We start from the raw sequence: 115,343 nt of genomic DNA on the forward strand, positions 1-115,343 counted from the left end.
CCTTGCGAACAGGCTTAGATTCTTCGTCATCGCCCATAATATCGCGTGCACCTGCTTTGAACTCCCGTAAAGTACGGCCAAATGCGCGGCCAAGCTCAGGAAGTTTATTGGGTCCGAACAATAACAAGGCAATAATCAACAGCAACAGAACACCAGAAACCCCGATTCCGTTAAACACCTTGTAATTCCACCTTTCATTGCCTCTATAAAATGAAATGCTATGATATACATCATAACATACTAGATATGTAGAAAATACCAATGAACTGTAACAAATTTATGAAAATCATTCCAAATTCGGCACACTACTCGAATTCGTCCGCACTGCTCAAATTCCCGCTAACCGCGTACAAAGCATGCGGCAACTGGTCGATAATCGCCAGCAAATGATCATGTACACCCTTTGGACTTGCAGGCAAGTTGATAATGAGTGATTTGCCTCTTATTCCACAGACTGCACGAGACAGCATTGCCTTGCGGGTTCGCTGCATAGCTGCGTACCGCATTGCTTCTGCCAATCCAGGAACTTCCTTATCAATCACCTTCATCGTCGCTTCAGGCGTCACATCACGCGGAGCTAATCCATTTCCTCCGGTGGTAATAATTAAGTCCGCTTGGAAGTAGTCAGCCATCTCAATTAATGATGCTGAAATATCATTGACCTCATCCGGCACAATCCGGTATTCTACAACCTCACCATGCAATTCTTCCTCGACTAGCTCACGGATAACCTGTGCGCTCGTATCCTCCCGTTCGCCACGTGAACCTTTATCACTTGCTGTTAATATCGCCACTTTCCAAAGCATGTCCATTCCTCCTTCCGCCATTCGCCAATTCATCATAATAATCTCTTGTTCCATGCTAAAGCTCGTTTATATTTTCTCAGTTGTGTCTGTCTAGTCCAATATAAAAAGTCGCAGTCTAATCAAAAATACTATGAGTCTGCTACTGCAATCCAAGTTCGAGCTCTTCCTGCGAAATCCTTCCTCGCTCGCAAAAAATTATGCCTTCTTCGGAAATAAGCAGATCCACCCCAATGTCATGGGGCTCCATCGGAACATTATCAGTAATCTGCCAAGAATAGACACAGCTTATCCGCACGACCGAGAGATCCCCTTCGATATCTTGATTGTTCGTGAAGCTCTCCATATAAGACTGCCAGAAGCGATCATAATATCCAGCCCCTAATCCGAGTCTGCCGCCTTCGGTATCAAATGCAATACCAGGTACAATAATCACGTCTAGACTTGTCCATTCTTCACTCGGCAGCAAGTCCGTATGTGCCTCAGGTTCACGGAGCCCGAAGCAGCCATCCGTAAACGTCGTCTGCTCATCCCATCGATGCAGTGTCATTGTTCGTGTAGCAGGGATTGTTCGCGGCAAGTAAATCTGATCTCCAGCTTCTAAACAAACAGCGAACAAGGGTTTAATGTCCAACTCTCTTCCAAATGGCCAATAGCCAAATATCCGAAGTGGGCGCTTCAAATGTTCCCGCAGCTGCGCGAAATAGGCAGAAGCATGGTTACATACTTCTGCACTGGATACAGCGTACTCCTTCTCCATTACCGCCTTTCGGCGCTGTTTGAATCGTTCTCGAAGTGTGCCTTTATCTGCCGCTTGCTCCAACTGTACCCCTCCTCGGCTGCGTTACATTCTTCCATTCGGCGTAAATCTCTTATGTATGTTCATTTGCTCTTATTTTCACTCATTTTCACCATTTTCAACCTTAGTTTACCATCCTTACTTCATTTCCGCTAGCTATACGCAAGCATTCTCCATTTTCGATACCGACTGCTTTCAATATTATCATCTCATACATGGAAAGACTTCGCACTTTTCCGCATTTTCATGTAAACTTAAGGGGATATGTTCAATTCTGATTGCTCTTGTAGCACGGATTGGACAACCTCTTAAGACATGGTAGTTTGCCCAAAACGGAGGAGATACCGATGCTGCTTCAAGCGAACGGCATATGCAAAAGTTACGGGATTACCCCCGTGTTATCCAACATTACTTTTCAAATTTTAGAGCGTGAGCGAATTGGCCTAGTTGGGGTCAACGGCGCCGGCAAGTCTACGCTCCTGCAAATGATTGCGGGAGAGCTCACACCTGATGATGGCATCATATACAAGTCGAAGGAAACTCGAATCGGCTATCTTGCCCAACATACCGGTCTCCATTCAGAACGGACGATTTGGGAAGAGATGATGTCCGTATTCTCTCACCTCATTGAGGCTGAGCAGGAGCTTCGAGAATTAGAGCGTCTTATTGCTGACCCTGCAACTGCGGAGAATGAATCTCGATATGAAGAGATCTTGCGTCGATATGCGGAGCAACAAGATTGGTTCCGCCAGCATGGCGGCTACGAGATGGAGACGCGTGTGCGAAGCATCTTGCACGGCATGGGATTTGGTCAGATGGATCCGAACACGATTCATATTCACACGTTGAGCGGTGGACAGAAGACGAGATTGGCACTTGCCCGAATTTTGTTGCAACAGCCTGATTTGCTTCTGCTTGACGAACCTACGAACCATCTAGACATCCATACCCTTACATGGCTCGAAGGTTACTTACGCTCCTATCCTGGCGCTGTCCTTGTTGTATCGCATGACCGGTACTTCCTAGATGCGATGGTGACGACGATCATCGAGATCGAACGCCATCAGGCCAAGCGGTATACAGGCAATTATTCGAAATATATCGAGTTGAAGGCAGCCGAATATGAGCAGCAAATGAAACTCTATGAGAAGCAGCAAGTTGAAATAGCTAAGCTTGAGGACTTTGTACAGCGCAATATCGTACGCGCCTCAACAACCAAGCGTGCACAAAGCCGTCGTAAAACACTCGAAAAAATGGAACGAATCGATAAGCCATTAGGGGATCTGAAGCGTGCAAGCTTCAGCTTCGAGATTACACGTCAAAGCGGGAAAGATGTGCTTAAAGTAGAAGAAGCATCTGCATCCTATGACCATAAGCCTCCATTATTCCGCCACGTAAGCTTCGAATTGAAGCGTGGAGAAATGGTCGCACTCATTGGCCCGAACGGAATCGGCAAGTCCACCTTGTTGAAAGCATTGACTGGCAAGCACGATCTTTTAGCTGGACAGATCCAATGGGGCACGAATGTTACGATTGGTTACTATGATCAGGAACAGACAAATTTGAACCCGAATGTAACCGTCATGGAGGAAGTATGGTCTGCCTATCCGCATATGGATGAAGTTCGTATTCGAACCGTACTCGGAAGCTTCTTATTCAGCGGAGACGATGTACAGAAGAAGATCGCTTCTCTCAGTGGTGGGGAAAAAGCTAGAGTAGCACTAGCCAAGCTGATGCTCCTACAAGCAAATGTGCTCATACTCGATGAGCCGACCAACCATTTGGATCTATTCAGCAAGGAAGTGCTCGAATCCGCTCTGATTGACTATGAAGGCACACTGCTCTTTATTTCACATGACCGTTACTTCCTCAACAAGATGGCTGAGCGCATCGTGGAAATGAGTGCAGAAGGAACGTGTCATTTCCTAGGAAATTATGACGACTATGTAGAGAAGAAGCAGCAGCTGGAAGAAGATAAGGATCTGCTCTCCACAAATCCATCTCAGCCGAGCAAACCTGCTTCATTCCAGAGCAGTACGGCGGAAGGCAAATCAGAAGCAGCACCTAGCGGATTGTCTACGTATGAAGCAGATAAGCAGTCGAAGCGAGAAGAACGCGCACGACAACGTAAGCTGGAGCAAATCGAGAAGCAAATTGCCGAGTTGGAAGCAGAGATTGCTGCTCGTGAACTAGAACTTACCGAACCCGAAGTGTTCAATGATTATGTACGCGTCCAGTCGATTCAGGAACAATTAGATGCGTCCAAGGCCGCACTTGATGAAGTATATGCCGAGTGGGAGCTGCTTATGGAGGCATAAGAAAGTTTATCCTCAATACGTGTTGAAAAGGGATCTCCATTGGGATCCCTTTTTTTGTATACACTTCAGGCACCATACAACTTATCCATATGATCTATGTGATAGAAACTACCTTTCCGTTCGTCAATTCCACTAACTGCTCAGGCGTTAATTGAAAGACAGCTTTGGGATGGCCTGCTGCGGCCCATATCACTTCATATTTCATCAGTTCTTCGTCGATCAGCGTCTCAATCGATTCCTTATGGGCAAACGGCGGAACTCCTCCGATCACATAGCCTGTATGTTCTCGGACAAAATCAGCATCTGCCTTGCCAATCTTTTCATTCAATAGATGACTGATCGCTCTCTCATTTACGCGATTCGTACCACTTGCCACAATTAGCAAAGGGAGGTCTGCAGCTTTTCTGCGAAATATAATTGACTTTGCGATTTGCGATATTTCACACCCGATTGTGTTTGCGGCTTCTTGCGCGGTTCTCGTGCTATCCGGCAGCTCAACAACCTGATTAGGCAGACCCCTAGCTGCAAGCTTGTCCTGCACAATCTGCGCACTGTTCTTAAGCTCATCCATTCCAACACCTCCATCACAGCTCGGTGAATCAATTTTACTCTGAATGGCTACTTACAAGATGGGTCAGTGCTGAATAACATCAGCACCGAACCATTATTTATCGCTAGTACGATAAGCCATCCTGCAGCATTCATGCCCTACATTTCATTCCACGAAATGGAATTTTCATGAATAAATGCAGACTTTAAGACCACATCCACGTAAATCACAGGTTATTCACAAGAATCATTTTTATGAAACAGAAATCTAATTTTCATTTTTACTCATTTTTTATTGGTAGACCAGTGTTTTGATTTTGTAAACCAAGATTATCCACTGTTTTATCCACATTATCCACAATTCCAGTGTATTCCATTGCAAATGTTATTCTTTTTTTCACAAAAACTAGATCCTTAGTCCTGCATGGCCGAAAGCGTTCTATCCACGTTTTCAACGGAATATGTGGATAACTTTGTCCACACTCCGTTAGGATACCTCCACAATCCCCGACTGGGCAATAGGGTCTGACTCAGCCACTTGGCCTCGAACGGCTTGATTGCATGCAGCAACATAGGCTTGTGCAGCCGCCATTACAATATCTTGGTGCATCGCACTTCCTTGGTATCGGCATTCATTGCACGACACGGTAACTATGGCCTCGCCCGCAGCATTCTCCCCGGAAGACAAGGAATGAAGCTCTAAGTCTTCAAATTGAATCGGTTCAGAGAAGGACTGCGTAATTGCCCGTATCACGGCTTCAATTGGCCCGCTGCCCACACCGGCATAAGTATGCTCCATTCCAGTATCCTGCTTCTTAACTACCACGGAGGCAACACGACTGCGAGAGCTCCCCGCTATTACTTGAACATCAAGCAGTTCAACAGCCTCTAGCTGTTCATTCAACGTCTCCCCGATGCAATGAAGCAGTTGTTCATCCGTCACAACCTTCTGCTGATCAGCCATCTGCTTGAAGTTCGCATATACCTCTTCCAACTGATTCGTATCCAATGAGACTCCATATTGGGCAGCTCTATGCTTGAGTGCATGGCGTCCCGAATGCTTGCCCAGAATAATCATATGATGAGGAATGCCCAGCTCAACAGGATCCATGATCTCGTAAGTGCTGCGGTTTTTGAGCAATCCATCCTGATGAATACCAGACTCATGCTGGAAAGCGTTGCGGCCCACAATCGGCTTGTTGAATGCAATCGGGAAATGCATCATGCGGCTAACCATGCGAGACGTTTCGTATAAGTGCTCTGGCTTGATCTGCGTGCCCGCCCGCAATACATCATTCCGCGTATTCAGTGCCATCACGAGCTCTTCCAAAGCGCAATTGCCTGTGCGTTCCCCAACCCCATTTACCGTTACTTCAATCTGAGTAGCTCCTGCCTGAATCGCAGCGATGCTGTTCGCAACAGCAAGACCCAGATCATTATGGCAATGGGCACTGAATTGAACTTGGTCTGCCCCCCGCGCGCCTTGTCTCACCTTGCGGAATAATGCCCCGTACTCCTCAGGGAGAGCATAACCAACTGTATCCGGCAAGTTAATAATTGTGGCTCCTTCTTGAATAGCAGTCTCTACAAGTTCAATTACATAATCAGCGTCTGCGCGTGTCGCATCCATAGCCGTGAACTCAATCTGATCTACAAATTGCTTGGCGTAGGACACCATTTCCCGTGCCATTTGCTTCACTTCTTCCCGAGTCTTGCGCAGCTGATATTGCAGATGAATATCCGAAGCGGAAATAAAGAGATGGATACGTCTCTTCGCTGCATCTTCGGTTGCGCGAACCGCAGCATCGATATCCTCTTTTACCGCACGTGCAAAACCACAGATTTCGACCTCAGGGAACATTCTTGAAATGCGCTGTACGGCCTCAAATTCCCCTGGGCTGGATACCGGAAATCCCGGCTCCATGACATCTACGCCCAATGCAGCGAGTCTCCCCGCCAGCTCCAGCTTCTGATCCAACGTGAGAGCTGCACCTGGTGCTTGCTCTCCATCCCGCAGCGTAGTATCGAAAATTCGAATCATATTGCTATTGTTCGTTGACATAGAAAGTCCTCCTTCATATGGAAAGGCTATAGGGAATCAGCATAGAAACTCGTTATTCATCTTCAAACGGAAATTATTTTTCTGTCGCCCAGAGACATACTCCAAAAGGAGAAATGAATACAAAAAAACCTATCGTCTCCACGTATCAGGAGACGACAGGTTGTATGCCGCGGTACCACTCCGATTGAAGGTCATATAAGATGCAGGCGCAGCCAGCTCCTATTCGAGACCTTCCTCTCATGCCTGATAACGGCAGGTACCGTAACTGCTTATCGAATATAATCGGAATATCGTCATATCCAATCATGCTCGTTCAGCTGTTCCACTCCCAGGCGAGTTCAGACTTTACTGTCACTGCGTCGCATCACCCCGCAGCTTGCTGTGAGACAGTTCAACTCTTACTACTCCTGTTCGTTGTGTATGAATACTATGTTATTGTCGTGTCGTTCGATTAAGTTGGGTGACAATAAAAAAACCTGTCGCCTCGTTAGAGACGACAGGTGTTCTGCCGTGGTACCACTCTAGTTGATGAACTCCATCTTCGCGATAGATGAAGCCTCATCCGCTTCATGCACATGTCGATACACGCAGGCCACAGCCTAGAAATATATCGTCATGTACGCCCGATGACGGGGGCTACCGTATCTGCGTACTTCATTCCGCCGATCCGCTCACAGGCGAGTTCAGGCTTGCTGCCACTGCGTTGCACCATCCCGCAGCTCTCTTCATTTGAACAGCAATTTCCCTACTACTCCTGATCTTAGCGTTATACCGTATTTCCCATTCCATGGAAGGATTTAGGTTTGATGATTATTATATTGCCCTCATCTGAAATCGTCAATACCTAATTATCGACGTTTGAAAGAAGCTGCATTCTGCAATGGATTACACGGACCACGCTTCTAAGGAGAACGATGGCTCTGCCTTGAAGTCAAGCGGCGTAGACTGACCATGCTTCCACTTCAAGTAAGCAGCAGCTCCAATCATTGCCGCATTGTCCGTACAATATTCGAATGGCGGGATGAGCAGCGGAATCCCCTCAGCAGCACAGCGTTCTGCCAATGCTGCCCGCAGGCCCCGGTTGGCGGCAACCCCTCCGCACAGCAGAAGCTGCTTCGCACCGTATTGTTGAACAGCCCGCATCGCTTTGCCAATCAGCACGTCGATGACAGAGAGCTGGAATCCACGGGCAATTCCTGCGTAATTCGGCTCGTCCCCCTTCATCTTTGCCTGGTTGACCGCATTCAGCACGGCAGATTTCAATCCACTGAAGCTGAAGTCGTACGATTCGGGATCAAGCCAAGCTCGGGGCATCTCGACCTCCTCGGTTGATTCAACTGCCAGCCGGTCGATATGCGGACCTCCCGGATATGGGAAGCCGACTGCCCGTGCTACCTTGTCATAAGCCTCGCCTACTGCGTCGTCTCTTGTACGCCCGATTACCTGGAATTTTCCTTCTTCCTCCAAGAGCACAAGTTCTGTATGACCCCCAGACACTACGAGCGCCATGCATGGGTACTCAATCTCTTCCACTAGTCGATTCGCATAAATATGACCCGCAATATGATGAGTTCCAATGAGTGGAATATCAAGAGCCATAGACAGTGATTTGGCTGCGACAACGCCAACAAGCAGCGATCCGACTAGACCCGGCCCTTGTGTTACCGCAATTGCATCTACATCTGCCATCGTAACGTCTGCTTCCTGAAGCGCCTGCTCCAGCATCACCGTAATCGTCTCGACATGCTTGCGAGAGGCAATCTCCGGAACAACTCCGCCGAAGCGGCGATGAACGTCGATTTGACTGGACACCATATTGGACAGCACCTCTCGTCCATCGCGGACGATAGCTACTGAGGTCTCATCGCAGCTCGTTTCAATAGACATAATGAGGCAAGAATTATCTTTAATAGATTGGTTCGTCAATGATTTCACCTGCTTTAATCAGTTAGCGCCTTAGGGTCTTGCATAGGGAGCCGTAGGATCCAAGTCTGACCACATAATAAGCGCGTCTTCTTGGTTATCGGAGTAATAGCCTTTGCGCACGCCTTGCGAAGTGAAGCCGAACTTGGCATACAATCGCTGTGCGACATGATTCGAGACACGCACCTCAAGTGTCATTCGCAGCATTTCAAGTGAGTGCGCCAGCTGAACTAGCTCTTGGAGCAGCATTTCTCCGAGCCGCTGCCCTCGATATTCTGGATGTACAGCAATATTCGTAATATGCGCCTCATCCAGGACGGTCCACATTCCTGCATAACCGATAATACGCTCACCCGCTGTCATCACGATATATTTTGCAAATAAATTGTTCGTCATCTCATTACGGAAAGCATCTTGTGTCCATGGCAACGTAAATGAAGCATGCTCAACCGCGAGCACACCCGAGATATCATCAATCGTCATACGGCGAAATTGAACATGTTGAGCTTGTTTCAGCTGAGAAGAGTGGTTAACATTCGCCTCGTCCTGACCCGCATGCCGTGGCTGTGACACAATTCCAGCCTTCTGTTCTTCAGCTTGTCCCATTCGAAGTACGCTCCTTTACGATTGTTGTACAGCCTTGGCTGCCGCCTGCTCCTTCGCTAGCAGCTTAGATTCCGCTTCCGTCAATTGTGTGTAATTCGGCTCAAGCCGGTGTGTGTCACCAATCTCCCCTTGATGGAAGGCCTTGCTTCCAATTCGGCCGATCCAATGGGCCTTCATCATACTAGGAACCGCATGTATCCGATCTCCGAATTGTTCTTGAAGTGCTGCAATTCGTTCCATATGCGGCTCAATCTCTCCGACGAACCATACATGTTCAGGCATATCAGCCGGCTCTAAATCAGTGGATTGCAATACGTGTTCCACCTCTTCAGCCACCTGACTGAACAATCGAATCCCATCCTCTTGCACGCGATATCCGAGCTGTGTATCCCATTCCGATTCTTGTCCAGAAGTCTTATCTTCTACTTCGACAGCACCTGTATCTGTTCCTGTGCGGAACCGAGCCGTATATACTTGGCCTCTCCGAGCGTCCACTAACGGATAGACCCAGTCTTTGCCTATCTTTAGGGTCCCATCTGAGACTTTTCCCTCGCGAACAGCTTCTAGTCCACTTAGCGCTAATGCATGCAAGCTTGACACACCTACAACCGGCTTGCCCCATGCCCAGGCCATGGTCTTCGCAGCTGTAACGGAAATTCGCACACCTGTATAAGAGCCTGGTCCAATCCCCACTGCAAGGAGAGAAAGATCGCTCCCCTCCCAATCCAGACCCTTCAGCATGGATTGCATCGCTGGAACCAGCTTCAAGGAGTGATTGCGTTCAGCCTGCGATTCAAGCTGAGCTGCTGTTCTCCTATCATGAAGAAGCGCTAGAGCCATAGTAGAAGTAGAGGTATCTAACGCTAACACCTTGACTTGCTCATGTTGTACTGCCATGATTCATACTCCCATCCGTTTCAATTCATTCACCCATGACACGTACGGCTCCCCGTATCCAGTCAATCGAATGATGCGTTCTGTCTCTCCCTCATTCTGAATGAACAAGTGCAAATGCTGTGGAGGCAAGATCGGGGTAATAATGCTGGACCATTCCACCAAGGACACGCCTTCTCCATAGAAGTACTCATCCAGCCCCAGCTCGTCCGCTTCAGCCATCGATATCCGATATACGTCCATATGATATAAAGGCAACGCATCGCCTTCGTATTCCTTAATAATCGTAAAGGTTGGGCTGTTCACGACACCCGTAATGCCCAGCGCCTTCGCTACAGCCTGTGAGAACCTCGTCTTGCCTGCGCCTAAGTCCCCATCAAGCGCGATTACAGTTCCCGCATGGAACCGTTCAGCCAGCCGGGAAGCCAGTCGTTCCGTATCCGCTTCGCTGCTTGAGCGGAAGGCAAATTCCGCAATTTGATTCATATTTGTCCTCCATCACGATACGTATAGTAACTAAGTTATCATTATAGCATAAATTCAACATCTCCAAACCGAGATCTACCTTAGAAACATGCGAAGTCATCGTACAACTATACCCTTAGGAAAATGATTTCTATGACCCTACATGTAATCCATGGTACACTCCCCTCACCATCCTAAAACCATTTTCACCTGCCAAAAAGAAAGGCATAAATCAAATGTCTAATATACAAAAAGACACCTGCATGCCGCAGGCGCCTTCTCCCTTCTCTTGATACCATCATTCCTTACAAGAGGCGTTAATGCTTTTTCTCCTCAACGAGGCGGTCTACCGCTACCGTCTGCGTGTTCAATGGACTCGTTCCCACTTGAACGGTCGCCATACTATTCGCTACATCCACGCTTTCAATCCACACAGACTGCTCCCCATCCAAGCGAACAGGCACCGTATCCTTCATCTCTAATATTTGTTTCGCACGGTTGGCATCCATCATCATGCCCCATCCTCCTTCATTTTCAACTCCGCATGCGGCACATCCTGCCTGCAGCCACCTTCTGTTAAGATGGCTCAGCGCTTCCTATTTCATGCATGCTTCAGAATGGGTAACCCCAGTGCATCTGTCACATACTGAGATCAGGCAATCATTTTGCATTTCTCATGCTTACTAATGAGATCATCAAGTATCAATAAGCAAAGGAGGCACAGCATGCACACGGTATGGAAAGGCGCCATAAGCTTCGGCCTTGTACACGTCCCTGTCAAAATGCATACTGCAACGGAGGATAAGGATATATCCATGCGCATGATTCATAAAGAGTGCGGAAGCCCGTTATCCTACGTTCGATCATGTCCGGTATGCGACAAAGAGGTAGCCTGGGACGAAATCATCAAGGGATATGAGTATGAGAAGGGCCGATTCGTCTTATTCGACAAAGAGGAACTTGAGCAGCTGCAAGAAGAGGCCAACCGCGCTATATCCATCATTGATTTTGTCGATTTGCAGGAAATTGACCCAATTTATTACCAGAAAACGTATTACCTCTCCCCAGACCAGGCAGGGGCGAATGCGTATCAACTCCTGAGGGAAGCCCTCAATGAGACTGGCAAGATTGGAATTGCTAAGGTTACCCTTCGTGCAAAGAGCAGTCTTGCTGCAATCCGTGTGTTGAACAATTGCCTCGTAATGGAGACGATGCATTACCCCGATGAGATCCGGGCTTCGACTCAAGTACCGAATGTTCCGGAACAGGTACAGGTGAACCCTAAAGAACTCGAGATGGCCAAGCTGCTTATTAGCCAGTTATCAACTACCTTCGAGCCTGAAAAATATACGGACGAGTACCGAGCACGCCTATTGGAACGTATCGAACGGAAAATTGCAGGACAAGAGGTTCGGACCGCTCCTGCTGCTCAGCCTACCGCCAATGTCGTTGATTTGATGGCTGCATTGCAAGCCAGCATCGAGGCAATGAAATCACCTGCACCGATTAGCACGGATACAGGCGTAAGCCAGCCGGTAACAGCAAGCAATGCAACAGCTACAACAGAAGGTGCATCGACCCGGAAACGAAGAACAACAAAACGAAAATCAGAAACGGCAGCACAGGAAACAAGTACCGTTCAGACCGATGCAAATGCAGCTGTGAACGATTCAGCCCTGTCCGAAGAAGCTCCTCGAAGCAGGCGCAAGACTCGCAGCACTTCCACACGTGTTCCAGCTAAGCAAGCAGCTAGCGGAGAAGCTGCAGAACCAGCACCTCCTGCACGTCGACGCAGAAGTACTAAGAAATCGAAGGAAGGCTTGAGCTCCTAATGAGAGAGGATGGGCCGCGTAATCTGACTGGAACGTCGATTGCCAATTCTAACGTTCCCTCACAATCAGACTTACTTTCTATACCTTCTAATCAAGGTACAGAACAGACGAAGGAATCTCTTTCTTCTGCGTATCGATTGCCTGCGCCTCCCATGTCCCCGCTGCTGTCCTCTCATATCCCGACAGGAGCAGGCTGGACGCATCAGCTAAAGTGGGATGGGGTACGCATATTAGCTTTATGCTCTCCTGGGAGCGTACAACTGTACTCGAAGAAATTGCTTAACAAGACCAGTATCTACCCAGAAGTAACCGGGATACTCAATCAATGGTCGAGAACGCTTCAACACCCTGTACTCTTGGATGGAGAAGTCGTTGTAATGGATCCTAAGACGCTGCGCCCGTCATTCCCGCTTGTGCTTCAGCGGGAGCGGACAAGAGCGCAAGGAGCAGGCGAAGCGTTGCAAGCCATCTATGTTCTCTTTGACCTGCTCGCATGCAATGGGAAGGATATCCGAGCACGCCCCTACTCTGAGCGATATGAACGGCTTACTAGCCTGTCTGCACCATCAACAGAACGTTGCTTCGTCACGGATTGCTTCGATGATGGCGATGCCTTATGGCAGTGGGTCAACGAGCGTGGGTGGGAAGGAATCGTCAGCAAGCGATTGGATTCGCCCTATGTAGAAGGGAAACAGCATCGAGATTGGATGAAGAAGAAGAAGGATATGCAGCTTGAATCTTTCGTAATTGGCTATGTGCGTAAGGACAATCGTCCTTCCAGCATTGTCTTGGCGGATTCTACAGGGCAATATATGGGCAAGGCCTCTATCGGATTGGACGAGCTCCGCAGACAGCTGCTTACGGCATGGGCAATCAAGCACCCGGCTGACCGTCCAGTAACACTAGGGTTGCCCGCTTCTTTATCGAAGGAGCAGATAATCTGGTATCGACATCCGATCCCTTGTCTCATCGGTGCTCTAGAATACACAGACGCTGGCTTGCTTCGCCATCCGCGCATCTTAACGCTTCCATTGCTTAATACCTGAAATTCCAAAACATTTTCAAACACGGTACCTGATAAATTCGGCTATAGCGCGTTGAAGAGTGGCCATAGAGCGGCCATCATCAATGTGCGTGAAGGAGGTTTCATATATTGGGAACTTCGAAGGGGACTAGAAGCCAGGCACAGACTTCTTCCGCGACATTGAACATCGGCGGGAATCATGTGCAGATTACCAATCCTGACAAGATGCTGTTCCCCGAAATGGGGATTACAAAAGGACGGTTCATGCAGGAGCTTGTACGGCTTAGTCCTTATCTGCTGCCTGCATGTGAAGGAAGATACTTAACGACAATACGTTATCCAGATGGCGTGAGCGGAAAATTCTTCTATCAGAAAAATGCCCCTGAGCCCACTCCGCCTTATGTTAAAACGGCTGTATCGGAGGGCATTTCTTATGTGGTGCTCAATGACATTACGACACTGCTCTGGCTTGGGAATCTGGCATGCATCGAATACCACCCCTCCCTGCATAAGGTTCATGACCCGCTTCCGACGGAGTGGATTATTGATCTCGATCCATCTGTAGAAGAGGAGCCTCGAATCATGGAGGCAGCCTCGCTCGTCGGTGATATGCTGGAGCAGCTGGGGCTCCGCTCCGTGCCGAAGACCTCCGGTGCAACTGGCGTACAGATTGTAATCCCCATCGAGCAGGGCCCTTCCTTTACTCAGTTAAAAGAACTGGGACATGTGGTTGCGGCTTATTTATGCGAACGTCACCCGAAGCTGTTCACGATTGAGCGATTCAAAAAAAATCGCGGCACTAATATTTATATCGATTACATGCAGCATGACAAAGGACGAACCATCGCGGCTCCCTATACACCGCGAGCAACGCGATATGCATCCGTCTCCATGCCGCTTACTTGGGATGAAGTCAGACGGAATCCGATGCCTCGGGATTTCCATCTGCTTAATGCTGCTGATCGCCTGCAGCTAACAGGCGATCTCATTCAGCTTGAGCCGAAGCAGCACATTGAGCCAGTATTGGAAGCACTAGCAAGCCACATTGCTGCATTACAGAAGCGGCGATAGCAGCCGAGCCAATGCCTCGGCTGCCCGTTGCCAGCGGGAGCGATGAATGAACTTCGTATAATCAATTTCAACACTGTCATCAAAATCCTTATAGAAATCCTGCTCCAATCGTTCAATTGCCTGCTTGTCGAACAACACCGCATTGATCTCAAAATTACTAAAAAAGCTACGCATATCCAAATTCGCAGTTCCGACTGAACCCAGCGCGTTATCCATAATAAATGCTTTTGCATGGGCGAAGCCTTTCTGATATTGATAAAAGCGAACCCCGGACTGCATGAGCTCTTCCACATAGGATAAAGAGCCCCAATCTACGATGCGTGAATCCGACTTCCCCGGAATAATAACCCGCACATCAATTCCGCTTACCGCTGCCGTCTTCAATGCAAGCCGGATGCTTAAATCAGGAATGAAGTATGGCGTTATTATCCACATCCGTTCCTGCGCCGAGCTTAATGCTCCGAAGAACAGCTCTTGAATGGCATCCCAGCTTGCGTCTGGCCCGCTTGAAATCATCTTCACCTGCTCACAGCCTTGACAGGTATGTTCAGGAAATAGATCCTGCCGATCATTCGGCGGCTCCTTCACAAAGGACCAGTCGTGTAGAAAGACGGCCTGAAGCGCGTAGACACCATCCCCTACTACTCGCAAATGTGTATCTCTCCAAAACCCCAACTTGTGGTTCAACCCTAAATAATCGTCACCGATATTAATACCTCCAACAAATCCAATCGTCCCGTCAATCACGACAATCTTGCGATGGTTCCGGTAGTTGAGCCTGCGCCGAAAGAAAGATACCCACACAGGAAGGAACCAATGAAATTCCACGCCTGCCTGCTGGAGCTTGCGCACATATTTGCGCCGCAGCTCAATGCTTCCTACCCCATCCGCAATGATGCGCACCTTGACGCCTTCCTTCGCCTTCGCAATCAGTGCTTCTTGAAACATCGTGCCAATACCATCATCTCGAATAATATAAAATTCCATATGTATATGACGCTTCGCCCCGCGGATAGCGTCCAGCATCGATTCAAACGCAGCCTGTCCATTCGTTAATACCTCAGTCGAATTGCAGCTGGTTATCGGGCTGGGCGACAAAGTAGAAATTAAAGAAAACAAACGTTCATGCTTAAGCATATCGCTGTTGTTCAATTCCTCAACTTGATCAATAATACTCAACTTGGACAGCTCGCTTTTATTAACGTATTCTCCCCACAATTCATGCTTGCGCACACGTCTACGAGCCGTATATTCCTGAGCCAGAAAGTAATACATGACAAAGCCAATGAGAGGAAAGCAGAAAAGAATCAATAACCAGGCAACTGCTTTAGATGGATGCTTGTATTCTGAGAGCACAATCGTCACGATTTGGAAGAAGTACACAAGCAATATTACGATGACCCATATCATGAATTCGTGCAACCTCCGTAATGTGACGTCTTCTATTTATACCATATTCCTATCCATTCCAGATCATTTGATGGTTCACACGAACAGTACTGCGTTTTTTCCATTGTATCCTCTTGTACAATAACCACACTCCATGTACAGTAAATATTACTACCCCAACACTTTCCATGGAGGATCAGTCGATCATGAACCGCAGAATTCGATTGCGCGTATTTGCACTAGGTATGATCATGGTATTTGTTTTTCTAGTCTTAATCATACGCACGTTCTGGATTCAAGTCATCAGTTATGATTTCTACATGGAACACAATGTAAAGACCTGGGCGCGCAGCGAGGTTCTTCTGGCCAAAAGAGGCACAATATATGATCGAAACCAGAAGCCGCTTGCTCTCGAAGCCTCAGCATATAATCTGGTGGTTTTCCCGCAGGAGATCGAGCATCTGAAGCAGCAAAGTCGAGTTGCCGATGGGCTTCATCAAATAACGGGCAAACCTCTTCCCGAGCTCAATGATCTCATTAGCCGAACAAAGCAGCGCCAAGTCGAAGTGCGCACAGAAGGCTGGCTCATGGACTATTCGAAGCTCGATGATTTCCGCACCCTCTTCGGCAAAGAATTGGATTATGGAGAGTGGCTGCATTTCCCTGATTATGGGGTTGGATTAATGAAGTCCTCCAAGCGTTATTACCCCTATAATCAATTAGCCGCTCACGTACTCGGATATATCAATAAAGAAGGACAAGCTGTATCCGGCATTGAAGGCAAATTCAATGAACAGCTGCAAGGCGTTAATGGCAAGGCAGCATTTCTGAGGGATAATCGCGGCAACCCCATTGCACTGGCAAGCCGTTCGACAACATCGCCCATTGACGGCAAGTCCGTAACGCTTACGATTGATATCGAAGTTCAGCGGTTCGTAGACGAGGCCATGACTCGTGTCATGAAGCAATGGCAGCCTGCCAGAGCCATGGCCGTTGTTATGGATCCGCATTCGATGGAAGTGCTGGCTATGTCCTCGAAACCGGATTTCAATCCGAACCGATACTGGGATATATCGAATATTGGCGCCTTGACGAACGATACCATACATTTCGGATACGAGCCTGGATCAACGTTCAAGATCGTTACGCTTGCAGCTGCCATTGAGGAGAACGTATTCCGACCGGACGATACATTTGTCTCTGGCTCGATCAAGGTTCCCGGCAACATTATTCACGATGTGAAGAAAGATGGCTGGGGAACGATCAGCTATCAGCAGGGATTGGAGAAGTCAAGTAATGTCGCCTTCGTCAAACTAGGCTTGGAGAAGCTCGGCAAGGAGAAGCTGTACAACTATATTGACCGCTTCGGATTTACACATCCAACAGGCATCGAATTAAGTGGAGAGGCAGAGCCTCTTATTCGATTTGAGCGTCCTTCCGAGATTGCAACCGCGACCTTCGGGCAAGGTAGTGTTCGCGTAAACACACTCCAGCTTGCTGCCGCTTATGCCAGCATCGCGAACGGCGGGAAATGGATGCAGCCGAGTATTCTGAAGAATGACTCCGCTCCTAACGCTCAGACTGAGCGTCAGGTCGTCTCCCCTGCCACTGCAAGAGAGGTCACAGAGCGCTTGGAGCAAGTTATCCTAAAAGGTACTGGCAAGCCTGCTATCATTGATGGCTATCGGGTAGCTGGCAAGACCGGAACTGCACAGAAACCAGCCAAGCGAGGCTATAAGAAAGGAAATTGGCTTATTTCATTTGTTGGCTACGCACCGGCCGATAACCCGAAGGCTGTCGTCGCGATTGTAGTGGATGAGCCTGATCTTGGGGGTGACTTCACCTTGGGTGGTCAGGTCGCTATGCCCGCCTTCCGCTCCATCATGCTCAGTACGCTTCAATATATGGGGATTAAGCCCGATCCAAGTCTACTCCCTACTAACGATGAAGGTTCTGAACCACCGGTAAAGATCAACAGCAAAGTGGAAGTGAAGAATACAGCTGTCGTAGGAAATTATAAATCAAAACCGGTAAAGGACTCCGTGCAGGCTATCAAAGATAGACGCATGCATGCCGTTGTGCTTGGAAAAGGTACACAAGTGCTTGAACAATATCCGCAGCAGGGGGAAGAGCTGTATGAACAGCAGCCAGTCTATTTACTAACAAGCAAGGAGAAGGACGTTCCCCTCCCTTCGCTTGCCGGATTGTCGCTGCGAGATGCACTTACCATCTGTCAGTTGCTTGATCGCAAAGCCACCATCATCGGAGAAGGGTATGTCGTCAAGCAAGAAGAAAGTACGGCCGGAGAACAACGATCTGTAACACTCTATTTGCAAGCCGGAAGCTATCGAAATCCACAACAAGGCTCTACTTCTTCTGAAACTTCGGTGCCAACCAAGACAGAGAACAAGTGACGCGTCCACGAAAAAAGGTATGTTTTGAGGAATCGTTGAATAGAGATCAATAGACAACTTTCTTACGAGCATACGAATCGTGCGCGAGCAGCAAGCGAACCCGGGAAGGGGGAAGGCTTGATGACGCGTCTAAAGTTGAGGTGATAGGATGAAACGGCATTGGTGGAATGGATCGATGACACTGCTTGTCATTCGTGATGCAGATCAAGCAGTGAAGCAGGTCAGTGTATCGAAAATGCTAGTTGTCTCCGTCCCGATTGCGGCAGTCATATCGATATCTGGACTCTTTCTGGCTATGCAATGGAAATCTACCGCACATATTCAAGAGCTTCAGGGACAAGTGACTTCCCAGACTATGGCCTTGGACGTCACCGTGAAGGACAAGGACGAGGCTATTCGTGTTCTGAAAAATGAAGTCATCCGCTTGTCTTCCCAAGCAGAATCCGTCAAGGATCGATTGGAGCAGATGAGTTCCCTGGAGAAGCAGCTTCAGCAATTCGTCGAAGGATACATCGCTCCTTCGGATGCATCCAAACATTCAGCTATGCTATCCGCCCCCTCACAATCCTCTGGTTGGAATGAACGCATTCAGGTTGGCGGCGAAGACATCGAGGCAAGCACGGATCAAATTCTGAATTTGGCAAACCGCTCTCGCATCGATCTCAAGCAAGTAAGTGACATGTTGAATACAATGCAGCGTTCTGTTCCGACTACCTTGAAGCAAGCACAGAACAGACAATCGACGATCGCAGGAACGCCGTCCATCTGGCCGACGAAGTCACGCCGCATCACATCCAGCTTCGGCTATCGCCAAGATCCAATGCATGGCCGAGCCGCCTTCCATGCGGGACTCGACATCGGCGGCGAGCTGGGCGACCCCGTCTATGCCGCAGCTGACGGCAAGGTCATTGAGGCCGGATTTCAGCCAGCTCGCGGCAACTATATCGTCATCCGCCATGTCAATCAGCTAGACACCTGGTATATGCATCTACAGTCGATCCTCATCGACGTAAATGACACAGTGGCAAAAGGCGACCATATTGCCAAGCTTGGGAATACCGGAAGAAGTACAGGGCCTCATCTTCATTTTCAAATTGTACAGCGCGGTGAACCGATCGATCCGTTTCCTTATGTACGCAACGCTCTGTATGAGACTGCAAGTTCCAAGAAATCTATCCCTACTCCTCTTATTCGCACCAGACGTTCAAGCGAACCATTGACGTCTCTCAGCACTCGGGCCGACTCGTATCCAATTTATCAATCCTAGCTTCGTCATCCTGATCCATTTCAAGGAGGTTATGCGAGCATGCTCCGTCGCTCAACACAACAACCGAAGCACAGTGACACGTATATCGCACCTGGGACTCAATTAGAAGGCGCAATCCGCTGCGAGGCAAACATCCGCATTGATGGCAAGTTCACAGGAGAAGTGACTTGCAGTGGTACGATTACAATTGGGGAACATGGAGAAGCGCATTCTACCCTTACCGCCAATCATATTATTGTAGCAGGCAGCGTAGTTGGCGACATTCACGCAAGCGGCAAATTAGTAATTTCCTCAACGGGGCAAGTCTGCGGCAATTGTCTATCGGAAGTGCTGTTAATCCAGGAGGGCGGATTGCTGAATGGAACAAGCCTCATGGAACGTTCATCCGAAGCTAGCTCATCCAAGAAAGGCAGCAAGGGGAACCGACAAGAGGCGGCCAACGCATCTAGCAATAAAGAAAGTGAGAAGCAAGCGGGATAACCGCTTGCTTCTCTTTATGTATTCTTATGCTTACCCCTTCAATTGGTTGCGTATCGATTCGGCTATTTTCTGCAATTGTTCTTCATCAGGGAGGAAGTAGTAGATCCCGTTGATCATCTTCCCCTTCCCCTGCAGCACCTGCTGCTCCACTTTCGTCAACTGTGGCCGATAATGAAGCATCAGCTGCTTCCAATCGTCAAATTGCAGGTTTGTACGGATATTCTCCTTTACCTGTACGAGCAAATCCATCCAATGTCCTGCTGAGTCAAGTTGGGCCGACTTGTTCAGTATCGCCTGCAGCACTTGGCGCTGTCGCTGCATGCGGCCAAAGTCGCCATCTGGATCCTGCTTGCGCATCCGAACATATACGAGTGCTTCTCTCCCTTGCAACGCCACCTTGCCCTTCGGGAAAGTTATACCGTCGTCCGTGAATGATAAGCGATTCTCTACTTCTATGCCGTTTAAGGCATCTATCATCGACACAAACCCATTCATATTCGTCTTCACATAATAATGAACAGGCACCTTAAAGAGCTGTTCCACCGTGGCAACTGTCATTGGAACTCCGCCAAATGCATAGGCATGATTGATTTTATCAACCGTATGGTGGCCTACGATTGACGTCCTCGTATCACGAGGAATGCTGAGCAAGGACAAGGTACCACTCTGCGGGTGAACCAGAACCAGGGCGAGCGAATCAGATCTCCCCTTATCGCCTGGCCGCTCATCCGTCCCGATCAGGAGCAGCGTGAAGGGGCTCTGCTCGGATAAATTCGGCAGACCCATAGCTGCCTGTGTCGATGCTGGCACTGTCTCGTTCCTATCTCGCACAGCATGCTTCGTCGAATCAGATGTCGGCTGCTCCAGTAATGGCCCTCTCGTTCCTTCCGGGAGCGGTTCATACATCGCATCAGCCGTTCCCTTCAACGTATTCCATATGATAAGAAGAACGGTAGATACAATTAATATCATAGCTCCTAGTAAGATAAGAACGACCTTGTGCCATCTTCGCAATGAGTTCCTTCGTACTATCAAACATCTCCCCTCCCCTTGTTCCCCTCTATTCACCTTGATCGTTCGTGCAAATTTGAACCGACCGGCCAGATCGCGCAAGCAAACAACGAATAACGAGATCCATCTTATTCACTTGTGCGATCTGCCCTTTCACCCTATTACCACTCTATTTCTCGGGAGGAGCATCCTTCTGCAAGAAATGCCGTATTGCCTCATTCCAATGTCGAAGCAGCGAGAAGTCATTAAGCCTCAACGCTAGTGGCTCCAACACTGAATATTCAGGTCTGCGAGCAGGCCTTGGAAAATGAGAGGTGGGCACCGCGCGTACGATCGTAGACAAGCCTGCCTCCTTGATAATTGCTGTAGCGAATTCATGCCACGAGCAGCTTCCGCTGTTCGTAATATGATAGGTTCCATATTTGGTAGTGTAGAGCAATTCGACTATCTTCTCCGCCAAATCAAGCGTATACGTAGGCGAACCTACTTGGTCATTAACGACTTGCAGCACTTGTTCCGTCTGTGCCTTCCTTAGAATCGCTTTGACGAAGTTGTCCCCATACAAGCCGAAAACCCAAGAGGTGCGTACAATAAATGCAGCAGGATGATGATTTCGTACAAATCTCTCGCCTTCCCACTTCGAACGCCCATAGATATTGATGGGACGAACGGAATGGAACTCATTGTATGGGCAGTCACTCTTCCCATCAAATACATAATCCGTGCTGATATATACAAGTGCTGCACCAATACGGTTAGCCGCTACGGCCACGTTGCGCGTCCCGTAGCTGTTAATTCGATACGCTGTGTCAGAATCCGACTCAGCCAAGTCTACCTTCGTATACGCCCCAGCGTGGATAACATGTGTAGGACGCTCCTTCTCCATCACCGTCCGCACTCGCTCCGCATCCGCCACATCCATATCGTGATGCCCGTAGCCAACTGCCGATATGCCATGGCGATGCAGCACAATCAGCATCTCCATTCCAAGTTGTCCACCTGCTCCTGTAACCAGCACCTTCATCTCTTCCTTGTTCACTCGGCAACACCATCCTTATTGCAAGAATTGGGAGCTGCCTTCCAAGCAGGAAGCTCGGCATCTTCTAACATCGGATGCTTGGCATCCTTCTCGGACAAGATGGGCTTGCTTACAGGCCAGTCAATATGAAGCGCTGGATCGTTCCATGCAATCCCTCGGTCGGATGCCGCATGATAGGGAGCATCCACCTTATATAGAACCTCTGTATTCGGAACGAGCGTACAGAAGCCATGTGCAAAGCCTTGCGGGACGAGAAGCTGCCGACGATTTGATGCGCTTAAGATAGCACCAACCCATTGTCCGAACGTCGAAGAGCCTTTGCGAATATCAACCGCAACATCATAGACGGCCCCGACTGCAACCCGTACCAGCTTCGTCTGCGCATAAGGATCCAACTGATAATGAAGACCTCGCAGTGTGCCAGCACGCACAGATAAGGAATGGTTATCCTGCATGAACGAATAATTTATACCAAGCTCTTCCCACTTATGTGCGTGATAGCTCTCCATAAAAAATCCGCGTTCATCCTCGAACACATTCGGCTCGAGAAGAAGTACTTCGGGTAATTTTGTCTGACTGACCTTCATCCTGACAACTCCCTTTTCGAGAGATAATTCGTGACTGATTGAAGAGGCTTTCCGCCCACTCATAACTATTCTATGCCGTTCACCCTCTTATTGACATTCAATGTGGGGAAAGTGCGACATATATCCATCAATCATATATTCGGGATGATTCCAGTTCTACGGTTAGCCGAACCATTGGACTTGCGCCCAAGCAGGATCGGGGTTATACAAAAAACATTGATTATACGTATTCATCATTTTGGAATAATGTGGACATGCCTTCGTAAGTTGAATGTTTAGTCGTGAGGTAAGCATTGCTTTCTGCTGAGGGGTTAATATAAATTTGACGGTGTATTGATATTTAACCTGTTCTTGTTCATGCTTCCGTTCTTTGCACACAACGTTTCCGCGAATAGACATACGGTCGTTGTCAAATTCATATGTAAATGCTAATGAATAATGGTTCGATATTGGCAAGCTCAAATGAGTAATCATCGTTAAGCAGTTCGGGCTAAGCCCGACAAGCATAACTTTACAGCTTCGCGCATGATGAACAGGCTCCTGATGCACGCGATCTATTGTCATCAGAACGGGTACCGGCTTTGGCAAGGTAATGAACAGTTGCGACGGATACGCAGAAGGCCAACTATTCATCATGATATTCCTCTTGTACAATCTGAACAACAGAATGACTCGCAGCACATTCCCACCTTGCACGAAAAATGCCTAATTGCAGCATGATGTCCGTAATATCAACCGTCCGTTTCTCTGTCAAGGACTCTCTTTCAAGCTGCTCAACTGTCATGTCATGCCTCACTCCTATCACCTCGTTCATTCACTGTCGTATCGGTTCCACCTGTTGCAGCGGAATTCATCCACTCTTCCTTACGCTTCCTTATGCCGATAGCGCTCATTCGATAAATAATCAAATAGAATACGCCCAATATCACGGCTTGCAAGATGGCAGCCGCCAGCGGGGACAATTGCAGCCATACGACGATTAGCAAACCTAGCGCCAATACCAGAAAACGAGTAACCGTCCACCAAAAATTCCAATGCTGCAGGCGAAGGGATTCTAAAATGACGGATACCGGAGAAAACAAAATATTTACACCGTACAATAGCGCGTAGACCGGCACATATTTGGCAGCAGGCTCCCAAGCAGTACCAAACAGCCATACAAATAACGGTGGGCCTACAACCGCGATTACAAGAATAGGTACTACTCCAATTCGACATAGCTTGCGAAACGTATCACGGAATAGTTGCTCGAGCATCTGCGGATTCTCGCGTGCATGCTTCATCGATTCCGCGTAGAACACTTGCGAGATAGACATGCTTAGCAGCAGTATCGGCCCTCCCAGCACCTTATCAACGAGAGCGATGGAGCCCGCTTCCTTCAACCCATAATATCCCGCCATGAAGAGCGGCAGCATTTGGAGTGTCATCGAGGTGAATACTCCTGATCCAGTCACATAAAGCGCAATTTTGCGATATCGGCTGGCCATCTTCTTCATAATGCTCCAATTCGCTTGACGGGCCCATTGGCCAGGCCGGAATTGCTTATGAAATAACGTGTACAGTGTTCCCGTTCCTGCTACGCGTCCAAATACTTCGCCCAATACGAGCCCGACTCTGCCCAATCCGACGAACGGAGCAGCCAACTGGATAAGGATTCCCCCCATCCCCTGCACCCATTTCGTTCTGGCTAGCGGTCCATAGCTTCTCGTTCGAAGCGCCCAATAATTTAACGTATTATAGAGGCCGTAACCGAAGAAGGATATAGGAAGCAGGTACACGATCATTCCAATTCTGAACGAATCAGATATCATCGGCGCAAACAAAATAATCACTGCCAAGAACACACCGGTGAGAAGAACGAGAAGCAAAAAACAAAAAGTTACGATATAGGGGATATGCTCTTCGTCCTCCTCCATCGGTATCGCTCGTTCAAACCCCAAGCTTCCGAACAAAACAGAAATCGCCAGTATAGACATATAAACAGCTAGCTCACCGTATTGCTCAGGCGTATACAAATGTGCCAAGAGGGGGGATAGAACAATCCCTATTCCTTGGGCGGCAGCCGTCCCGCTAAGCATAATAATAACGTTCTTAACAAAGGATCCTTGGCCGGTGAGCACGCGCCAGCGTTTGATCGCAGTATGGATAATATTCATTCTCGTACCCTTCCTTTGTCATTCCGCTAGAATTGGCGTACTTGCGATAGAGGGATAACAAATGACTGTCCTGCCTGAATATCGTAGATGAATCTATCGCCGATCTGTTGTTGAATAAAGGTCGTATTGCCAAGACTGACGACCACATGACTGCCTTCCTGCTTGATTACACTCTTAATCGTGTAAGCCGCATTCCGTACAGCTGCAGAGTTCGATGAAGTCACCGAATGATTGTCAACATACACCGTAGCACCAACTAGTTTCTTCACATCGAACGATGCCAAATTTTCAAATTTGAGTTCCAAACGATTATCAAGGCTCCACCCTGTTGTAAAGCCAGCAACTTTCCCTACTAAGCGCTCTGCTTCCGATTTGGACTCCTGCTTGCCGCCATCGTTCTGCAGCCACGTTCCATCGTGTGCATACTGAACCTTCGCCCCCTTAGACGACATACTTGTCAGTCCAAAAAAGCCCTTGAATGACAGTCCGTTCTCCAATTGGTATTCCCGATTCGATTCCAGACTGCAAATAATCGTATCTTTCCGACCATTTTGGAGGGCAACCTCAATGGCCATCGCTTCCCATTCAGGAACAGCCGCGCCTTCATGGGTTACGCTAAGCCTTCGAATTGTTTTGATCGTTCGTTCCTTCGCGAATGGCTCCAGAATCGAAGTGAACAAGCTCTCCCCGCCAGGACGCCGTGTTAATAAATAATCGAGTCGTCGAGGATTCCCCGGCTTATTTTGGGGTGGATCTCCCTGGGCAACTGCTGCATCTGTATACGAACCAAGCATCGTAACCCGCAAATTCGGCTTCACCTGCACGCGGTTATATGACACAGACTTCGCCGACTTCCACTCTGCATAAAACTGGCCGATCGGATCCTTGTCCTTACGGACATTGTACAAATAGTTATATCCACTCTTGCTCTGCTCCGAATAGGCGGGATCTGCAAGAGGAATCTGTTCGCCAGCATACGTGCCTGACTTCTGCTCCACTAATTTCAGCCCACCTGTCTCGACCGTTCCTTCCATGCCGTGAAAGCTTGACACTTGTTCACCCGCCCCCTTGACGCGGAAGAAATCAACGGCATAGGCAAGTCGATCATCAATGGGAATAAGAGCGAACGTCCTTCGATATACGTCAGCCCCCTCGTACGCATAGGGCGCCTCCACATCGATTAATTTGGCGTATTTGCCGTCATCATAATGACGTGGAATGCCAACCCATGAATTTGGCTGCTGTCCTTCCTTATTGAACACAACTGTATTATGCGATATGGTGTTCGATTCCCAGCGTCTACGCAAAATGTTATCATCAGCGAAGGTCACGTAACCTAGATCCGGGGCCATATCTAGACCGAACCCATATAACCCGATATTTAGCGCATCCCGATGAGCGTGGGATGTGCCATTTCGCCCATAGTACAGCCAAGCCTCAATGTCCCCATGCCTCAAAGCTGTGTATCCATATCCCGTTAAATTGATACTGTTGAACTTATAGCTGCCCTGAGATTGTACGACTTTACGGAACTGAGCAAGCAGTGCTTCCATCTTCGGTTGAAATAAATCATTTGTAATCCCTTCCGTTCGGTTTCCATTCAATAGAAATGCTGCCTGGGCAAATAAAGGATCGCGATATTTAACAAATGCCCTCCATACCAAGTCCCGCTTCGCCCAAATATTATCTTTGCCAATCGAGCCGGAATCCCCGATATTGGGTGTGTCCTTGCCTTGCATCACAAGATCAAGAAAGGCATAGAACATCTTCTTCACCTTCGGATGCTTATATAAATCCGCGCTTGGGACGCGCTCATAGCTGTCCAAAATATCCGCCAAACTGTTCATTCGTTCCAACCAGGTCACATTGTATTCAGGTGAAGCTTCATCACCATAGCCATCGCGATCGATACGATTCGCCAGAACGTCATAGACGCCCCCGCCGCTTATTCTCCATCCGCCGCCCGCTACACGCTCCAACTGCCCTGACTGCAGCGCAAATTGAATCCACTCCGCAGATTCAGGAAGCTGATCCAAGGTAATAGCCGCTAGTGCAATCACATTCTGATGAGATCCGAAGTTGCCTGAGATCTGCGCTTTCTTGACAGCAGGCACAATTTGACGAATGATACGATTCTCAAAGTTTTGCTTTATACTGTCGGCTGTTCCCTTCGATGAGGGAAGGCTGTAACGAGCGGCTTTCTTTTGCAAAAAAGACAAGTATGGAGCAGTCTTCTTCTGGAGTACGGGTAAAAAGGCATCGTAACTGAGGAGCAGCTGCTCCGTCAGTGTAACTTCAGCAATTGATCCCAATACTTTTCCCTGTCCCGTCCCGCCGTGCGCATTTTTGAACCCATCCTCCCACCGATACACGGAGACGTCCATATCAGGATACACATCGGCTACACGATCTAATAGAATCAGGCCGCTATAAGCGTACTTCTCATTTCCCGTATATAAGTAGGCTTCACGCAGCGAACGCAATGCATCCGTTAACCACTGACTCCATACCCAATGATTGTAGAACGCGATAAACGTATACTTGTTGCCTTTTCCATCAACATATCCACTGCCGTCATCGACGCCAAATGCCGTGCCTTTGTCCGGATACAGCGTATTCACCAAATATTTGCGGTCGGCGCGCTTCGGATCAAATCCTCCCTTATCATCTAAGCCGCTCCGGTAGTATGAAGCGAAATCATTCGTTGGGAACATCATTCCATTCGATTTATCCTTTACTTTCCACGGCTTCGCTACAGGATCAATTTCGTAGCTTGAACGGTCATCACGAGGCCCCTTCTGACCACCTATCACACTTCCCATCTCTTCATTCACATCATAGCTTCTCGGCAAGGCCTGCGTGGTAATCATCGACCATAGCTCTTCGTAGCTCAAATCTATATATTTTTGCGCCCTTCTTATGCTTGCATCCCTTTCATCCCGCGCCCATTTATACATTTTCACATTGTCCTGAACAGCTTGGCGTTTCTCTGCTGTATAGTAATTGCTCCTGGACTGGCCTGCTGCATGCGGACTGTTCATAAACACGAAATCGATACAAAAATATAGTGCAGCAATAATGAAAGAAACGATAATTAACTTCCATTTCCAATCAATTCTATAAGTTGTCATATTTGTAATCTCCTTGCTCATATATCGTGACATTTGCTGTCATCACTTTCTAGTAGGGCGTTTCATATTGTATAAAAAACAAGCTACTATTCCGATAGAAGAGGATGTGTCCGCCTATGATTAATCCGAATTTTGTTACGCCGCAGAACTTCGGAGCCTTGTATGATGGAGCAGCAGACGATACCACTCCAGTCAATAAAGCGCTGCAGTTCGCTGCGGTCAATCAGATGAGCGTCTACTTTCCTCCCGGCAAAGGTGCTGTAGTCTCCCAAGCAATCACCGTGCCATCCGGCGTCAGACTTATTATGGATGCCCCGCTTATTTATAAGGGAGACAACACTCAACCTTGTCTGCTGATCGGCAATGCCATCGAATCTACCACCATGATGGATTACAAATTGAATGTCCGAAATGCTCAAGTATCCGACTGGAGCAACGAAGGGAACATCGGCATCATTCTGACCAACTTCATCTCATGTAATATCGATATTGTGGGAATCGATGGCTTCACAATCGGTCTGCAAGCTAAGGGAAATAGTAAAGGATTCTCCTTCAACAAGCTGACACTTGGACAAATCATGAATAATAAGATTGCGCTGGATTTGTCGGCAGTTCGTTCTGGCTGGGTCAATGAAAATTTATTTGAGAATGGAAGGTTTGGATGCTGGAGTCAGGTCAATACGAATGCAAGCCGTTACGGAATTCGCATTATATCGCCTGATAATTCGTACTTTTACAATAACAACAATGTCTTTATCAAACCTAGCTTCGAGCTTGGCCAATCCTACCTTACGGGCAATGCCGAAGCAGTCCCGCTTCTGATCTATCACGGTGAGCAAAATAAATTCCAAGATATGCGCAACGAGGACAATAATACAACCTTTGTACGGGTGTTCAACTCGTCTTCGAATAACGTGTTCAATGTCGGTTATGGAGAACTGAACGGAAGCAATATCGATGATCGAAGCCGTTATCCTGTATCCGTGTACTCCTCACGCAAATCCAAATTAATCAATACAAAAGGAAACATGATCTTCCTATCCGGTCCCCTGAATAAAATAGCCTGCTACTACAATGGGAATAGCTTAGTCAATATTCCACGCGTTAATGTCGCCACTTCTCGCACGTCCACAGTTCTGAAATCTGGAGCAATGACGCTCGCCAATGAATATGTAGAGCTTATTCAGCCAGCAATCGGCGTATTCATCAACACCTCCAAAGCCAAGCGATTTATTGTACAAAAAGATACGATCGCTGGATATGGGGGACGCGTCATTGTCATCTGCTACGATGCAAACGGCAACATTCTAGGAAGCACTATTCAAAATGAAGCTACAGTCAAAGGCTCCTCCAACGCAGAGCCCTACTTCAACACAACCGCACCCGGGGGTGGAGCAATAGGCGGTTATATTACCGGAAATGATTCCAACAAAGACTTCTATTTCCGTGTTCATTCTGATGTCACTATGATACGCGTCTTGTTATCAGGAGGAACACAGCCGCTGCGCATCAAGAGTTTCTGCATTTACAGCATCGACTGCACGGCAGCGGTCTGGTCTGGCTACGAAGAGATCATACCTGGTGTGAATCTCGGCACGCAGCCGCCTACTGCAGGACAATGGGATAAAGGGCGAATGATCTTGAACGATAATCTCTCGCTGCTCGGCAACGACGGCAGCAAATATGTTGTAGAAGGCTGGCAATGCATTCAAGCACCCAATCAGTGGATAGAAAAAAGATCCTATACAGGCTTATAGAGGTTGTTCAAAAAGTCCGCTTTTGATCACGAAGTAAATCATAAAGTGGGCTCGGCATCGAATCTTGAATTCAGCCGGGTGATTCCTTCTTCACTCGGCTTCTAAGCCTCTTCCTGTTCTACACACTTTGCCGATAAATCGCATTCTGCTGTAAATGTTCCAAAATGACATCGACCACCCGATCCTGTTCGGCACTCGTCAGATTCGAGCCGGATGGCAAGCATAGCCCTTGTGCAAACAATTGCTCGGACACACTAAGATGCGATTGGTGAGGGAAATATAAGCTGGAGTGGAACATCGGCTGCAGATGCATCGGCTTCCATACGAGACGTGACTCGATGCCGTTCTGCTGCAGAGCAGTTTTGATCGAGAGCGGATACGTCCCCGTACGCTTGCAGTCAACCAAGATAACCGTAAGCCAGCAAGTCGATCTTCCGTAGGTAGGTTCTGATATCAGTCGAATACCATCATAAGGTTCCAATACACTCCGATACCGCTGATATACAGCCCTCCTTGCGGCAATTCGCCCTTCAATCACGGTGAGCTGACCACGTCCAATTCCTGCCAGCACATTGCTCATCCGGTAATTGTACCCCATCTCATAATGCTCATAGTACGGCAGATCTTCTTTAGCCTGAGTCGCCCAATGTCTGGCCTTTCGAAGTGCCACGGGGTCGCTGCTCACCAGCATTCCCCCTCCGGATGTGGTAATGAGCTTATTGCCGTTGAACGAATAGATGCCGAAATGACCGATTGTCCCACAATGTCTGCCACGATAGGTCGTACCTAGTGACTCTGCTGCATCTTCCACCACAATAATGCCATAACGATTGCAGATAGTCATAATTGCATCCATATCTGCGCTCTGCCCATAGAGATGAACGATGACAGCAGCTTTCGGCGTCTTCCCCTCTTGCGCAAGCTGCTCACATGCCCGTTCCAGCGCCTCTGGCGACATATTCCAGGAATTCGGCTCCGAATCAACAAATACAGGAATCCCGTTCAAGTACAGGATAGGATTCACACTAGCTATAAAGGTAAACGTGGAACATAGCACATAATCGCCCGCTTCTACCCCAGCCAGCCGTAAAGCCAAATGGATGGCCGCCGTCCCTGAGCTTAGCGCAACTGCTCCTTGCGCCCCTACATAATGGGCCACTTCTTCTTCAAATGCCTGAATATGCGGACCGACGGAGGACAGCCAATTGCTAGCAAATGCCTCATCGATCTTAATCCGTTCTTCATCTCCCATATGCGGAGGAGACAGATATATATAAGGCTTAGACATACTGGGTCACCTCTGCTGAGTCAATACCAACCGCCATAAGTGAAGGGTCGCGATAAAATGGGAAATACTCGCTCTCCGTAATACCATTAAATTTGCTTTTTAATAATTTGTATAGGTAGGGATCTCGTACTTTCCTTCCAACATAGAAGTCCAATGGTTCATGATTATTGAACCCTTTCTTGAAGCGATACAAGGAATCATTGCCCGTATAACCGCCGCCTAGATGAATCTTCTTGAATCCTCGTTCCTTGAAGTGCTGTATGGCGAAGTACAGCAAAAAATTATTGGGCGCGCAAGAAAAATATCGCTCATTGGAAGCGAGCAGATGATAGTGCACATGTTCACCTTCATGCAAAAATATCGATGCACAAACCAACTCATCTTCCGCGTATATTCCCAGCATGGTGAGCTGATCGGATAGGCGATCCAGCATGTCATAAAAGTATTGTTCGGTAAAGTAATAGCTGGCCTGAGCCTTCACACGATCCATCGTGTGATAATACATATCAATGAAAGATTGAAGCCGTTCTAACGTCATCGTTTCCTGCCGTCCAAAAAGTCCAGATTTCAAAGATACACGAATTCGATTCCGGTTCTTGGAGCTGAACTTGGCGAAAATATCGTCTACCGCCGGCTCTAAATCTACACTGATCGTATTGCGCACGAAACACGGATCCACATCCATGTAATCCTGATGATTGCGATAAAGAGGATGAAATCTGACAAACTCCGTTATAATTTTTTGTTCCTTACAATAGTTGGAGAAGGCTTGCTGAAATCGCCCAAGCAATCCATTACGATCTTCATCATGTAAGGAAGTGCATATAGGTCCTCCATAACCGTATGGGGTAATAATGTCGTACATTTCCGGAGCGTCTTCCCATAAGCGCTTAATATGCGGTAGAGTATTGACTTGCCTGAGAACAAATGGATACATGACAGTTCCGGTATCTTCTTTGTAAATAAATAGACGTGCCGATTCTTCCTGTCCGCTCTCGTATAAGGAGCAATAGCCTGATAACCAATATATGTCCGGATCCACTATACTCATGGCAAGTTCATCCCATTGCTTCCTATCGTCAGGCGACAGTATTTGAACATTACCCAATTGGACACCCTCCTTGAATGACGAACGAATGATAGTAATTCGCATACGGCTTCCAGAACGAGTTGCGAATGTTGGAGTTGTGCCACAATAAAACGAACTGTCCGCGATATCGATGCACGACTCCTAGAAGGTTATTCATCTGCTCAAACATCTGAGCGGGTTCAAGTCCTTGATAACCGCCAAGGCTTACCTCCATTGCGGTTAGAGGGAGCTCTTGTAGAGATAAAGGCTGTCTGGCATGAATATCAAAGACACGGTATGAATGGCAGATTCCGCTGCGAAACCCGATTTCATCGGCATACCCAATCGTACTGTCTATCTTCATCCCGGCTCGCTCCCATATGCCCCATGTATCCGGAACACGGAAGCGCAAATAATGATGCCTTCCCTCTGTAACCACGCATCCCGCCGCTTCTTGAAGCCGCTCCTTCTCTTGCAAGAACAACTCTTCATTGCAGTATGCATCATAGCTGGGGTGGAATCCGACGATATGACCGCGCTCACGTACACGCTTGAGCACCGAACGAGCGAGTTCTCCCCGGACATCATATCGATTGTCGTAAAAGGTCGTGCCCCCCGCCATAAAATAGAACCTGGATTGAACTCCTGCCTGCTCAGACAGATCCATCAGCCAATCAAATGTATCGTACGGGTCGGCACATCTACCTGACTTTACTTGTATGTATTCCAGCATGCTTCGAATGGGAGCCAATGGACTCAAGTTGGCCAAGCCTCTTGCCATACTCCGAATAAGACGCTTCATACCGTCCCAATATCGCAAATCATCCACATCATGCGTCACAATCAATTCAGAGGGACGATTTGTTCGTTCTGCCTCCAACCCTACTTCAATGAGCATATTCCAAAGCATCTCAGCCATCTCATTCACAACAGGACGCTGCCAGAAGCGGCTCCGAACAGCCAAACTGCCGGATGAGGGGAACCGTTCATGACGGTCTCTTATGTTCGCGCACTCTTCCCATCGAGTGAGCATAAAAAAGCAAGCAGCCAGCAGATCTGCTTCGCAATACAAGTCCCCTCCATCCACTCGCCATTCCCCTCTCCCGAACCATACGGGCAAATCCCCTTCGGGAGCAAATCTGGAGTTGGCATAGGACACACGTAGTTGGCTCGTATCCGCGGACAAGTAAGACAATCCATCCTCATATTGAGCAAAGAAGGCATCTCTGATATACAAGCTGCTCCCGTTCGACAGTGCGAACCGGATATAGGGCGACTGATCCTTATCATTGTCCACGACGAGCTGATACGGTAATCCGAGCATATCGCCGACCAATTGTTGAATGATATATGTTCGTTCGGGTACGAACAATGCAGGTATTGTAATAATCATGGCCCTTAACCCTTTCCTGTCCTCATCTTATCAAGACAATGGCTTCACCATGCGAAACGCTACAGCCAACTGTTCCATGCCGGAGTGAGGCGGCTCTTCCCCTCCGTCTGACACAAGCACCCTTCGATGCGGGGCAAGACGTGCAAGCAGAGCAAGCACATCCTTATTCATTGCAGCTTTCAAGCGCATACGGAAATAATTCTCCTTCATAAGCACAATTCGTTCTTCTTGATGATCGAAGCTCACGCGAAAGAATCCATAGCCATACACTTCGAGGCTGGCTACCGCTTGCGGCCAGTCTTGAATCATATAATCCAAGCTGCTCTCTTCCACTTCTACGTCCATCCATTGATGCAGCGGAGCACTTGCATACCAATAATAAGCATGCTGTCGAACGAATCCGTTCCGCTCATATAGCCGAATGGCAGATTCGTTCGTGTCGAATGCATCAAGCTGCACGGAAGAGAAGCCCTCCTTCGCGGCGTGAATGCTTGCCTGTCGAATCACATGGGAGCCGATGCCTCTTCCTCTGAACAGAGCAGATACGTAGAAATTATTCAGAAATAAGATGTCATCGAGCAGTCTCCATTCTGCGAAGCCAATCAGGGAATTCGCATTCGTATATATCCCTATAAAATGCGAAGTGAAACGAGACGGCGGGATAGCAAGCGAAGCACGCAAAAAATCAGCATATCCATGGGCTGAAAAAAGCGTCGCTTCATAGAGCCCCGCAGGCATCCATGACTCGCTCATGCGGGGGATTTCCTCATAATGTTCCGGTTCCAACGTTCGGACATGAACAGATTCGCCTCGTGACTCGATGCGGCAGTCAGGAAATAATCGTTTCCACATGTCCCCGTCACCCCTCGCGGCTATGATATCGTTCCTTATCGAGGTCAGAAGCCCCACGACTTCCGGGAAGTGCAACTCCCTCCCGCTTGACCACCGTAATGATTGTTAAGAACAAAATTTTGATATCCAGCCAGAAGGAGCAGTTCTCCACATACTGGACGTCAAGCTCCAAACGTTCATTCCAGGATAGATGATTCCTTCCCTTCACCTGGGCTAATCCAGTAATGCCCGGACGAACATGGAATCTTTTCTGTTCCCGCTTCGTGAAGTACGGCAAGTGCTTCACGAGCAAAGGCCGTGGTCCTACCAGACTCATGTCACCGCGCAATACGTTCCACAATTGGGGCAGCTCATCCAAGCTCGTTGAGCGCAAGAAAGTACCGAAAGGGGTGATGCGGTGGGCATCTGGAAGCAGTTGCCCTGCACTGTCTCTGGCATCTGACATCGTGCGAAATTTATAAACCTGGAATACGCGTTTATCCTTGCCCGGCCGCTCCTGCTTGAAAATGGCCGGCGAACCTAATGCAACGCGAACGCAAATATAGGTAATAAGGAGAATCGGGCTGATTACGAGCAGTAAAATGGACGAAACTGCAATATCGAATATACGCTTCATTACTGATGCTGCAGCAATTGTTCCTCGGCCACTTGACGGAGAACACGTGCAGGAATCCCCATGACCAATTGCTGTCCTTCCACATCTTTAGTAACAACACTTCCAGCCGCGACAACGGCTTCTTCTTCAATGACAACCCCCGGCAGCGTTACGACTCCAGCCCCAAGACGTCCGCCCTTCTTCACGGTTATTCCCTTCATCCACTTAAATCGTTCCTTCGTTCGGCCAATGAAATTGTCATTGCTCGTGATAACACCCGGCGCAACAAATACATCATCACCAATAGTGGAATAAGCCGTAATGTAGCAATTCGTTTCCAGCTTGCAGCGTGCGCCTACCGTACAATCGTTCTCTATCGAAGCTCCGCGTCCGATAATCGTAGCAGCACCTACACGTACACGTTCACGCACAGTAGCCAGGTCGGCGATGAATACATCCTGCTCCAGAACAGCACCGGCATATACGATGCTAGCTGTTCCAATCGTACAGCCTTTCTCGATGATGCACGGATCCTGACTTCCTCTATCTTGAAGTACAGATCGTTTCGCACGAAATGGCTGCTTGCCGATGACGGCTTGATCCATAATCGTTACCCCATCGCACAAAACCGTCTTCTCTTCGATGATGACATGACGGCCGATAACCGCTCCCTTGCCAATGACCGCACCTGCTCCAATGATACTCCCATCGCCGATGCAGACTCCATCTTCGATTGTCACTCCATCACCAATTACACAGAAATATCCCAGCTTCACCTGTTCTCCCATTCGAATATCCTGTCCCAACACTTGCAATTCTGCTGCTGCTCGCTTGTCATCCTTTATCCCCATCTTCGAATCATCCCCTCTACACATCGTAGGACGCAGCCGTATTGCGCTTGCTAACTCGCTTCTCGTTACGCCCAACGTCCTCCGCTATTGCCGCGGAGAGCTTATAGGACATGCGTTCCCAATCATGCTCTTGTTCCACATACGCTCTTGCTCTGCGGCCCATTTCCTCCCGATCCTTCAACTGCCTCGCCAGTTTGGACAGAGCTTCACTTAATTCCTCTGGATCTTGCAGGACAAGACCGATTCGTTCCTTTGCAATGACCGAATCGTCAATCTTGCCAACGAGAAGAGTCGGCAATGAAGAGGCCATATAGTCGTACATTTTGTTGAAGCTCATGCCCCATTTGTATACAGAAGCATCACGCAGCGCAATTAACCCTACATGAGCCCGTGCCAAAAGTGTGGGCACAGCTTCCTTCTTCACGAGTGGGAGGAAGGCTACATTAGTCAATCCCGCTTGTTCCGCCTGCTTCACTAGAGCTTCCTTCTCCGGTCCGTCCCCAACAAAGACGAATTGAATATTACTATCGGTTCCCTTACTAAGTGCTGCTGCTTCCAAAAGGTGATGTATGCCGTCAGAAATACCGTGCGATCCGGTATAAATCGCAATGAACTTCCCTTGCCATTGTTCAAATTGGCGCTCCACCTCAGAAGGGAGTTCGGCCAGCGGAAGAGCGAAGCGCTCCATATCGACACCATTAGGCAGAACCAGTACCTTCGATCCCAGCCCGCTCTGCTTCTCCACATAATCAGCAGCTTTATCGAACAGCACGATGATGCGGGATGCCTTTCGGTATAAATGAGATTCCAGCCAATAGAGCGCCTTGACGATCGGATGGTTCGGCGACATCTTGCCGAAGTCTATGAGTGTCTGCGGCCATAAGTCTCGTTCCTCGAAGTAGAATACCGCATTATGATGAGCAGCGAGGCGGGAACCGATCCATGCAGCCGCAGGATGCATAAGAGAGCCGATGATGAGATCGGGGCTCTCTTTGCGCCGCCGCCCCTCCCAATAACAGCGCCATGTATAATCCAGCATATTCTTAACGCGCCGCCAATCATTGCGCTTATAAGCTGTTGTGCGGAGCCAAACGAACCGCACTCCATCATATGTCACTTCCCGAACCGCATTGCGCGAGCCTTCCAAATGATTAATCCAATTCTGATGCCCGTAGGCGGAAGCAAATATCGTGACACTCGCTCCTTGCCTCACAAGCTGCTTCGCCAAATCAAAATGACGAGTCCCTCCGCCTGTGCCAGGGGCGACTCCGTAATGATTCACGATCCATATGTTCATTCCAGCTACACTCATACTGCCGCCTCCTTCCAATGCAAAGTTTCCACTTGCATCGCATAATCCAGCGAGCTTAACCCGCCCGTAAACCCTTCCTTGGCATGTCTTTGCGGATAAGAAAACGGTGTGAATTCGTGATATTCCACCCGGATTCCATATTTGTGAAATATGGATTCATCTAAATACTCCCTGCCGCTGGGGCCTGATAAATAAACATCGCCGCCTGCCTCATGCACGAGCTGAGCAAGCAGCTCCGATTTACTCCCATCTGCCAACATGGAACTGGAACGGATGAGCGGAGTGCGAATGTCCAGCCATTTCATGAGCAGCTCGATGCTCGGTATAGCAAAATCGACAAGGCGCTCATATTTCCCACCGTAGAGATCGTGTAGTTCATTTTTCCGCTGAAGATACCCAGGGCTTTTGCCATAGCTGGCCTCGAGCTGGCGCATGTGCTCCGCCTGCCAGTCGCGGTTGTTCGCAATTCGCACATCGATCGTCCTCGTTCCGAACAAGCCTTCCTTCGCTACGGGAATAGTCAGCCATTTCGGACCGCCTTGCGTGTCGATCATTGTGCGATTTTGATAGCCATTTTTCGTAAATTGAACGGTATCGAGCAAGATGAACAAATCCGAGCAGGCCATCTTATGAAAAAAACCAAGCCACGGCAGGACATTCGGCTGATGAATGCTGACAATCATATTCTCACCCTGAGGGGTTCAAAGGCTTCGGCATACTCTTCACCGATTTGAACGCCTCGAATTTTGGCCAATCCAAATACCATTTCTCTCGTAAAATAACTCCGGTTCAGATGCAGCTGAGAACGATATTGCTGCAAAGCCTCCCATTTCCGCTCCATATATTTCCGGTCAAGCGGGGCAAATATTCGTGAATTGGTGCTCAGTTGATTCCAAGGGAGCTCGTAACCGTAAAGGGATTGTTCCTTGAATGCGCGCTGGCTCTCACTACAGATGACCTGATGATCTTGATGTATATCGGACGAGGATGGCACTAGAACCAAATCCGGTTTCATGTCTCGCTTCATTCCAACGAGAACTTCCAGCAATTCTTGGCGATGGGTGGGAAATTGGCGGACAGGGAATCGATAGATGATGCGATTGTCATGTGGAATTTCCAATACGTCCATGGATGCATGAAATTCATGCGCCAGCGTGTCTTTGGCGAAATCGCCTGGCAATGATTGCTCAGCTACCGAAAACGCCACGACAACAACATTAGCTCCAGACTCGATCTGCTTCGCAATAAACGCGCCGCAGCCTAGTTCCGCATCATCCGTATGAGGAGCCAGCACCAAAATGTTACGAGCGCTAACTTGTGTTGGTAGTACCATGCTACTTTACAACCTTCCTTTCACGTTCCCTATTCATCGTGCCAAAGGCAGTTTGCTGTACTTCTTCCTTCCTGATGCGACCCGTGACGTCGGCATAAACATGCAGCAGCTTTTCTTTTTCTACATTCCAATGATAGAGAGACTGAACTGCTTCTTGCCCGCAGCGCCCCATTTCTTCCGCTTCTTCATGATGCGTAATGAGCCAATCGATTCGTTGCGATATGCCTTCAAGATCGAAGGGGTCGACACAAAATCCGCAGCCTGCTTGCTCAATAATCTGCCTCCACTTCGGGAAGTCAGAGGCGATGACGGGAATGCCTGCCGCCATATATTCGAACAGCTTGATCGGGAGCGCGTCTAAGTAATTGATCGTCGGGTGCAAAATAACGAGCCCTGCTCTCGAACGAGCCATCGTTTCATATACCTGCTTACGGTTCAACTGCCCGAGGTAATCAACTTTGGCCCAGCCGGAACGTCCCATAGCAACATGCTTCTCCTCGGCAGAAGCGAAGGAACCCGCCAGCAAAAGCTTTTTATCCGGTATTCCGAACTCCATGGCGCCAACTATCTGCTGAAGTCCGCGAATATTGCCGATGGAGCCAACATAACAGACGGCGTCCTCCTTACCTGCATGTTGGGAAATGCCAACGAATTCCCCGGATTGTACAGATTGTACGGATTGTGGTGACTCGGCAGTGTGTACGAATTCGTCCAGAATTGGATAATTGCACACTGTCTTGGTGCAACACTTCGGGTGTCTAGCGAACCGTTCTTCAATATGAGTCGTTGCCGTTACAATCGCATCGAAGCGAAGACTAGCCCAGAGCTCTATCCGCTCCACCAATCGAGATACGCCGCCTCTTAGCCACTTCGGAATCCACCCTTTGCTCAATATCTGGCGCGGGACATCTTCATGCACATCGTATATGACTCTGTATCCCTTTTTCTTTAGCCACAACCCTATCGGAATCAATTCTGGATCATGAAAATGGTATACGTCTGCATCTATTTGCCTCGCCGCCTGATAGAGTCGCCATGTTGTCGTCCACATTCTCTCAGACCGAGAACGTGGAATCGGCAGAGGGACAATGCGCACCCCTTCAATAACTTCCTCTCCATGGTGCGGTACAATGAACAGTGTGTTATATCCAGCCTTGGCCAGTGAGACGGCTTCTTTATACGTTATGCGGGAATCGTTGGCATCGTGGGCCGTGCTAAGCATGCAAACCGTGAACAAATGATTACGCTCATGATGATCCTCCATCAATCCGCTGCTGCCATATTTAACGGTGTGCAATAGAATGCTCCTCCTCTCGCGCTGCTAATAATCCTGCTTTAGTAATGACTGGAAGCAGGCCGATTACGGCAAAGAACGCTCGATTGTCAGGAATATCGCCACTGACCGTTACATTGAACAGCATGGCTATAAATATCATGACCAGCACGATCCAGCGCTCGGATTGAGCAGATTTCAAGATCAATATCGCATATCGAATCGTAATGCCAATCAATAAAGCTAAGAGCAGCAAGCCAATGCCACCGAGTTCTACCATCACTTCGATGAACAGATTATGCGGATAATCGCGGAAATCGTCCATCTGAGACAGCACAGGCCATGATCCAATCCCATTGCCCCGCAATGGGGATCTCAGCCAGTAATCTCCCGCTTCGCCTGCATACGACACCCTTGCGGAGGCTGACCCCCCAATTCCATCACTTCCCGGCATCAGCAGAGATAGCCGCAGCAATGTCTGTGGTGGATTCGGAGATGCAGACCATATTACCGCTGTAGAGATCGCCCCCGCAATCATGGCAAGCAACAATAAGCTGTAACGCCTTACGTACATCCGATTGTGCTCCAATCGAATCGAATACAGCATCGGCAAGAGCAAGGACAGAAATGTTGCTAGCAGAGGACCTCTACCCCCGCCAACAAATAAGTGAAACATACAAATACCGAATGAGAACAATGAGAACAATTTATACAGGGCTTCTCTCTGTCCGAACAGAAGCTGCCACATGAATACAATTGCACCTAAGCTCGAAATTTGGCCTGCTCCTAAATACGTGCCACCCATAACGTTGACAAATCCCTTCCCCCCGGATGCTGCGTAGGTGAGGATCCCTTCCCCTGCAATCCATAAGGAGAATATGCCGAGCGCCATTATGAATCGCTGTACCCGCTTCGGTTCCGAAGCAATGATCCATGAGCTGCCGATGATTGACCATAACACGAGTGTAAGCATCTTGGACACTTTATCAGTGGCATAGATCTGGCTTGGGGACCAGATTAGCGACAGCATCGCATAGGCTGCGAGCAGAAGATAAATGGCTGTTACCATGTAGCTGTCCCATAGAACGATGAATTTCCTCTTCATCAGTACAAAAATCGATACCAGTACACCGAGTCCCAACGTCAGCATCGTGATGTCCATCGGTATCCAACTGAATCTTGGATCGGATTTGAATACACCTGCGAACAGAAAGATCACAAATAACATTTCAAAGGAAAAAAGGGTGTGAAGGAGACTCTTCAAAAGGTGATCAATCCGAATTGTGCTGGCACGCCGATGGTGATTAAAGTCGATAATATTTGGCTGAACCATACTCGCCCTTAACCGCATTGCGCGTATCGTATACAACTTGGGATTGTTCACAGATGAACTGATAATCGAAAGCGGAATGATCGGTTGTAATGACCGTAATATCCGCTCCTCCCAGTAGCTCTCCCGTTAATTCTGACGCTTCCATACACTGTCCACGATGGATGCAGTGAACGACATGCGGATCGCTAAATACGACATCTGCCCCCTTCGACTTCAAGGCATCCATAATGGTGAGCACGGGGGATTCCCGCCAGTCGTCTACATCCTTTTTGTAAGCCATGCCGAGCAGGACGATGCGCGAATTTTTTATTGTTTTCCCTTCTTCATTCAGGATCGAACCAATCCGAGTCACTACATATTCCGGCATTGTTCGGTTGATTTCACCGGCCGTTTCAATGAGCCGCATATGGCAATTGTATTCACGAGCCTTCCAGCTTAAATAGAACGGATCGATCGGAATGCAGTGCCCGCCGAGGCCAGGCCCTGGATAGAACGCCATAAATCCATATGGCTTCGTCTTCGCAGCATCAATGACTTCCCAAATGTTAATCCCCATTCGATTGCACAGAAGGGTCAGCTCATTTACAAGGGCGATATTGATGTTGCGGAACGTGTTCTCGAACACCTTCTCCATCTCCGCAACTGCGGGAGAACTTACTTCAACCACATCTCCCTCCAAAACGGACCGATAGAGCTGAGCAGCCACTCGGGTGCATGACGCTGTTATACCGCCAACTACTTTTGGCGTGTTTTTTGTGTTATAGCTTTTGTTGCCTGGATCTACCCGCTCAGGAGAATACGCCAGAAAAAAGTCAACGCCACAGGTAAGGCCCGAAGTTTCTAGAATAGGCTTCACCAACTCATCCGTCGTCCCGGGATACGTCGTACTTTCCAAGATCACTAGCATTCCGGGACGCAAGTGCTTGGCAATTTCCTCTGTTGATTGCTTGACATAGCTCGTATCCGGTTGATGATAGCTGTCTAACGGAGTCGGCACGCAGATCGTTACGACATCCACTTCATTTATGAACGCAAAATCTGTAGTTGCCATTAATTTATTCGTCTCCACCATCATGCTCAATTCTTCGTCGACGACATCGCCGATATAGTTAATTCCTTGATTAATCAGGCTCACCTTCGTGTCCTGTACGTCGAAACCGATGACTTGGAAGCCGGATTTGGCCTTCTCCACCGCCAACGGCAGTCCCACGTATCCCAAGCCTACTACGCCGATCACAGCTGACTTATCAAGCAGCTTTTCCATTAGAACATCGGCTGCACTAATCGCAAAAGAGCTGGCAACTACACTCATCTATTTATCACGTCCTTTAAAAAACTGTGTCACGGTATCTATAATGTATTGCTGATCCTGCTGAGTCAGTTCAGGGAACAACGGCAGCGCCATACAGCGGGCGGAGGCCTGCTCTGCATGCGGCAGGTCGCCTTCGCTATATTCAAGCGGGCGATATACCTCTTGAAGATGCAGCGGAACCGGATAATATACACCGGAATCAATTCCCTGCTCCTTGAGATGCGCCATTAACTGTTCACGCTGATCAGTCTCAATAATGTACAAATGATAAGCATGCTTTCCATAAACCAGCTCTGTTGGAAGCGTAATAGGCAATTGTGACAGCCCTTCTTCGTACTGCTTCACCTTCTGCCGGCGTACGTCTGTCCATTCATTCAATCTGCGCAGTTTGACACGAAGCAAGCTCGCCTGAAGCTCATCCAGCCGGCTGTTATAGCCTACTCTCGCATGATAATATTTCGGATTCGATCCATGAACACGCAGCATGCGTATGGTACGGGCAAGTTCTGCGTCGTGCGTAACGACGATGCCGCCATCTCCGAATCCCCCTAAATTCTTGGTAGGGAAGAACGAAAAGCATCCCGCAGTGCCAAGGCTTCCTGCCTGCTTCCCGTTATAATCTGCGCCCAGCGCCTGACAAGCATCTTCCACAACATGAAGCCCATGCCTCATGGCAATGTCATTCACGGCATCCATATCTGCCATCTGTCCGAAAATATGTACCGGAATAATTGCTTTCGTGCGCGGCGTTATCGCATTCTTGATACAATTTGTATCAATTAAATACGTTTCTGGATTCACATCAACAAACACAGGAGTTGCCCCGACACGCGAGATCACTTCCGCACTGGCAAAGAAGGTAAAGGGAGAGGTAATTACCTCATCTCCAGGGCCGATGCCAAGCGCATCTAAGGTCAGCATGAGCGCATCTGTTCCATTCGCTACTCCAACGGCATACGGAACATTCAAATATTGCGCCAACTCTTCTTCGAACGCTTGAACTTGCGGGCCGTTAATATAATGGCCGCTAGACAGCACTTCTTCTGCAGCCCGCAGCAGCTCTTCTGAAATCGACGCATAGGAAGCTTGCAAATCAATAAGAGGGATGCTGCGTTTTGTTTGCACGAGAATATTAGACAACCGAATCTCCACCTTCACCTATTAGTCCATTCATTCCGATTACAGGGAAATGAGCTGCTCTTCGCTGCTCCGTTGATTCACGCTTGCATCGTAGATGTCCAACACCATCTGCAGCGCTCTCTTGCCATCTTCGCCTGATACATGCGGATCACGATCATCGCGAATCGCTTCGACCATATCCCGAATCATATGGGTATGTCCGGGCTCGCCAAAAGGATTTAAATGCGTATGCTCAACAAATGCCAACGCTTCTTGCTTATCAAGGGATGCAAAGTTCCAATATTTAATCCAGTGCGCGGTTGGACCGCCAATCACCGCTGAACCATGCTCGCCGAACAATGCAATCTCTTCCTCTAAGTTGTTCGGATAGACGGTCGAAGCAACTTCTACCGAGCCAAGTGCGCCATCGGCAAATTGCATAACAGCCAATGCCACGTCCTCCATTTCGATATTTCTCAGCCGCGTTGCCGACATGGCTCGCACTTTAACTGCCGGCCCCATCAGCCAAGCTAGCAAATCCATCGAATGGATGCCTTGATTCATCAGGACACCGCCATCCATTGCTCTCGTTCCCCGCCAAGGAGATTGATTGTAATAGTCCTGGTTCCGATTCCAGCGAAGCTTGACGCTCGCATGGCTCAGCTTGCCGAATCTCCCCTCATCCAGCATTTTCTTCAATTGCACAATTGCCGGACGATAGCGGTTCGGATGTACGACTGCCAGCTTCACCTTATGCTTGCTGCATGCTGCTATCACCCGCTCTGCATCAAGAAGCGTCAAGGCGAGCGGCTTCTCCACGACAACATGCTTGCCAGCCTGAGCCGCTTGAACGGCCATATCCGCATGCAGCCCGCTCGGCGTGCAAATAATGACCACATCTACACATGGATCCTGCAGCATGTCTCTATACTGCAAATACGCCGCAATCCCGTCCTCTGCCCATGGTTTCATCCGCTCCGCGTCCGAGTCGCACAACGCTTGCAGTACTGCTCCTTGTACGTTCTGAATAGCTTCCACATGCTTTGCTGCAATATGGCCGCATCCTACAATCCCGAATCGTATCATCGTGCCATCTTCACTCCTTCATCCGAACTCGAAATAGTTTCCATTAAAAAACGCTTCAAATGTAGGGGATTATCAAGAAGAAGCTCATTGAGCTGCTTATTCCAGTGCTCGAATGCGCGCTCCTCCATCAGAAGCGGATTGCCGACAAAAATGCGCTGATGTTCCGTTCTCCGCAATCCCTCCTCCTCCGTTGACAATTCCTCATGCAGCTTTTCCCCAGGTCGTATTCCCGTTACTTCAATTTCAATATCTTTGTAAGGCTCAAAGCCGGACAAACGGATTAAATCTGTTGCTAAATCCAAAATTTTAACAGGCTTGCCCATATCCAAGATGAATACCTCTCCGCCAACGGCATAGGCTCCAGCTTGAATTACTAAGGCAACAGCTTCTGGAATCGTCATGAAAAAGCGCGTCATATCGGGGTGTGTGATCGTGATGGGCCCGCCCTGCTGGATCTGCTCCTTGAAGCGCGGAATGACGCTGCCGCGGCTGCCAAGCACATTGCCGAACCGAACCGAAGTAAAGTTCGTACTGCTGCGCTCGTTCAGATGCTGAATGACCATCTCAGCCATTCGCTTCGTTGCCCCCATGACACTCGAAGGATGCACAGCCTTATCTGAAGAAATAAGGACGAAACGCTCACTGCCAAATCGATGGGCGCATTCCGCTACATTCCTCGTTCCGTGCACATTATTTCGAATAGCCTCGGAAGGGTTCAGCTCCATGAGCGGGACATGCTTATGCGCTGCCGCATGAAACACGACATTCGGAGCATATTCGTGGAACAGTTGTTCAAGTCTTGGCTTATTTTGAATATCCGCAATGATTGGCATAATTTCCAGCCCAGGATGAAGCCGGCGAAGCTCCGACTCAATGGCATAAATACTGTTCTCTCCATGACCAAGCAGGAGCAACAATTGCGGACAAAGGGCAGCGATCTGACGACATAACTCGGAGCCAATAGAACCCCCAGCCCCTGTAACAAGAACCGTTCTACCCCGAATATAATTGCAGTTGTCTTGCAAATGTAGACGAACAGGCTCTCTCCCAAGCAAATCCTCGACGTCTACATGACGAATATCGTTCACCGTGAGCTTGCCCTGCATCAGGTCATCCAGACTAGGCATCGTATAAATATTGCAGCCCGTTGTCTTGCAGCAATCGATAAATTCGGCAATTTGCTTGCGCGGCAAAGAAGGCAGGGCGATAATAATGTCCTGAATCTGATATTGCTGTACAGCTTGCATAATTGAATCACGGCCACCAACGACCGGAATGCCCACGATTTTTTTGTTCCACTTATTTGAATCATCGTCGATGAACGCTGCAGGCAGGGAGTCTGAATGCTCATTGTCCAATATCTTTTTGGCCACTAGCGACCCGCAATCACCCGCTCCGATAATGAGAATGTGACGCTTCACCCGCTGATGGCTCACCGTACGTCTCTGCCTGTACCTTTGCAGAATTCGGATTCCTCCGACGGACAGAAGAACCGTCTCATAGGTCATGATCATAAACCCCCATGGCACCTCATTTCCCCATAGGAGAATAGATATCATCGAAGACATACCACAGCCAGCCGTAACGGCAGACGCAATTAACAACACATGTCTACTATCTGCATAACGCCATACTTGTTCATATAAATTGAACACCTGGAAGCCGATCAGACAGCAGACGATGGTAAGCACGCTGAACCCGAGCACGAACGAATTTCCAATCTGTCCTTCGTTAGCAGGGATCGTAAGCAAATAGGACAGCCCGACACTTACAGCAATACATCCTGCATCCAGAACTGCAAAACTTCCTTTCTTGAGCCACCACAATTTCAACTCCATCACTCCATTAGTTCAGTTGTCTCTATCCCGAGCAGCTATTTCATCGCAATTACCTGTGAATTCAACGAATTGCGCCGTTCGACTTGATTGAGTACAGTGCCGATAATCGTACCGCTCACGCACTCTATGGCCTCTTTCACTTTCATGAGCGTAGCAGCTTTTACTTTTCCAGATTTGACAACGATCAGTACCGCATCGCACAAACCTGACAATATTAGTCCATCCGTGACTTTCGTTATGGGGGGCGAATCGATAAGAATCAGATCGAATTGTTCTGCAAGATGACTTAAGAGGTATTCCATTTGAGAGCTGCCCAACAGCTCGGAAGGATCACTGTTCGTCGGATTCCCAGGGAGTATGAATAAATTAGGTATGGAGCTTTCTTGTATCATTTCTTCCGACCATTGCGCAGATTCCAAATAATCGCCTAATCCGCTGCGCTTCGAGAGGGAGAATACATGGTGAAGTGTTGGCAGGCGCAGATTCGCATCGATGATTACGACTTTCTTTCCTTCCAGCGCGAAGGCAATTCCCAAATTGCTAGCTACCGTCGTCTTGCCTTCCCCATGTACGGATGAGGTCACCAAAAGCGTTCGATCATTTCGCTTGGCTAGCATATAATTCAACTTCGTTCGCAATGCGCGGTACGTTTGGGAAATGTTAGACGTCTTCTTCATATGCACTAATAGCTGAATTTTACGTCGATATCGGAACATTCTTTTTATCACCCGCCAATTTGGTATTCGCTGTCTTTTTCGTCAACATATCTCCTCTTTTGCAAGGTTCGATGGACACGAGAGGTGAAAGTTCCAGTTCCCTCAGTCGTGCTTCATTTCGCACAACATCTCCCGTCATATCTTTCATGCTGACAAACAGCATGAGTAAAATAAAGCAAGCAGCCCCAACGATCACTGTGTTGCGCAATACATGGGATTCGACTTCTGGAATCATGCGTTGTTGATGATTCGGGTCATCGAGAATGAGAATGTTGTCCATTTTGTAGATGAATGCTACTTGTCTTTTTAGCGTGCTTGTTACATCATTCATAATGTCAATCACTCTCGATTCTGAGATGTCTCGAACGGTTATAGACATTACTGGGGTTTGCTCCACCGTGCTTACCGATATGCGATCCGCGAGTTCACTGATTGACAGGCCCCAGCTTGGATTATCACGTATAACCGCCCCAAGAATAGTAGGTGTCTTAATTAATTCCTTAAAGGTGTTCATCAAGGATATATTCAAATTCATTCTTTCCATCGTCATTTCTGCATCTGAACCGCTATTGCTCATAATCATCTTTACTGTAGAGCGATAGGTCGGTTTTTGAGTTACTTGCATGAACAATGCCGCAAGCAATGTTACAATAAGGGTAGTGATGATTAGAAACCATTTTCTACGGTTGATAACTTCAAGCAAGGTTAGAAGTTCGATGGTCGTTCACTCCTTTTTGATGGATTATAATGCTTCTCTACTTGAGGAAACGTAATCGATTTATCTTCAATTGACCATCATATGGGGGGGACACTATAATAGAAAAAGAGGTTCTAAAGTCATAGTTTTGATACATTTTGTAACCTTGAACTACTTTTAGATTAAGATACATTTTGTATCGTGTCAATTCATTTCTGTATAATTTATAATTTTTTTGCGACATATTGTTTCAAAAAGGGTGTATCGTCTTAGCAAGGGAGGAATTGTTGGCATGAGTACCGGAAATCGCATATCATATCTTCGAGATCAGAAGGGATGGACACAAGAGGGACTCGCTGAGCTGCTGGGTATTACCCGAGCCGCGCTTTCTCACTATGAAAAAAATCGCCGCAAGCCTGATTTTGAAACGTTGACCAAATTAGCGGATTTATTTGGAGTATCTATAGATTATTTGGTGGGACGCATCTCCAATCCAACAACAACCTTGACACATGAGGTTCGTGAGTTTGCAGACGCTTTGGAGTTGTCTGACGAAGACTTGATGAAGAGGTTCCGTCTTACGGTAGATGGACGTGAGCTGTCTGAGGACGAATCGCGGCGCTTCATCGCATTTGTGCGTGCCGAGCGTTCCATGCAGCCAACTTCCAGAATTAAGAAATAACCATCAGAAAACAATACATCCTCCATTGATCAAATGGAGGATGCTCATCTACATACTATTCAATTGCAGGTATAGCCTCCGGTCGACGGTATACATCAGGCCATCGTTCAAGATCAATTTGCAATTGAGTCAAAATGTCAAAAATATCTAGTTTAGTCTGTTTATTGTCTAGACTTGTTTCATTTTGACTTTTCAGATTATGATTCTCCCCTATTCCTCCCATAACCCGTACCTCACTTATCTTGTAATGACCACTGCTATAGCTCTTTATTTAGTTCCAAATTGCCATATTTCAATCTTTATTATAACCCATAAGATGCAGGTACACTGTCGTATCATGGGGAGAGGAGCGTACCTATTCAGTTCTACTTTTGTCGAATTTTATACGTATTCTTCAAAAATTACGAAGATGAAGGAAAAGAGCGCGGACGAACCGGGACTTTGGCTTGACGTTGAAGCCATGCATGAATGATAAAACTAATAATCGATAATACCGCAATCGCGATTGAGATGACTGCTACGCCAGCAAGCCCGCTATGATCGTAAGTAACGCCCAACAAATATGGCCCTATCATCCTTCCAATAGAGCTGATTCCTCCTGCAACCCCCATATAGAATGGGGCCTCACGACCAGCCCGAGCGGATAGGAATGCTGGGACAGCCGGGGATACAAGCATTTCTCCTAATGTTGCCAATGCCATTCCAAGCACGAAACCTGCATAGTTCGGCACGATCCAAATGACGAGATATGCCGCTCCATAAAAGATGCCGCTCCATGTCAGCTGATCGGTTACCCGCTTCGCCACGGTTCGCTTCATCCATGTTGTAATCGGCTGAGCTGCAAAGATAAGTACGCCGTTCAATGTCCACAGCAGACTGTACATCGAGAAGCCCATGCCCTGATCATCAATATGCGGGGCGATCCCGCTTCCCCACAAGGAATTCGCCAGCCATATAAACATCGCCCCTAAGGACATGAACAAATATATGCGATAAGCGGCAAGCTTATTCCATAGTGTCTGTTCCGGCAGCACTCCGGCAGAAGGCTGTTGTCTATCGCCATAATTTACTGCCGCTCCAGTACCTTGACTCTCAAGGGCTTGTCCGTTATTTGTCTCATTATTCTCTTGCACGGATCCCTCTTCCTGCATGCCTTGCAGGAAGCGATAGAAGAAGAAGGCAAACCCGGCTGAGGTGACTCCGGTCAGCAGGAAAGTTAAATTAAACGAAATGTCTGCGAGCACACCGCTTATTGCTGTTCCCAGCGCGACCCCGATGTTGTTCGCGACATAGATCACATTGAATAACTCATCCCGCCGATCAGACCACCGAAAGCCAATAAAAGATTGAATCGCCGGCATCGATACGGAATTGGCTAGTCCAATCGCCCCCATCGTAATGACATAGCCCCACCAGCTGGTATATGCCGTGAACACGAGCGAGCATTGCAGCACGGAAGTAATCGCCAGTGCCCATACAAGCAGGCGCCGCACCCCTATCCGATAATACAGCCCTCCGCCCAGGAACTGCCCAAACACGCCGCCGAGCATCTGTATCAGAATGACAAATCCGGCATCAGCCAAAGAGCGATTCAATTGCGTGTAAACAAACAAGGTCGTGAGCGGCCACATAAGAGCTCCGCCTGTCGAGTTAATGATGCTTGCCCAGATAAATACGTTCATCTCCCGCGTATAATTGCGGAACGCCCCCATCGGCGAAAACTTCATGGTATCACCAACGATTTCTAGTAGAAGTAGGTTGAAAAAAGCGATGGCCTGCGCCCGGATAGTTCCGAACTGCAGGCCATAGCTATCATACCATAATTTAGTTTCCGCTAGCACGTGATAAATCGCGCATATTCGCTTCAAATGCGGCAAGCAGCGCCGCTTCTCCGGTCATTCCCTGCGCCTCTACCTTCGCAATTTGCTCCATCATGCGCTTATAATCCTTCGGAATGACACGGACGAATTGCTCGCTTGCTCCATTGTCCCATTGCTGCAAGATTCGTTCCCCAATGGTGCTGCCCGTTACTTGCACATGACGCTCAATCATACCTCGCACCTGCTGCTCTTCTTCCGCTCCTTCAAGCGGCTCCAACAGCACCATTTCTAGATTGCAGCGGTTCACGAATGTACGATCCTCATCCCATACATATGCGATACCCCCAGACATACCTGCTGCGAAGTTGCGCCCCGTCTTACCGAGCACGACAACACAGCCGCCAGTCATATATTCACAGCCATGATCGCCTACGCCTTCGACGACCACATGTACTCCTGAATTGCGAACCGCGAAGCGTTCGCCAGCAATTCCGCGAATGTAGGCTTCACCGCTTGTAGCCCCATAGAATGCCGTATTGCCGATAATGACATTGTCCTCTGCTGCAAAAGTAGCCTGCGGAGACGGCTTCACGATAATTTTACCGCCTGATAACCCCTTGCCGACATAGTCGTTGCTGTCTCCTTCAACCGTCAACGTCATGCCGCGTGGAACAAATGCGCCGAAGCTCTGTCCAGCAGACCCGATAAACGAGTAACGGATCATATCCTCAGGCAGTCCTGCCGCGCCGTATCTTCTCGTTACCTCGCTGCCCAATATTGTGCCCGTCGCACGATTCACATTGCATATCGGGAATGTCCCTTCGACAGGTATTCCTGATTCCAGCGCAGACTGCGCTTCGGGAACGAGCCTTGTCATATCGAGTGTCTCTTCCAAGCCATGGTTCTGAGCGCGAACTTGAATGCGCGAGGAACCTTCTGGCATCTCAGGCTGGTACAGCACCGAGGACAGATCGAGATGCTTCGCCTTCCAATGATCCAGCGCATCCTTCATGCCCAAGCATTCTGTACGCCCAATCATCTCATCCAACGTACGGAATCCAAGCTCAGCCATCCATTCGCGAAGCTCCTCCGCAATGAAGAGCATAAAGTTCACGACATGCTGCGGATCGCCTGTAAAGTTCTTGCGCAGCTCTGGATTTTGTGTCGCCACTCCGACAGGGCATGTGTCCAGCTGGCATACTCGCATCATAATACAGCCGACCGCAACAAGCGGTGCCGTGGAGAAGCCATATTCCTCAGCTCCCAGCAGGGCAGCGATAGCAAGGTCGCGTCCCGTCATCATCTTCCCGTCCGTTTCCAATACAATACGATCGCGCAAGTTGTTCAGGATCAAGGTCTGATGTGTTTCTGCCAATCCAAGCTCCCACGGCAAGCCTGTGTGGCGGATCGAGCCCTGCGGTGAGGCGCCAGTGCCACCGTCATAGCCACTAACGAGAATTACATCTGCACGCCCCTTGGCTACTCCGGCAGCAATCGTTCCAACACCGACTTCCGAGACGAGCTTCACATTGATGCGCGCCTGCGGATTGGCATTCTTTAAATCATAGATCAGCTCAGCCAAATCCTCGATCGAGTAAATGTCATGGTGCGGCGGTGGAGAAATCAAGCCTACTCCTGGTGTCGAGCCGCGCACTTCCGCAACCCATGGATATACCTTGCGGCCTGGCAGCTGACCGCCTTCTCCCGGCTTGGCTCCCTGTGCCATCTTAATCTGGATCTCATCTGCGTTAACAAGATAATGAGATGTCACACCGAAGCGTCCAGATGCCACCTGCTTGATCGCGCTTCTTCGGGAATCGCCATTCGCATCCTTCACATAGCGGGCTGGATTCTCTCCGCCTTCACCGGAGTTCGACTTGCCTCCGATTCGGTTCATGGCGATAGCCAAGCTCTCGTGCGCTTCCTTCGAGATCGAGCCGAACGACATTGCTCCCGTCTTGAACCGCTTCACGATCGATTCGACGGATTCCACTTCATCCAATGGAATCGCTGGACCAATTGGCTTCAAGGTGAACAACGAACGAAGGGTTCGGCTGCTGTTGTACTCTCCTTGCACCAGCTTCGAATACTTCTTGAACAGACGGTAATCGTTCGTACGTACAGCTTGCTGCAAGGTATGAATGGTTTGCGGGTTGAACAGATGCTCCTCCCCGTCCTTGCGCCACTGATACTCGCCCCCGGAATCCAATTCCGTATCTCTTCCCGGCTGTGAGGCGAAAGCACGATAGTGATGAGACAATGCCTCCTGCGCTACTTCCTCCAAGCCAATGCCGCCGATTCGGGATGGCGTCCAAGTAAAGTATTGATCGACAAAGTCCTGCTTCAATCCAATTGCTTCAAATATTTGTGCGCCGCGATAAGACTGTACCGTCGAGATTCCCATCTTGGACAAGATCTTCACGACGCCCTTCGTCGCGGCCTTCATATAATTCTTAACTGCCTTCTCATGCGTAATGCCGTGCAGGATGCCTTGGCGAATCATATCATCCAGCGTCTCGAACACCAAGTATGGGTTCACCACACTGACGCCATAGCCAAGCAGCAGTGCATAGTGGTGTACCTCGCGCGGCTCGCCCGATTCCAGCAATAGGCTTACCTTCGTACGCGTCCCTTGGCGAATGAGATGGTGATGAAGGCTGGATACTGCAAGAAGCGCCGGAATAGCCGCTTGATCCTCCTCAACGCCACGATCAGACAGGATGATTAAATTATGTCCCTTGCCGATAACCCGATCAGCTGCCTCGCACATCGTCTTCAAAGCCGCTTCAAGCCCCGCCGCTCCTTCTGATGCTGTGAACAAGATCGGAATGGTGATCGACTTGAAGCCCGGTCTGCGAATATGGCGAAGCTTCGCAAATTCTTCATTGGAGAGCACGGGAGAATCGAGCTTAATCTGGCGGCAGCTCTCCGGCTCTGGAAGCAACAGATTCCGCTCAGGCCCGATCGTCGTGCCCGTCGCAGTGACAATCTCCTCGCGAATGGCATCGATAGGCGGGTTCGTCACCTGTGCAAATAATTGCTTAAAGTAATTGTACAGCCGCTGCGGACGTTCAGATAATATCGCGAGCGGTGCATCATATCCCATCGATCCAAGCGGCTCTACACCAGTAGCCGCCATCGGCTCGATAATCTTGCGCAGTTCCTCATAGGTGTAACCGAATGCCTGCTGGCGCTGCTGCACATTCTCATGCTTCGGCTCAGGCACTTCCGGCGCGTCCGGCAAATCCTCAAGACCGACCAGATGCTCCTCCAGCCAAGCTTGGTACGGGTTCTCCGCCGCAATCTGCGCCTTCACCTCTTCATCGGAAATGATGCAGCCTTGCTCGGTATCTACAACGAGCATCCGCCCAGGACGAAGTCGATCCTTGTAGGCAATCTGCTCTGGCGCAATATCCAGCACGCCCGCTTCGGAGCTAAGCACAATCATATCGTCCTTCGTCACACAGTAACGAGATGGGCGCAATCCATTGCGATCCAAGGTGGCTACAATTTGCACACCGTCAGTAAACGCCATTGCCGCAGGGCCATCCCAAGGCTCCATCAGACAGCTGTGATACTCGTAAAAGGCCTTCTTCGCCGGATCCATGCTGTCATGATTGTTCCACGGCTCAGGCACCATCATCATCGCAACATGCGATAGCGGACGTCCCGCCAAATACAGAAATTCAAACGTATTGTCGAACATCCCCGTATCTGAACCATCATCATTAATGACTGGCTTCACCTTCTCCAGATCAGCTCCGAAGACGCCTGATGCGAACAATGTCTGACGCGCATGCATCCAGTTCACATTGCCGCGAAGCGTGTTGATTTCACCATTATGAATCATATAGCGATACGGATGGGCACGCTCCCAACTCGGGAACGTGTTCGTGCTGAAGCGTGAATGAATAAGTGCAATCGCAGATTCGAGCAAATCATGCTGCAGATCGAGATAGAACTGCCCAACTTGCTCGGTGGTCAGCATTCCTTTATATACAATTTTCCGGCAAGACATGCTCGAAATATAGAACGTGCTCGCTTCCTCTTCACCGGTATAGCGAATTTCCCGCTCCATCCGCTTGCGAATCATGTACAGCTTGCGTTCAAAGGCCAGCTCACTGTCGCTATCCGCATTCCGTGCGATAAACACTTGGCGCACATAAGGCTGAACTGCCCGTGCGGATTGGCCAAGACCTTCCCCATTCGTCGGTACGGTGCGGAATCCGATTAATTGATGCCCCTCCTCCTCAACGATACGACGAAGACGCGCTTCATGCTCTCCCCTCGCTGGCTCATTCTGCGTCAGGAACAGCATACCCACGCCGTATTGACCCGCTTCCGGAAGTGTAATTCCTTGCTGCTCCAACTCGCGAGCAAAGAAGCGATGCGGAATTTGCAGCATAATTCCTGCTCCATCGCCTGTATTCGGTTCGCTTCCTTGACCGCCGCGATGCTCCATATTCACCAGCATCTGCAGCGCTTGACGTACGATATCATGAGACTTCTGCCCTTTAATATGAGCGACGAAGCCCATTCCGCATGCATCTTTTTCAAATCGTGGATCATATAAGCCTTGCTTGGGAGGTAATCCGTTCAGTTTCATACGAAGCAACCTTTCTATTTAAAAGTGATCGACATACATTGCATAGGATCGACAGCAATCAACACGTTCTCTTTATGAATTTATAATTATTCATTTGTATTGTTTCATTATTTTATCACCACGTTAATATGATGGCAATTTAATATTTTTATGTCCTTGATAAGTTATTATAGTTGATAATACCTTTATATAGAGCCAAATAGATAAATCCCCCTCTATGCATCGATCACCCTTTTTGTTTATAAATTCTCGTTCTTTTTTTGTATTTTTCGACATATATGATCCATTATATTCTTTTACGAGGACAAATAACATCATTTTTTATGCATATATATTCAGACGTGTGTATATTAAATTTCACTGTTATCGGAGCATCTACAGACTTTTCAGCCAATTATTGTATTTACAAATCTATAATTATAGATATAATAAGACGTATGGAACCTTTACTCATTTGCAAAGCTTTGTCTAATGACACACGCGCCCAAATTCTTCAATGGTTGAAGAACCCTGAAGAACATTTCAATGAAGAGAAGTACATTCAGTATGGAATATCATTTGCAACAGGCATATGCGTAGGCGATATTCAGAAAAAGACAGGGCTTGCGCAATCGGTTATCTCCAGCTACTTGCTCACAATGCAGCAAGCTGGACTATTAGAGTCTGAACGAATTGGCAAATGGACGTACTATCGCCGCAATGAACGCACGATACGAGAATATGCCGATTACGTCACCCATCACTTGTAGAGGAGGAGGAACATCTCTTTTTTTTGTTAGAATACATCTATATTTTTAGATATGTATTTATGTATATTAATTGGAATGGCATAAATGGGTTGAAGTGTATTGAAGTGAAGCTCATTGAAGTGAAATTATTTGAATGAAGTACATCGTAGTACTCATGACCATTAAAATGTAAATTCTGATGAATAGAAATGGAGTTATCGTTGAAATGAGAAAAACAAACCCCTTACTGCTTCTTCTGCTGTCCCTTGGCGTATTCGGCATTATTACGACAGAAATGGGTATTGTGGGCGTGCTGCCTCAAATATCGCAGAAATACAACATTACAGCCTCCCAAGCAGGCTGGCTGGTCGGTATATTTGCACTCATCGTGGCCGTTAGCGGTCCGTTTCTTACCCTGATCGCATCCCGCTTTAACCGTAAAAGCGTTCTATTGACGGCCATTTCCATGTTTGTTCTGTCCAATCTCGTCTATGCGTTCACCTCGCATTTTGAGGTAATGCTTATATTCCGGATCTTGCCTGCGATGTTCCATCCGATTTTCTTCTCCATCGCACTCGTAGCTGCCGCCAGTCTGGTACCTCCCGAGCAGAGCAGTCAGGCTGTCGTTCGTGTATTTGCAGGTATTACAGTAGGCTTCGCATTTGGTGTCCCGATTACGTCTTACCTTGCTGAACGTATTTCGTTATCCACCTCCTTCTTATTTGGAGCCATCGTGAATGCAATCGCCTTGATAGGTTTGCTTATTTGGCTGCCTTCCATGCCTGTGAAGGAGAAGATGTCTTACGGCAAACAGCTGAGTATTTTACGTAAGCCCGGACTTTGGCTCAACATAGCGGCTGTCATCTTTATTTTTGCAGCGATGTTCTCTGTGTACGGTTACTTTGCCGAATACACAAGCCAAATCACTCGAATGAATGGCTCACTCATCAGTCTCATGCTCATGGTATTTGGGCTTGTTATGATTGCTGGCAACTTTCTGTTCGGAACTTTTCTCCAGAAAAATACTACAAAAACAATACTGCTTTTCCCGCTTCTCTACGCGTTCATCTATGTACTTGTCTATTATGCAGGGTCGTATCTTTCTCTCATGATTGGGATGATATTCATTTGGGGAACTGTGCACTCAGGAGGACTGATTGTGAGTCAAACTTGGCTGACTGCTGAAACGAAGGAAGCGCCTGAATTTGGCAACAGTCTGTTCGTTTCTTTCTCCAACTTAGGAATTACGATAGGTACTGCTGTTGCGGGATTTATCATCGCTAACCTCGGCATGCATCAGCTTATCTGGTGTGGAGTAGGATTTTCCTTGCTTGCGTTTGCCGCAATAACAATCAAAATGAAGCTCTTCAGTGATAACATGCAAGGGAAAGATCAGGCACTCGGGGCATAGCCCATCACGGATATATATAGCAATTTCGACTGTTTACTAGCTCTGTTCGCACCAACTCTTGCTTGCAGCATACAATCGTAAAATCAAAACAGGGACTGCACTTGCAGTCCCTGTTCTGTGTTCTCTGACTAATCCCATTTTGAATTAATCCTTATTTCACCGTTACGCGCAGTGATGTGCTCTTGCCGTCCAATGTCAGCTTCAAACTTCCACTACCCTTGGATACACCTTGCACCGAACCACGCGACGCCTTAATCTTCACATTGGAAGGAACGAATGTCACGGAGGACGTCACATCCACAACTTCACCTGTATCATAAATCGCCTGAACCTTCCATGATGCAGACTGACCGATACCCAGCTTCACAGTTGTCGGATTTGCTTCCAGCTTCAGCAAGCGAGGCTTCACATGCACTGTAACCTCCAGCTTTCTTCCTTGATACTCACCGACCAGCTTCGTGCTGCCAATAGCCACACCCTTGACAGTAGCTCCGCGAACCGTCGCTACCTTTTCATTTTCAATAGTCCACTTAATACGCGAAGCAAGCGCAATCGTCTTTCCGTTCTTGTAGGTTCCTGTTACCTTAACCGATTGGGACTTGTTCACGTTCGTACGAATTTCAGAAGGAACGATATCATACTTCACAATCTCTTCTTCGATCGTTGCTTTCACAGTCACTTTCACATTGGCAAATGTACCTGTCAACGTCGCACGACCTGCAATGAGACCCTTCATGTTCCCCTCGCGAACGAGCAAGTTCGGAGAACTGGATTCCCATTTCACTTGAGTCGTTACATTTTCCTCTGTACCATCAGCATAAATAACATTTACTTCTGGCAATGGCTGCTCACGACCCGTTACGATACTGATATCCGCATTGTTCGCCTGCAATACGAGTGCCTTGCGCTGAACATTTACTTCCAAAGGAAGCGTTTGATTGCGAATGCTCGCAGTCAGGAAAGTCGTTCCCGGTGCTGCTGCCTTCATCTTGCCATCTTTAACGGAGACAACACTTTCATTAGAAGATGTCCACTGCACCAGTTCCGATACATCAAGCGTATTGCCGCTCAAGGACACCCCACTGATCTTAGGCAAAGGCTTCACATCTTCCAAGATCAGCTCCTGCTTGCGAACGTCTCCAGGTTTTGCATTCTTATCTTCTTCCGTCCATTTCAACTTCTCGATCGTCGGGTATACCGTAATCTCAACCGACTTCGTCAGCCCTTTGTAAGAAGCTGTTACCGTTGCAGTTCCTTCGCTCTTCGCGTAAACCTTGCCGTGTTCTACCGTTACAGCCATCAGGTTGCTTGATGTCCACTCTGCAAGATCACTAACATCCTGCTGATTATCAGCCGAATTGAGCACGAAGGTCTGCACTTGCAGCGGCCCGTCTCCCAGCATCATGTGCTGTTTCTGATCCGGTGTGATGCGCATCGCTTGGTAAGAAGCACGTACGACCACTGTAATGGATTGCGAAGCCCCAAGGTAGTTCGCCGTTACCGTTGCCGAACCTACGTTGATAGGCTTGACTTCTCCGTTCTTCACTTCGACGATATTCGCATCGCTTGTTGTCCAATCTGCCTTACCTGTTACATCTTCGAGCTTGCCGTCAGCAGTCTTCGCCTTGGCGGTTACGGTCTTGGAAGCTGCACCGTATTCGAATTCAACCAGCTTTTCTGGCGACAGCTCCAATTTGTCGTAAGGCTGTTCAACCTTCAGCTCGATCTTCGTGCTTAATCCTTTATGCTTAATGGTAATGTCCGTTTTACCCTTGGACTTCAGCGTAATGACCCCTTTATTCACATCCGCTACATCTGTATTGGAGGAAGTCCAGGAGGCTTCAGCCGTAACATCATTGTTCGTATTTGTCGATTTGTCCAAGGCGAATGCCTTCCAGGCAAGCTTGTCTCCAAGATTCGCCTTCACTTCATTGGCAACCTCTTGATCCGTATCCCCTGTGCGAATAACAATCTTGTCATACAAGTATTCGGATACAACCGTTTTCTTCAATGTATATCCTTGATATTTCACTGTAATTTCCGAAGTACCTTTTCCTGCGCCGCTTACCCAACCAGCGTCTACTTTGACAGCACTCGGATTCGAGGACGTCCACGTAGCCAAGCTCGTAACATCTTTCTTATCCGTCTTTCCGCTGATTGTACCAAGCACCTTCAATTGTACAGAGGAACCTTCAACTGTGACGTGTACTGGAGACACATCTGATTCAAAAGCAATACCTGTAAACGAATCTTCTGCATGAACGATACCTTGGATTGGCAGCATACCGAATAGCAACGTGCATACGAGCGCTATGCTAAGCCATGTCGATTTTTTCCTTGATGGGTACACCTTATCTTCTCCCTTCCCGTTTTGCTCCTGTGAGTAGTTCCAATGGAACAAAAAAGTACATATCTACTATAACGGTAAAAAGGAGGGGAATTATTATCTTATGCAGGCAACTTCTTGCGAGCAGCGGCTATTTTGATACTATAGTCCTACTTTCTTACGAGATTGAAAGAGTGCTGTCATCTAAACCAATGGCAACAAAATGATCCCTCCTGTATCGTTAACGGTGTAAGAATCAATACTGGTAATTGAGGTGGATGACGAATGAAAAAGAAACTTGGAATAGTAGCTACCATGATACTTGTACTTGTAATGGCGACAGGCTGCAGCCTATTCGGCCCTAAGGCAAATGGACTGATTATGTATGGAACGGATGCTCAAATTAAAGATGCTTTGGAGAGCACGAAGAATGATGTGTCGAAGACAGATGATTTCGCATTGAAATATGATGCAAAGCAAGCGGATGACCGTGTCATTGCGATCAGCAAATCAACCGCTCAAGGCTTGTTCAATAATGGGTTGCTTCAACAAGTGAAGGACAAAGACACAACAGAAGTGATTGCGAAGCTGCCTGAAGTAACAGGCGACAATGCGGTGATCTTCGCGAAGACAGATACAACGGTGACAGAACTGAAAGGTGTGAAGCTCGCTGGTCAGTACGGTGGCGATATTGTCATCGGGGAGTCACGCGGATTTGCCCAAACGATTGTTCTGCTCGATGATGGAGCTTGGGAGAAGCTGAACGCAGACAAGCTTGGCTTAACGGTTACTCATTTCAAGAAGGATCCGAAGAATGCACTAGTTGACTTGTCTAAGAAATTAGAGAAAGCTCAGATGGTCGTCATTAAAAAGTAAATAACTATATTATAGTCTCCACACAAAAGCACCCTTCTGCAGGTTCGACCACGCGTTCCTATTTGAAGGGTGCTTCTCTTTTGTATATCAACATCCGTCCTGACTTCCTTATGGCTGGCGAATCATTAACCCTTCCATAAAATGAAGGCGGAAATAATCCTTAATCGCTTCCTTATCGAGCGGAGCATTCAGCTTGTTCCATTCGGTCGTAAGCGCTTTGTACAATTGAAGCATGACGAAGCTGACGACCTTCGGGTCACCTTGCTTCACTTCTCCACGCTCCATAGCCACACGCACTTCGCGCTCTATGTACTCAAGCAGTTCCTGTTCCATCTTAGCCAGCGCTTCCTTCGCCATCGGCGTCCCGAAGTCGCGCAGCTCCTGGGACAGCTTCAATGCCAGCTCATGGCGGCTTCTATATTCCAGCACACGATCCAACACACGATACAGCTTATCAATAAACGGTCTATCCTCGGTGATTTCCCGATCCGCGATCTCTTTCATCTCGTGGATGAGCTGCTGCAAAATCTCATCGAACAGCTCCTCTTTGTTCGTAAAGAACGTATATATCGTTCCTTTGCCTACCTTGGCAATCTTCGCTACTTGATCCATCGTCGTCGCTTTGTACCCGAACAGAGCAAAGGATTGCGCTGCCGCTTCCACGATTTGTTTTCGGCGGTCTACGGTCACATCCCCCGCCTCCTTTCTCCTGGCGCACATTTGACTGAATGACCAATTAGAAATTATGGTCATATGCCGTTACCTGAACCTTATCATACCTGCCTGTGAATTTCAACTAAACCAAGGAAAATGAACGCTCAGTTTCGACGTAATTGGCTGATGCTTCCTTTCAACTTTCAGGTTATAATGGAATGTGGGTGAGAACATGCGAAAAAAGAGAATCATCCTTCTATCTGAAGGATTCGGTACAGGCCATACGCAAGCAGCCTATGCCCTATCAGTCGGACTGCGCCAGCTGGAGCCCGATGTCCAAACACGCGTCATCGAGCTGGGCAAGTTCTTGAATCCGACGGTCGGGCCGCTAATCTTCGCTGCTTATCGGAAGACGGTAAGCTCACAGCCGAAGCTGGTTGGACTCTTGTATCGAAAAAAATATAAAAAATCGCTGAACCGCGTCACACAGCTCGCATTGCATCGCATTTTCTACACACAAGCTTCTCATGTGCTCGATCAATTGCGTCCTGATGCGATAGTGTGCACTCATCCATTTCCGAATATCATCGTATCGCGCCTGAAGCGCTCTGGTCTTCATCTTCCATTATATACATTGATTACGGACTACGATGCGCATGGTACGTGGATGAACCCAGAAGTTACAAAATACCTCGTCTCCGCGCCAGAAGTACGGAACAAGCTCCTGGAACGCGGGATTGATGATAGCCGCATTGTTGTTACTGGCATTCCTGTTCATCCGAAGTTCTGGGAGCGCTGTCCTCAATCGGAAGCGCAGCTGGAGCTTGGATTGCGTCCGCTTCCGACCGTCATGATTATGGGCGGCGGCTGGGGATTGTCGCTGAATGAAGATTTGCTCCAGTACATGACGACATGGCGCGAACATGTCCAGCTTCTGTTCTGCATGGGCAGCAATCAGAAGGCAATCGCTCGGATGGAACAGGATCCATTGTTCCAGCATCCGAACATACATATATTCGGCTACACGCAAGAGGTGTCGCGTCTGATGGATGCTTCCGATTTACTGGTAACGAAGCCTGGGGGAATGACTTGTACAGAAGGAATGATGAAGGGCATCCCTATGCTCTTCTATGATCCAATCCCTGGACAAGAGGAAGAGAACTGTGAATATTTCATGGAGCATGGTATGGGTGAGAAGATTGAATCCTCGGATACCATTGCACGTTGGTTCAACGAATTACAGCACCACTATGACCGGCTGCGCGAGAAGCGGCAGCTTGGCGCTCTTGCTATGACGGATCCTGAGGCCTGTGCCCGAACCGTGTTGCAATTGCTGCAATAATCATCTACGATTAGGATCTTAGCCAAGGAGTTGATTGCAACATGCTGTTTACTGGAGTAGGCTTCGTCGGATACGCCCTTATCACGCTTGCTCTTCTCATGAGAGCACTCGGCTGGATTACAGGAGCGTTCCTATTCGCTGCCATCATTATTGCCGGTTTCTTCTGTTTCGGTATCGTTGAGAACCGCTTAGGCCTCAGACATCGGATGGTGCGGTATGTCGATTACGCCCCACTCATGGTGCTTGTCATTGCCTATGTCCTCTATCAGGACAATATTGTACGCTACACAACTACTGCTCTATTGCTTCCAATAAGCTTGCTTAGCTCATGGGCTGCAGTTGCCATGGCGAAGACGAAGAAATATCGCACAAGACCGAAGAACGATGAACAACAAGGGCCTCCAAAATATCAATAACTAGGAACCGCCGTGTTCCATTTAATGGATGTGGGACGGAACATGCATCAGCACGCTTGAATTCCTCTTCCTACGGACAAGTAAGGGCTATCTACCAACAGCTTTCCCTGTTGAATAGATAGCCCTTTTTGATGCGTGCATATGCAGTATGCTCGATGAACGCTTCTATTTTACTACGCTTCCTCCATACAGGAAACGATGTTCCCAGCTAGTGTTGCTCACCGTGTCGATCCGTACGCCGCCTGAAGCTTTGGAATATGTATGAATGATTTTGCCATTGCCCAAGTAAATGCCGACATGTGTAATTCGCTCTTTTGATTTATTCACATTTTTATAACTGGATGCACTGGATCCCTTATAGGACATGAAGAACATCAAGTCTCCTCGCTGCAGTTGGCTGATGCTCTTCTTCACGCCGCCTTTATCCTTAATATAAGTGCCTTGCTTCCGGGAGTCTGTCGGCAGTACGATTCCTAATGCTTCCTTATAGACTTGGCGTACAAAGTCGGAGCAATCAAATGTTTTGGTTGTATTCCGATTCGATCCAAATTCATAAGGCGTGCCCATGTATTTCTTCGCTACTTTCTCCACTTTGTCCATCTTCGCAGCCTTACTTGATGGAACAGAAGTCGTAGGTTTATTATTTGAACTTCCTGAAGAGTTAGAGCCTGATGTATTCCCTACTCGTATGTATTTGCTCTGAGAGCTTACATAGCCCGTGTTGCCTTTGGTATCCTTCACTTTGTACCAACTGCTGTTGGGCTTGTCCAATATCGTAACGGATTCGCCTGTCTTCACCAATCGAATGATTGAGGATGAAGTACTCGGCTTCGTTCTCAAATTGACGGATTGAACAATTTCTCCGCGATTTTGTGCGGAACTCGCTACGGATGCAGCTTGTACATTGCTAGTTGCTGCAGGTGCCGCATGCAATGACGGCAATATCATCTGCCCTGCCATTGTGAACATCATTATGCCTAACAGTAATTTCTTCTTCATAGAAATCCTCCTCTAAGTTGTTGTTACATTACTGTAATCGTGAACCGAATGTGAGTTGATGTTCATATGAACAAGATGTCAATTGTTTCTATAATTAAGTGGTTATTCTATTTCTGTAATGACATCCCATTTCCCCTACGCCTAATTATATAGAGTCTTCTTCGTCGGTTTCTATCGGCCTATCCTCTTAAAAAAGACAAAATTGTAACCTTCTCTGTGGGTCTTTGTGCCTATTAATTGGTTGATTCATGGGGTGAATACCAGATTTAAACAATCGAGCCCATTCCCAGTACTACTCTTTCGATGCTTATTTATGTGATCTGCTCCGTCTGTCCGTTTTACTAGAAACACAAAAAAACGTGCCCTGAGGACGGATGTTACCGTCGCTCGCGGGCACGCTGGTCGCGTTCTATGATCATACATTACACCAATTGCTGATGAATTGTTTTGCTTGTATCTGTATCCATTGGCTCGACATGCACATGTACATGAGTAATATTATGCTTGCGCTTCATACGCTGCTCAATATCGTCACAAATATGATGTCCTTCAATGAGGCTTAGCTTCGGATCAACCTGTACAACCACATCAACGAGAACCAGACTTCCATGCAGGCGCGCCTTCACTTCCTTAATCTTGCGCACGCCTTCTGTACTCTCTACCGTCTTACGCAGGCGATCCAGCTGCGCTTCATCGAATCCGTCCGTCAATGTATGAGTTGCTTCTCGGAAAATATCCCATGCTGTCTTGCATATAATGAAGCCTACTGTTAAAGCGGCAAGCGGATCGAGCCAGCTAATGCCAAGCTGAGCACCGAAAATACCAACTGCTGCGCCAATACTTACAAATGCATCTGACCGGTTATCTTGTGCTGCCGCCATAAGCGCCTGATTACGAATGCGCTCTGCCAGCCGCTTATTATATGAGTACACCGCGTACATCACAATCGCACAGCCAAGCGCTACCCAACCCGTAAGCGGGTTCGGGGTTGTCGACTCGCCATGGAACAATGCTTGTACCGTGGATATGATCACTTGAATCCCGACTGTCGCCATAATAAAGGAAGCAATTAGAGCAGCGATTGTCTCCGCCCGCAAATGACCGTATGGATGGTCGTGATCTGGCGGCTTCTGCGAAATTCGCAGTCCGATAAGTACAGCAAGCGATGCGACGATATCCGTCAAGTTATTCCATCCGTCTGCTTGGAGCGCCTTCGATTGGTAGAATAAGCCGATAGCTAGCTTGAATGCGGATAGGGCAATATAGGCAGCAATGCTGATCCATGCTCCTTTTTCCCCTTGCTTCATATCTGCATATATGTCCGCGCTCACGCTGACCCCTCCCTGACTCCTTATTACCAGGCATATTATGGAATATGCCGTTCCAACCCGGAATCCTATCTTACCTCACCGATCCCGTGTGGGTCTACAGAAACAGTGTTGCCCCTCCTTACAACAATTGAACCGGCAACAACCTGTTGGAACCGGCAAGAAAAGTTGAGTCCATTAAGGAAAGTTGTTCGGCGGCAACAATGTCACATTATGTTAGATTGTGCAGTCAGGAGGGAAAGTATTCTTGGTTGTGAGAAGGAGCATGGACAGGGATATACAGCAATCGCAATCGTGCCAGTACTTTATCTTTGATGATAGTAATTGATTCTCCATCTCCGTTGAATGTGGCCTCATTCGTTTAATTTACTCGCTGCCTCCACGGACGACAACCTGCCTCTTCTCCGCTTCCCAATGCACACGCATTCCACTACGTTCTACAGCCTCGCGCACTGGGATATAAACCTTATTGTCGATCAAGTACCCTTGCGAACTTTCTTTGGGTGCACCTTCCCAGATGACCTTCACTCGCTCGGCACGCAGCTGCTGTTCGATAGTCGGATTGGGCGATGGCGGCTTCGTACCACTAGTGTCGCCTGACATCGCTTCCTTAGCCTGCACCACCATGTCCATAAATTGCTGCCAATGCGGCAGCAGTCGAGACGGACAAGCCTTCCCGCTCCAATGTTTGTGCGGCATGATGCGTTCCAGTGCAATGCCATGCTTGCACGACAAGATGGCGAGCAGTTCAGCAGCATTGCACCATGCGGCCTGCTCGTCGATCCCTACGTACATACATACTTCAACGCCAATAGACAACGCATTGCCAGGGCCTATCCCATCCCCGGCATGCCACCCCTGCTCAGTATCTCGCAAATGCTGATACACACTCTTATCGTCCACCGTATAGTGCCAGCTCTTCTTCGCCCCGCCACTGCCGTTCAACAAATACCTCGAATGCGCTTCTGCAGTCGCCCCCGCATCTGTATTGTCCGTGTTGTGCACAGTAAGATACATCGGCTTCATGGCAAGGTTCGGCTTGTTCGCCCTTCCATCTGGAATCAGGCGCTGCTTAATGTCGATGCTCATCATGAATTCCCCCTTTTCCCTTCAACACTTCCACCGCCTGTTTAATAACCGGAGGCAGCGGCACGCCTAGACGTCCGCCATTTTCAATAATCGACAACAATTCGTTCGCCATATAAAAAAAGACCGTCGCATCTCTGAGTAGATGCTGCCCTCCTAGCACCACATCCACCTGATGCGCGATCGATACGATTACGAAAATAAACACCTTGCGTGCAATACCAATGAGCCCTACGCTACTGCGCAACTTGCCTTCGGAGCCTGCTGCCATAATGCCGGTGATGTAATCTGCTACGGTCATGATAAGCAGTACTTGCAGCAGCATCGGCCAGCCGCCGAATAGTAATGCTACAGTTCCACCCGCCGCGCCCACCCCAAGTTTCAAGAGCCAATCAATTCGTTCCATCTCATTTCCTCCTTTCGAGTGGAAATAAAGAGCCCTCAGCTAAGGCCGAGAGCATAAAAATCTATCTTCAATCATTCATTAATTCATACGTTCATTCATACAATTTCTTATGAAATTGCCTCCCATCTTGTTACTTGTACAGCGCCTCGATAAAATTCTCCAATAGAATGTACTTTATGATTAACAACAAAACCATTATTTAGGAATTCTACTCCAACACTCAGCTTTATTCCCATGTCTTCATATTGTGCAGATCCCCATCCTAATACCATAGCCATATTTTGCGTACGACCAGCTATACCAGAACCATCCGAGTACTCAACAACTACTAAATTTAACAATAATATTACTTCACTTGGTTTAAATGAAAGTGAATTAACTTCAAATGTCCCATCATAAGTAAGTGATCTATAGAAACTTGAAGAGGCGTACTTTCTCCCTGTTTCGATTGTCTGTATTTTTGAAGCTAATTGTTCAAAAGTATCTGATGCGGATGCCGGTACCCCTTTAGCGCTGATGGCACCCGCGATGCGATTTTTCGCGTCAACGCCAGATTGAAAAAGGTCCTGTGTCCAAGCTGTCCAACCATTATCTTGGAGTCTGCGCATATAGAATCTATCCGCGTGCAAATCATATACTTTTTGCAAAACCCAAGAACCTGGTGCATGTGTGATAACTTCAACATACCCCCATCCGTGAACAAGAGCGGGAGCATTCCCCATATTCGTTCCTTTATAGAAACCAGTGTGTACAATACTGTTTAAATCTCTATTAGAAATGTCAATCGCTGTTCCATCGTCTGAGGCTACCTTATGTTTTTGCCACGCTTTAGAATCAATATAATTTTTAGCATTTGTTTCAGCTTGATTTGCCTTTGCCTGTGCACCACCCGGCGTTTCCTTTGCATTCCAAGCGTTTCGCTCATCTGCTGTAATATGCTTTGTTTTATCAGCAGCGTGAATATCGAAGTCTATTTTTTTCGTTGCCCCGATTGAATCTGGAGTGATTTTTGTTAAATCAATCCCTGCTACTTTTTGATCCGAATATTTCTTTGTATCCTCAATTGCCGAAGCAACCTCCGACTTCTCCGCTGCCTTCTCCTGTACTTCCTTCAAGGCTTCGTACGTCTTATTCATTTGCCAGTTCAGCCAAGCTGCGGGAGGCTTGTCTTGGACTTTCCAGCCTTCGTCCAGTTTGCTTTGCGGGGGCTTGACCCCTTTTCCCTTCCATTCTGGAAGCTCTTTTTCGAATGCCATGTATCGTCACCTCATTTTTCATTCGTAATGGTTCCTAGTAAATTAAGAACAAAAACATGCAAAACCTAGTTGTTGAATAGTTAATAGATAGTTCTTTAACCGAAAGAGTCTTCCATAAAAACTTGTTCATTTTCATATGAAAGCCTTTGGATAAGTGATTGATATTTTATAAGCGCCATCATCCGTTCACTCTATCGAGCCATTACCGAACATCATCCTATACCGGTAGTACGTAGTCATTGCCCGGGACATAAAGATCGCCCAGAGTACCGCCTACGGTCATCGCCTCGTCAGCGAGGCCGAGCTCGGATTGTTCGAGCACATCGTAGGCATATGCCAGCTCGAACGAGCCCGTTAGGCCGACCTGCGTCACGCGGACGCCAGCCGCGACGAGGCTCTCAACAAGAGAAACGAATTGCGAAGGGCTTAGCCCAACGCCATTCAATTTCTCGTATGGTACCTCGGTGACCTGAATCGCCGCAGGTTCAGGCTGGATCGGGTCATCGTACTGCTCCGCGATGCGAAACTCATCCGGTGCTGCTCGAAGAGCTAGAGCGAGCACCTCGATGACGGAATCCAAGCTACCGCTTGAATTCATGCGGGCCAGCTTGGAACGGAGAAGCAACCGATACACCTCGTCGGTCGCTTGACCGCGTGCTTGCCCCAAGTTGCCGCCAATTTCATCCAGCGCGGCACCTTCTGCCTGTTCGATGCTTTTCCATTCCGATATTCGCTGAATCGTAATGCTTAGCTCATTCATCTGCTTCAGCCATACATTTACGAGCTGAGCGAAGCGGCTGCTGCCTTCCTTTGCGATGACATCCGGCAGCAACTCCATTACCTCTGGCAGCTTAAACATAGGTCACCGCCACCTTTATCCGCTCAGGTGCCACACGAGCCACTTCATAAAGCGGAATGCTTACGTTGCCACTGACGAATTCGCCATCACCAAGCTTCACCTTCAACTCGAGCACTTCTTCGACGCCAGCCACATTCTGAATGGCTGCCAGCAAACGGCTGTACACGATACGTGATCCCTGCGGAAGTCCTGTGTAGTCTTGCTGATCCGCGCCGACGCCGCCGATATACTGCGCAATCGCGGTGACGATGTCCTCCTTCCCACGAGAAGAAAATGACGAAGTTGCCTTTACTTCTGCCTCAATATGGGCATCAAGCAGCTTCATGCGGCTAAAGCGCACATCATGCTCGCCTCCGCTGACATCGCGAACCTTTACGGTTTTTGTTCCGTCTGTTCCAATTCCCGCTGCCTTTTTCTCAAAAATCGTCTGTGCGATGCGTTCATCCTGACCGCCGTATACGTACGTACGAATCGACTTCGCTGGAATACCTTCTTCATTCGTCTGCATCGTATCGTTCACACGTACAGCTGCTGATTTTACATCCGGAATTTGCAGCAGGGCAGATACAATTGCGTCCACGGTTGCCGCATGACTGCCATCTCGCGCGGAACGCAAACGGTCGCGGAACTCGACATCATTTTCCCGTTCACGACCCTCTGCCATACTAGCCGGGTTCGTAATGCTCGTAATTTCCTTCACGGAAGTAAGCATTTCTGTAATGGAATCAGCAGGTACGTTACCGATAATGCCTGGTACAGTCGCCACCACAGCAACTTCTCCCTTGCCCGAATCGTCCAATACGCAATCATCTACCGTCATGAACCACACGCCTGATTTCGTACCCACTTGTAGTCCTGCTGGAACGATAAACTTCGGAACGCCTGTCAGCTTGATATTCCCATAAGCCGCCTGCTCCAGCTTGCGACGCAGCCCATAAAATACGGCCAATGCATCAAGCTGCACTCCGGTTGCATATTGAATATACGACTCGTGGTATACCTGCTCGACATCTTCCCACAGCACAGACAAGTGCCATGCAAAGAGCTGCATCATCATCCCAAGTGGCGATGTCTCCGAGGTATTGATGTCCTGTCCGAGCTGCTTGCCTAAATCCTCAACCATTTCTTCATAAATTTCATGATAGGTTTTACGCTTCAATCCCGCTGCCGTCAGCATAGATAAGCTCAACCTCCTCTCCTTCAGAGCTTGTCATGACTAGGCGTACTTGAGCTGTACGCGAGTGCTTGTCTCTTGTCACTTCTACATCCTCAACCGATTGAATGCGCGGTTCATCCATGAGGCAGCGCATAATCGCCTCGCGAATGGTATCCTCATCTACCTGCTTGCCAACCATTCGCTCATGATCCAAGCCCATATCCGGCGCAAAAAAATACTCGCCCAAGCGAGTACCCAACCGAATGCGAACCGCTTGCGTTAATTCCTCACGCCCATCGATCCAAGCAATTTGTCCATCTGATAATTGAAGATCTCCGTCTTGAAGAGCCCACGTCCTCATCCTCCAGCCACCTTTCCGACAATGACGCCGCCACCTTTGCCGGCCTCTGTAAATACAACCAGTACACGGCTCCCACTTTCGATCACGATGTCTTGTGCCTGCTCTAAAATCGGAAGCTGATATCGAATAAGTCCAGCCTCGCCTTCCAGCTCCACATCAGCCGTGCCCGCTCCCATGCTCACAATCGTACCCAGTTGCGCTCCTGCTGTTCCCGAGATTCTATGATCCATCCAGGCTTCCAGTGCACTGACCGCTCGATTCGCGCCCATAGCGTCACCTCCTTGTTACTTAATCGCATTATCATCGTCTAGCATTTCTGGGCATGCTCACACTTATCGCCGTTACCCCTTATGCAAATACAACGAATTGGTTAAATCTTAACCAAATCCACTTCTGTCACAAATTGATCCATCGATATGGTATGCTTGCCCCGCTTCACCCGGTACACACCGTCAAAATCCTCACTGACCAATCGAAGCTGTGCATCTGCATGCAGCCGATAATTCAAGAGGGACGTCACGCGCACACCCTTAACCTTGTCCTCCTCATACGATTGCGGGCTGTCAATTAACCCGCTGTCAGCGGATAAGCGAACGATGCCTGTTACCTCTAATCCGGCTCCAGCAAGAGGCTTGAAATATAGCTTACCTTGCCGAGTAAATACTTCCGTATTGCATTCACGAGCTGCCCGGCGTATCGACGCAACTGGATCGCCTTTCGCAACGAATCCCTTCATATAAGCATGATTAGAACCGAGCTGCACGGCTCCATGCGGAATTTGCGCCCGACTTAACAGATCATGAATAATTTCGCTAGCCTTCGTGCCCGGCCGATACGTATGTGCCATTTCATATAAGGAAACTGTCAAATCGTCCTTCACTTGAATCGTCGTCACCCGATCCATCTGCTCCCGCTTCGTTCGTACCTCTACAATATTGCCCTGAAGCACAGTGCCGAGATCCTTGCCGTAACCCGCATTGACAATGACTCGCATCCCCGTGCGAATGTTCGCCAGCGTATGCTTGGACAAATTGTACAGCTCTACGGTGGATTCATTCGGTTCATTGTTATCATCAAAATCTACGTGAACATTCATTGTCAGATCACCGTAGTTGAATCGATAACCACCAATCAAAATCTCGCACCCGCGATTAAATAAGTATTCCATCGTCATCCCCCAAATGCAGGTGAACAGACTGCCCAAGTGTATCCCACGTAATCTGTTCTTCCGGATTATCCCCATACGGGACGATGAGCTCAAGCGGGAACTCCCGCGTCTCCATGCTGACGAACAGCGGCATTCCCCATACCAGCTTGACGCCAAGAGCTAACGGAGTATCCCCTTCCGATAGGTCCACGGTAAAATAATCATGGGTAAAGTTGTAGCGTATTTCGAACGTATAGGTTCGATCGCCCAAATCCATATCAAATGAGTAAGGAATAAGATCTTTGTCGATCCCGATGATCGCCATCCTTCTCCTCCTTTCTGAAGCTTCCTTGCCTTACCGATCCTGCATGTATTGTTTTCCGCCCCCGCCCCCACCTGAAGGCATGGTTTTTTTCTTTTTCTTTTTGGAAAGGCCAAGCAGAAGTTTCGCTCCCTCTACAAATGGCTTGGCGGTACGCTCAATGACATTATTAGCTATCCGAATCATGCTTTCAGGAATCCCGAAGTACCTAGCGATATCCATTAGCGACTGGCCAGGGCGCGCTGTATGCGTCTCCGGCACCGGACGATAGGAAGTATTTCGCTTCCCGGAACGGCTCTTCGGCTTCACGGCCGCCTTCTTCTTCGGCGGCAGCTTACTGTAAGCTGGCTGGACAATGTTGACCTGCTTCAATGACATGGTGAAAGTCATGCCATTAGCAATCGAGTTGTTATGAGCGGTTCGCAAGCTAGTGATGACACAATTCAGCATCATATTGCGCCCAGTGTATTGGAGCAGCTTCCCCTCGCTCATTGCCTTTACCAAACGCTGCTTATAATTGGAGGCCTGGGGGCCTATTAGCAATCCTTGCAGAACTAAGCTTGTTGTTTCCTTCCGGATGTGATCCGTAATGGTACCGCCCTTTTCCACATTGTGACTGCTCACCTGCACTGAATACTCAGGTTCCTCTGAAATGACGAACAGTTCCACGCCGCCTAATTTGCTTTTTCGCGTATTAATGGGACATCATTCCTCCTTCCGCCACCTGAGGCCTTGGGATAGGCTTAGGCTTCGGCAGTTTGTCCGCAATGCCCCGCTCTAATGCTCGGAATGAGGCGTCGTACTGCTCGCGGGCGATCCGCTTAATCTCTTCAATCATGCGGTTGTCAATATAGCCGTTCACGTTCAGGTTCATCGTGACATTGCTGTTCGTGCTGACTTCCATGCTGCCACTAGCAGTAGGCCCAGGCATATTGGGTGTCTGATGTTGAGGCATAGATGCAGTTGAGGGTATCGCTCCAGTCGGTGAACCCTCAACTATCGATTGCATGCCCTCACCATTAGGGGAATACGATTGTATATTTGATTGTCCCGTCGAGGCTGCAAGCGCATGGTTTTTAGCCATATAGGATCTCACAATCATCTTTGCAGCTGATTTTGACTTGTCATCCTCTTCTGATTCCTTGTCTGGGTTCTCCTCGTCATTCGGGAGTAGGAACTTCTCCGCTGCCCATAAGCCTGCATCTACGGCTAATCCGCCTAGAAATCCAACGGGATTAAAGCGCAGAAACCTTGTTGCCTTGCTGACTGTACGAGCTCCCTTCAACAACTTGCCCAACCAGCCGACCTTCTTCGTTGCAGAGGCAGCCTTACTCACATCTGACGCGGTCGAAGCCGCTTTAGCAGCATCCGCCATCGGCCCAACTGTTGATTGAACAGATTGAACCGTTTCAGCTGTTGCCTGAACGACGTTCGAGGAATCATCCGCAGTGGACTCAGACTTTTCCCCACCTCCATCTTCATCCTTCTTGCCGCCAAAAAGACCCATAGCAAGACCAGCTCCCCCAGCTAAGAAACCTCCCCATTTGCCGAGTCTTTTCGCCCTCCCTAATATACCTGCCCCTCGCCTATTTTTTGGCGCTGGGCTTGGTTTAGTATTATCAACCTTTGTATCCTTTGGCGAAGGAGCTTGACCTTCCCCATTCGATCCGGCAGCTGCATTCGCTAAATCCCGCCGGACATTTGAGGTAGGTTTCGGTGAGGATTTCTGGTCTGCATCCGTACCCGTATTCGTTGGAGGACTCTTGCTATCATTGGGCTTGGCATTATTAGGGGGAGAATTTTTATCCTTATTCGAGCCACTTGCCGCAGACTTCAAAGAATCAGCTGTATTCTCTTTTTCTTTGCCCTTATTGGATGGATTGCCCTTGTCTTTGGCTTCCCCTTCATTTTTAGTACCGTTAGCAGCTTTTCCAAGATCTTTCTGCGGATCATCTTTTCCTCCGCTAGAACTTTCAGACTCCCCATCAGATTTGGAGCCGCCCCGTTTCTTCTTAATTTTCTCGTACATTTCTTTGCCAAACTTTATATTGTCTGAAAGATCTCTAAGATTTGTAAAATCACTATTTACATCCTTAAATAATTTGTAAGCATCGCCTATATAATCAAGCCAAGTCTTGGGTTTTTCCTCCTTCTTGTCAGAACTGCAATTACACAGAGCAAAAGCAAGAGCAACAGCTGGCTTTTGCGAGAGCGAAGTCGGTAACTGCTGGGCAATAGACGAAGCAAGCTCATTCGTATTCTCAATCACAACCCTGTTTGAAGATGATGAGTTTGTTGCTATCGTTATCAATGGTGAAACACCGAGTGAAGCTACCTGCCTCTGTAAGGAAACGAACATCGTGTTCAATTTGGAAAACGTAATGCTATCAGACGTAGCAGTAGGAAAGGTAAGTCCTCCTATCTTCGGCGTCTTCCTTCTTGCATTTCGCTTCATCTCCGCTGTCTGTTCCTTAATGCTGTCCGTCAATATGCGGGAGACGACGCCCATCTCATCGAGCTTCCCGTTCATGGTGCGCAGTTCGCGGTGAATATTTTTGGAGATCCGATCATCCATTGGGTTAACCCCCTCCTTTCCCGTACATCCATTCCACAGCGGCGGCGGCTTCACACAATTCCTCAATGCTCATACCGCTCGCTTCTGCATACGTAATGCCGCCCCGGCTGTTCAGGACGACACGCCAGAACAATTGCCGGAGCGGATTGCGGGAGATGGATTGCTTATACGTCGGATGATTCGGATTCCAAGGGTGTATCGACCATGCCCAAGAAGCGCGCACACTCCAGCCAGAGCGGCGTCATCAGATCGGTCTTTTCTTCAAGACCCTCCCAGCTTAGGCGTGGAGACACGATGACATGTTGGAGGAAAAAGTCCATCGACGCTTCCAGCTTCCATCCCCCATCTGCCTTCAATGCTGCATCATACAATCGCATGAGCGCCCGCGCGCCCGGATGCTGCAGCACATATTCCTCAGTTTCAATCGTTACAGTCTTTTGCTTGCTCACAAGTAGCCACCCTTTCCGAATCCGTTTTATTGAAATTTAGCTCCTAAATTTTTACTTCACTATTCTGTTTGATGCATATAATCGAGAACTTGGATTTCAAATTCACGATCCTCAAGCTCTGAGCCGTACGAAGCAGCCGGCAGCTTCTTGATGATAGCCTGATTACCGCTAATTGTTTCTCCCGGTTTGTTATTGGACTTCACCATAATTTTGAATAATTTCTTCTCGTTCCCTAATCGATATAAGAGCGGCAATTGCGGCGACGTTGACATCACCGTCAGCTTAATCGTGCCGAGCGGATTGTTCTTATAGGCAATCGCTACCTCGCCGCGCGCGCCAACATGCGTTACCGTCTGCTCCTCATCCTTTTCACAGGTGACGAAAGTATTCTCGCCAAATCCCGTAATGTGTTCTTCGTTAATGATTACAGATACTTGCTTTGCATCATAAATACCGATACTCATAGATAAGCACCATCCTTTAATAGAAAATGTTGTGTATGATGTTCGTGATCAATTGTGATTCACTAGAAGCGGATAACACCGTTCACCTTCACTTGATGTACCGCACCTGCGATCTCGAACCAGAACGAGCCGCCGCGATATTCGCGGTTCGCGCGATCGCTTGGATTTACCTCATTGCGAGACAGGAAGGACGTACCGAACAGCGGCTCGCCACTGTCGGCTGTCGCGATGATACCCATACGTGCAGATTCCAACAGCACGTTAATCACCGCACTCTCGATTTGGACAATCCCTGCATCGGTGTACGGAATTTTGCTCGATTGATTGAGCAAATTCTGAATTTGCATTTCCATGCGGGCACGCACATAATCACGCGCCATAATGACGTCGATATATTCACCGGACAGCGTCTTGCCTTCCGAAGTTCGTGCCTCGCCCTGCTTGTTCACGTACGTAATTGCGCCGCTGTCGTGAATTTCCATCAATTCGCCAGCTGTTACCTTCATCGCGTCGATGCCTGTGCACTTCTTGAACTTCCACGTCACAGAGCCCACTTCCGCAGAACCAACCGAACCTACGAGCGCGGCTTCTGGATATACCGCGGCATCCGTGTGATAGAACACGACCGTACGCGTATAAGCCTTGGACTTCAGCGCCTGAAGCTTCGTCTTATCAGCAGCGCGTGTAAAGAACAGACGGTAATCCTCCTTCTCAATCTCTGCAGCCAACGCTTCAACTACAGCATCGCTATTATCAGAGGAGAGCAGATAGTACCAGCCGTTATCGACTACAGAGCGAAGGCGAGCTGCTGGTTCCTCCTTCTCATCACAAGCTGTAATCGCAATGCGAGCCGGTGAGCGATCGCCTTGTCCAAAGAGCGCCTCCGCCATTTTGTATTCCGCTGTCGTATCCGCGAAATCATCCTTGACCGCCTTGAGATCCCCGTATTCTTTATAGGCAGAGCCTCCGGCTTTTTTCCCGATAATAAGCGGCATTCCGAAGGACAACCGACCTGTAGGCTTTTGTAAATCAATCGTTACTTGTACGTCTTGAATTGACATGAACAATCACTCCTTCTTTTCGTTTCGTTGTAATTCCACTTTTTCGATGAATGTAAAGTTTCGCTCGAAGCGATCCTTCATGCGAAGCCTAATACGGAGACCTAGTCCGGCAGTCGGCTCCGTCTTCCACTGCGCTGGCCCCATATGCACCTGCACGGCTGGGATTGTCGTCAAGCACTCCAATCCTTCCGTCCACTGCCAGCCGAGCAAATCCCGGCAGCGTTCCACCATATCCATGCGATCCTTGGAGCGAATGAGAAGAAGCCATTCCATCTCAACAACCTTCTCAATCATCCCTTGTGACTCCGCATGATGGGGCGAGCAATCGATGTAAGGCTCAGCCACGTCGTACGCGATAAGCGGCTCGGTCTGATCCGCCTTCAGGCCGTCCAAGGGAACAACCGGCATGTTCAATGCCTTCCCCATGGGCACGAGCCATCGTTCTACAATGTCGCGATATACAATCAATCCACATCACCTCCCTTCATCTACTGGGAAAATCTCTAATCTTGCATCCTGCTCATTTGCTAATCGGCCATCCTAATAGAGCGCCATGCTGCTTGCTTGAAATCAACGAAGGCAGCTTCCTTTCTGCTCACGATGTCCACGTTAACAGTATAAAATGACGAACACATGTTTGGTTTAAACTCGTTTTATAGTTTCTTTTTGATTTGTTTTTAATTATTTATAGGAACAAATGTTCTTGTTTTTGTGGTATAATGGGAATACCTGCCCACGGTGTTCCATTTCGATGCTGGACCCAATAGATAAATAGGAAGTACACAACCTCGAGTATGAATGGAAACAAAGGAGGCCTTGCCTAATGGTAATGGGGTTCATGGACATGCCAGAGCATGAAGCGATGGATGCGAAGCAAGCAAAAGCACGAATTGATGAGGTATTTGCCAAATACAGAATGTGTAAAGTGATGAAGTTCGCCGTTCGCGAGGCGCGGATTACAACGAATTATGAAACGAGAGAAAATGGAGCGACGAACCGGGTTGGCGATCCGACTGCCGCAGTAGCGGTCTATAATACAGATAGAGCGAGCGAATGTCTGGCGTTTTGCGAGCTGATTGAGTCCATCGTGCACGAATTGGAGCCGGACGAGCAGCTGCTCATCCGCGAGCGATATATGAAGGAAGCTCGCATGACGGATACGAAGGTGTACAATTTCCGATTCGATCCCCCGATCAGCGCCGTAACCTACGGACATATCCGCAAGCGCGCATTCGCCAAGCTGCTGAATGCCTTCCAGTACGCCTTTCATTCCACCAAGACATCATAATGCATGGAGATATGCTGAACGTAAACAAGCCGACCAGGATGCCATCATCTTAGGTCGGCTTGTTCTTATCTTGCGAGTGAATAAACACGATATCGGACAAGCAGGAATACTTTTCTGTTGCACATTTGTATTTAGGTTACTATAATAGTAGTAACTTTTTATCCAATCAGAAAGGAATGTCTCTCTTGAACTTTCGTGTATATATTTTGGCAGTAGCCGCATTCGTTGTCGGCACAGTAGAGCTTATTATCGGGGGAATCCTCGATCAGATAGCTGCGGATTTGAACATTTCCGTCAGTGCAGCCGGGCAACTGATTACAATCTTCTCGATTGCCTTTGCGATATCGGCACCAATTTTAATGAATCTCACAGCCAAATTTGAACGCAAAAAACTGTATATTGTCTTTTTGTTCATCTTCCTAATCTCGAATCTTATCGTGGCGTTCAGTTCGAATTATGCTACATTGCTCGCAGCCAGAGCCTTGTCGGCATCCAGCGGCTCGCTGCTTATCGTGTTGTCCATCACGATTGCCTCGAAGCTCGTCCAGCCGGAATATAAAGGGCGCGCCATTGGCGTCATCTACATGGGCATCAGCGGATCACTCGTCTTAGGCGTTCCTATTGGGATGGTTATCGGAAATGCATACGGATGGCGGGCGCCGTTCCTGCTAGTTGTGGGACTGACTGCAATTGCAATGCTAGGGATTTATGCCTTCTTACCGAAAGTTCCCCCTTCCGAGGTTACGACCCTGCGTACACAGTTCGTTTCATTGAAGAATGCGAAGCTCGTCAGCGGTCATCTTATTTCGTACTTGATGCTGACAGGGCATTTGACCCTCTATGCATATCTGACACCTTATTTACAGGAGACGTTCCAGCTTAGTCCAGGCATGACCAGCATTGTGTACTTCTTGTTCGGCTTGGCAGCCGTATCTGGCGGAGGGCTTGGCGGCTTGATGGCGGATAAATGGGGAACAAAACGCTCCATTTTGTTGATCGTATCAAGCTTCACGGTGATCATGTTTGTCCTGCCGCTGACGGCACAAGTATCGTTCTACGTCTTCTTGATTGCGATGGTGATTTGGAGTGCGCTTAGCTGGGCATTGTCCCCGGCGCAGCAAAGCTATCTCATGCAGACTGCTCCCGATACAGCTGACATCCAGCTCAGCCTGAACTCATCGGTGCTTCATCTTGGTATTGCGAGTGGTTCTGTCGTTGGCGGACTTGTCATTGAACAGAGCTCAGTAGCCAATAATGCATGGGTCGGCTGCCTGTTCGTCCTGCTGGCGCTGGGAAGTGCCATGTTCTCCCTGACTCGTTCTGCCCGAGTTAAGGCCAATACAGCCGCTGCAGCTGAATAAATGAAGCAAGCCGAAGGCAGTTGATATGATACAAATCCCACGCTCTGGAATTGTAAATCCACGGGTTCAAATTTGGTTAATCACTTGGTTAATTGGATGCGAATTTATATTCATTGCGGGCGGATATTAAGCCCAAAAAACGACACTTCACTCCGAAAATTGGTGTAGAGTGTCGTTTTTTATTTTTGATTTTAGGAAATTTGATTTCAGTTACATTTCATTAACATGAAAGCGTTGACACGATACAATTTGTATCATATATTCTAAGTGAACCGCCATCATTTTCAGAATATGTAAGGAGGTGTAAATAACCCGAGAAATGCTATCTATCATTTTGAGAAAAGGAGTGCACAGCCGATTGAAAAATTTACGTTTATTTGTAAGTCGTTTGCTAGTAGTCGTATTGACGCTATTTTCCCTACTCTTTCCGATTTCCGCATACGCATTTGATTCACAAGCACAATTGACAGGCAAGGCACTGAGTCCTGAAGTGCGTGCAAAAATGCAGCAGATTGTTGATCAGAATAAATTTACAGAAGGTCAAGAACCTGTACTCCATCCCGATTTGCAAAACCTTACTGACGACAAGGAAATTTCAGTTATCGTCCAATTATCCGAAGCCCCAGTAGCTCTAGCGAAGGGTATGAGTATGCTTGAGGGCAAATCATTTACTGCAGCCTCAGAACAGAACACGAAACAAAAGATCAATAAACAGCAACAAAGCTTTGTCAGCCAATTAAGTAGCAAGAGTATCAACGCTAACGTGGGCTTTACATACAATTATGCATTTAATGGGGTCTCCCTTAAAGTAAAAGCAAGTCAAGTGGAACAGTTACTTAAGATGAAAGGTGTACAAATGGTAGAGCCTGACGTGGAAGTTCACGCTCTGGGGGTAGAGTCCTCAAAGCTGCCGGATAGTGAAGTCCATCCGAACATGAACACGAGTAATCCATTCCTTGAAGTTCCATCAGTATGGGCCTTAGGCAATACAGGCCAAGGAGTTAAAGTAGGCGTTATCGACACCGGAATTGATTATACTCATCCTGATTTAAAAGACGTTTATAAAGGCGGACATAACTTTATTACGCAAGTAGTAGACGGTTCCGATACGGGATACGCTCGTACTAGAGGAGACGATCCGTATGAAACTACGCTGTTGGATCACCCTGATAACAGACCGTGGATTCACCCTACTACTGGAAATCCTTTTAATACCTCACATGGCACCCATGTTGCCGGGACGATTGCAGCTCAAGGCACAAATCCTTTTGGTATAAAGGGACTTGCCCCTTCCGTTGAATTGTATGCTTATCGCGTGCTGGGCGCGTACGGAAGCGGCTCGAATTCAGGGGTTATCGCAGGTATTGATAAAGCCGTCGAAGAGAAAATGGACATTATCAATCTATCTTTGGGCGGATCTACCAATAGCCAAGTTGCTTCTGACGCGATCGCCATCAACAATGCAGTTCTAGCAGGTACGACAGCAGTCCTTTCTACGGGGAATTCAGGTCCAAATAGAGGGACGATCGGCAGTCCGGGCACGGCAGCCTTCGCGATATCGGTGGGCAACTCTACTGTTCCGGAAAAAACGATGGCCGGAAAGGCTACTGTAACTCTAGACAAAGCGGGAACGGTCACACCATATATCATGAATTTGATGGCATGGAAATTCGGCACAGACCCGAAAAGTATTTTGACCGGAACGTATGATGTCGCCGCAATCCCTGGCCTTGGTAAAGTGACGGATTACGCGGGTCTGAATGTGGCAGGTAAAGTCGCTCTCGTTGCCCGCGGTGATATTGCCTTCGTGGATAAAATAGCGGCAGCAAAAAGTGCAGGTGCCGTAGCGGTTATTGTTCACAACTCTGCGAGCGGAACGAATACTCCAGGACCGTCAGGCGCCTTTGTGGGAGATTCCTTCGCGTCCATCCCAACGTTTGATATGTCCTACATGGACGGCAGCGCACTGCGAACGGCTCTTGCGGGCGACTCAGGTACCGTCACCTTCGGAGAATTCACCACTGGTACGACTTTAAGTGACGATATCAATAATTCAAGTTCGCGCGGACCTGCCAATCCGGTCTTTGATATTAAACCGGACGTGGTGGCTCCAGGAACTAACATCATGTCATCGGTTCCTGCCTATGGCAAAGATTATCTCGATAATCAAGGACAGCCTCTGCCTAACTACCCTGACTATTCCGAATCCTACGACCGTTATACAGGAACGAGTATGGCGGCTCCGCACGTAGCGGGGGTTGCGGCTTTGCTTAAATCGCAGCATCCGGATTGGACTCCGTTCGATATTAAAGTCGCGATTTCGAATACGGCCAAGCAACTGGACGTAACGAAATACGACGTCTTCTCTCAAGGTCCGGGACGTATTCAGCCGCTTAAAGCAGCGACAACTGAAGCGCTCGCGTATGAATTGGATCAAACCACTTTCTCCAATAAGACTTATGACTACACCAAGGGAACAATCACCTTCGGAAATGTATCTCCGAATACGAACAATCCAACAACGGTATCACGGTCTATTCTTGTTAAAAATGTAACGGGAAGCCCAAGCGACTATACGGTATCCGTCCAAACGACGAAAGCGGCGACAGGTACGCTTGCGAGCTCAATCGTGACAGTCGACAAGTCCAGCTTTACGTTAAACGATGAACAAAATTTGACCGTGACGCTAAATGTTCCGAAAGGGACTGGAGCAAACGGTAACGAAATGCTGGGTTACGTAAAGATTACAAACGGTACGACAAATCTAATTCTTCCCTTCGCGGCGAATTTCGCCCCACCGACGGGATTGAAGACCTTTACGATCGACAGCAACCACATCTCTCCGAACGGGGATGGCAAGCTGGACAGCACAACTGTAAGATATGAATTCCACGATAGGCAAGGAACTTCATACATTCAACTTTATGATCTGAACAATATGAGCGGCGGATATTACGGAGACGGTACTATCGGATGGATTATGAACGGCAGCGTGACAACGGGAGCAAAGGCGTTAACCTTTAACGGTAAGTATCATCAATGGGGTCAGCCGGGAACGACGCTGAACACAGCTGTTCCGGAAGGCGCCTATGCCATGGAGATTGTAGGGCAATCCTCTTCAACAGGAGCAGTGACAGGGGATTGGATTCCGGTGTATGTCAAGACGAGCACGCCAAAATTCGTTTCTCCCGACAGTTTACATGTTACGGGTTCGAATGTGCAGTTCTCCGGCTCGATAGACGATTCGTACGTGAAATTCGGACCAGTCGTTGAGGAAACTTTGGGCTTGGCCTACAACGTTAACGACAACTTGCATGTGAAATACGAACTATTAGACAGCGACGACAACTTGATTTCCTCGCAACCTGCAAAGCTCGATCAAAATGGCAAGTTCGATATCACGTTAAGCGGTTTAACGACCGGAGCGAATAAGCTGAAATTGCTCGTAGACGACGCGGCAGGTAACCATGCGGAGAAAGTTGTTACGATTACTAGCGCAGATCCCGTGTTAAGTGGAATTAAAGTACAGCCGGAGGCTCTAACCTTAGGTGTCGGTTCCACTGCAAATCTTACGGTAACGGCTCAATATGTTGACGCAGACGGCAAGCCATTCCCAGTAAGTGTTAGTGACGTCACGTATGGGGCCATCTATGCCGATTACGATCTCAGTGTCATAGACGTTGTCTATGGTAAAGTAACGGGGGTAGGAGAAGGCAGCACGACGATAACGGTAGCTTATGAAGGGAAATCGGCTTCAGTACCCGTCACTGTCACTACGACCCCAGTCGATCCTGTATTAACGTCGATTTCGGTATCGCCGGACAGCGCAGCTCTAAAAGTTGGGAAGGATGCTCAACTTGCGGTCACCGCGGTGTATAGCGACGGAAGCAAGAAAGACGTTACAAGCGACGCAGATTATCGTACAGCTAACCCAAGCATTGCTGCGGTAAGCGATACCGGCAAGGTGACAGCCGTTGGAAAAGGTGAAACGACAGTAACCGTAGCTTACGAAGGTAAAACCTACGCGGTACCTGTTACCGTTACAGAAGAAACGACAACCCCAGTCGAATTAACGTCGATTTCGGTATCGCCGGACAGCGTAGATCTTAAAGTTGGGAAGGATGCTCAGCTTACGGTCACCGCGGCGTATAGCGATGGAAGCAAGAAAGACGTTACAAAGGGTGCAAAGTATAGCGTTCCTGGTACGAACATGGTTACAGTAAGCAATACCGGCAAGGTGACAGCCGTTGGAGCAGGGAAAACGACGATCACTGTATCTTACGAAGGCAAATCTCATGAGGTATCAGTCACCGTAACCAAGGATTCTGGCACAACGACACCGACTTCTCCAAGATCGCCATCGACTTACACACCAAGCCCACCATCGACTCCAGCACCAATAGGCAAGAAAGTAAAAGCAGGCACGCTCACTACGACGAAAAACGTTAAGGGTGCGACTATCGCAACGATAAGCGTATCGAGTGAGGCCTTGATTGCCCAGTTGAAAGATTCGAAAGCGACTGACGCCACGCTGGATCTTACCGATATTGGCTTCAACGACTACAGCAGTGCGAATGTAATCTTTAATAAAGCAACGGCTGACAAACTACTGGCATCCAGCAAAGGATTGATCCTTACCGGCAATGGATTTACCATCCGAATTCCTGCGGATGCATTGGCTGATTTTATTGGTACAAATGGATTTAAAGCAAGCTTATCGGCAAAAGATTCTGACAATGGTGAAGTTAACATCCATTCGGCAAATCAAACAACCGTCGTATCGCAGATCGTCACGATCGGCAACGATACAGGAAAATTGAGTCATCCGATTAAGATCGAGCTTAAGCCGGCTAACAAAGTAATTGATTTGCAAAAAGTTGGCGTCTACCAGCAAGATGAAAACGGTAAATGGGTATATGTGGGTTACAATGCCGTGCATCAGCCGGGGAATATTCAACTTACAACCTCTACGCTCGGCACCTTCGAGCTGATGGAGATTCACATTTCATTCGACGATATTCAGACCCATTGGGCAAAACATGAAATCGAAGTTATTGCGGCTCAACACGTAACCAAAGGGAAAAGTGAATCCAAATTCGTTCCGAACGATACGATAACGCGCGCAGAATTCGTGGCGCATTTGGATCGTATTCTTGGCCAAGAGAAAGAATGGAGTCATTACGTTGCGATGGCAGGGGCAAATGATATCCTAGGCCGCGAAGAAATGGTCGTATTGATGATCAATGCCATGAAAGTCGATCTGAAGGGTGAGAAAGTGCAATTAAACTTCAAAGATAAAGATCGGATTTCGGCGAGCGCCCAAGCCGCGGTAGCTTATGCTGTGGATAAAGGGTTGATCAATGGCATGTCTAACAACACGTTCGCTCCTGATCAAAGCTCTACTCGCGCACAAGTGGCTTCTATTCTCTATCGTTTGATGAAACTATCGGGCAAAATTTAATTTCAATAAGTAATCAGTTCCATAGGATGAAAAAAAGCAGACCTCTTCGGAGGCCTGCTTTTTACTTCCTTTCACTTGAGGCTCTTCATGCAACAGTTTAATCCTCTTTAATAACGAAGCCGCATCAGCAGTGACTTCATTTCCTCGTCCGCCATGAGCTCTGCATTATATTTTTGTGAAATTCTCGCCAAGGCAACATCATGGTAAAAGAACTCAATAAAGAATTTTACGAATGGCTGCGCCCCGGTGCGCATTGCCTGCCATTCCCCTTGCTCCATCCCCGCGAACATAATTTGGGATGAGTCGGCTGCAACCAGCATGAATCTCTCCAGCGTATGATGCTCTTCCGTCGGCGATAACGTATTCAGCTTCGACACTCGGGCTTTCGGCACATCTGTCCCCGTTACAAATGCCTCCACTCGTACGCCTTCCCGCTCCTTCTTCTCCAGCAGCGGCACATATTTCCGAAATTCATCGCTCCACATCGAGACGATAATCGTGCCCTGCGCCTCTTCAATCAGATGCTGGCAATACGCCATGATCGAAGCTTCCGATTTCAAGCTCCACACATGATTGTCCGCTGCGATTTTGCGCTCATTCATTTGCTTCAACTGTTCAATGCTCTGTTCGAATTCCTTGGACAGCTTCTCGATAACAACCTGAAGCGGCAGCGCCAAATAGGTCTTTTTCTTTTCGGATATGGAATCCGATATTAATCCCTTATCAATAAGACGCGACAGCACCTCATATATTTTCGCCTTCGGCACGCCTGAGTGCTTGACCACACTCGTTGCATCCATAGGGCCGTCTCCTGCCACCAACGTCTCGTATACTTTGCTCTCATATTGTGAAAAACCGAATTTCTGAAGCATAGCTCCTCCTTCTCTTTCCTGCAGCCGTATCGGAACTTGTCCGCATCATGATGATGTTAGGATTATCTTACTCCAGCCGATTCAAAATGAAAAGTCGAGCACGAAGCGAAGCCGAAGCACACTTGCATTATTTTGTAATATTTTTCAAGAAACCATCGTAACCGTTGCTGCATCTAATAGGTGTACAAGTCTGCCTTTTCTCATATGGAGTCTGGAATTTGATGATAAAAAGAGCTTGCCACTATATGAATATATGATCAATTTTAATATAATTCAGGTGTACTTGTACCAAAGGAATGACGAACCTGGTAAACGGAATATGATACGCAGATGCAGAAAGGAAATAGTGCTTTGAATCTATCTAAGGAAACTCACGCAAACAAACACAAATCAGACAATGAACGCAAATTTTCTGTCCGTTTGACTGGATTTTTCTTTATTATATTCGCCTTATTCGCCATACTTATTATACGCTTGGCGTTGCTGCAATTCGTAGATGGCCCTGCCCTGAAGCAAAAAGAAACTTCATTGGGCTACCGGACTACAGCTATCGCACCGATTCGCGGAATCATCTATGATGCCAGCAATCACAAGATCGCTTATTCCACATCGACACAATCACTTTACTTTAACGTGAACAAAAACTACAAGAATAAAGAAAACATGGCGGAAGCCAAGAAGCTCGCTGAAATGCTCGCCGAGAGATTCAAAAACAATACCAAGACGGGAGATGAACAATCAGTCGAGGACATAGTGAAGCGTATGGATTTGAATGCCAATGTTAATCCCGTATATGTCCCCCGCTTGATCAAAACGGATTTATCCTCGAAGGATATTGCTTATTTTTTGGAGCATAAGTCCGAATATAAAGATCTTGAGATTATAGAAGACAGCGTCAGAAACTATGATCAGGATACAGTCGCGGTGCAAACAATCGGCTATCTGAAAAAGTTCAGAGGTGTCAGAGAATCCTACGATTATTATAAGGAGATATACGAAAATAGAAATTCCCGGCACGAGGAGCTCAGATACCTCGATTATGAGGATGTCGGTGTTGACGGGCTGGAGTTCATGTACCAGGAAGAGCTCCGCGGCAAAAACGGACTCAAGAAATTCCCGGTTAACGTAGCGGGACGAATTATGGGCCCCATGGAATTGACCAAGCCTGAGCGGGGCAACAATCTTCACCTAACCATTCATAAAAGCATTCAGATGAAGACCGAAGACGCGATTATGAATACGCTGCAGAAAATACGCAACTCCTCGAATTCCGTGGAGCGAGCCCCTAACGCACGTACGGGCTATGCCGTCGCCATGGAAGTAAAGACGGGCAATATCGTCGCTATGGCCAGCATGCCGGATTATGACAGCAATGTCTGGAAGAACGGCTCCATCAGCGTTGAGGATTACGAAAAAAATAAATCCTTTATGAACAACGGCACGATTAAAGCAGCCTACGGCCCATACGAGGAAAAAGATATGAACAAGCACCCGAACTCCATCGTGTATCTTGGCTCTACAATCAAGCCGTTGTCCGTCCTTATCGGTTTGAAGGAAAAGCTGTTCAGCGTGTACGATGATTATCCTGACATCGGCTATGCCGAAATCGGACTCGAAAAAAGGAAAATCCGGAATGCGAACAACAAGTCGCATGGTCGCATCGATGCCGCAAAAGCGCTGGAATTCTCCTCCAATGCCTTTATGATCGATTTGATCGGCAAACGTTTATATTCCCGAACGGATGTGAACGGACTGAAGACATGGGACAAATATATGGAAATGTTCGGACTTGGTGTAAAGACCGGCAGCGGACTGCCTGGAGAGATAGCCGGCCTAAAGGACTACATGAGCGAAGCCGTGCGCGCCAGCGCGCAATCCGCTCTTGCATACGCCTCGTTCGGCCAGCAGGGCAAGTATACAACGCTTCAGCTCGCCCAGTATGCGGCTACGCTGGCTTCGCATGGCAAGCGAATGAAGCCGCAGTTCGTCAGCAAAATTACGGATCCGGACGGAAAGGTAGTAAAAGAGTTTAAGCCGGAGATGCTGAACGAAGCAAAGTTCGATATAGCCTATTGGGACTTGATTGAGCTTGGCATGAGCCGAGTGAAGGTACAGGGATTTGAAGGGTTCAATTATGACTATTATCGGAAAACGGGAACATCCGAACAGGAAGTCGCAAAAGGCATCAGAGTAGAAAATGGAGTGTTCATTGCGTACGCTCCCGCGCAAAATCCGACCTTAGCTGTCGCAGTCGTTGTTCCGGAGGGCAATTACGGGGCTTATAGCGCAGCGCCAATCGCGCGAGCGATATTCGATGCGTACGACGAGGCTGTTGGGCTTACGGGCACGCCGCGCAACACTTCTACAGATCAGCAATTTAAAAATTAAATGACAAGCGATGGCCTTCGATTAAATGGGGTCATCGCTTTTTTGATTAGGCTAAGACTCACTAGCTGAATAACCTTATCTATTTTTCGTGAATTTTTATAACCAAAATTAGCTTTATTTGTTATGATAAAGTCCATACTGATGAATGGTATCACATCAGAGAGCAAGTTGCGCCTTATTAAAGCTTGTTCTAAAGCTCGCATGTGACCTTCTGAACAAACTATATCCAAACACATATCAAGTGGAGGCAGAGACTGAAATGAATACGGCGAAAACGTTGGATAAGCCGAAGCAGCGCAAGCTGCTATGGAGTGCCGGAATGAGCTGGATGTTCGACGCGATGGATATCGGCATCATCTCCTTTATCGCGGCGGCACTCGCAGCCGAATGGAGCTTAACCCCGCAGCAGACGGGACTCTTTACAAGCATTAATTCGATTGGCATGGCAGTAGGCGCGCTGCTCGCAGGAGCATTAGCGGACAAATACGGCCGTAAGTCGGTTCTGCTCTGGACGCTGGTCATCTTCTCGATTGCCAGCGGATTGTCCGCAGCAGCAACAAGCTTCACGATGCTGTGCATATTGCGCTTCATCGCCGGAGCGGGTCTAGGTGGCGAACTGCCCGTCGCGTCAACCCTTGTCTCTGAATCCGTTCCTGCCAAGGAACGTGGACGTGCCGTTGTCCTGCTGGAGAGCTTCTGGGCAGCGGGCTGGATTGCTTCTGCACTGATTGCTTACTTCGTGATTCCTACATACGGATGGCAAGCGGCATTTCTAATCTGTGCCGTTCCAGCACTGTACGCACTTTACTTGAGAAAGGCAATTCAAGATCCGCCCCGCTTTACTCAGCAGGCGAAGCAATCAGAACAGCAGAAGCTGTCGTTCCGCGAGCGCTTCGTCGCAGTATGGTCTGGGCCGCACCGCCGCTCTACGATTATGCTGTGGGTATTGTGGTTCACTGTGGTCTTCTCGTATTATGGCATGTTCCTCTGGCTGCCTTCTGTCATGATGCTGAAGGGCTTCAGCTTGGTCAAGAGCTTCGAATACGTGCTTATCATGACGCTCGCACAGCTTCCCGGATACTTCACTGCCGCTTACCTCATCGAGAAGTTCGGACGCAAATTCGTCCTCGTCTTGTATTTGCTGCTTACTGCAGCCAGTGCGGCTTGGTTCGGCAGTGCAACAACGGAAGGCATGCTGATTGCAGCCGGAATATGCTTGTCGTTCTTCAACCTTGGAGCATGGGGAGGCATGTACGCGTATACGCCAGAGCTGTACCCGACCAAGGTTCGTTCTACTGGCGTTGGTCTTGCCGCATCCTTCGGCAGAGTCGGCGGCATTATCGCTCCGTACCTTGTCGGTATGCTCGTCGCTCGACAGGTTGCGATTAGCGCGATCTTCTGGCTGTTCTTCGTCACCATTGTAATCGGTGCGGTTGCCGTCCTCTGGCTTGGTACGGAAACGAAGGGCAAGAAGCTAGAGGAGTAAGCGAGCAAATTTTTGCCACGTAATAAAAATAACAACAGCACCAGTTCCTCCCTCGATCGTAGAGAGACACTGGTGCTGTTTTTTTCATAGCAGCTTTTTAATCCAATCCCCGTCATTTATCAACCTCAAATTTATATCCAACCCGCACGACCGTTGTAATATGCTTAGCTTTATCCCCCAGCTTGTATCGGAGATTGCGAATATGTGTGTTCAGCGCCTTGTCGCCTCCGCCTTGCTCATATCCCCATATCGTTGTAATGAGCGTGTCTCGAGTAATTACTTGCTCCTTATGTTCCATAAGACTTAACAAGATCGTATATTCCGTATGAGTTAAATTGATTGGCGTCCCTTCAATCGACACCTTGTGGGCAGACTTATTCATATGAATGCCGCACAAGATAATATCGTCTTGCTGCTCGTCCTGACTGGCAGACTTCAGCAATCTCCTAGCTCGTGCCATAAGAACCGCAGGCTTGAAGGGTTTCGTTACATAGTCGTCAGCGCCCAAGTCAAAGCCAAGGAGTGTATCCTCCTCATCACTACTTGCCGTAACTAAAATAATAGGAACCTTGGACACATCACGGATACGGCGACATACATCCCAACTATCCAGTTCCGGAAGCATGACATCCAGTATGACAAGGTCGATATCCTGCGCTGCAAATAGTTCCAACCCTTGCCGTCCATCCTCGGCTGTGTAAGCAACATATCCATCATCCTTGAAATAATGAGCCATTGATTCCCGCAGGAGCTCATCACCTTCGATAATTAATACCTTTTTCATAGCGTGATTCCCGTCCTATTACCCATCTTATCCGCTCTAATTCCGACACAATTCAATGCCACGCCAGGTTTGGAATCCGATCCGCACTTTTTCACTATCGGCTTCACATTCGCATATTCAACCTCTGTGAATCTTTCATTCATCATTCCCCCGGCAATTCCCGCATATACGCTAAGTGCCGCCAATACGGCCATTTTGACCCCTGTTTGCGTTACTCGCTCTTTTTCTCATCATACCCTGCACGGCCATTTTATTGCCCGCCCCTTGTAAACGCTCACTGTCGTGATTTCGGAATGATAGCTGCAAATTGTACGCCCTGCTCGATGTTATGCATAGAGTACGTGATGCCCAGAGCATCGAAAATCTGCTTAACAATATATAGTCCCAGTCCGCTCCCCCCTGTGTTGCGATTTCTCGACTTTTCAACTCGATAGAAAGGTTCGAAAATCTGCTGCATGTCCTCTTCCTTAATGTTCACGCCCGTATTAATGACTTGAAATTGAATGCTGCCCTCCTGCACATCCCGGGTTAGCTGAATGCATACTTTTTCTCCCTGCGGAGAATACATAATCGCATTATGGATGATATTTTTGCACGCTTTCTCCAGCATCAGACGATCAGTGTGAACCATTATGTCTGAAGCAATATGCTTCATAAGCTGAATCTCTCGCTGAGCCGCAAAATATTCAAGATCCGCAATTATTTTTTCCACGAGCTGCGAGAGATTCACTTCTTCCAGCTGCAGCTTGAATGTATCGCGCTCCAACTTCGACATGCTTAAAATCTCACGAACCAACTGCTCCATTCCCTCGACAATCTGATGATTTTTCTGCAAATATTGATCGCGATCGCGATATGGACCGATATGATAGATCATTCCTTCCAAGTATCCTTTCATTACGGTGAGCGGCGTCTTCAATTCATGCGCTGCAATCGCGAAAAATTCCCTGCGTTTTGTTTCTACTGCTCTTTCCTTTTCAATATCGCTCTTTAACTGCCGATTCGCATTGTGCAATTCTTGCATCGTTTGCTGCAAATTCACGGACAATTCATTTAGGCTGGTCGATAACTCCCCCAATTCATCCGTAGAACGAACCTCGATTGGTTCGGAGAAATCCAAGTTCGCCATCTTCTGCGCACCTTGATTAATGTACAGAAGCGGCTTCGTGATAAACCTCGAATACAAATAAGCGCTGCCTATGCCAATCACAATAACGATAAAGCTTAAATAAGGGAGAAAAAGTGCCAATACTTGCGAGGCCTCATCTATCGGTTGAAAGGTAGCGGACACGACGAGCGTTAACTTCGCATCCAAAAACTGAATGGGCACGGCGACATCGAAGGAGTTTGAATTCACGATTGGTTTTGCTCTTTCGACTCTCACTTCCGCCGATAGTGAATAACCTTTGCGAACCGAAGAAAAAAAGGGAGAGTAAATGATGACTCCCTCTTTATTTTGAAGATAGACGATTGCGTTATTTTTTTTGGAGAAGTCATCAAGAAGAAGCACGCCATATTGCAAATCAAGATCCTTCGATTTCGTTATGATTTCCTCGATCCCGGTCTGAAGCTGGTTCGTCTTATACTGCTCATAAAAGGTAGGGAGAAAGAAGTACAACGATACATAGATCAGGACGGCAAAGGATAACAAAATAAGAGACGTAGTCACGAAAAGCTTATAGGTAATACGCTTCATCTTCAGCATGTCCAACCAGTTACTCATCAATTTTATAGCCGATCCCCTTTACCGTTTTAATGTAAGGTATATCTAACTTCTTTCTAATATTTTTGATATGTGTATCGATGACTCTCGTCTCTCCATAATAATCGTATCCCCATACTTTCTCGACGATGCTTTCTCTGGTGAGCACTTTTTTCTCATTTTGAACAAGCAGCTGTACGATTTCAAATTCCTTTGTCGTTAATGGGATTTCAATCTCGTTGACGTATACTTTATAGGCATCGCAATCTACTTGAATTTCCTTGAACACCAGACCATTATTCGTTCCTTGATCCTTGCTTCTTCTTAATACGGCTTCGACTCTCCGTATCAATACATGAAAGGAAAAAGGCTTCGTAATATAATCGTCGATTCCGAGATCGAAGCCTTTTAATTGATCCTGTTCTTCCTCTAAAGCGGTTAGCAAAATGATGGGAACATTGGACTCACTCCTAATCATCTTAGCAACCTCGAATCCGTTAAGGTTAGGCATCATGACATCCAATAGAATTAAATCGAAGGATTGCTTATTGAATTGTTTCATGCCCTCTATTCCATCGGATGCAACTTCAACGCTATAGTGTTGGGTCATCAAAAACTGTTTGATTAGTTCCCGAATCTCTTGATCATCTTCTACCACAAGAATCTGATAGTTCATTATGATATCACCTCTTGAATTAGTATAGCCGTGCTATCTGGAGTTTATATGGAGAGACCGAAAAATCCCCACCAAAACTCTACATGATCTTCATAGTAACTCCAGATAAGGGTCATACAATGAGGTCGTAAACAAAAATACATTCACGAAGGAGATTGACAATTATGAAAAAGACACTCGCTACAACTGCTTTAGGAGCTGTACTCACACTCACCTCTCTGGGATCCGCATTCGCTGCCGAGGTACCTGCGCAATCTATCGGGAATGGACAACTGACAGCGGCTGTTAAGGTAACGGCAGCAAGTAATCTCGATGAAGCAACTCAAAACAAGGTGAAAGCCATTTTCGATCAAGTGAAGACAGGGACGCTTACGAAAGAGCAAGCCAAACCTCAGCTGCAAGAACTTGGCGTCGATGTGGATTTTGATTTCAACGCGGCTCATGACGGCATCTTATTCAAGGGCAAAGTGACTTCCGTTAGCTTCGATGACGCTACCAAAGAAAAAGTAAAAACCATTCTTGACCAAGCTCAAGCTGGTTCGCTTACCAAAGAGCAGGTGAAAGCTCAACTGCAAGAGCTTGGCATTGACATGGATGTGAATTTCAGCAAAACAGCTCGTGGTGTAATGGTAAAGATGGACGCAGCGAAATTAGATAACCTTGACGAAGCTGCCAAAGAAAAGGCGAAAGCGATTCTTGAGCAAATGAGAACAGGAGCGCTTACGAAAGAGCAAGCCAAATCTCAGCTGCAAGAGCTTGGCATCGAATTGAATGTAGATTTCAGCAAGGGTCATCACTTCCAAGTAAAGATGGATAAATCGAAAATGGATAACCTTGATGAAGCAACTAAGGAAAAAGTGAAATCCATTCTTGACCAAATGAAAGCGGGAACCCTTACCGAAGAACAAGTGAAAGCTAAGTTGCAAGAACTGGGCATCAATATGGAAGTGAAGTTCGGCACGGCTCGCAGCATGACGAAAGACACGAATAAAGTGATGAAGGCAGTCAAGATTGAGAATGCTGCCCAGCAAAAGATGTAAGCCCTCTTTGATCAATCAAGAGCAGGCACAATTACGAAAGAGCAAGTGAAAGCACAAAAAAACTGAAAAAAACCGTGAGTTTGCTATAATTAGCAAGCCTCACGGTTTTCACATTTCACTTTAAACGTCATTTTCTCTCCTGATGGGCAAAGTCCCCAACACAAATGCATTATAAATGTTCTTAAACCCTTTCGAAATTCCTTGCGGCTTACGATGCAGTTGTGGATTATGATCGCAAACAAATCCTTTCCCTTTTCTAGAGCCAATAGCACCAGCTAATACATCAATCCCTTCACTGGTGTGCTCCACGACAAAGAAGTAGTTCTGAGCCGCTATATCTGTGTCATCCTTGAATCTTTCATATATGAGCTTCGCGATATCATTTTTCTGCTGTGGTGTGAAATGCTGATCTTCCCATGCATTATATTGTTTTATATCAATTATTTGATGGTCGAGTAAGACGGGATCAATATCTTGAACCTGAAAACGATTTGGCAAACCCCATCTATCTATTGAACTGTAGAAATCCAGCGCCTTCGATAAATAACGATTTGCTACTCGGACATCTTGCAGGATCTTGCTCGCCGCCATCTAAACCAATGTAAACATGACGCATTTTGTAGTGCATAAAAGAAATCACCCCTGTGTATGGATTGTTATTATCATGATGGGTAAGGATGATAACAATCTGACTATATATAAAAAAGTTGTGATTGATTTGAAAATAGTGTGATAAAACGAAGATAACAAAAAACAGATCAATCATGGTGGTATCCGACCATAATTGATCTGTTCAATGTAACGCAACAGCGTTATTTAGGGTATAAAATTCAAGCATTGATGTACGTACAAACAAATTAGTGAAAACCTTTATAGGGTTATATGTATTATTGTTTGAATGATAGGTTCATTCGGCACTGGGTAGCAGAATAATTTAAGATAAATCAATCAACCTTGGGTCTTGATAACACCAATCTGGATCATACGGTAAAGATTTCAATTTTTTCATGTCCTCCCAGCCATAAACCCAATCAAAATCTGTAACCCAGAAGTAATCATCAGGATTTAATCTAAGGTATTCATAAATAAAAGTAAAAATTAATTTTTGAACACCATAAATATCTTCAATATGTCCAATTTGACATAATGATAGATTAGAATCCAGTTCCAAGTCTTCATGATAGTAAAAATCAATGCTTGGACTGTTAATAGCGTGAACAGAAAAAATAAATGATTGCTCACTTTTCTCTGCAAATGAATTGTTATTAATGTTCAGTGTAGTATATGAAAATTCTCCATTATCCGAATAGTTCTTATTATTATGAAAATATAGAGTTGCATCAGCATGAAATACCGAGACTATTGTATCTGCTAACAGTTTCTCAGGTGAATAATTCCCTTTTTTTGTAAGGATAACTGCCGAAGTACCCATTTTATTTTAACGCCTCCTTAAGTTCATCTAGAGAATTAACAATAGTAACCCCCTTAGATTTAATCTTCTGTAATTTTTTCAAATCATTCGGATGTACGTTTGTCAACGGTTTTTCAATATACAAAATAACTTTCTTCTGATGGGGATTGAAATAACTACCATTATTCGGGTTTACATATTTATCAAACTGTTCTATATCTGTTATTGCCTTTATTGATTTTTTAACTTCAATAATCTCATCTTTAGTAACAACATCTAAATCACCAGCTAAACTATTATCTGCCTTTTTAACTTGCTGTCCATCCAAACCCTGTAACTTCCTTAGTTTCTCTTACAGAAGAAGCTACTTTAGCTTCAGTAGCCTTACCCGGGTCTGTACTGTTTAACTTAGCATCAATATCATTAGTAATACTCTTAGGATGCTGATCAACCCAGGTTAATTCATTCTCTGCTGGATTCGTATATTTCGCTTTATTTCCGTCCTTAACTACATTTCCAACATTCGAAGCTTTTGGCGTCCCCTCACCGGTTGAATTCTTATTTTTTCCCGACGTAGATCCTGATGATGAATTCTCTGGATTACTCCCCGGATAATATTTCTGCACCTCAATCTGATTCTTCGTCGGCTCAAGAGGCTTCTGCGTTGACGATTTATAGTTCACATTTGGCCCATCGTACGCCAGCTCATTCTTGGACAGTTGCCCAACAGACTTTTGTAAAGCTTCAAATCTATCATTGATAAACGTCGTCTCTTGACCCCAGTTTATCTTAATTCCCTTAATATTGCTTCCTTTCGATATTCCTTGCGGCTTGATTGGCGGTTGTGGATTACGACTGCGGACAGCTCTAGCGCCAATAGCACCAGCTAATGCGTCAACCCCTTCACTCGTATGCTCCACGACATAGAAATAGTTCTGAATCGCTAAATCTGTGTCATCCTTGAATCTTTCATATATCAGATTTGCGATATCATTTTTCTGCTCCGGTGTTAAATGCTGATCTTCCCATGCATTATATTGTTTTATATCAATTATTTGATGGTCGAATAAGACAGGATCAATATCTTGAACTCGAAAACGATTAGGCAAATCCTATCTATCGATGGAACTGTAGAAATCCAGCGCTTCTGTTTGGGATTTATTAATGTTTACGCAAATATCCTATTCCATCTTTTCTATTCAAGTTGGAATGAGTCTTCTTGAAATTAAATGTTGTTTGTCCTTAGTGGAAATTTCGTTTCGTCCTACTTTGATTCGATCATGTAAAAAAGCTCATTCCTACTCATGATTCAAGTTGGAAAGAGCTTGAACGTTTATCAAGTGTTTGATTTGATAGTTGTTTTGGGGTTATATACGGGTTTACACAAAATTTTAGACAGGATCTCGATAACGTACAAACTTAAGCCCTGAATGCTATAAACGCTATCTATAATACTTGATACACCTTTCTTGGAAAGGGATTCTATCATCGAGTAGCAATTCTTTTTGCAGTAATTTTGTTATATTCTCTAATTTTGCAATGAATAGTGCATAAAAGTCGCCCGAATTTGGATATAAAAATAGTCCATACCCCTTTGGTGACAGTATTTTGTTAGCCTCTCTGATCTTATCAGGTAAAAATTCGTAGTCATACGCTTCTAATTGCTCAAGTTCTTCCTTTGCTGCTAATTCAATGTGATGGGCAAATTCATAGTCCAGAATAAAATTGACGATCTCTTGATGCTGCTCACCTTTATAGTCAACGTATAAAAACCGTTTCGTTTTTAACCCGAATTTTAACAGATCATCATGTATGTCATAACTTCCTTCATCCTTCAAAAACTGTTCCAGATCATTGTTAATAGGGAAGATGAGTTGTGCTACTTCTTGATCTTGCATGCTTTTTCCCCCTTTATTGAAACAACTCCCCATGCTGGTTAGGAATATATTCAGGATAGTTTTTACGATAAAATTGATCGATCATCTGAAGTGCAGGATCCCATTCAGGGTATGGTTCAGGGTCTTCAAACACCATTTTTGCTTCGGGGGTATTCATCAACAAATCGTCAAGGTGTGCGGGAACGGGTAACCCAAGTTTTTCCCTTGCATGGATCAAGAATAAGATTTCAAATGGATAAAATCCATATCTAAAGTCACCAAATTCGTCCAGCTGGCCGATTTTAGAAGCTAAAATAGAATGATAAAGGGACATTTTCGAAATTAGATGATCTATTTCCAGCAGTTCACTAGTGGACCATCGGTCAAGCACTTCATCATAAATGTCTAAATCATCAGGGATTGAGCCGCATCGCTGTCCATCCTCCTTTAACCTATTTTTCACAGCTAGATGCAATTTGTTATTCGTTCCCATGATGGTTTTGTTTCTATACTGCAGGTACAACTCAAGCAAAAACCAAATATGTCTGTTCTCTTCATTGACATCCATTAAATGTCCGCCGAAGTGAGAAACGATAAAATCATATAATATATTTTCTTCTTTCTCCCATCCATACATCGCAAAATGGATCAATGTGATGACAACTTCTCTAAATGTATATTCTAATGTCATATGAGGGTATCTTGTTGTATACAGATCCTGCCCCATACATTGATAAAACACGACCTTTTGCATGTTCTTTAATCCTTCTGGATTGTTTCCGCCGTTGATCAATACATCGTGTTTCCATTGTGATAAGGAGTAAGAAAAAATTGAGGACAAATTAATTAATAAAATATGATCCTTTTCTACGTCTCTTTCTTCAACAATATCAATAACTTCGCTCTTGCATTCATCATACTCTTCTTTTATATCTTCAAATTTAATACCATCAACAAAATTCTTGTGATATCTTTTAAACGCCATCTCAAATTTTTTAGGGTTTATCATTATGTCCTCCCTATCAATTAATCAATTCCTTTATTCCAATTATATCCGTTATTCGATGGTCGAATAGGACGGGATCAATATCTTTAACCCGAGAACGATTAGGCAAATACCATCTATCGATGGAACTGTAGAAATCCAGGTCCTTCGATAAATTACGATTTGCTACTCGGACATCTTGCGGGATCTTGCTCGCTGCCATCTCCATCCCTTTGTTGAGAGTCAGCAAGAATCGTACTAATGATTCTTTGGTCTCCGGGTTTCTCCAGCCTCTCGCATCGGTAAATACTTTGCCAAGGAGTATCGCAAACCGTAAGCCTATATTCTATGAGGGTTTAATTAATGTTTACATAGAAAAAGCCTATTAATTCTTCTTGCTTCAAATTGGAATAAGCCTTCTAAGATTAGTAAGTTTGTTGTCACTAGTGGTGGTTTGTTGGTGTAAGTTCCATTTCGTCCTCCTTGATTTTGAACATGCAAAAAAGCTCATCCCTACTTACGGTGCAAGTGAGAATGAGCTTTGAAGGTTTATCAAGCGTTTGGTTTGTTTGTTTGTTTGTTTGTTTGTTTGTTTGTTTGTTTGTTTGGTTGTTTGTTTGTTTGATTGGTTGTTTGGTTGGTTGTTTGGTTGTTTGGTTGGTTGTTTGGTTGGTTGGTTGGTTGGTTGTTTGGTTGGTTGTTTGGTTGTTTGGTTGTTGTACGATCTTGTTGTTGGGAGCGGGTAAAAATAGAGTTTACACAAAATTTTCGATGATCCTTGTTAAGCCGTTCCATATTTTTCTTAAACATAAATTCAACTTATATAGATAAATTCATTGATTATAAAAAATTGTTAATTCAGCACTAATATTACTTCATTTTCCATATTCTCAATAAGTGCTTGGAATAGGGGTCTATTCCCTACCTCTTCGAATTCTGGCTTATCTATAAGTTTATCGTCCCAACTCCTCTTATAGTTAATTTCTTTGACCCAAGAATTTATATCCAAGAATTTTCTTGCTATCTGATGATTATTCCATATAAGGGTGAAAGGTGCGGTTGCACCAAATCCTCCATAAAAACAATCAATTAGAGAGCAAATATCAAATCCATAATAACCTCCAGGCCCATTAATAGCTTCTCCTAATGCACAAAAGAAAGATGGATAATCCGTTACAAATGTTCCATCTAGGTGAAAAATTCCCTCCTGCATTTCATTACATTCCGATTTATTTATATTATAATTTTTTACAACTTTTAACCAGGATCTTCTTTCGTCTTCAGAAAGACTAGACCATTCATTCTTTTTCAATGGGGGAGAGATCCTCCAATTATTCCAAATTTCGATTTCTTTATTAGATAATACTTCATTTAAAGAGCCCCTCCAAATAACATCCGAAGCACTTTCTGGAACTCCAGTTTTATGATAATAAATATCATCATAAATAGAAAAACGGAACTTTCCAATTGGATTTGTATCATTATCAATGATACAAATATAGACTAGCCTACTTATCGATTCTTTTCTTTTAACAAGGTATTCTTTAAATTTCTGACAAAAAACAAACTGTTTCAGTTCAATTTTATGGTAAGCTAAATCCCCATCAAAATAAACCTTACCATCCAGCCCCTCTATTTCTTTGCAATATCCAATTACTAATTCACTTTCCTCATCAAGAATAGAGAATTTAATTCCCACTTTATTTCCTCCATTAACCATTCTTATGGTTTGAATTTCCCACCATCTGGAAACCAAGGCGATGGGAATAATTTGGGCTTACTGTAATCATGATCAACTACATAGCCAAATCTTCCGTCAGTCCTCTCTAATATCCTATGTTTAGTGCCCGGAACATCCCATTCTTTTGAACCATCCCAAACGTTATTCTTTCCTGTTCTATTTTTCATTTCATTAGCATGAAATGTTTTTTGTTCCCCATTTTTATCAAATCTAGGGGTGCCATTTCCGAGTTTAATATTATCATATTCATTTAATATTTTTTGAGAGATTTTATGTTCATCGGAAAGTTTATAATCCTTCTTACCGTTTGAATTCTTATTTTTGCCCGACGCAGATCCCGACGCTGAATTCTCCGGCTCGGTCCCAGGATAATATTTCCGCACCTCAATCTGATTCTTCGTCGGCTCTAGAGGCTTCTGCGTTGACGATTTATAGTTCACATTTGGCCCATCGTACGCCAGCTTATTCTTAGACAATTGCCCAGCAGACTTTTGTAAGGCTTCAAATCTTTCCTTAATAAACGTCGTCGCTTGACCCCAGTTTACCTTAATTTCCTTAATATTGCTTCCTTTCGATATTCCTTGCGGCTTGATTGGCTGTTGTTGTGGGGGACTACGACGATTCGATCCTTTGAACCCCGAAATACCTCCAGCCAAAGCTGCACCTTCACTAGTATGATCCACAATATATAGATAGTTTTGTGCTGCAAGCTCTCCATCAACTAGCTGACCGCCTTCTTGATTTGACCCCCACAGTCTTTTAATATCGTTGGCTATATCATTTTTCGTTTGTGGTGCTAAAAAATCATCTTCCCATGGATTATAGGTTTCAGGATTAATGTTTCCAAACCGCAATTTATCATTAATATCCTTTAATTGCAACCAAATTATGGGATCATCTCTGTCTAGATTTCTGTATATATCCATTGCCTCACGTATATTCTTGTTTGCTACTCGGACATCTTGCGGGATCTTGCTCGCCGCCATCTCCATCCCTTTGTTGAGAGTCAGCAAGAATCGTACTAATGATTCTTTGGTCTCTGGGTTTCTCCAGCCTCTCGCATCGGTGAATACTTTGCCAAGCAGTATCGCAAACTCCCTTTGCATTTCCAGCTGAACCATTTCTTCTTCACTGAGCGGGCCTGTTGCCGTCCCCCCGCCTCCGCCTGACGGCAACCCGATTCGGAAGCCGCTGGAAGAGGACATCATGCCGAGAACACTTAGTGCCGAGCCTACTAGCGAGCCAACCACTCCCGCTACCGGAATCATGCCCAGCAGACTGAGCGCCGCACCTGCCAGCAACCCGATTTGAGCCCCAGTAACGCCTTGGGATTCAGCTGCCGCCGTCTTCGCAGCCTGCCCGGCCTCATAGGCTTCCACCGTCATCAGCGGCGGCTCCGGCACCGGTGTAAGCGGGGTCACATGCACCGGCGACCTCACAGTGCCTTCCTGATGCAAGAGATCCGAGCGAATATCCGATTCGCCGTCCAAAATAAGACTGCTCTCGCCTCCGCGCAAATAGAGCGAATGCCCTGCTTTCATGCTTACTTGCTGGCCTGCCTTGACCATAATGTCCCGGCCGCTTATTGCAAGACTATTCGTGCTATGAATATGTACGCCGTTGCCTGCATTCAAGCGGATATTCAAGCCGCCGCCCGCTTCCAGCTTCAGTTCAGTGCTTCCCATGCTGATCCGCTTGCCGCGCTTGCTGCTCCATACTTTCTCATCGGGTTTATCAACGTCAGCATGCTGACGCAGTGAGCCCCGCACTACGGCTTCTGCCTCATGCATCGAAGGCAAATACAACTGCGCTCGATCTCCCGGCTCCGGCATCCAATACAAGCCGCTGTTTCCCTCAGCTGCGTAGCTTGTTACATACGGGAACCAACAGCCATCCGAAACAGCATCTTCGCCATCCATATCCAAACGCAGCCTTACCCGATCCCGCTGCACCCCGATAACAATCCCGCTGAGCACAGCGCCTGTCGCCTGCCAATTCTCTGTACGTTGACAGATAACATCTTCCTCTGCACAAAGTTGATAGGTGTGCAATAGAAGCCCGCTCTTCATCTCGCTTACGATTTCGGTTACAACCGTCTTTATGCCGCTTGGCAGGCTGACGCGATCACCCAAAACGAAGCATCTTCCGCTCTCTAGCGAATACACGGTTGCGGACGACGAACCGAACCCATTCCCGAATAGCAACTTCTGCTCTTCATGCCCCAGCAAAGAACGAAAGCTCTTTCGAACCCGATACGGCTCTTGTTCATCCAGCCTCCAATGCTTTCCTGTCGGCAAGCCGAAGAACAGCTTCGGAGATTCTGCGGTAATTTCCGGCACTAACACCGTGCCGAGCCTTGAGGCCATCCGCTTCAAAAACGACCAGTCCGTCTCCTCATATTGTAGGGTAAAAGATCCCAACGTGCTACCTTGGCTTGCAGTATCGATTGAATCCGAACGCGCATAGTCCTTCAGTACTCGTTCCAGGACATCCTTATAAGTCGTATGCTCCGGCTGGAATGAACGGCTCTTAGGTCGTACATCCAGCTCATAGCTCCAGGAAATCGCTTCTAAAGTCAAGACATATACACTGCGCTCCGCCTGTATGGTACGAGTCATCACCTGACCACAGAACAACGTTCGGACTACGGAACCGTCATCTCCCAGCTGTTCTACCTTTACGGACTTGCCATAATCATACGCCTCAATATCCCGATCGCCACGCTCCTCCGCCAGCAGGGCGCGCATATGCAGCCGGGCATGCTCATTCACTCGCTTCTCGATTCGCAGCTCATGGATTCGCTGTATATCATGCGCCCACACCACACGGATATGACCGTAGCCTGCCGCATATTCTGCGCTTTGCATGCTCTTCTCCAACTTCTCCCCTCCTTGCATGATTTGATTACTGGTAACGGGAATGTATTGTTCTATCGTCTATGCGCGTATTCCGATCAATCCAGTTCCTGTCCGTCATCCTCGATGCGAATGACACCGCCATAAAGGCATTGATGCGTACAACTACTAAGCAAAGCGGGTTGTCCCGCCACATGCACATCATGTTTGCCGTTCAACCAAGGAATGGTCATTACCGGAATGCAGGGAGCTTTCTTCACCCCATAAATATCGACCAAATTACTGCTCTGAACGGCCGGATTCATCGAACAAGAACAATTGCCAAAAGAAGAGATGTTCACGCCCGGCACGAAATCCCCAACGTTCATCTGAGCCTTGCCCTTCACGTATGTACCGTGGCATTCTGGCATTGTGAGCCGGGTCGGCTGAGTGCCGAAGCTGCAGCTTAGAATAGCGCCCGCTACGACATAGCTGCCTTTGCGCCCTTTTCCCGGCTGAACGCGGATATCCTCCTGTTGCTTCCCCAATCGCTCTAATCCCCTTTCTTTCATTCTGAGATCATGCTCAAGCAGAGTCGTTTCCTACACCGCTTAAACGCACTCTCACTTTTGATCCATTTCAACCTCAGCAAAATGAACCCCGTACACATCCCGCCGCAGCAGACTCTCGGCAAGCGCCAGATTGGCGATCCATACTCTCTCGCGAATTTCATCCACTTGGAACAGCGGCCGATAGCTCCGCTTTCCTTCCAGCACAAGCCGCTTCAAGCCCCCATCCTTGTGGAATTCGCTATCAGGCGAGAGGCAGCATAGGCGAGGCAGCGACGTCATCCAATAGACTTCCTGCCGTTCCCTTTTCATATCAGTCAAAATAACAGGACGCCAACGCAATTCAGGCATGTACAGCTCGACCAGCCGCTTAACGCGATCCGATAACAAGGGCATGGGCCGATCCATATAATCGACATATTCGACGTCATTCCGTTCCCGTATCGGGAAGACAAGCGGCTGCTCTTCCACGCCGGCTTCTTCCTCTAGTCGGCGCACGGTTCCGGGCACCATCATATTCGGCTCTGCCCGATTCGCAATCCGTTCATCCGCAACAAGTCTGAATAACCGATTCATGGCCGTCCCCCCATTCCCCGCGAGAGCAGGCGGTGATCCTCCTCATCCCAATGCGCATTATTCCAGTTGACCCCCGTTACATCCGCGTCTTGAAAATCCGCTCCGCTCAAATCCGCCTTATCGAAGCGCGCCCCCTTGAGATTTGCTCCGCGGAAGACGGCATTCTTCAGCGTGGCTCCAGTGAACACTGCGCCAGGGAGATTGGCTCGGGTAAAATCAGCACCGGTCAAGTTGGATCCCTCAAATCGAACCCCATCAAATATGGGTGGAAATCCGTCGAATGGCAGCACGCCCCGCTTGCCCTGAACGCCCCGAAACACCGTCGACGGCATGAAGCACCCGCTAAAGTTCGCACCGCTAATAAGACTGTAGGCAAAGTTGGCGCCATCCAACCGACACTCCTGCCACAGCGTGCCGATCAGAACGCCATCAAGAAAACGGCTGTCCGACAAGCAGCAGTCTCGAAATGCGCTGTACCGAAGATCAATCCCCGCCCAATCTCCCTCCGACAAATCCATAGCGTGAAAAGCTTCATATGCGTAATCCTCTTCATTTCCCTCCCGCAGCCATGACCGCACTTCCTCTGCATCGCGCTTGCTCAAGTCCAGCCGGAACACGCATTCACTGTGATCCAAATATTCTCCTACCCGAACCTCGAATACTTCTGCCTTCTCCACAGCTTGGAACTCCGGCAATTGGGAAGCTTCCTGCATCGCCAGCCGAATCAGGCTGACCACGACGCGGTGTATGTGAACGGCCTCGCGCAGACGAATGCGCTCCAGATGTGCGGAATGAACGGCCCCCTTATATTCGCGGCTGGCCAGCTTCAATCTGTCTGCCAGCAAATCCAAGTAGCGATAAGCCCACAAGCCGTCATAGTAGCCTTCAACCGGTTCGGCGTCGAACAGCCACGAGCTGTCGGACGCTTGTACGAGATAGCGAGCTCGTCCCTGCGCAATGTCCGTTCTCAGCATAGAGTAGGTGATGAATCCAAGGCTTCCTTTTTTCCCGGAGAGCTGCTGTTCACGAATGACCTTGCACCATTTCCGGAAGCCATCGACAAATTCTTGCACCCATTCTTGCTTGGCTTCATCCCATTCTTGTCCGATTGCAGCGAGCATCTCGCTCCTCTCGCGAGGTACTGCTTCTTGAATGAAATGGGTTAACGCTGCTTCGCTGTTCATGACAACCTCCTCTTCCGCATGCTTAGTTCGACTTCACTTTGCTGCCTGTTAAGCGCGCCTGACGTCCCAAATGAAGCTGGCTGCCCTTGCAGCTCATGTTCATTTCACTGCCTGCGGACAACACCATCTTGCGTCCGGCATTCATGGAGATATCCCCATCCGCAGTGATGCTGACTCCTTTGCTGCTGGCAATGTGAATGCCCTCATCATCGTTCAGTTGAATATAAATGGCGCCATCCTTCCCGGTAATGACGATTTCATCCGGAGCAAGCCTGATTTCTTTGCCGGATGGCGTACGGAATATTTTCACATCGGGATTGCTTAGCTTATTGCGTCCGCTCGGTTCAGCATTCTGGCGTACTGCACCGCCAGCGATGCCCTCCTCTTCCTTCTTTCCGGGAAAATAAACGGCTACTGGATCGCCAATCTCCGGCATGACGTACCATCCGGTGCTGCCTTCCGCCGAATAAGCGGTCGAATATCGGAACCAGCGCGCTTCCTCTTTCTTTTGCTCATGATCACATTCAAAGTGAATTTTTACCTTGTCCCCTGCCACATCAATCACTTTTCCGCGAATGGATGCGCCGATCAAGCGCTCATGGCTATACTCCTTCTGCCGCAATCCTTTGTGAGAGCAGAGCACATACCGATGCTTCAGCATTCCGCCTTGCATCGTCGTCTGCGCTTCACGCACAAAGAGACTTTCTCCTTGAAATTGAATAGGACTGCCTAAGTCGAATACCTCATCCGTTTCGATGTCATAGGTAATAAAATCGTTTTCGCCGACAGATGCGGCTTCATTTTCTACGAAATATCGGAACGGCGCCAATCGCTTGCTAACGGTATAATTCATTTGCTCCAACCGAATCACTCTTGAACCATCAGGAATACCGAAATAGAATTTAGGTTCATGGAATTGAGCTGCCGGAACTAGACTGGTATGGTATCGAGAGGCCATTCTCCGTAAAAACGCCCAATCCGTCTCCTCATACTGCAAAGCCATTCGCTGCAGCTTAGCCCCAGCAGTTGCTTCATCCATCACGTCAAGTCCCGGGTATTCCTTGCCTATCTGTTCAAGAAGTTGAGGGATCGTCATCTTTACATTCTGGAAAGATCTCGTCTTGGTCTTCACATCCATGACGTAGGTATGGGATATCGCCTCCACTTCCAAATAGTGAACGCCCTGCACGACTTGGATTTCGATAGAAAGTGCGATTCCCCGGAACAGTGGTTTGCTCCCACCGTCCGTATCCATTTGATTCAATTCAATAGAGGTGTCTGTATCGGTCATATCCACATAAAGCTTGCTCTTTTCCTCGGACACAACCCCCGTGAAGCGCAGCCGCGCATGCTCGTTGAGCTGCTTCGTCAGGGTCAGTTCCTGCAGGTGGACTAATTGGTATGGATGAATGCTCAAATTCTCATAAGTAAGACTCACTTCGTTTCTCCCCTTTCTCACTGCCGAGGGTTTGTATCGCCCGCATCATCGCATGGGCCACTGGTTTCCAGTTCCGCATGTCCATTGCACTGCATGAGAAAGAAACGAGTAGCGCGCTTCCTTCCAGCTTCTTGAACATCATGTAATAGTACAGCGTCCCGTCTAATACGGAAGCGGTGAATTCACAGTACCCTGCGCGCTCCCCTTCATCAGAATCCATCATGCCTTCATCGATCCAGGAACGGATAGGCTGTACCGAGCGAATCATGCGAGCCATCGTCTCCGTATAAACAGCAAGCCCCTCTTCTTCAAGCGGATCTTCTGTGAGGTTGATCGTTAAGTTCACGGTACCTTCATTGTTCGTATAAATTAGGGATGGACGATATACCGAAGGATATTTGATCGCAGCCTCCTGCTGAGTCATGAGGCGCCAAGTTTTCGGCATCCTTACGTGAAGCTTGCCCGCCAGCAAAGTCCGATCCGCTAGCGGAATCATTTGTCCGTTGACGCTTATTAGCGGATGATTGAGATCGATAGACTCTCGCTTAACGTTACCCCCTCTTTCGCCGCTTTCTCCCCCATCTTCTTCCCTCATCTCGCCGTCACGTTCCTGTCGTTCTTCCTCCAGCTCTTTCATCATCGCCAAAATTTTTTCATCCAAATGCTGCACCAAGCCTACCCCCTTTATCCCTATACTCCGAGTTCTTTCTGAAGTCCTAGGCTTTAGTATCAGAATAGGCGGAACAATCCACCTTATTTAGATATATTTTCCTATTATATTATAACGGCAAGAATACAATCTGATTTGATAGAAATGGAAAAAATAGATGTTAATATTTCTAAAGATGCAAATAAGAGAGGATGTCTGATTGTACAGGTAGAACAATATTCAGGGGGAAAACGGGGCAAAACGAGGAAAACGAGTGCTGCACATTTGGGCAACTTCAAGCCTGATTCGTGCACATCCAGTAGAAAGGATCGAATTCAGGAAGGAACCAACGCTCCTTGCTCGATCCTGCTTTCAAGTAAGAGGCAGTTTATCGCTAAAGCAAAAAACTAATCCATTGGACAGCCTTTAAACATACAAAAAGAGGTTTGAACAGCCATTTGGCTACTCAAACCTCTTGCTTCTATTCAGATGCTATTTGCTCTCTTCTGGATACAGCTTCTTGCGCAGCTCTTTCACTTCTTCATTCTCAAGATATTCATCGTACGTGCATACACGATCGATGATGCCATTCGGCGTAATCTCGATAATGCGGTTCGCAATCGTCTCAATGAACTGATGGTCATGGGACGTGAACAGCATTGTGCCGTCGAAGTCAGTCAAGCCGTTGTTGAGCGCTGTAATGGATTCGAGATCCAAGTGGTTCGTCGGTTCATCAAGCAACAGCACGTTCGCGCCGCTCATCATCATCTTGGAGAGCATGCAGCGAACCTTCTCGCCCCCGGACAATACGCTTGCCTTCTTCAATGCTTCTTCCCCAGAGAAGAGCATGCGGCCCAAGAAGCCGCGAAGGAATGTCTCGTCTTGATCCTTGGAGTATTGGCGCAGCCAGTCAACCAAGGTATCCTCAACCCCATCGAAGTATGCGGAGTTGTCTTTCGGGAAGTAAGCTTGTGTCGTCGTAACGCCCCAGCTGAATGTTCCTGCATCAGGCTCAATCTCGCCCATCAGAACTTGCATCAACGTTGTCTTCGCCAATCCGTTTGGACCAACGAGTGCGATCTTGTCGCCTTTGTTCACAACAAGGTGTAGATTTTCGAATACTTTTTCGCCTTCAACTGACTTCGTCAAGCCTTCGATCGTCAGCAATTGCTTGCCCGCTTCACGCTCAGGCTTGAAGTTGATGAACGGATATTTACGATTCGATGGACGAATGTCGTCGAGCGTAATCTTATCGAGCATCTTCTTACGTGAAGTCGCCTGCTTCGACTTGGACGCATTCGCGCTGAAGCGCTGAATGAAGGCTTGAAGTTCCTTGATCTTCTCTTCCTTCTTCTTGTTCTGATCGCGCATCATCGTTTGCGCCAATTGGCTGGACTGGTACCAGAAATCATAGTTACCTGAGTACAGCTGAATTTTACCGAAGTCAATATCTGCAATGTGCGTACATACCTTGTTCAGGAAGTGACGATCGTGAGATACGACGATAACTGTACCTTCATAATCCATCAGGAAGCTCTCGAGCCAGTTGATCGATTCGAGATCCAAGTGGTTGGTAGGCTCATCGAGCAGCAAGATGTTCGGTCTGCCGAACAATGCTTGTGCAAGCAATACGCGTACCTTCTGGTTGCCGTCAAGCTCAGACATCAGCTTATCATGAAGATCTCTAGTGATTCCAAGACCGATAAGCATCTCGCCTGCGCTCGATTCAGCTTCCCAGCCGTCGAGCTCAGCGAATTCGCCTTCCAGCTCGCCTGCGCGCATGCCGTCTTCTTCCGTGAAGTCTGCCTTCGCATAGAGGGCATCCTTCTCTTTCATAATGGAATACAAGCGCTCATGACCCATAATGACTGTATCGAGAACCTTGAATTCTTCATATGCATAATGATCCTGCTTCAAGACCGATAGACGGTCTCCAGGAGTAATGTTTACTTGACCATTTGTCTGTTCAACTTCACCAGACAATATTTTAAGAAATGTCGATTTGCCCGCACCGTTCGCGCCAATCAAGCCGTAGCAGTTCCCTGGTGTAAACTTAATGTTCACGTCCTCGAAAAGCGCTCGTTTCCCGTAGCGGAGCGTAACGCCGGTTGTACTAATCATGGCATTCCCGTCCTTTGCCTATTATTGGTTTCAAACTGTTATTATAGCATAAGGATCAGTATAATGCGACGATTGAACATTTTTACCATGATCTTTGGAGAATTACACATATCAAATCCGGCATTTTATGTATATAATATTTCCATCTTTATCAAAATAAATGAATGTTCAAAAAGGGCGGTTTTCAGCACCGAGAAGGTTGCTTGAACTTGAAGCCCATGCTTCCGAAGTGAGTTTTGCTCTGCAAAACTTGTAAGGAGTAGCGGAGTGTAGTCAAAACTACATGAGCAACGGACTTCGATAGTGAATGCAAGATTCGACGCCGAGATTCTTACTGCACAGCTTCGTGATTAAGAGCGTACTTTTTGAACTACCTTTAAAAAAGGAAAGCGAGGGATGTTATATGGTAAACAGCATTGTATATAACGTTCGGGAGGAACATTTCAGCGCCTAGCGCATCGTACAATTTCATGAAATACCAGTAAGCTGTTAACGACGCTAGTGTCGACTGAAACGTCTGTCTCTCCCGAACTTGACCGTGCCGCAATGTCGTTCATTCGCAGGTAAGACCAAGTTCACTATGAAGCGGCTACATGCCGCATAACAAGGGAGAATTCAGATTTGAATACAAATAATCAACATACAAGTAACCATAATGAAGTTAAGTATGATTCACCTCTATTATCAGATACTTGCTCCGTGCAAGAGGCTATAACTGAAAGCAACACATTGAACATGGAAGAACAATTGGATCGTACTGTGCAAGATTTGCAGGATCTTGGCTTCGATGAAGCGTGGTCAAGCACTTGGGAGTCTTGGATTCAAGAGCTTCAAGAGTCTACCGCACGCCGATACGCAAGCCAGCTAGTTCCTGCACGCGTAGCGCTGGCACATAAGCATCTGTATCGCGTCGTTAGCGCGGATGGAGAATGGCTGGCCGAGCTGTCTGGACAGGCACGGGCCGGAATGGCACTGCTCAGTGATTGGCCGACAGTCGGCGATTGGGTGGCCGTGGCACCTAGACAAGCAGAAGGACGAGCTACGATTGTGGGCGTACTGCCTCGCCGCAGCACCTTCGGACGCAAGGTAGCGGGAGGTCGCCGCGACACTCAAATCGTCGCAGCGAACGCAGACATTGCGCTGCTCGTTACGTCGATGTCACGCGACTTCGAGCCGCGTCGCTTAGAGCGATATGCCGCCCTTGCGTGGGATAGCGGCGCCATGCCGGCCGTTGTGCTGACAAAGGCTGATGAGGCTGACGACCCAGAGCTGTTCGAGGCACAAGCGATGCAAGCCGTTCCTGGCGTCGACGTGTACCGGGTATCCGCAATGACCGGTGAAGGCATGGACGAATTGCGCGCACGCATTGCCCCGGGCATGACCGTCGTGCTCGTCGGTTCTTCTGGCGTTGGCAAGTCCACGCTGGCGAATGCACTTACGGGTACCGAGCAAATGCTGACACAAGCCGCTCGCTCAGATGATGACCGCGGCCGCCACACTACGACGCATCGCGAGCTTCTCCGTCTGCAGGGCGGGGCATGGCTCATTGATACGCCGGGCATGAGAGAAGTCGGCATGACCGCTATTGATAGTGAAGGCTTGTCGAATACCTTCGAGGATATTGAAAGCCTTGCAGAGCAATGCCGATTTAGCGACTGCAAGCATGAGAGAGAGCCTGGATGTGCTGTACGTGAGGCTATTCGAACAGGCGAGCTGGATTCCAACAGACTTCGCGGCTATCAAAAGCTCCAACGTGAAATTGCATACATGCGTCGTTCGGAGAATGCGCAGCTTGCCCGGCAACACGTACAGAACAACAAAAAACTGTCGAAGTTGAGCAGCCGACCGAACAAGCGTAAATAAATGCGAGCCTATACCATCCGATATCTCTAACACGAACGGGGGCTATCCCAGACGCTACTATTAAATTCGGGTGCCCCACATTCGTATGAGACATCTTTAAGAAAGACGCCTCCATCCCCACTTCTTCCGTGGAGTTGGAGGCGTCTTTGCATTTCTTATGAGTCTGACCCATTAGCTTCTAACTTTTTGGGACAGCCCTTCTATACGTTATTCCGCTTTTACTTTTTCATGTGTATCTTTGTGTATGCCTCGCATGTAGCTTATTGCGACTTCATTCGTGCCTTAGGTGACGCAGCTTGAGCATGTTGAATGGATTGACCAAATGCTTCTGCATAGCTCCATAATTCACCATGCGCTAAAATATGAATTCGCTCGCGCGCAATTCCACGCTTCACCCGATCCGCTTCCAGCCGATCAAGTGCCTCCCGCGGTGTATCGTCAGCCAGCTTAAACGCTCCATAATGCATCGGGATCATCACTTTTGCCTTCACATCTTCAAATGCCTGCAATGCTTCCTCTGGGGTAACATGCTGCTGCGACATGAACCATTCCGGCTCGTATGCGCCAATCGGCAATAGGGCTACATCAATGTGAAAGCGCTGGCCGATAAGCTCAAACCCACGGAAATATCCGCTATCGCCCGCAAAGTATATCGTCTCACCTATGGTCTCCTGACTCGATTGATTCGCTGGAGAGCCTTCGCCTGTTGGCGGGCCGGCTGAATCCGAACCTCCGGATGTCTTTTTCGCTTTTACAACGTGCTCAATAACATAGCCGCCCCAATGGGAACGATTCATATCTATCAACGTCCGACGCGTCCAGTGCTGTGCCGGTACAAACGTAATTTTCACCCGATCCGCCACGGTTATATGCTCCCACCAGGCCAGTTCATGTATAATGGAAAATCCTTTGCGTCTCAACTTACTAAGCAGCCCGTCAGGTACAATCAGCATCGTGTTCGGCCCTACCAATCGCCGTAATGACCGTATATGCAGATGATCGTAATGAGAATGCGAGATGAGAACAACATCGACTGGGGGCATTTCCTCAATCGGAATACCTGGCGGAGCAAGCCTAGCTTGTGTCGCCATTCTTGCAGCCCATACCGGATCTGTGACAATGTTTAATCCACCTATTTGTAACAGGAAGGTCGAATGACCGATCCACGTTATCGTTGTCTCTGTTCGATTAGCGTTCAAACGAGCGATATCCGGCTTTACATTTGGTACGACATAGGAATAATCCTTCGTCTTTAATCGTTCTTTGCGCTCTGCTTGCCAACGCCGAAATTGATTCCATGCTTTAACCGTTGTCACATCGTCCATATTGACGTAATAGCGCTTCATAAGCACCACCTCATTTGCGAAAAATTCGGATCGAATGACAAGGGCTACCCTCTCCCTTGCAAAACGGGACGAATGACAAATACTATCTCCTAATCTTTAGCATACCAGAACCCTGTCTCCATCACCAATTCGACTTCAGCTTCCTAACTGCGCGCCATCTGATGGCTGCCATCTTTAACACCTATCTCAATTCTTAATATCTTTCCATTTGAATGACACCATTCACAGCTGCTGACGTCCTTCCATCCTATGCATGCTCTTCTGCTTTGGTCGAATCCCTCTTTACTATGTATTACACAAATTGAGATGATCCAACCACCTTACAGACTGCAGCCTAATCCCCTTCGCCAGGCAATAATGAAATGCCTGACAGCTGCAAGCATGTTGCCTTCATTGTTCCCCACTCTCCGATAAGATACAATAGAAGCAAACCACACGCCAACGGAGGTGTATGTCAATGAACTTAATCACAATTGAACCGACGCCAAGTCCGAATTCCATGAAGCTCCACTTGGATGAAACATTGCCTGCCGGCATTCGCCGTACCTATTCAGAAGAAAATCGACGCTCTGCTTCCCCGCTGATCGCTAGCTTGCTCGACATCGAGGGCGTAAAGAGCGTATTCCATACCGCTGATTTTATCGCGCTAGACCGCTTCCCGAACGCGGACTGGGCTCGTATCCTTGACGAGGTTCGCGGCCTGTTCGGACAATCGCAAGCAGACAGCACCCAAGAGGAAGATCTGGCTTCTTGGACATCATTCGGTGAGGCACAGGTATATGTGCAATACTTCCGCAGCATCCCGATGCAGATTCGGGTGCAAGCCAATGGACAAGAAGAGCGCGTCGGCCTCTCTGATCGTTTCGTTCGTGCAGTAACGGAAGTAGCGAGCGCCACTCTAATCAAGGAACGCAAGCTCAGTGACTACGGAATTCGTTACGGGGAGCTTGCGGACATTGCACGCGAGGTTGAGCAGGAACTGGAGGCAGCCTATACCGAAGAACGTGTAGCTTCCCTTGTGAACCAAGCCATCGCGAAGGGCCGCACAGATGAGCCATTTATTGAAGAGCGCCGGGAATGGTCAGAAGAAGAACTGAAGCAGCATCTGAATAATCCAGATTGGCGCGTTCGTTACGCAGCTCTGGATCGAATGGAACCGACGCCAGAACGGTTGGAACTCATTGCGAAGGCTCTTCATGATGAACAGAGCCAGATACGCCGCCTTGCAGTTGTATATTTAGGGGAAATCAAAACCGACGAATGTATGCCGCTTCTCATTGAAGCGCTCAAGGACACTTCCGTTAGTGTTCGCCGCACAGCCGGAGATACGCTATCCGATATCGGTGATCCGATTGCGATCGAGCCGATGATCGAAGCTCTCCAAGATAAGAATAAGCTCGTGCGCTGGCGCGCAGCCCGCTTCCTCTATGAAGCCGGTGATGACCGTGCGCTGTCAGCACTTGAGCACGCCGCTCAAGATCCCGAATTCGAGGTTGCCTTGCAAGCACGCATGGCAATTGAACGCATCCGTTCCGGTGAAGAAGCTGTCGGAACAGTCTGGCAGCAAATGGCCCGTCTACGCGGACAAGGCGATTAATCTTAAAGGAAAAACCAATAGAAAGAGCAGCAGTCCATGCGCAAGCAATGGGACGCTGCTCTTTTTTACGATCCTATTTCATTTTGTAGAACTATCCATTTGATGCGCACCTATCTAAATTGCATGACACAATCTGTGTTTTTCGTGTCTATTTCAACGTTCCCCACTATCATCAGAGCCGCCCTCGACGCAAGAAATCCTCAGATCATAAATTTATTTCTATTTTTTTCATTTTACCTATTGTATTAAGTGTATCAAGTGATATAATACACTGTATACAAATGATACACCAAAGGAGGGAGCTCATTGAATGACGTGATGGTTGGCGGAATGCGATTCACGTTGGACTTAAGCAAACCACTCTACGAACAAGTACTTAATCAAATCCGAAGCTCCATCGCGAAAGGAGAGATCGCATTGGGTGAGAAAATTCCTTCGGTAAGGGAACTTGCACAAGCGCTCAAAATTACACCGAATACCGTCATGCGCGCTTACCAAGAGCTCGAACGGGATCAGCTTACAGAGACACGCCGAGGACAAGGAACGTTTATTACGTCGAACGCAGAAGCTGTTGCGAGTGTACGAACTTCTTTGGCGGAAGAAGCGCTACAGGAGTTTTTAACGAAGATGTACAGCATAGGATTTACATTGGACGATATTCAACACCTATTAAATCATGAGGGAGGTAAGGAAATATGAGTCAGTCCACTGCGATACGAGTCGAGAATATTACGAAACGCTACGGGAAGAAGCTCGCCCTCCACGACTTTTCTCTTGAAGTCCCAACAGGTAAGGTTGTCGGAATTCTAGGAGCGAATGGTGCAGGCAAGTCCACCTTGTTCCGTATGATCGCAGGCATGATTCAACCAGAGCAAGGAACGGTTGAGGTGCTCGGGCGCAAGCCAAGCTGGGAGACGAACAAGGACATCGCTTATTTGCCTGATCGCGCACGCTGGTTCGAAAAACACTCTGTCAAACAAGCACTGGATTGGGCAGAGCACCTATGGCCTGGCTTCGACCGGAAGCGGGCAGAGGAACTCATCTCCTTCATGAAATTACAGTCCGATATGCCTGTGCAGGGCATGTCCAAGGGACAAGAAGCAAGGCTTATGCTAAGCATGTGTATGGCACGGAATGTTCCTCTCCTCGTGCTGGATGAACCGTTCTCCGGTATCGATCTCATATCGCGAGAACGCATTATTTCGGCGATCATTGAAAACTTGGCAGAACGTGAGCAGACCGTGTTAATCAGCACGCATGAAATACACGAGGCGGAAAGCTTGTTCGACTATGTGGTTTTCATGGATAACGGTCAAGTGGTGCTGGAGGGCGACGTCGAGCAGTTGCGCAGTGAACAAGGCTCGATGGAATCCGTCTACCGCACCCTATACCGCTAAGAGAGGAGAATACGGATGAATACAAGCACCTTTTTATTTTTAGTGAAAGATGAATTCCGCCGCAGAAACTCGGCCAAACACTCGAACAAATGGTGGATGTTCTATGTTGCAGCAGGAATCCTCATCGGACTCATTTTTGCAGCTGCATTTGCCGAAAATCTTGATCCATACGGGGTCATGTTTATGTCCTTCGGCTTCCCGTATATTACATTCATCATTGCATTTAGTATCGTTATACGGGAATGGAAAAACGGTACTGCCGGATGGTGGCTGACACTCCCTTATCCAAGGCGATCGCTCATCCTATCGAAGTATGCAGCTAGCATTTGTACAGCAGTTATCATGCATATTATCTTCTGGGTCGGTGCCCAGCTGTTCGTTGCCTATGCATTAATCTTAAAAGGAAACTTCGATTTTCACAGTCTTGCCACGTTCATGAAAACATCAGCGATCTGGTACGGCATAATCATGATGGTCATTCCATTTATGGCAGCATTCGGTACGCTTACAGGAGTGGTCAGCCGTTCTCGCTTGAAGCCGTTAACGCCGATGCTGTGGATCTTATATGGCCTTTCGGGGAATTCCCTGTTCTGGATCCTGGAATCACCACATCTCAACAAGCTCCAACTTACACAGAATCCGAATGAGATTTTTACCGTTCAATCTCATGATTTCTGGTTGATCGGGCTTGGTATCATTCTCTTGTCTGGAATTCTCATAAGC

The 115,343-nt window shown here is 47.6% G+C and carries 103 protein-coding genes and 2 other annotated features (2 of these 105 cut by a window edge); of the genes, 25 read left to right on the forward strand and 78 right to left on the reverse strand.

Going from position 1 to position 115,343, the window contains the following annotated elements:
• The 3 genes from BLS15_RS02445 to BLS15_RS02455 form a co-directional block, all read right to left on the reverse strand.
• On the reverse strand, positions 1-178 hold the 5' portion of the coding sequence (locus BLS15_RS02445) for a twin-arginine translocase TatA/TatE family subunit (protein ID WP_021254328.1). Its footprint begins 92 nt before the window's first position; the window shows 178 of its 270 coding nt (coding positions 1-178); it begins with the start codon at positions 176-178; the stop codon falls past the left edge of the window.
• Positions 179-305: 127 nt separating this feature from the next.
• On the reverse strand, positions 306-806 hold the full coding sequence (locus tag BLS15_RS02450) for a MogA/MoaB family molybdenum cofactor biosynthesis protein (protein WP_028531653.1): 501 nt from the start codon (positions 804-806) through the stop codon (positions 306-308).
• 139 nt (positions 807-945) lie between these two features.
• Complete coding sequence (locus BLS15_RS02455; protein WP_051614010.1) at positions 946-1,626, reverse strand: 5-formyltetrahydrofolate cyclo-ligase; 681 nt, start codon at positions 1,624-1,626, stop codon at positions 946-948.
• A gap of 323 nt (positions 1,627-1,949) precedes the next feature.
• Between BLS15_RS02455 and BLS15_RS02460 the strand changes: the two genes are divergently transcribed.
• On the forward strand, positions 1,950-3,920 hold the full coding sequence (locus BLS15_RS02460; RefSeq protein ID WP_021254331.1) for an ABC-F family ATP-binding cassette domain-containing protein: 1,971 nt from the start codon (positions 1,950-1,952) through the stop codon (positions 3,918-3,920).
• Positions 3,921-4,014: 94 nt separating this feature from the next.
• Here BLS15_RS02460 and BLS15_RS02465 read toward each other — a convergent pair whose 3' ends face one another.
• From BLS15_RS02465 to BLS15_RS02495, 7 genes are all read right to left on the reverse strand, one after another.
• Positions 4,015-4,491 (reverse strand): YbaK/EbsC family protein, encoded by a 477-nt coding sequence (locus BLS15_RS02465; protein ID WP_028531652.1) that lies wholly within the window; start codon positions 4,489-4,491, stop codon positions 4,015-4,017.
• A 465-nt stretch (positions 4,492-4,956) separates the two neighbouring features.
• The gene (locus BLS15_RS02470) at positions 4,957-6,531 is read right to left on the reverse strand and encodes a 2-isopropylmalate synthase (protein ID WP_021254333.1); all 1,575 of its coding nucleotides are present in this window, start codon (positions 6,529-6,531) and stop codon (positions 4,957-4,959) included.
• A 145-nt stretch (positions 6,532-6,676) separates the two neighbouring features.
• Positions 6,677-6,955: a binding site (T-box leader), on the reverse strand.
• A gap of 62 nt (positions 6,956-7,017) precedes the next feature.
• Positions 7,018-7,302, reverse strand: a binding site (T-box leader).
• Positions 7,303-7,416: 114 nt separating this feature from the next.
• Positions 7,417-8,418, reverse strand: a complete 1,002-nt coding sequence (gene tsaD / locus BLS15_RS02475; protein WP_051249927.1) for a tRNA (adenosine(37)-N6)-threonylcarbamoyltransferase complex transferase subunit TsaD — start codon at positions 8,416-8,418, stop codon at positions 7,417-7,419.
• Positions 8,419-8,487: 69 nt separating this feature from the next.
• Positions 8,488-8,937, reverse strand: coding sequence for a ribosomal protein S18-alanine N-acetyltransferase (gene rimI, locus BLS15_RS02480; RefSeq protein ID WP_051249928.1), 450 nt, complete (start codon positions 8,935-8,937; stop codon positions 8,488-8,490).
• A gap of 138 nt (positions 8,938-9,075) precedes the next feature.
• Positions 9,076-9,957, reverse strand: coding sequence for a tRNA (adenosine(37)-N6)-threonylcarbamoyltransferase complex dimerization subunit type 1 TsaB (tsaB, locus tag BLS15_RS02485; RefSeq protein ID WP_028531649.1), 882 nt, complete (start codon positions 9,955-9,957; stop codon positions 9,076-9,078).
• 3 nt (positions 9,958-9,960) lie between these two features.
• Entirely contained in the window at positions 9,961-10,440 is a 480-nt protein-coding gene (tsaE, locus tag BLS15_RS02490; RefSeq protein ID WP_021254337.1) for a tRNA (adenosine(37)-N6)-threonylcarbamoyltransferase complex ATPase subunit type 1 TsaE, read from the reverse strand.
• A 296-nt stretch (positions 10,441-10,736) separates the two neighbouring features.
• Positions 10,737-10,928, reverse strand: a complete 192-nt coding sequence (locus BLS15_RS02495; RefSeq protein ID WP_028531648.1) for an H-type small acid-soluble spore protein — start codon at positions 10,926-10,928, stop codon at positions 10,737-10,739.
• Positions 10,929-11,144: 216 nt separating this feature from the next.
• Here BLS15_RS02495 and BLS15_RS02500 point away from each other — a divergent pair, with 216 nt between their 5' ends.
• The 3 genes from BLS15_RS02500 (at position 11,145) to ligD (ending at position 14,346) form a co-directional block, all read left to right on the forward strand.
• A complete protein-coding gene (locus BLS15_RS02500) occupies positions 11,145-12,251 on the forward strand; it encodes a non-homologous end joining protein Ku (protein ID WP_028531647.1) in 1,107 nt (368 codons plus the stop codon).
• On the forward strand, positions 12,251-13,297 hold the full coding sequence (locus BLS15_RS02505) for an ATP-dependent DNA ligase (RefSeq protein ID WP_021254340.1): 1,047 nt from the start codon (positions 12,251-12,253) through the stop codon (positions 13,295-13,297). Before BLS15_RS02500 ends, BLS15_RS02505 begins: the two co-directional genes overlap by 1 nt.
• A gap of 107 nt (positions 13,298-13,404) precedes the next feature.
• The gene (gene ligD / locus BLS15_RS02510) at positions 13,405-14,346 is read left to right on the forward strand and encodes a non-homologous end-joining DNA ligase (RefSeq protein ID WP_021254341.1); all 942 of its coding nucleotides are present in this window, start codon (positions 13,405-13,407) and stop codon (positions 14,344-14,346) included.
• Here the strand turns inward: ligD and cls are convergent.
• Positions 14,329-15,756, reverse strand: coding sequence for a cardiolipin synthase (cls, locus tag BLS15_RS02515; protein ID WP_021254342.1), 1,428 nt, complete (start codon positions 15,754-15,756; stop codon positions 14,329-14,331). The genes ligD and cls overlap by 18 nt on opposite strands.
• Before the next feature lie 185 nt (positions 15,757-15,941).
• Between cls and BLS15_RS02520 the strand changes: the two genes are divergently transcribed.
• From BLS15_RS02520 to BLS15_RS02530, 3 genes are all read left to right on the forward strand, one after another.
• Positions 15,942-18,149, forward strand: coding sequence for a penicillin-binding transpeptidase domain-containing protein (locus BLS15_RS02520; protein WP_051614009.1), 2,208 nt, complete (start codon positions 15,942-15,944; stop codon positions 18,147-18,149).
• Between the two features lie 148 nt (positions 18,150-18,297).
• On the forward strand, positions 18,298-19,416 hold the full coding sequence (locus BLS15_RS02525) for a M23 family metallopeptidase (protein ID WP_028531645.1): 1,119 nt from the start codon (positions 18,298-18,300) through the stop codon (positions 19,414-19,416).
• Between the two features lie 39 nt (positions 19,417-19,455).
• Complete coding sequence (locus BLS15_RS02530; RefSeq protein ID WP_021254345.1) at positions 19,456-19,896, forward strand: bactofilin family protein; 441 nt, start codon at positions 19,456-19,458, stop codon at positions 19,894-19,896.
• 30 nt (positions 19,897-19,926) lie between these two features.
• On the opposite strand, the gene BLS15_RS02535 is transcribed toward BLS15_RS02530, so the two are convergent.
• The 7 genes from BLS15_RS02535 to BLS15_RS02560 form a co-directional block, all read right to left on the reverse strand.
• Positions 19,927-20,931 (reverse strand): LCP family glycopolymer transferase, encoded by a 1,005-nt coding sequence (locus BLS15_RS02535; RefSeq protein ID WP_028531644.1) that lies wholly within the window; start codon positions 20,929-20,931, stop codon positions 19,927-19,929.
• 145 nt (positions 20,932-21,076) lie between these two features.
• Positions 21,077-21,946 carry a dTDP-4-dehydrorhamnose reductase gene (rfbD, locus tag BLS15_RS02540; protein WP_028531643.1) on the reverse strand — a complete coding sequence of 290 codons (870 nt, stop codon included), beginning with the start codon at positions 21,944-21,946 and terminating at the stop codon, positions 21,077-21,079.
• Positions 21,943-22,533 carry a dTDP-4-dehydrorhamnose 3,5-epimerase gene (gene rfbC, locus BLS15_RS02545; protein WP_021254348.1) on the reverse strand — a complete coding sequence of 197 codons (591 nt, stop codon included), beginning with the start codon at positions 22,531-22,533 and terminating at the stop codon, positions 21,943-21,945. Before rfbC ends, rfbD begins: the two co-directional genes overlap by 4 nt.
• 162 nt (positions 22,534-22,695) lie before the next feature.
• Positions 22,696-23,169, reverse strand: a complete 474-nt coding sequence (locus tag BLS15_RS02550; RefSeq protein ID WP_028531642.1) for a hypothetical protein — start codon at positions 23,167-23,169, stop codon at positions 22,696-22,698.
• Positions 23,159-23,317 (reverse strand): hypothetical protein, encoded by a 159-nt coding sequence (locus BLS15_RS28835; RefSeq protein ID WP_155987202.1) that lies wholly within the window; start codon positions 23,315-23,317, stop codon positions 23,159-23,161. Before BLS15_RS28835 ends, BLS15_RS02550 begins: the two co-directional genes overlap by 11 nt.
• 1 nt (position 23,318) lies before the next feature.
• Positions 23,319-24,689, reverse strand: a complete 1,371-nt coding sequence (locus BLS15_RS02555; RefSeq protein ID WP_021254350.1) for a lipopolysaccharide biosynthesis protein — start codon at positions 24,687-24,689, stop codon at positions 23,319-23,321.
• A 26-nt stretch (positions 24,690-24,715) separates the two neighbouring features.
• A complete protein-coding gene (locus BLS15_RS02560; protein WP_021254351.1) occupies positions 24,716-27,820 on the reverse strand; it encodes a heparinase II/III domain-containing protein in 3,105 nt (1,034 codons plus the stop codon).
• Positions 27,821-27,936: 116 nt separating this feature from the next.
• Between BLS15_RS02560 and BLS15_RS02565 the strand changes: the two genes are divergently transcribed.
• Positions 27,937-29,577: a hypothetical protein gene (locus tag BLS15_RS02565; RefSeq protein ID WP_021254352.1), complete on the forward strand. Its 1,641-nt coding sequence runs from the start codon at positions 27,937-27,939 to the stop codon at positions 29,575-29,577.
• A gap of 118 nt (positions 29,578-29,695) precedes the next feature.
• On the opposite strand, the gene BLS15_RS02570 is transcribed toward BLS15_RS02565, so the two are convergent.
• The 17 genes from BLS15_RS02570 to BLS15_RS02650 are packed head-to-tail and all read right to left on the reverse strand — an operon-like array spanning position 29,696 to position 47,665.
• Positions 29,696-30,865: a DegT/DnrJ/EryC1/StrS family aminotransferase gene (locus tag BLS15_RS02570; protein WP_021254353.1), complete on the reverse strand. Its 1,170-nt coding sequence runs from the start codon at positions 30,863-30,865 to the stop codon at positions 29,696-29,698.
• Entirely contained in the window at positions 30,858-31,973 is a 1,116-nt protein-coding gene (locus tag BLS15_RS02575) for a lipid II:glycine glycyltransferase FemX (RefSeq protein WP_021254354.1), read from the reverse strand. The genes BLS15_RS02570 and BLS15_RS02575 overlap by 8 nt, the downstream gene beginning before the upstream one ends.
• On the reverse strand, positions 31,966-33,327 hold the full coding sequence (locus BLS15_RS02580) for a polysaccharide deacetylase family protein (protein WP_021254355.1): 1,362 nt from the start codon (positions 33,325-33,327) through the stop codon (positions 31,966-31,968). Before BLS15_RS02580 ends, BLS15_RS02575 begins: the two co-directional genes overlap by 8 nt.
• A gap of 30 nt (positions 33,328-33,357) precedes the next feature.
• Entirely contained in the window at positions 33,358-34,179 is an 822-nt protein-coding gene (locus BLS15_RS02585; RefSeq protein ID WP_021254356.1) for a GNAT family N-acetyltransferase, read from the reverse strand.
• 7 nt (positions 34,180-34,186) lie between these two features.
• Positions 34,187-34,795: a sugar transferase gene (locus BLS15_RS02590; protein WP_021254357.1), complete on the reverse strand. Its 609-nt coding sequence runs from the start codon at positions 34,793-34,795 to the stop codon at positions 34,187-34,189.
• Entirely contained in the window at positions 34,795-35,625 is an 831-nt protein-coding gene (locus BLS15_RS02595) for an acyltransferase (protein WP_175460697.1), read from the reverse strand. The genes BLS15_RS02590 and BLS15_RS02595 overlap by 1 nt, the downstream gene beginning before the upstream one ends.
• Before the next feature lie 16 nt (positions 35,626-35,641).
• Positions 35,642-36,937 (reverse strand): glycosyltransferase family 4 protein, encoded by a 1,296-nt coding sequence (locus BLS15_RS02600; protein ID WP_021254359.1) that lies wholly within the window; start codon positions 36,935-36,937, stop codon positions 35,642-35,644.
• Complete coding sequence (locus BLS15_RS02605) at positions 36,934-37,620, reverse strand: WbqC family protein (RefSeq protein WP_021254360.1); 687 nt, start codon at positions 37,618-37,620, stop codon at positions 36,934-36,936. The genes BLS15_RS02600 and BLS15_RS02605 overlap by 4 nt, the downstream gene beginning before the upstream one ends.
• Complete coding sequence (locus tag BLS15_RS02610) at positions 37,617-38,270, reverse strand: PIG-L deacetylase family protein (RefSeq protein ID WP_021254361.1); 654 nt, start codon at positions 38,268-38,270, stop codon at positions 37,617-37,619. The genes BLS15_RS02605 and BLS15_RS02610 overlap by 4 nt, the downstream gene beginning before the upstream one ends.
• 1 nt (position 38,271) lies before the next feature.
• Positions 38,272-39,567: a glycosyltransferase family 4 protein gene (locus tag BLS15_RS02615; protein WP_021254362.1), complete on the reverse strand. Its 1,296-nt coding sequence runs from the start codon at positions 39,565-39,567 to the stop codon at positions 38,272-38,274.
• Entirely contained in the window at positions 39,554-40,876 is a 1,323-nt protein-coding gene (locus BLS15_RS02620) for an O-antigen ligase family protein (RefSeq protein WP_021254363.1), read from the reverse strand. The genes BLS15_RS02615 and BLS15_RS02620 overlap by 14 nt, the downstream gene beginning before the upstream one ends.
• Positions 40,848-42,161 (reverse strand): nucleotide sugar dehydrogenase, encoded by a 1,314-nt coding sequence (locus BLS15_RS02625; protein WP_028531639.1) that lies wholly within the window; start codon positions 42,159-42,161, stop codon positions 40,848-40,850. Before BLS15_RS02625 ends, BLS15_RS02620 begins: the two co-directional genes overlap by 29 nt.
• Positions 42,162-42,188: 27 nt before the next feature.
• Entirely contained in the window at positions 42,189-43,328 is a 1,140-nt protein-coding gene (locus BLS15_RS02630; RefSeq protein WP_231515052.1) for a DegT/DnrJ/EryC1/StrS family aminotransferase, read from the reverse strand.
• A gap of 39 nt (positions 43,329-43,367) precedes the next feature.
• Positions 43,368-44,393, reverse strand: coding sequence for a Gfo/Idh/MocA family protein (locus tag BLS15_RS02635; protein ID WP_021254366.1), 1,026 nt, complete (start codon positions 44,391-44,393; stop codon positions 43,368-43,370).
• Positions 44,390-46,225, reverse strand: coding sequence for a polysaccharide biosynthesis protein (locus tag BLS15_RS02640; protein WP_231515051.1), 1,836 nt, complete (start codon positions 46,223-46,225; stop codon positions 44,390-44,392). The genes BLS15_RS02635 and BLS15_RS02640 overlap by 4 nt, the downstream gene beginning before the upstream one ends.
• A gap of 41 nt (positions 46,226-46,266) precedes the next feature.
• Complete coding sequence (locus BLS15_RS02645) at positions 46,267-46,947, reverse strand: CpsD/CapB family tyrosine-protein kinase (RefSeq protein WP_021254368.1); 681 nt, start codon at positions 46,945-46,947, stop codon at positions 46,267-46,269.
• The gene (locus BLS15_RS02650; RefSeq protein ID WP_090509690.1) at positions 46,928-47,665 is read right to left on the reverse strand and encodes a YveK family protein; all 738 of its coding nucleotides are present in this window, start codon (positions 47,663-47,665) and stop codon (positions 46,928-46,930) included. The genes BLS15_RS02645 and BLS15_RS02650 overlap by 20 nt, the downstream gene beginning before the upstream one ends.
• Positions 47,666-47,936: 271 nt before the next feature.
• On the opposite strand from BLS15_RS02650, the gene BLS15_RS02655 reads away from it, so the two are divergent.
• Positions 47,937-48,326: a helix-turn-helix domain-containing protein gene (locus tag BLS15_RS02655; protein ID WP_021254370.1), complete on the forward strand. Its 390-nt coding sequence runs from the start codon at positions 47,937-47,939 to the stop codon at positions 48,324-48,326.
• A 401-nt stretch (positions 48,327-48,727) separates the two neighbouring features.
• Here BLS15_RS02655 and BLS15_RS02660 read toward each other — a convergent pair whose 3' ends face one another.
• On the reverse strand, positions 48,728-50,038 hold the full coding sequence (locus BLS15_RS02660) for an MFS transporter (RefSeq protein ID WP_021254371.1): 1,311 nt from the start codon (positions 50,036-50,038) through the stop codon (positions 48,728-48,730).
• 112 nt (positions 50,039-50,150) lie between these two features.
• Entirely contained in the window at positions 50,151-54,752 is a 4,602-nt protein-coding gene (gene gltB, locus BLS15_RS02665) for a glutamate synthase large subunit (protein ID WP_028531636.1), read from the reverse strand.
• A 437-nt stretch (positions 54,753-55,189) separates the two neighbouring features.
• Here gltB and BLS15_RS02670 point away from each other — a divergent pair, with 437 nt between their 5' ends.
• Positions 55,190-55,501, forward strand: coding sequence for an ArsR/SmtB family transcription factor (locus tag BLS15_RS02670; protein WP_021254373.1), 312 nt, complete (start codon positions 55,190-55,192; stop codon positions 55,499-55,501).
• 205 nt (positions 55,502-55,706) lie between these two features.
• Positions 55,707-56,891 (forward strand): MFS transporter, encoded by a 1,185-nt coding sequence (locus BLS15_RS02675; protein ID WP_021254374.1) that lies wholly within the window; start codon positions 55,707-55,709, stop codon positions 56,889-56,891.
• A gap of 151 nt (positions 56,892-57,042) precedes the next feature.
• Here BLS15_RS02675 and BLS15_RS02680 read toward each other — a convergent pair whose 3' ends face one another.
• Entirely contained in the window at positions 57,043-59,241 is a 2,199-nt protein-coding gene (locus BLS15_RS02680; protein WP_028531635.1) for an Ig-like domain-containing protein, read from the reverse strand.
• Between the two features lie 261 nt (positions 59,242-59,502).
• Between BLS15_RS02680 and BLS15_RS02685 the strand changes: the two genes are divergently transcribed.
• Positions 59,503-60,093 (forward strand): lipoprotein BA_5634 family protein, encoded by a 591-nt coding sequence (locus BLS15_RS02685; protein ID WP_090509694.1) that lies wholly within the window; start codon positions 59,503-59,505, stop codon positions 60,091-60,093.
• Positions 60,094-60,201: 108 nt separating this feature from the next.
• On the opposite strand, the gene BLS15_RS02690 is transcribed toward BLS15_RS02685, so the two are convergent.
• Positions 60,202-60,783 (reverse strand): TetR/AcrR family transcriptional regulator, encoded by a 582-nt coding sequence (locus BLS15_RS02690; RefSeq protein WP_028531634.1) that lies wholly within the window; start codon positions 60,781-60,783, stop codon positions 60,202-60,204.
• 196 nt (positions 60,784-60,979) lie between these two features.
• On the opposite strand from BLS15_RS02690, the gene BLS15_RS02695 reads away from it, so the two are divergent.
• Positions 60,980-62,089, forward strand: coding sequence for a UDP-N-acetylglucosamine--LPS N-acetylglucosamine transferase (locus BLS15_RS02695; protein ID WP_028531633.1), 1,110 nt, complete (start codon positions 60,980-60,982; stop codon positions 62,087-62,089).
• A gap of 41 nt (positions 62,090-62,130) precedes the next feature.
• Positions 62,131-62,505, forward strand: coding sequence for a permease (locus BLS15_RS02700; protein WP_090509697.1), 375 nt, complete (start codon positions 62,131-62,133; stop codon positions 62,503-62,505).
• Between the two features lie 165 nt (positions 62,506-62,670).
• Here the strand turns inward: BLS15_RS02700 and BLS15_RS02705 are convergent, their stop codons facing one another.
• The 18 genes from BLS15_RS02705 to BLS15_RS02785 form a co-directional block, all read right to left on the reverse strand.
• Positions 62,671-63,504: a C40 family peptidase gene (locus tag BLS15_RS02705; RefSeq protein ID WP_090509702.1), complete on the reverse strand. Its 834-nt coding sequence runs from the start codon at positions 63,502-63,504 to the stop codon at positions 62,671-62,673.
• Between the two features lie 422 nt (positions 63,505-63,926).
• Positions 63,927-64,835, reverse strand: a complete 909-nt coding sequence (locus BLS15_RS02710; protein WP_021254381.1) for a cation diffusion facilitator family transporter — start codon at positions 64,833-64,835, stop codon at positions 63,927-63,929.
• 363 nt (positions 64,836-65,198) lie between these two features.
• Positions 65,199-65,921, reverse strand: a complete 723-nt coding sequence (locus BLS15_RS02715) for an N-acetylmuramoyl-L-alanine amidase (protein WP_090509707.1) — start codon at positions 65,919-65,921, stop codon at positions 65,199-65,201.
• On the reverse strand, positions 65,905-66,324 hold the full coding sequence (locus BLS15_RS02720; RefSeq protein WP_028531630.1) for a phage holin family protein: 420 nt from the start codon (positions 66,322-66,324) through the stop codon (positions 65,905-65,907). Before BLS15_RS02720 ends, BLS15_RS02715 begins: the two co-directional genes overlap by 17 nt.
• Positions 66,325-66,431: 107 nt before the next feature.
• The gene (locus tag BLS15_RS28840; protein ID WP_090509712.1) at positions 66,432-67,580 is read right to left on the reverse strand and encodes a pyocin knob domain-containing protein; all 1,149 of its coding nucleotides are present in this window, start codon (positions 67,578-67,580) and stop codon (positions 66,432-66,434) included.
• Positions 67,581-67,797: 217 nt separating this feature from the next.
• Positions 67,798-68,439, reverse strand: coding sequence for a hypothetical protein (locus BLS15_RS02730; RefSeq protein WP_028531628.1), 642 nt, complete (start codon positions 68,437-68,439; stop codon positions 67,798-67,800).
• Positions 68,432-69,616, reverse strand: coding sequence for a baseplate J/gp47 family protein (locus BLS15_RS02735; RefSeq protein ID WP_028531627.1), 1,185 nt, complete (start codon positions 69,614-69,616; stop codon positions 68,432-68,434). Before BLS15_RS02735 ends, BLS15_RS02730 begins: the two co-directional genes overlap by 8 nt.
• Positions 69,588-69,956 (reverse strand): DUF2634 domain-containing protein, encoded by a 369-nt coding sequence (locus BLS15_RS02740; protein ID WP_021254387.1) that lies wholly within the window; start codon positions 69,954-69,956, stop codon positions 69,588-69,590. Before BLS15_RS02740 ends, BLS15_RS02735 begins: the two co-directional genes overlap by 29 nt.
• Positions 69,953-70,225, reverse strand: a complete 273-nt coding sequence (locus tag BLS15_RS02745) for a hypothetical protein (RefSeq protein WP_028531626.1) — start codon at positions 70,223-70,225, stop codon at positions 69,953-69,955. The genes BLS15_RS02740 and BLS15_RS02745 overlap by 4 nt, the downstream gene beginning before the upstream one ends.
• Positions 70,226-70,326: 101 nt before the next feature.
• Positions 70,327-71,124, reverse strand: a complete 798-nt coding sequence (locus BLS15_RS02750; protein ID WP_021254389.1) for a phage protein — start codon at positions 71,122-71,124, stop codon at positions 70,327-70,329.
• Positions 71,108-71,428 carry a phage baseplate plug family protein gene (locus BLS15_RS02755; RefSeq protein WP_021254390.1) on the reverse strand — a complete coding sequence of 107 codons (321 nt, stop codon included), beginning with the start codon at positions 71,426-71,428 and terminating at the stop codon, positions 71,108-71,110. Before BLS15_RS02755 ends, BLS15_RS02750 begins: the two co-directional genes overlap by 17 nt.
• Positions 71,429-71,458: 30 nt before the next feature.
• The gene (locus tag BLS15_RS02760; RefSeq protein WP_254777269.1) at positions 71,459-72,094 is read right to left on the reverse strand and encodes a LysM peptidoglycan-binding domain-containing protein; all 636 of its coding nucleotides are present in this window, start codon (positions 72,092-72,094) and stop codon (positions 71,459-71,461) included.
• 25 nt (positions 72,095-72,119) lie between these two features.
• Complete coding sequence (locus BLS15_RS02765; protein WP_028531625.1) at positions 72,120-74,000, reverse strand: hypothetical protein; 1,881 nt, start codon at positions 73,998-74,000, stop codon at positions 72,120-72,122.
• Positions 74,001-74,004: 4 nt separating this feature from the next.
• Complete coding sequence (locus BLS15_RS28420) at positions 74,005-74,223, reverse strand: hypothetical protein (protein WP_139070713.1); 219 nt, start codon at positions 74,221-74,223, stop codon at positions 74,005-74,007.
• Positions 74,165-74,449: a hypothetical protein gene (locus BLS15_RS02770; RefSeq protein ID WP_005542653.1), complete on the reverse strand. Its 285-nt coding sequence runs from the start codon at positions 74,447-74,449 to the stop codon at positions 74,165-74,167. The genes BLS15_RS28420 and BLS15_RS02770 overlap by 59 nt, the downstream gene beginning before the upstream one ends.
• A 59-nt stretch (positions 74,450-74,508) precedes the next feature.
• The gene (locus BLS15_RS02775) at positions 74,509-74,913 is read right to left on the reverse strand and encodes a phage structural protein (protein ID WP_021254393.1); all 405 of its coding nucleotides are present in this window, start codon (positions 74,911-74,913) and stop codon (positions 74,509-74,511) included.
• A 62-nt stretch (positions 74,914-74,975) separates the two neighbouring features.
• Positions 74,976-75,974, reverse strand: coding sequence for a DUF3383 family protein (locus BLS15_RS02780; RefSeq protein WP_021254394.1), 999 nt, complete (start codon positions 75,972-75,974; stop codon positions 74,976-74,978).
• A gap of 6 nt (positions 75,975-75,980) precedes the next feature.
• Positions 75,981-76,442 carry a hypothetical protein gene (locus BLS15_RS02785; RefSeq protein WP_021254395.1) on the reverse strand — a complete coding sequence of 154 codons (462 nt, stop codon included), beginning with the start codon at positions 76,440-76,442 and terminating at the stop codon, positions 75,981-75,983.
• Positions 76,443-76,797: 355 nt separating this feature from the next.
• Between BLS15_RS02785 and BLS15_RS02790 the strand changes: the two genes are divergently transcribed.
• From BLS15_RS02790 to BLS15_RS29745, 3 genes are all read left to right on the forward strand, one after another.
• On the forward strand, positions 76,798-77,262 hold the full coding sequence (locus BLS15_RS02790) for an ArpU family phage packaging/lysis transcriptional regulator (RefSeq protein WP_090509717.1): 465 nt from the start codon (positions 76,798-76,800) through the stop codon (positions 77,260-77,262).
• A gap of 176 nt (positions 77,263-77,438) precedes the next feature.
• On the forward strand, positions 77,439-78,623 hold the full coding sequence (locus tag BLS15_RS02795; RefSeq protein WP_090509721.1) for an MFS transporter: 1,185 nt from the start codon (positions 77,439-77,441) through the stop codon (positions 78,621-78,623).
• A gap of 358 nt (positions 78,624-78,981) precedes the next feature.
• A complete protein-coding gene (locus BLS15_RS29745) occupies positions 78,982-84,084 on the forward strand; it encodes a S8 family serine peptidase (RefSeq protein WP_175460700.1) in 5,103 nt (1,700 codons plus the stop codon).
• Between the two features lie 107 nt (positions 84,085-84,191).
• On the opposite strand, the gene BLS15_RS02805 is transcribed toward BLS15_RS29745, so the two are convergent.
• Positions 84,192-84,956, reverse strand: a complete 765-nt coding sequence (locus tag BLS15_RS02805; protein WP_021254399.1) for a TrmB family transcriptional regulator — start codon at positions 84,954-84,956, stop codon at positions 84,192-84,194.
• Positions 84,957-85,307: 351 nt separating this feature from the next.
• Between BLS15_RS02805 and BLS15_RS02810 the strand changes: the two genes are divergently transcribed.
• Together BLS15_RS02810 and BLS15_RS02820 are read left to right on the forward strand one after the other, a co-directional pair.
• Positions 85,308-87,344 carry a peptidoglycan D,D-transpeptidase FtsI family protein gene (locus tag BLS15_RS02810; protein ID WP_254777270.1) on the forward strand — a complete coding sequence of 679 codons (2,037 nt, stop codon included), beginning with the start codon at positions 85,308-85,310 and terminating at the stop codon, positions 87,342-87,344.
• Between the two features lie 259 nt (positions 87,345-87,603).
• On the forward strand, positions 87,604-88,830 hold the full coding sequence (locus tag BLS15_RS02820; protein ID WP_090509738.1) for an MFS transporter: 1,227 nt from the start codon (positions 87,604-87,606) through the stop codon (positions 88,828-88,830).
• 112 nt (positions 88,831-88,942) lie between these two features.
• Here the strand turns inward: BLS15_RS02820 and BLS15_RS02825 are convergent, their stop codons facing one another.
• From BLS15_RS02825 to BLS15_RS02840, 4 genes are all read right to left on the reverse strand, one after another.
• Positions 88,943-89,614, reverse strand: coding sequence for a response regulator transcription factor (locus BLS15_RS02825; protein WP_090509742.1), 672 nt, complete (start codon positions 89,612-89,614; stop codon positions 88,943-88,945).
• Entirely contained in the window at positions 89,611-89,808 is a 198-nt protein-coding gene (locus BLS15_RS02830) for a hypothetical protein (RefSeq protein ID WP_090509746.1), read from the reverse strand. Before BLS15_RS02830 ends, BLS15_RS02825 begins: the two co-directional genes overlap by 4 nt.
• 80 nt (positions 89,809-89,888) lie before the next feature.
• Positions 89,889-91,337, reverse strand: coding sequence for a sensor histidine kinase (locus BLS15_RS02835; protein ID WP_090509750.1), 1,449 nt, complete (start codon positions 91,335-91,337; stop codon positions 89,889-89,891).
• Positions 91,330-91,995, reverse strand: a complete 666-nt coding sequence (locus tag BLS15_RS02840; protein WP_175460713.1) for a response regulator transcription factor — start codon at positions 91,993-91,995, stop codon at positions 91,330-91,332. Before BLS15_RS02840 ends, BLS15_RS02835 begins: the two co-directional genes overlap by 8 nt.
• A 161-nt stretch (positions 91,996-92,156) precedes the next feature.
• On the opposite strand from BLS15_RS02840, the gene BLS15_RS02845 reads away from it, so the two are divergent.
• Positions 92,157-93,032 carry a hypothetical protein gene (locus BLS15_RS02845; RefSeq protein ID WP_090509756.1) on the forward strand — a complete coding sequence of 292 codons (876 nt, stop codon included), beginning with the start codon at positions 92,157-92,159 and terminating at the stop codon, positions 93,030-93,032.
• A gap of 120 nt (positions 93,033-93,152) precedes the next feature.
• Here the strand turns inward: BLS15_RS02845 and BLS15_RS02850 are convergent, their stop codons facing one another.
• The 15 genes from BLS15_RS02850 to BLS15_RS02920 all read right to left on the reverse strand — a co-directional run bounded on the left by BLS15_RS02850 (position 93,153) and on the right by BLS15_RS02920 (position 108,417).
• Positions 93,153-93,623: a hypothetical protein gene (locus BLS15_RS02850; protein WP_090509760.1), complete on the reverse strand. Its 471-nt coding sequence runs from the start codon at positions 93,621-93,623 to the stop codon at positions 93,153-93,155.
• A 343-nt stretch (positions 93,624-93,966) separates the two neighbouring features.
• Positions 93,967-94,464 (reverse strand): hypothetical protein, encoded by a 498-nt coding sequence (locus BLS15_RS02855; protein ID WP_090509765.1) that lies wholly within the window; start codon positions 94,462-94,464, stop codon positions 93,967-93,969.
• A gap of 1 nt (position 94,465) precedes the next feature.
• A complete protein-coding gene (locus BLS15_RS02860) occupies positions 94,466-94,771 on the reverse strand; it encodes a hypothetical protein (protein WP_090509769.1) in 306 nt (101 codons plus the stop codon).
• Positions 94,752-95,552, reverse strand: coding sequence for a hypothetical protein (locus tag BLS15_RS02865; protein WP_090509774.1), 801 nt, complete (start codon positions 95,550-95,552; stop codon positions 94,752-94,754). The genes BLS15_RS02860 and BLS15_RS02865 overlap by 20 nt, the downstream gene beginning before the upstream one ends.
• Before the next feature lie 333 nt (positions 95,553-95,885).
• Entirely contained in the window at positions 95,886-96,341 is a 456-nt protein-coding gene (locus tag BLS15_RS02870) for a DUF6630 family protein (protein ID WP_090509780.1), read from the reverse strand.
• 13 nt (positions 96,342-96,354) lie between these two features.
• The gene (locus tag BLS15_RS02875) at positions 96,355-97,329 is read right to left on the reverse strand and encodes a hypothetical protein (protein WP_090509784.1); all 975 of its coding nucleotides are present in this window, start codon (positions 97,327-97,329) and stop codon (positions 96,355-96,357) included.
• Between the two features lie 493 nt (positions 97,330-97,822).
• Positions 97,823-98,068, reverse strand: a complete 246-nt coding sequence (locus tag BLS15_RS29750) for a PT domain-containing protein (RefSeq protein WP_368087118.1) — start codon at positions 98,066-98,068, stop codon at positions 97,823-97,825.
• Between the two features lie 90 nt (positions 98,069-98,158).
• The gene (locus BLS15_RS02885; protein ID WP_254777271.1) at positions 98,159-99,004 is read right to left on the reverse strand and encodes a barstar family protein; all 846 of its coding nucleotides are present in this window, start codon (positions 99,002-99,004) and stop codon (positions 98,159-98,161) included.
• A 23-nt stretch (positions 99,005-99,027) separates the two neighbouring features.
• The gene (locus BLS15_RS02890) at positions 99,028-101,925 is read right to left on the reverse strand and encodes a contractile injection system protein, VgrG/Pvc8 family (protein ID WP_175460701.1); all 2,898 of its coding nucleotides are present in this window, start codon (positions 101,923-101,925) and stop codon (positions 99,028-99,030) included.
• A 74-nt stretch (positions 101,926-101,999) separates the two neighbouring features.
• On the reverse strand, positions 102,000-102,428 hold the full coding sequence (locus BLS15_RS02895) for a DUF4280 domain-containing protein (protein WP_021254725.1): 429 nt from the start codon (positions 102,426-102,428) through the stop codon (positions 102,000-102,002).
• A gap of 75 nt (positions 102,429-102,503) precedes the next feature.
• Positions 102,504-103,025, reverse strand: coding sequence for a hypothetical protein (locus tag BLS15_RS02900; RefSeq protein ID WP_028532105.1), 522 nt, complete (start codon positions 103,023-103,025; stop codon positions 102,504-102,506).
• On the reverse strand, positions 103,022-104,209 hold the full coding sequence (locus BLS15_RS02905; protein ID WP_021254727.1) for a pentapeptide repeat-containing protein: 1,188 nt from the start codon (positions 104,207-104,209) through the stop codon (positions 103,022-103,024). Before BLS15_RS02905 ends, BLS15_RS02900 begins: the two co-directional genes overlap by 4 nt.
• Before the next feature lie 22 nt (positions 104,210-104,231).
• Positions 104,232-105,647, reverse strand: coding sequence for a phage baseplate assembly protein V (locus BLS15_RS02910; protein ID WP_021254728.1), 1,416 nt, complete (start codon positions 105,645-105,647; stop codon positions 104,232-104,234).
• A complete protein-coding gene (locus tag BLS15_RS02915) occupies positions 105,631-106,317 on the reverse strand; it encodes a hypothetical protein (protein ID WP_021254729.1) in 687 nt (228 codons plus the stop codon). The genes BLS15_RS02910 and BLS15_RS02915 overlap by 17 nt, the downstream gene beginning before the upstream one ends.
• 471 nt (positions 106,318-106,788) lie before the next feature.
• The gene (locus BLS15_RS02920; RefSeq protein ID WP_021254730.1) at positions 106,789-108,417 is read right to left on the reverse strand and encodes an ABC-F family ATP-binding cassette domain-containing protein; all 1,629 of its coding nucleotides are present in this window, start codon (positions 108,415-108,417) and stop codon (positions 106,789-106,791) included.
• A gap of 621 nt (positions 108,418-109,038) precedes the next feature.
• On the opposite strand from BLS15_RS02920, the gene rsgA reads away from it, so the two are divergent.
• Positions 109,039-110,280, forward strand: coding sequence for a ribosome small subunit-dependent GTPase A (rsgA, locus tag BLS15_RS02925; RefSeq protein ID WP_021254731.1), 1,242 nt, complete (start codon positions 109,039-109,041; stop codon positions 110,278-110,280).
• Between the two features lie 260 nt (positions 110,281-110,540).
• On the opposite strand, the gene BLS15_RS02930 is transcribed toward rsgA, so the two are convergent.
• Complete coding sequence (locus BLS15_RS02930) at positions 110,541-111,626, reverse strand: MBL fold metallo-hydrolase (RefSeq protein ID WP_028532107.1); 1,086 nt, start codon at positions 111,624-111,626, stop codon at positions 110,541-110,543.
• 457 nt (positions 111,627-112,083) lie between these two features.
• Between BLS15_RS02930 and BLS15_RS02935 the strand changes: the two genes are divergently transcribed.
• The 4 genes from BLS15_RS02935 to BLS15_RS02950 all read left to right on the forward strand — a co-directional run.
• Positions 112,084-113,223 carry a virulence factor gene (locus tag BLS15_RS02935; RefSeq protein WP_028532108.1) on the forward strand — a complete coding sequence of 380 codons (1,140 nt, stop codon included), beginning with the start codon at positions 112,084-112,086 and terminating at the stop codon, positions 113,221-113,223.
• 306 nt (positions 113,224-113,529) lie between these two features.
• Positions 113,530-113,922: a GntR family transcriptional regulator gene (locus BLS15_RS02940; protein WP_021254734.1), complete on the forward strand. Its 393-nt coding sequence runs from the start codon at positions 113,530-113,532 to the stop codon at positions 113,920-113,922.
• Positions 113,919-114,620: an ABC transporter ATP-binding protein gene (locus BLS15_RS02945; protein WP_021254735.1), complete on the forward strand. Its 702-nt coding sequence runs from the start codon at positions 113,919-113,921 to the stop codon at positions 114,618-114,620. The genes BLS15_RS02940 and BLS15_RS02945 overlap by 4 nt, the downstream gene beginning before the upstream one ends.
• 15 nt (positions 114,621-114,635) lie before the next feature.
• Positions 114,636-115,343: the 5' portion of an ABC transporter permease subunit gene (locus BLS15_RS02950; RefSeq protein ID WP_021254736.1), read on the forward strand. 39 nt of this gene lie beyond the right edge of the window; 708 of the gene's 747 nt are visible here — the first part of the coding sequence; its start codon is at positions 114,636-114,638; its stop codon lies beyond the right edge, outside the window.

Origin of the sequence: Paenibacillus sp. cl6col, from assembly GCF_900102125.1 — a bacterium.
In the GTDB taxonomy this organism is placed as follows: domain Bacteria; phylum Bacillota; class Bacilli; order Paenibacillales; family Paenibacillaceae; genus Paenibacillus_B; species Paenibacillus_B suaedae.

Bases quoted from the DNA above. Each gene is read 5' to 3' on its own strand.
- BLS15_RS02450 (WP_028531653.1), bottom strand. From the start codon at position 806: ATGCTTTGGAAAGTGGCGATATTAACAGCAAGTGATAAAGGTTCACGT.
- BLS15_RS02460 (WP_021254331.1), top strand. From the start codon at position 1,950: ATGCTGCTTCAAGCGAACGGCATATGCAAAAGTTACGGGATTACCCCC.
- BLS15_RS02465 (WP_028531652.1), bottom strand. From the start codon at position 4,491: ATGGATGAGCTTAAGAACAGTGCGCAGATTGTGCAGGACAAGCTTGCA.
- BLS15_RS02470 (WP_021254333.1), bottom strand. From the start codon at position 6,531: ATGTCAACGAACAATAGCAATATGATTCGAATTTTCGATACTACGCTG.
- tsaD (WP_051249927.1), bottom strand. From the start codon at position 8,418: ATGTCTATTGAAACGAGCTGCGATGAGACCTCAGTAGCTATCGTCCGC.
- rimI (WP_051249928.1), bottom strand. From the start codon at position 8,937: ATGACGATTGATGATATCTCGGGTGTGCTCGCGGTTGAGCATGCTTCA.
- tsaB (WP_028531649.1), bottom strand. From the start codon at position 9,957: ATGGCAGTACAACATGAGCAAGTCAAGGTGTTAGCGTTAGATACCTCT.
- tsaE (WP_021254337.1), bottom strand. From the start codon at position 10,440: ATGAATCAAATTGCGGAATTTGCCTTCCGCTCAAGCAGCGAAGCGGAT.
- BLS15_RS02495 (WP_028531648.1), bottom strand. From the start codon at position 10,928: ATGGATGCCAACCGTGCGAAACAAATATTAGAGATGAAGGATACGGTG.
- BLS15_RS02500 (WP_028531647.1), top strand. From the start codon at position 11,145: ATGCACACGGTATGGAAAGGCGCCATAAGCTTCGGCCTTGTACACGTC.
- BLS15_RS02505 (WP_021254340.1), top strand. From the start codon at position 12,251: ATGAGAGAGGATGGGCCGCGTAATCTGACTGGAACGTCGATTGCCAAT.
- cls (WP_021254342.1), bottom strand. From the start codon at position 15,756: ATGATATGGGTCATCGTAATATTGCTTGTGTACTTCTTCCAAATCGTG.
- BLS15_RS02520 (WP_051614009.1), top strand. From the start codon at position 15,942: ATGAACCGCAGAATTCGATTGCGCGTATTTGCACTAGGTATGATCATG.
- BLS15_RS02525 (WP_028531645.1), top strand. From the start codon at position 18,298: ATGAAACGGCATTGGTGGAATGGATCGATGACACTGCTTGTCATTCGT.
- BLS15_RS02530 (WP_021254345.1), top strand. From the start codon at position 19,456: ATGCTCCGTCGCTCAACACAACAACCGAAGCACAGTGACACGTATATC.
- rfbC (WP_021254348.1), bottom strand. From the start codon at position 22,533: ATGAAGGTCAGTCAGACAAAATTACCCGAAGTACTTCTTCTCGAGCCG.
- BLS15_RS02550 (WP_028531642.1), bottom strand. From the start codon at position 23,169: ATGATGAATAGTTGGCCTTCTGCGTATCCGTCGCAACTGTTCATTACC.
- BLS15_RS28835 (WP_155987202.1), bottom strand. From the start codon at position 23,317: ATGACAGTTGAGCAGCTTGAAAGAGAGTCCTTGACAGAGAAACGGACG.
- BLS15_RS02555 (WP_021254350.1), bottom strand. From the start codon at position 24,689: ATGAATATTATCCATACTGCGATCAAACGCTGGCGCGTGCTCACCGGC.
- BLS15_RS02560 (WP_021254351.1), bottom strand. From the start codon at position 27,820: ATGACAACTTATAGAATTGATTGGAAATGGAAGTTAATTATCGTTTCT.
- BLS15_RS02565 (WP_021254352.1), top strand. From the start codon at position 27,937: ATGATTAATCCGAATTTTGTTACGCCGCAGAACTTCGGAGCCTTGTAT.
- BLS15_RS02570 (WP_021254353.1), bottom strand. From the start codon at position 30,865: ATGTCTAAGCCTTATATATATCTGTCTCCTCCGCATATGGGAGATGAA.
- BLS15_RS02580 (WP_021254355.1), bottom strand. From the start codon at position 33,327: ATGATTATTACAATACCTGCATTGTTCGTACCCGAACGAACATATATC.
- BLS15_RS02585 (WP_021254356.1), bottom strand. From the start codon at position 34,179: ATGTGGAAACGATTATTTCCTGACTGCCGCATCGAGTCACGAGGCGAA.
- BLS15_RS02590 (WP_021254357.1), bottom strand. From the start codon at position 34,795: ATGAAGCGTATATTCGATATTGCAGTTTCGTCCATTTTACTGCTCGTA.
- BLS15_RS02595 (WP_175460697.1), bottom strand. From the start codon at position 35,625: ATGGGGATAAAGGATGACAAGCGAGCAGCAGCAGAATTGCAAGTGTTG.
- BLS15_RS02600 (WP_021254359.1), bottom strand. From the start codon at position 36,937: ATGAGTGTAGCTGGAATGAACATATGGATCGTGAATCATTACGGAGTC.
- BLS15_RS02605 (WP_021254360.1), bottom strand. From the start codon at position 37,620: ATGATTGTCAGCATTCATCAGCCGAATGTCCTGCCGTGGCTTGGTTTT.
- BLS15_RS02610 (WP_021254361.1), bottom strand. From the start codon at position 38,270: ATGGTACTACCAACACAAGTTAGCGCTCGTAACATTTTGGTGCTGGCT.
- BLS15_RS02620 (WP_021254363.1), bottom strand. From the start codon at position 40,876: ATGGTTCAGCCAAATATTATCGACTTTAATCACCATCGGCGTGCCAGC.
- BLS15_RS02635 (WP_021254366.1), bottom strand. From the start codon at position 44,393: ATGATACGATTCGGGATTGTAGGATGCGGCCATATTGCAGCAAAGCAT.
- BLS15_RS02645 (WP_021254368.1), bottom strand. From the start codon at position 46,947: ATGTTCCGATATCGACGTAAAATTCAGCTATTAGTGCATATGAAGAAG.
- BLS15_RS02655 (WP_021254370.1), top strand. From the start codon at position 47,937: ATGAGTACCGGAAATCGCATATCATATCTTCGAGATCAGAAGGGATGG.
- BLS15_RS02660 (WP_021254371.1), bottom strand. From the start codon at position 50,038: ATGGGGGCGTTCCGCAATTATACGCGGGAGATGAACGTATTTATCTGG.
- gltB (WP_028531636.1), bottom strand. From the start codon at position 54,752: ATGAAACTGAACGGATTACCTCCCAAGCAAGGCTTATATGATCCACGA.
- BLS15_RS02670 (WP_021254373.1), top strand. From the start codon at position 55,190: ATGGAACCTTTACTCATTTGCAAAGCTTTGTCTAATGACACACGCGCC.
- BLS15_RS02675 (WP_021254374.1), top strand. From the start codon at position 55,707: ATGAGAAAAACAAACCCCTTACTGCTTCTTCTGCTGTCCCTTGGCGTA.
- BLS15_RS02685 (WP_090509694.1), top strand. From the start codon at position 59,503: ATGAAAAAGAAACTTGGAATAGTAGCTACCATGATACTTGTACTTGTA.
- BLS15_RS02695 (WP_028531633.1), top strand. From the start codon at position 60,980: ATGCGAAAAAAGAGAATCATCCTTCTATCTGAAGGATTCGGTACAGGC.
- BLS15_RS02700 (WP_090509697.1), top strand. From the start codon at position 62,131: ATGCTGTTTACTGGAGTAGGCTTCGTCGGATACGCCCTTATCACGCTT.
- BLS15_RS02705 (WP_090509702.1), bottom strand. From the start codon at position 63,504: ATGAAGAAGAAATTACTGTTAGGCATAATGATGTTCACAATGGCAGGG.
- BLS15_RS02715 (WP_090509707.1), bottom strand. From the start codon at position 65,921: ATGAGCATCGACATTAAGCAGCGCCTGATTCCAGATGGAAGGGCGAAC.
- BLS15_RS02720 (WP_028531630.1), bottom strand. From the start codon at position 66,324: ATGGAACGAATTGATTGGCTCTTGAAACTTGGGGTGGGCGCGGCGGGT.
- BLS15_RS28840 (WP_090509712.1), bottom strand. From the start codon at position 67,580: ATGGCATTCGAAAAAGAGCTTCCAGAATGGAAGGGAAAAGGGGTCAAG.
- BLS15_RS02730 (WP_028531628.1), bottom strand. From the start codon at position 68,439: ATGTTTAAGCTGCCAGAGGTAATGGAGTTGCTGCCGGATGTCATCGCA.
- BLS15_RS02735 (WP_028531627.1), bottom strand. From the start codon at position 69,616: ATGCTGACGGCAGCGGGATTGAAGCGTAAAACCTATCATGAAATTTAT.
- BLS15_RS02740 (WP_021254387.1), bottom strand. From the start codon at position 69,956: ATGAGGACGTGGGCTCTTCAAGACGGAGATCTTCAATTATCAGATGGA.
- BLS15_RS02745 (WP_028531626.1), bottom strand. From the start codon at position 70,225: ATGGGCGCGAATCGAGCGGTCAGTGCACTGGAAGCCTGGATGGATCAT.
- BLS15_RS02750 (WP_021254389.1), bottom strand. From the start codon at position 71,124: ATGGAATACTTATTTAATCGCGGGTGCGAGATTTTGATTGGTGGTTAT.
- BLS15_RS02755 (WP_021254390.1), bottom strand. From the start codon at position 71,428: ATGGCGATCATCGGGATCGACAAAGATCTTATTCCTTACTCATTTGAT.
- BLS15_RS02765 (WP_028531625.1), bottom strand. From the start codon at position 74,000: ATGGATGATCGGATCTCCAAAAATATTCACCGCGAACTGCGCACCATG.
- BLS15_RS02775 (WP_021254393.1), bottom strand. From the start codon at position 74,913: ATGAGTATCGGTATTTATGATGCAAAGCAAGTATCTGTAATCATTAAC.
- BLS15_RS02780 (WP_021254394.1), bottom strand. From the start codon at position 75,974: ATGTCAATTCAAGACGTACAAGTAACGATTGATTTACAAAAGCCTACA.
- BLS15_RS02790 (WP_090509717.1), top strand. From the start codon at position 76,798: ATGGTAATGGGGTTCATGGACATGCCAGAGCATGAAGCGATGGATGCG.
- BLS15_RS02795 (WP_090509721.1), top strand. From the start codon at position 77,439: ATGTCTCTCTTGAACTTTCGTGTATATATTTTGGCAGTAGCCGCATTC.
- BLS15_RS02805 (WP_021254399.1), bottom strand. From the start codon at position 84,956: ATGCTTCAGAAATTCGGTTTTTCACAATATGAGAGCAAAGTATACGAG.
- BLS15_RS02820 (WP_090509738.1), top strand. From the start codon at position 87,604: ATGAATACGGCGAAAACGTTGGATAAGCCGAAGCAGCGCAAGCTGCTA.
- BLS15_RS02825 (WP_090509742.1), bottom strand. From the start codon at position 89,614: ATGAAAAAGGTATTAATTATCGAAGGTGATGAGCTCCTGCGGGAATCA.
- BLS15_RS02830 (WP_090509746.1), bottom strand. From the start codon at position 89,808: ATGGCCGTATTGGCGGCACTTAGCGTATATGCGGGAATTGCCGGGGGA.
- BLS15_RS02835 (WP_090509750.1), bottom strand. From the start codon at position 91,337: ATGAGTAACTGGTTGGACATGCTGAAGATGAAGCGTATTACCTATAAG.
- BLS15_RS02845 (WP_090509756.1), top strand. From the start codon at position 92,157: ATGAAAAAGACACTCGCTACAACTGCTTTAGGAGCTGTACTCACACTC.
- BLS15_RS02850 (WP_090509760.1), bottom strand. From the start codon at position 93,623: ATGGCGGCGAGCAAGATCCTGCAAGATGTCCGAGTAGCAAATCGTTAT.
- BLS15_RS02855 (WP_090509765.1), bottom strand. From the start codon at position 94,464: ATGGGTACTTCGGCAGTTATCCTTACAAAAAAAGGGAATTATTCACCT.
- BLS15_RS02870 (WP_090509780.1), bottom strand. From the start codon at position 96,341: ATGCAAGATCAAGAAGTAGCACAACTCATCTTCCCTATTAACAATGAT.
- BLS15_RS02875 (WP_090509784.1), bottom strand. From the start codon at position 97,329: ATGATAAACCCTAAAAAATTTGAGATGGCGTTTAAAAGATATCACAAG.
- BLS15_RS02900 (WP_028532105.1), bottom strand. From the start codon at position 103,025: ATGAATCGGTTATTCAGACTTGTTGCGGATGAACGGATTGCGAATCGG.
- BLS15_RS02905 (WP_021254727.1), bottom strand. From the start codon at position 104,209: ATGAACAGCGAAGCAGCGTTAACCCATTTCATTCAAGAAGCAGTACCT.
- BLS15_RS02920 (WP_021254730.1), bottom strand. From the start codon at position 108,417: ATGATTAGTACAACCGGCGTTACGCTCCGCTACGGGAAACGAGCGCTT.
- BLS15_RS02930 (WP_028532107.1), bottom strand. From the start codon at position 111,626: ATGAAGCGCTATTACGTCAATATGGACGATGTGACAACGGTTAAAGCA.
- BLS15_RS02935 (WP_028532108.1), top strand. From the start codon at position 112,084: ATGAACTTAATCACAATTGAACCGACGCCAAGTCCGAATTCCATGAAG.
- BLS15_RS02945 (WP_021254735.1), top strand. From the start codon at position 113,919: ATGAGTCAGTCCACTGCGATACGAGTCGAGAATATTACGAAACGCTAC.